Source organism: Thalassobacter stenotrophicus, from assembly GCF_001458315.1.
Classification (GTDB): Bacteria; Pseudomonadota; Alphaproteobacteria; order Rhodobacterales; family Rhodobacteraceae; genus Thalassobacter; species Thalassobacter stenotrophicus.
This window is the reverse complement of record NZ_CYRX01000026.1, coordinates 1-115,343: the sequence shown is the minus strand read 5'-3', so window position 1 is coordinate 115,343 and position 115,343 is coordinate 1. Positions and strand designations below refer to the sequence as shown.

Annotated in this window: 105 protein-coding genes (1 of these 105 running past the window's edge); 63 read left to right on the top strand and 42 right to left on the bottom strand. The window is 56.5% G+C overall.

Features of this window, described 5'->3' with window-relative positions; genetic code table 11:
• On the bottom strand, positions 1-581 hold the 5' portion of the coding sequence (locus THS5294_RS09340; protein ID WP_058123540.1) for a CmpA/NrtA family ABC transporter substrate-binding protein. 802 nt of this gene lie to the left of the window's left edge; the window shows 581 of its 1,383 coding nt (coding positions 1-581); it begins with the start codon at positions 579-581; the stop codon falls past the left edge of the window.
• A gap of 286 nt (positions 582-867) precedes the next feature.
• On the opposite strand from THS5294_RS09340, the gene THS5294_RS09335 reads away from it, so the two are divergent.
• The 5 genes from THS5294_RS09335 (at position 868) to THS5294_RS09310 (ending at position 10,424) form a co-directional block, all read left to right on the top strand.
• Positions 868-2,637, top strand: coding sequence for a sigma-54 interaction domain-containing protein (locus THS5294_RS09335; RefSeq protein ID WP_233486450.1), 1,770 nt, complete (start codon positions 868-870; stop codon positions 2,635-2,637).
• Between the two features lie 630 nt (positions 2,638-3,267).
• A complete protein-coding gene (locus tag THS5294_RS09330; RefSeq protein WP_233486449.1) occupies positions 3,268-4,491 on the top strand; it encodes a site-specific integrase in 1,224 nt (407 codons plus the stop codon).
• Positions 4,492-4,604: 113 nt separating this feature from the next.
• Complete coding sequence (locus THS5294_RS18585; RefSeq protein WP_233486448.1) at positions 4,605-4,814, top strand: site-specific integrase; 210 nt, start codon at positions 4,605-4,607, stop codon at positions 4,812-4,814.
• 757 nt (positions 4,815-5,571) lie between these two features.
• Positions 5,572-7,116: a Y-family DNA polymerase gene (locus THS5294_RS09315; RefSeq protein WP_072936784.1), complete on the top strand. Its 1,545-nt coding sequence runs from the start codon at positions 5,572-5,574 to the stop codon at positions 7,114-7,116.
• A complete protein-coding gene (locus tag THS5294_RS09310; protein WP_058123535.1) occupies positions 7,116-10,424 on the top strand; it encodes an error-prone DNA polymerase in 3,309 nt (1,102 codons plus the stop codon). Before THS5294_RS09315 ends, THS5294_RS09310 begins: the two co-directional genes overlap by 1 nt.
• Positions 10,425-11,077: 653 nt before the next feature.
• On the opposite strand, the gene THS5294_RS18710 is transcribed toward THS5294_RS09310, so the two are convergent.
• The gene (locus THS5294_RS18710; protein WP_158508592.1) at positions 11,078-16,381 is read right to left on the bottom strand and encodes a hypothetical protein; all 5,304 of its coding nucleotides are present in this window, start codon (positions 16,379-16,381) and stop codon (positions 11,078-11,080) included.
• Positions 16,382-17,052: 671 nt separating this feature from the next.
• On the opposite strand from THS5294_RS18710, the gene THS5294_RS09300 reads away from it, so the two are divergent.
• The 6 genes from THS5294_RS09300 (at position 17,053) to THS5294_RS09275 (ending at position 20,876) form a co-directional block, all read left to right on the top strand.
• Complete coding sequence (locus tag THS5294_RS09300) at positions 17,053-17,667, top strand: ribonuclease D (RefSeq protein WP_058123591.1); 615 nt, start codon at positions 17,053-17,055, stop codon at positions 17,665-17,667.
• A 22-nt stretch (positions 17,668-17,689) separates the two neighbouring features.
• The gene (locus tag THS5294_RS09295; RefSeq protein ID WP_058123533.1) at positions 17,690-18,292 is read left to right on the top strand and encodes a hypothetical protein; all 603 of its coding nucleotides are present in this window, start codon (positions 17,690-17,692) and stop codon (positions 18,290-18,292) included.
• 15 nt (positions 18,293-18,307) lie between these two features.
• Complete coding sequence (locus tag THS5294_RS09290) at positions 18,308-18,799, top strand: LptA/OstA family protein (RefSeq protein ID WP_058123532.1); 492 nt, start codon at positions 18,308-18,310, stop codon at positions 18,797-18,799.
• Positions 18,796-19,554, top strand: a complete 759-nt coding sequence (gene lptB / locus THS5294_RS09285; protein WP_058123531.1) for an LPS export ABC transporter ATP-binding protein — start codon at positions 18,796-18,798, stop codon at positions 19,552-19,554. The genes THS5294_RS09290 and lptB overlap by 4 nt, the downstream gene beginning before the upstream one ends.
• Before the next feature lie 243 nt (positions 19,555-19,797).
• Positions 19,798-20,373, top strand: coding sequence for a ribosome hibernation-promoting factor, HPF/YfiA family (gene hpf, locus THS5294_RS09280; protein ID WP_058123530.1), 576 nt, complete (start codon positions 19,798-19,800; stop codon positions 20,371-20,373).
• A gap of 38 nt (positions 20,374-20,411) precedes the next feature.
• Positions 20,412-20,876 carry a PTS sugar transporter subunit IIA gene (locus tag THS5294_RS09275; RefSeq protein WP_058123529.1) on the top strand — a complete coding sequence of 155 codons (465 nt, stop codon included), beginning with the start codon at positions 20,412-20,414 and terminating at the stop codon, positions 20,874-20,876.
• Positions 20,877-20,919: 43 nt separating this feature from the next.
• On the opposite strand, the gene galU is transcribed toward THS5294_RS09275, so the two are convergent.
• On the bottom strand, positions 20,920-21,813 hold the full coding sequence (gene galU, locus THS5294_RS09270; protein WP_058123528.1) for a UTP--glucose-1-phosphate uridylyltransferase GalU: 894 nt from the start codon (positions 21,811-21,813) through the stop codon (positions 20,920-20,922).
• 118 nt (positions 21,814-21,931) lie between these two features.
• Positions 21,932-22,732 carry a 3'(2'),5'-bisphosphate nucleotidase CysQ gene (cysQ, locus tag THS5294_RS09265; protein WP_058123527.1) on the bottom strand — a complete coding sequence of 267 codons (801 nt, stop codon included), beginning with the start codon at positions 22,730-22,732 and terminating at the stop codon, positions 21,932-21,934.
• 105 nt (positions 22,733-22,837) lie between these two features.
• Between cysQ and THS5294_RS09260 the strand changes: the two genes are divergently transcribed.
• On the top strand, positions 22,838-23,659 hold the full coding sequence (locus THS5294_RS09260) for an ABC transporter permease (protein WP_058123526.1): 822 nt from the start codon (positions 22,838-22,840) through the stop codon (positions 23,657-23,659).
• Here the strand turns inward: THS5294_RS09260 and THS5294_RS09255 are convergent.
• The gene (locus tag THS5294_RS09255) at positions 23,656-24,285 is read right to left on the bottom strand and encodes an alpha-ketoglutarate-dependent dioxygenase AlkB family protein (protein ID WP_038007317.1); all 630 of its coding nucleotides are present in this window, start codon (positions 24,283-24,285) and stop codon (positions 23,656-23,658) included. The genes THS5294_RS09260 and THS5294_RS09255 overlap by 4 nt on opposite strands.
• Positions 24,286-24,513: 228 nt before the next feature.
• Between THS5294_RS09255 and dnaK the strand changes: the two genes are divergently transcribed.
• Both dnaK and dnaJ read left to right on the top strand, forming a co-directional pair.
• Positions 24,514-26,436 carry a molecular chaperone DnaK gene (dnaK, locus tag THS5294_RS09250; RefSeq protein ID WP_038007319.1) on the top strand — a complete coding sequence of 641 codons (1,923 nt, stop codon included), beginning with the start codon at positions 24,514-24,516 and terminating at the stop codon, positions 26,434-26,436.
• Between the two features lie 73 nt (positions 26,437-26,509).
• Complete coding sequence (gene dnaJ / locus THS5294_RS09245; RefSeq protein ID WP_038007321.1) at positions 26,510-27,658, top strand: molecular chaperone DnaJ; 1,149 nt, start codon at positions 26,510-26,512, stop codon at positions 27,656-27,658.
• Here dnaJ and THS5294_RS09240 read toward each other — a convergent pair.
• Positions 27,655-28,488 carry a ribokinase gene (locus THS5294_RS09240; RefSeq protein ID WP_058123525.1) on the bottom strand — a complete coding sequence of 278 codons (834 nt, stop codon included), beginning with the start codon at positions 28,486-28,488 and terminating at the stop codon, positions 27,655-27,657. The genes dnaJ and THS5294_RS09240 overlap by 4 nt on opposite strands.
• Entirely contained in the window at positions 28,485-30,746 is a 2,262-nt protein-coding gene (locus THS5294_RS09235; protein ID WP_038007323.1) for an NADP-dependent malic enzyme, read from the bottom strand. Before THS5294_RS09235 ends, THS5294_RS09240 begins: the two co-directional genes overlap by 4 nt.
• Before the next feature lie 110 nt (positions 30,747-30,856).
• Between THS5294_RS09235 and mutS the strand changes: the two genes are divergently transcribed.
• Positions 30,857-33,478, top strand: coding sequence for a DNA mismatch repair protein MutS (mutS, locus tag THS5294_RS09230; protein WP_233486447.1), 2,622 nt, complete (start codon positions 30,857-30,859; stop codon positions 33,476-33,478).
• On the opposite strand, the gene THS5294_RS09225 is transcribed toward mutS, so the two are convergent.
• Together THS5294_RS09225 and hrcA are read right to left on the bottom strand one after the other, a co-directional pair.
• Complete coding sequence (locus tag THS5294_RS09225) at positions 33,475-34,032, bottom strand: nucleotide exchange factor GrpE (protein ID WP_038007328.1); 558 nt, start codon at positions 34,030-34,032, stop codon at positions 33,475-33,477. The genes mutS and THS5294_RS09225 overlap by 4 nt on opposite strands.
• Before the next feature lie 3 nt (positions 34,033-34,035).
• Positions 34,036-35,106 carry a heat-inducible transcriptional repressor HrcA gene (gene hrcA / locus THS5294_RS09220; protein ID WP_058123524.1) on the bottom strand — a complete coding sequence of 357 codons (1,071 nt, stop codon included), beginning with the start codon at positions 35,104-35,106 and terminating at the stop codon, positions 34,036-34,038.
• 101 nt (positions 35,107-35,207) lie between these two features.
• On the opposite strand from hrcA, the gene rph reads away from it, so the two are divergent.
• From rph to THS5294_RS18030, 5 genes are read left to right on the top strand one after another with little or no spacing between them, the layout of a single operon-like run.
• Positions 35,208-35,921 (top strand): ribonuclease PH, encoded by a 714-nt coding sequence (rph, locus tag THS5294_RS09215; RefSeq protein WP_038007332.1) that lies wholly within the window; start codon positions 35,208-35,210, stop codon positions 35,919-35,921.
• Positions 35,918-36,541, top strand: a complete 624-nt coding sequence (gene rdgB / locus THS5294_RS09210; RefSeq protein WP_058123523.1) for an RdgB/HAM1 family non-canonical purine NTP pyrophosphatase — start codon at positions 35,918-35,920, stop codon at positions 36,539-36,541. The genes rph and rdgB overlap by 4 nt, the downstream gene beginning before the upstream one ends.
• Complete coding sequence (locus tag THS5294_RS09205; RefSeq protein ID WP_058123522.1) at positions 36,538-36,918, top strand: RidA family protein; 381 nt, start codon at positions 36,538-36,540, stop codon at positions 36,916-36,918. The genes rdgB and THS5294_RS09205 overlap by 4 nt, the downstream gene beginning before the upstream one ends.
• Positions 36,915-38,066 (top strand): radical SAM family heme chaperone HemW, encoded by a 1,152-nt coding sequence (gene hemW, locus THS5294_RS09200; RefSeq protein WP_058123521.1) that lies wholly within the window; start codon positions 36,915-36,917, stop codon positions 38,064-38,066. The genes THS5294_RS09205 and hemW overlap by 4 nt, the downstream gene beginning before the upstream one ends.
• Before the next feature lie 2 nt (positions 38,067-38,068).
• Positions 38,069-38,422 (top strand): YbaN family protein, encoded by a 354-nt coding sequence (locus THS5294_RS18030; RefSeq protein WP_072936782.1) that lies wholly within the window; start codon positions 38,069-38,071, stop codon positions 38,420-38,422.
• Here THS5294_RS18030 and THS5294_RS09195 read toward each other — a convergent pair.
• The 7 genes from THS5294_RS09195 to hemJ form a co-directional block, all read right to left on the bottom strand.
• Positions 38,397-39,314, bottom strand: coding sequence for a ParB/RepB/Spo0J family partition protein (locus THS5294_RS09195; RefSeq protein WP_058123520.1), 918 nt, complete (start codon positions 39,312-39,314; stop codon positions 38,397-38,399). The two genes, THS5294_RS18030 and THS5294_RS09195, sit on opposite strands and share 26 nt — an antisense overlap.
• 7 nt (positions 39,315-39,321) lie before the next feature.
• On the bottom strand, positions 39,322-40,104 hold the full coding sequence (locus THS5294_RS09190) for a ParA family protein (protein ID WP_038007345.1): 783 nt from the start codon (positions 40,102-40,104) through the stop codon (positions 39,322-39,324).
• The gene (rsmG, locus tag THS5294_RS09185) at positions 40,094-40,714 is read right to left on the bottom strand and encodes a 16S rRNA (guanine(527)-N(7))-methyltransferase RsmG (RefSeq protein ID WP_058123519.1); all 621 of its coding nucleotides are present in this window, start codon (positions 40,712-40,714) and stop codon (positions 40,094-40,096) included. Before rsmG ends, THS5294_RS09190 begins: the two co-directional genes overlap by 11 nt.
• Complete coding sequence (gene mnmG, locus THS5294_RS09180) at positions 40,711-42,573, bottom strand: tRNA uridine-5-carboxymethylaminomethyl(34) synthesis enzyme MnmG (RefSeq protein ID WP_058123589.1); 1,863 nt, start codon at positions 42,571-42,573, stop codon at positions 40,711-40,713. Before mnmG ends, rsmG begins: the two co-directional genes overlap by 4 nt.
• Before the next feature lie 11 nt (positions 42,574-42,584).
• The gene (gene mnmE, locus THS5294_RS09175) at positions 42,585-43,859 is read right to left on the bottom strand and encodes a tRNA uridine-5-carboxymethylaminomethyl(34) synthesis GTPase MnmE (protein ID WP_058123518.1); all 1,275 of its coding nucleotides are present in this window, start codon (positions 43,857-43,859) and stop codon (positions 42,585-42,587) included.
• A 27-nt stretch (positions 43,860-43,886) separates the two neighbouring features.
• Entirely contained in the window at positions 43,887-45,158 is a 1,272-nt protein-coding gene (gene rho / locus THS5294_RS09170) for a transcription termination factor Rho (protein WP_038007353.1), read from the bottom strand.
• 113 nt (positions 45,159-45,271) lie between these two features.
• Entirely contained in the window at positions 45,272-45,724 is a 453-nt protein-coding gene (gene hemJ / locus THS5294_RS09165; protein ID WP_058123517.1) for a protoporphyrinogen oxidase HemJ, read from the bottom strand.
• A 405-nt stretch (positions 45,725-46,129) separates the two neighbouring features.
• Between hemJ and THS5294_RS09160 the strand changes: the two genes are divergently transcribed.
• Genes THS5294_RS09160 through dnaQ form a run of 4 tightly spaced genes read left to right on the top strand, consistent with a single transcriptional unit; the run spans position 46,130 to position 48,801 of the window.
• Positions 46,130-46,729 (top strand): Maf family protein, encoded by a 600-nt coding sequence (locus THS5294_RS09160; protein WP_058123516.1) that lies wholly within the window; start codon positions 46,130-46,132, stop codon positions 46,727-46,729.
• Positions 46,726-47,559, top strand: coding sequence for a shikimate dehydrogenase (locus tag THS5294_RS09155; RefSeq protein WP_058123515.1), 834 nt, complete (start codon positions 46,726-46,728; stop codon positions 47,557-47,559). Before THS5294_RS09160 ends, THS5294_RS09155 begins: the two co-directional genes overlap by 4 nt.
• Positions 47,556-48,128: a dephospho-CoA kinase gene (coaE, locus tag THS5294_RS09150; RefSeq protein ID WP_058123514.1), complete on the top strand. Its 573-nt coding sequence runs from the start codon at positions 47,556-47,558 to the stop codon at positions 48,126-48,128. The genes THS5294_RS09155 and coaE overlap by 4 nt, the downstream gene beginning before the upstream one ends.
• Positions 48,121-48,801, top strand: a complete 681-nt coding sequence (dnaQ, locus tag THS5294_RS09145; RefSeq protein ID WP_058123513.1) for a DNA polymerase III subunit epsilon — start codon at positions 48,121-48,123, stop codon at positions 48,799-48,801. The genes coaE and dnaQ overlap by 8 nt, the downstream gene beginning before the upstream one ends.
• Before the next feature lie 7 nt (positions 48,802-48,808).
• On the opposite strand, the gene secB is transcribed toward dnaQ, so the two are convergent.
• Positions 48,809-49,306, bottom strand: coding sequence for a protein-export chaperone SecB (gene secB / locus THS5294_RS09140; RefSeq protein WP_038007361.1), 498 nt, complete (start codon positions 49,304-49,306; stop codon positions 48,809-48,811).
• A 57-nt stretch (positions 49,307-49,363) separates the two neighbouring features.
• Positions 49,364-49,825, bottom strand: coding sequence for an FxsA family protein (locus tag THS5294_RS09135; protein WP_058123512.1), 462 nt, complete (start codon positions 49,823-49,825; stop codon positions 49,364-49,366).
• A 100-nt stretch (positions 49,826-49,925) separates the two neighbouring features.
• Between THS5294_RS09135 and THS5294_RS09130 the strand changes: the two genes are divergently transcribed.
• From THS5294_RS09130 to THS5294_RS09120, 3 genes are read left to right on the top strand one after another with little or no spacing between them, the layout of a single operon-like run.
• A complete protein-coding gene (locus THS5294_RS09130; RefSeq protein WP_058123511.1) occupies positions 49,926-50,588 on the top strand; it encodes a Tim44/TimA family putative adaptor protein in 663 nt (220 codons plus the stop codon).
• A complete protein-coding gene (mltA, locus tag THS5294_RS09125; RefSeq protein WP_058123510.1) occupies positions 50,585-51,520 on the top strand; it encodes a murein transglycosylase A in 936 nt (311 codons plus the stop codon). Before THS5294_RS09130 ends, mltA begins: the two co-directional genes overlap by 4 nt.
• A complete protein-coding gene (locus THS5294_RS09120) occupies positions 51,517-52,107 on the top strand; it encodes a Smr/MutS family protein (protein WP_058123509.1) in 591 nt (196 codons plus the stop codon). The genes mltA and THS5294_RS09120 overlap by 4 nt, the downstream gene beginning before the upstream one ends.
• On the opposite strand, the gene THS5294_RS09115 is transcribed toward THS5294_RS09120, so the two are convergent.
• From THS5294_RS09115 to crtD, 6 genes are all read right to left on the bottom strand, one after another.
• Positions 52,090-53,292, bottom strand: coding sequence for an MFS transporter (locus THS5294_RS09115; protein WP_058123508.1), 1,203 nt, complete (start codon positions 53,290-53,292; stop codon positions 52,090-52,092). The genes THS5294_RS09120 and THS5294_RS09115 overlap by 18 nt on opposite strands.
• A gap of 40 nt (positions 53,293-53,332) precedes the next feature.
• The gene (gene hslU, locus THS5294_RS09110; RefSeq protein ID WP_038007367.1) at positions 53,333-54,634 is read right to left on the bottom strand and encodes an ATP-dependent protease ATPase subunit HslU; all 1,302 of its coding nucleotides are present in this window, start codon (positions 54,632-54,634) and stop codon (positions 53,333-53,335) included.
• Between the two features lie 57 nt (positions 54,635-54,691).
• The gene (locus THS5294_RS09105) at positions 54,692-55,711 is read right to left on the bottom strand and encodes an alpha/beta hydrolase (protein WP_158508591.1); all 1,020 of its coding nucleotides are present in this window, start codon (positions 55,709-55,711) and stop codon (positions 54,692-54,694) included.
• Positions 55,712-55,774: 63 nt separating this feature from the next.
• Positions 55,775-56,323, bottom strand: coding sequence for an ATP-dependent protease subunit HslV (hslV, locus tag THS5294_RS09100; RefSeq protein ID WP_038007373.1), 549 nt, complete (start codon positions 56,321-56,323; stop codon positions 55,775-55,777).
• A 39-nt stretch (positions 56,324-56,362) separates the two neighbouring features.
• Positions 56,363-57,187: a carotenoid 1,2-hydratase gene (crtC, locus tag THS5294_RS09095; protein WP_503169815.1), complete on the bottom strand. Its 825-nt coding sequence runs from the start codon at positions 57,185-57,187 to the stop codon at positions 56,363-56,365.
• Complete coding sequence (gene crtD / locus THS5294_RS09090) at positions 57,184-58,737, bottom strand: 1-hydroxycarotenoid 3,4-desaturase CrtD (protein WP_058123505.1); 1,554 nt, start codon at positions 58,735-58,737, stop codon at positions 57,184-57,186. Before crtD ends, crtC begins: the two co-directional genes overlap by 4 nt.
• A gap of 92 nt (positions 58,738-58,829) precedes the next feature.
• Here crtD and THS5294_RS09085 point away from each other — a divergent pair, with 92 nt between their 5' ends.
• The 15 genes from THS5294_RS09085 to THS5294_RS09020 all read left to right on the top strand — a co-directional run bounded on the left by THS5294_RS09085 (position 58,830) and on the right by THS5294_RS09020 (position 72,248).
• Positions 58,830-59,702: a polyprenyl synthetase family protein gene (locus THS5294_RS09085; protein ID WP_116904392.1), complete on the top strand. Its 873-nt coding sequence runs from the start codon at positions 58,830-58,832 to the stop codon at positions 59,700-59,702.
• Positions 59,699-60,829 (top strand): methyltransferase, encoded by a 1,131-nt coding sequence (locus THS5294_RS09080; RefSeq protein ID WP_233486446.1) that lies wholly within the window; start codon positions 59,699-59,701, stop codon positions 60,827-60,829. The genes THS5294_RS09085 and THS5294_RS09080 overlap by 4 nt, the downstream gene beginning before the upstream one ends.
• A gap of 122 nt (positions 60,830-60,951) precedes the next feature.
• Positions 60,952-61,884 carry a chlorophyll synthesis pathway protein BchC gene (bchC, locus tag THS5294_RS09075; RefSeq protein ID WP_058123587.1) on the top strand — a complete coding sequence of 311 codons (933 nt, stop codon included), beginning with the start codon at positions 60,952-60,954 and terminating at the stop codon, positions 61,882-61,884.
• Between the two features lies 1 nt (position 61,885).
• A complete protein-coding gene (locus tag THS5294_RS09070; protein ID WP_038007379.1) occupies positions 61,886-62,890 on the top strand; it encodes a chlorophyllide a reductase iron protein subunit X in 1,005 nt (334 codons plus the stop codon).
• Entirely contained in the window at positions 62,883-63,059 is a 177-nt protein-coding gene (locus THS5294_RS18350; RefSeq protein ID WP_158508590.1) for a hypothetical protein, read from the top strand. The genes THS5294_RS09070 and THS5294_RS18350 overlap by 8 nt, the downstream gene beginning before the upstream one ends.
• A complete protein-coding gene (bchY, locus tag THS5294_RS09065; RefSeq protein ID WP_058123504.1) occupies positions 63,046-64,632 on the top strand; it encodes a chlorophyllide a reductase subunit Y in 1,587 nt (528 codons plus the stop codon). The genes THS5294_RS18350 and bchY overlap by 14 nt, the downstream gene beginning before the upstream one ends.
• Complete coding sequence (bchZ, locus tag THS5294_RS09060; protein WP_058123503.1) at positions 64,632-66,116, top strand: chlorophyllide a reductase subunit Z; 1,485 nt, start codon at positions 64,632-64,634, stop codon at positions 66,114-66,116. Before bchY ends, bchZ begins: the two co-directional genes overlap by 1 nt.
• On the top strand, positions 66,109-66,336 hold the full coding sequence (gene pufQ, locus THS5294_RS09055) for a cytochrome PufQ (protein WP_038007385.1): 228 nt from the start codon (positions 66,109-66,111) through the stop codon (positions 66,334-66,336). Before bchZ ends, pufQ begins: the two co-directional genes overlap by 8 nt.
• A gap of 114 nt (positions 66,337-66,450) precedes the next feature.
• Positions 66,451-66,606 carry a light-harvesting antenna LH1, beta subunit gene (gene pufB, locus THS5294_RS09050; RefSeq protein WP_038007388.1) on the top strand — a complete coding sequence of 52 codons (156 nt, stop codon included), beginning with the start codon at positions 66,451-66,453 and terminating at the stop codon, positions 66,604-66,606.
• A gap of 10 nt (positions 66,607-66,616) precedes the next feature.
• Complete coding sequence (gene pufA, locus THS5294_RS09045) at positions 66,617-66,766, top strand: light-harvesting antenna LH1, alpha subunit (RefSeq protein ID WP_038007653.1); 150 nt, start codon at positions 66,617-66,619, stop codon at positions 66,764-66,766.
• Positions 66,767-66,900: 134 nt separating this feature from the next.
• On the top strand, positions 66,901-67,758 hold the full coding sequence (gene pufL / locus THS5294_RS09040) for a photosynthetic reaction center subunit L (RefSeq protein ID WP_038007390.1): 858 nt from the start codon (positions 66,901-66,903) through the stop codon (positions 67,756-67,758).
• Between the two features lie 2 nt (positions 67,759-67,760).
• Entirely contained in the window at positions 67,761-68,738 is a 978-nt protein-coding gene (gene pufM / locus THS5294_RS09035; RefSeq protein ID WP_233486445.1) for a photosynthetic reaction center subunit M, read from the top strand.
• A 1-nt stretch (position 68,739) separates the two neighbouring features.
• Positions 68,740-69,855 (top strand): photosynthetic reaction center cytochrome PufC, encoded by a 1,116-nt coding sequence (gene pufC, locus THS5294_RS09030; RefSeq protein WP_038007392.1) that lies wholly within the window; start codon positions 68,740-68,742, stop codon positions 69,853-69,855.
• Positions 69,856-70,000: 145 nt separating this feature from the next.
• Positions 70,001-71,917, top strand: a complete 1,917-nt coding sequence (dxs, locus tag THS5294_RS09025; protein ID WP_038007394.1) for a 1-deoxy-D-xylulose-5-phosphate synthase — start codon at positions 70,001-70,003, stop codon at positions 71,915-71,917.
• Positions 71,918-71,969: 52 nt separating this feature from the next.
• The gene (locus THS5294_RS09020) at positions 71,970-72,248 is read left to right on the top strand and encodes a hypothetical protein (protein ID WP_072936781.1); all 279 of its coding nucleotides are present in this window, start codon (positions 71,970-71,972) and stop codon (positions 72,246-72,248) included.
• A gap of 6 nt (positions 72,249-72,254) precedes the next feature.
• Here the strand turns inward: THS5294_RS09020 and idi are convergent, their stop codons facing one another.
• The 6 genes from idi to THS5294_RS08990 form a co-directional block, all read right to left on the bottom strand.
• Entirely contained in the window at positions 72,255-72,782 is a 528-nt protein-coding gene (gene idi, locus THS5294_RS09015; RefSeq protein WP_058123501.1) for an isopentenyl-diphosphate Delta-isomerase, read from the bottom strand.
• A complete protein-coding gene (locus THS5294_RS09010) occupies positions 72,779-73,957 on the bottom strand; it encodes a geranylgeranyl diphosphate reductase (RefSeq protein ID WP_370736576.1) in 1,179 nt (392 codons plus the stop codon). The genes idi and THS5294_RS09010 overlap by 4 nt, the downstream gene beginning before the upstream one ends.
• A 2-nt stretch (positions 73,958-73,959) precedes the next feature.
• Positions 73,960-75,216, bottom strand: coding sequence for an MFS transporter (locus THS5294_RS09005; RefSeq protein WP_038007404.1), 1,257 nt, complete (start codon positions 75,214-75,216; stop codon positions 73,960-73,962).
• A complete protein-coding gene (gene chlG, locus THS5294_RS09000; protein WP_058123499.1) occupies positions 75,213-76,115 on the bottom strand; it encodes a chlorophyll synthase ChlG in 903 nt (300 codons plus the stop codon). The genes THS5294_RS09005 and chlG overlap by 4 nt, the downstream gene beginning before the upstream one ends.
• Before the next feature lie 85 nt (positions 76,116-76,200).
• Positions 76,201-77,655 (bottom strand): transcriptional regulator PpsR, encoded by a 1,455-nt coding sequence (ppsR, locus tag THS5294_RS08995; protein WP_233486444.1) that lies wholly within the window; start codon positions 77,653-77,655, stop codon positions 76,201-76,203.
• A gap of 27 nt (positions 77,656-77,682) precedes the next feature.
• Positions 77,683-78,471 (bottom strand): cobalamin B12-binding domain-containing protein, encoded by a 789-nt coding sequence (locus THS5294_RS08990; RefSeq protein WP_038007410.1) that lies wholly within the window; start codon positions 78,469-78,471, stop codon positions 77,683-77,685.
• Between the two features lie 307 nt (positions 78,472-78,778).
• On the opposite strand from THS5294_RS08990, the gene bchF reads away from it, so the two are divergent.
• From bchF to THS5294_RS08915, 15 genes are all read left to right on the top strand, one after another.
• Complete coding sequence (gene bchF, locus THS5294_RS08985) at positions 78,779-79,267, top strand: 2-vinyl bacteriochlorophyllide hydratase (RefSeq protein WP_038007657.1); 489 nt, start codon at positions 78,779-78,781, stop codon at positions 79,265-79,267.
• Positions 79,264-80,535, top strand: a complete 1,272-nt coding sequence (locus THS5294_RS08980) for a ferredoxin:protochlorophyllide reductase (ATP-dependent) subunit N (RefSeq protein ID WP_058123498.1) — start codon at positions 79,264-79,266, stop codon at positions 80,533-80,535. Before bchF ends, THS5294_RS08980 begins: the two co-directional genes overlap by 4 nt.
• On the top strand, positions 80,532-82,094 hold the full coding sequence (gene bchB, locus THS5294_RS08975) for a ferredoxin:protochlorophyllide reductase (ATP-dependent) subunit B (protein ID WP_058123497.1): 1,563 nt from the start codon (positions 80,532-80,534) through the stop codon (positions 82,092-82,094). The genes THS5294_RS08980 and bchB overlap by 4 nt, the downstream gene beginning before the upstream one ends.
• Positions 82,084-85,650: a magnesium chelatase subunit H gene (locus THS5294_RS08970; RefSeq protein ID WP_058123496.1), complete on the top strand. Its 3,567-nt coding sequence runs from the start codon at positions 82,084-82,086 to the stop codon at positions 85,648-85,650. Before bchB ends, THS5294_RS08970 begins: the two co-directional genes overlap by 11 nt.
• Before the next feature lie 55 nt (positions 85,651-85,705).
• Positions 85,706-86,605 carry a ferredoxin:protochlorophyllide reductase (ATP-dependent) iron-sulfur ATP-binding protein gene (gene bchL / locus THS5294_RS08965; protein ID WP_116904390.1) on the top strand — a complete coding sequence of 300 codons (900 nt, stop codon included), beginning with the start codon at positions 85,706-85,708 and terminating at the stop codon, positions 86,603-86,605.
• Positions 86,606-87,289, top strand: a complete 684-nt coding sequence (gene bchM, locus THS5294_RS08960) for a magnesium protoporphyrin IX methyltransferase (protein WP_058123495.1) — start codon at positions 86,606-86,608, stop codon at positions 87,287-87,289.
• Between the two features lie 38 nt (positions 87,290-87,327).
• Positions 87,328-88,725, top strand: a complete 1,398-nt coding sequence (locus THS5294_RS08955; RefSeq protein WP_058123585.1) for a PucC family protein — start codon at positions 87,328-87,330, stop codon at positions 88,723-88,725.
• Positions 88,726-88,747: 22 nt separating this feature from the next.
• Positions 88,748-89,512 (top strand): photosynthetic reaction center subunit H, encoded by a 765-nt coding sequence (gene puhA, locus THS5294_RS08950; RefSeq protein ID WP_038007424.1) that lies wholly within the window; start codon positions 88,748-88,750, stop codon positions 89,510-89,512.
• 30 nt (positions 89,513-89,542) lie between these two features.
• Positions 89,543-90,196 (top strand): photosynthetic complex putative assembly protein PuhB, encoded by a 654-nt coding sequence (gene puhB, locus THS5294_RS08945; RefSeq protein ID WP_058123494.1) that lies wholly within the window; start codon positions 89,543-89,545, stop codon positions 90,194-90,196.
• A 12-nt stretch (positions 90,197-90,208) separates the two neighbouring features.
• Entirely contained in the window at positions 90,209-90,682 is a 474-nt protein-coding gene (gene puhC, locus THS5294_RS08940; protein ID WP_058123493.1) for a photosynthetic complex assembly protein PuhC, read from the top strand.
• A gap of 4 nt (positions 90,683-90,686) precedes the next feature.
• Positions 90,687-90,983 (top strand): O2-dependent cyclase accessory protein, encoded by a 297-nt coding sequence (locus tag THS5294_RS08935; RefSeq protein WP_038007429.1) that lies wholly within the window; start codon positions 90,687-90,689, stop codon positions 90,981-90,983.
• A complete protein-coding gene (acsF, locus tag THS5294_RS08930) occupies positions 90,980-92,104 on the top strand; it encodes a magnesium-protoporphyrin IX monomethyl ester (oxidative) cyclase (RefSeq protein WP_058123492.1) in 1,125 nt (374 codons plus the stop codon). The genes THS5294_RS08935 and acsF overlap by 4 nt, the downstream gene beginning before the upstream one ends.
• Entirely contained in the window at positions 92,104-92,904 is an 801-nt protein-coding gene (gene puhE, locus THS5294_RS08925; RefSeq protein ID WP_038007435.1) for a putative photosynthetic complex assembly protein PuhE, read from the top strand. The genes acsF and puhE overlap by 1 nt, the downstream gene beginning before the upstream one ends.
• Positions 92,894-94,105 carry a 5-aminolevulinate synthase gene (hemA, locus tag THS5294_RS08920; RefSeq protein WP_058123491.1) on the top strand — a complete coding sequence of 404 codons (1,212 nt, stop codon included), beginning with the start codon at positions 92,894-92,896 and terminating at the stop codon, positions 94,103-94,105. Before puhE ends, hemA begins: the two co-directional genes overlap by 11 nt.
• 89 nt (positions 94,106-94,194) lie before the next feature.
• The gene (locus tag THS5294_RS08915; protein ID WP_058123490.1) at positions 94,195-94,650 is read left to right on the top strand and encodes a c-type cytochrome; all 456 of its coding nucleotides are present in this window, start codon (positions 94,195-94,197) and stop codon (positions 94,648-94,650) included.
• Positions 94,651-94,682: 32 nt separating this feature from the next.
• Here THS5294_RS08915 and bchO read toward each other — a convergent pair whose 3' ends face one another.
• Genes bchO through crtA form a run of 4 tightly spaced genes read right to left on the bottom strand, consistent with a single transcriptional unit; the run spans position 94,683 to position 98,975 of the window.
• Positions 94,683-95,567 carry an alpha/beta fold hydrolase BchO gene (gene bchO / locus THS5294_RS08910; RefSeq protein ID WP_058123489.1) on the bottom strand — a complete coding sequence of 295 codons (885 nt, stop codon included), beginning with the start codon at positions 95,565-95,567 and terminating at the stop codon, positions 94,683-94,685.
• Positions 95,564-97,264, bottom strand: coding sequence for a magnesium chelatase subunit D (locus tag THS5294_RS08905; RefSeq protein ID WP_082644993.1), 1,701 nt, complete (start codon positions 97,262-97,264; stop codon positions 95,564-95,566). Before THS5294_RS08905 ends, bchO begins: the two co-directional genes overlap by 4 nt.
• The gene (gene bchI, locus THS5294_RS08900) at positions 97,261-98,265 is read right to left on the bottom strand and encodes a magnesium chelatase ATPase subunit I (RefSeq protein ID WP_058123488.1); all 1,005 of its coding nucleotides are present in this window, start codon (positions 98,263-98,265) and stop codon (positions 97,261-97,263) included. The genes THS5294_RS08905 and bchI overlap by 4 nt, the downstream gene beginning before the upstream one ends.
• A complete protein-coding gene (gene crtA / locus THS5294_RS08895; RefSeq protein WP_233486443.1) occupies positions 98,262-98,975 on the bottom strand; it encodes a spheroidene monooxygenase in 714 nt (237 codons plus the stop codon). Before crtA ends, bchI begins: the two co-directional genes overlap by 4 nt.
• A gap of 132 nt (positions 98,976-99,107) precedes the next feature.
• Here crtA and THS5294_RS08890 point away from each other — a divergent pair, with 132 nt between their 5' ends.
• From THS5294_RS08890 to tspO, 3 genes are read left to right on the top strand one after another with little or no spacing between them, the layout of a single operon-like run.
• Positions 99,108-100,682: a phytoene desaturase gene (locus THS5294_RS08890; protein ID WP_058123486.1), complete on the top strand. Its 1,575-nt coding sequence runs from the start codon at positions 99,108-99,110 to the stop codon at positions 100,680-100,682.
• Entirely contained in the window at positions 100,679-101,704 is a 1,026-nt protein-coding gene (gene crtB / locus THS5294_RS08885) for a 15-cis-phytoene synthase (RefSeq protein ID WP_038007457.1), read from the top strand. The genes THS5294_RS08890 and crtB overlap by 4 nt, the downstream gene beginning before the upstream one ends.
• Positions 101,705-101,709: 5 nt before the next feature.
• Positions 101,710-102,174, top strand: coding sequence for a tryptophan-rich sensory protein TspO (tspO, locus tag THS5294_RS08880; protein ID WP_058123485.1), 465 nt, complete (start codon positions 101,710-101,712; stop codon positions 102,172-102,174).
• A 60-nt stretch (positions 102,175-102,234) separates the two neighbouring features.
• Here tspO and infB read toward each other — a convergent pair whose 3' ends face one another.
• The 4 genes from infB to rimP are packed head-to-tail and all read right to left on the bottom strand — an operon-like array spanning position 102,235 to position 107,576.
• Positions 102,235-104,709 carry a translation initiation factor IF-2 gene (gene infB, locus THS5294_RS08875; protein WP_038007464.1) on the bottom strand — a complete coding sequence of 825 codons (2,475 nt, stop codon included), beginning with the start codon at positions 104,707-104,709 and terminating at the stop codon, positions 102,235-102,237.
• Positions 104,706-105,353 carry an RNA-binding protein gene (locus THS5294_RS08870; RefSeq protein WP_058123484.1) on the bottom strand — a complete coding sequence of 216 codons (648 nt, stop codon included), beginning with the start codon at positions 105,351-105,353 and terminating at the stop codon, positions 104,706-104,708. The genes infB and THS5294_RS08870 overlap by 4 nt, the downstream gene beginning before the upstream one ends.
• An 18-nt stretch (positions 105,354-105,371) precedes the next feature.
• Positions 105,372-107,000: a transcription termination factor NusA gene (gene nusA, locus THS5294_RS08865; protein WP_058123483.1), complete on the bottom strand. Its 1,629-nt coding sequence runs from the start codon at positions 106,998-107,000 to the stop codon at positions 105,372-105,374.
• A gap of 3 nt (positions 107,001-107,003) precedes the next feature.
• Entirely contained in the window at positions 107,004-107,576 is a 573-nt protein-coding gene (gene rimP, locus THS5294_RS08860; RefSeq protein ID WP_072936780.1) for a ribosome maturation factor RimP, read from the bottom strand.
• A 171-nt stretch (positions 107,577-107,747) separates the two neighbouring features.
• Here rimP and THS5294_RS08855 point away from each other — a divergent pair, with 171 nt between their 5' ends.
• The gene (locus THS5294_RS08855) at positions 107,748-108,860 is read left to right on the top strand and encodes an S-(hydroxymethyl)glutathione dehydrogenase/class III alcohol dehydrogenase (RefSeq protein WP_058123482.1); all 1,113 of its coding nucleotides are present in this window, start codon (positions 107,748-107,750) and stop codon (positions 108,858-108,860) included.
• A 33-nt stretch (positions 108,861-108,893) separates the two neighbouring features.
• Here THS5294_RS08855 and THS5294_RS08850 read toward each other — a convergent pair whose 3' ends face one another.
• Positions 108,894-109,514: a TetR/AcrR family transcriptional regulator gene (locus THS5294_RS08850; RefSeq protein WP_038007477.1), complete on the bottom strand. Its 621-nt coding sequence runs from the start codon at positions 109,512-109,514 to the stop codon at positions 108,894-108,896.
• A gap of 141 nt (positions 109,515-109,655) precedes the next feature.
• Complete coding sequence (locus THS5294_RS08845; RefSeq protein ID WP_058123481.1) at positions 109,656-109,838, bottom strand: hypothetical protein; 183 nt, start codon at positions 109,836-109,838, stop codon at positions 109,656-109,658.
• Between the two features lie 227 nt (positions 109,839-110,065).
• Here THS5294_RS08845 and THS5294_RS08840 point away from each other — a divergent pair, with 227 nt between their 5' ends.
• Positions 110,066-110,998 carry an AEC family transporter gene (locus THS5294_RS08840; RefSeq protein WP_058123480.1) on the top strand — a complete coding sequence of 311 codons (933 nt, stop codon included), beginning with the start codon at positions 110,066-110,068 and terminating at the stop codon, positions 110,996-110,998.
• Positions 110,999-111,000: 2 nt separating this feature from the next.
• Here the strand turns inward: THS5294_RS08840 and dld are convergent, their stop codons facing one another.
• Positions 111,001-112,683, bottom strand: a complete 1,683-nt coding sequence (gene dld / locus THS5294_RS08835) for a D-lactate dehydrogenase (RefSeq protein ID WP_058123479.1) — start codon at positions 112,681-112,683, stop codon at positions 111,001-111,003.
• A gap of 276 nt (positions 112,684-112,959) precedes the next feature.
• Here dld and THS5294_RS08830 point away from each other — a divergent pair, with 276 nt between their 5' ends.
• Positions 112,960-113,163: a hypothetical protein gene (locus THS5294_RS08830; RefSeq protein ID WP_058123478.1), complete on the top strand. Its 204-nt coding sequence runs from the start codon at positions 112,960-112,962 to the stop codon at positions 113,161-113,163.
• A gap of 48 nt (positions 113,164-113,211) precedes the next feature.
• Here the strand turns inward: THS5294_RS08830 and THS5294_RS08825 are convergent, their stop codons facing one another.
• Positions 113,212-115,239, bottom strand: a complete 2,028-nt coding sequence (locus tag THS5294_RS08825; protein ID WP_058123477.1) for a PhoX family protein — start codon at positions 115,237-115,239, stop codon at positions 113,212-113,214.
• Between the last annotated feature and the right edge of the window lie 104 nt (positions 115,240-115,343).

Sequence of the window (115,343 nt, the reverse complement as noted above, 5' to 3'; positions counted from 1 at the left end):
ATCGCTTGGCCGTTGATGTTTTCAACCGCGGGCATGATGTAGGGTTCCGCGACGGACCCAGCACCCAGCGTCATTGCCAAAGGCATCGGCGTCAGCATGTGGGATGCATCGTATTCGCCGTTCAGCGACTTATCGCGCGCGACGGCCCAACCGGCGGTCTTGATGACTTGGGCATTGAGACCGTAGCGCTCATAGAACCCCAAAGGCTGGGCCATTATGATCGGCGTAGCGCAGGTGATTGGCACAAAACCGATGTTCAGATCCGTCTTTTCAGGCGGCCCGAGGTTTTCGAGAATGTTGGCCTTAGCTTCGTCCAGAGGGAACACAGAGGCGAGCGCTGCGGCCATCGTCGACCCGCCCATCATGCCCATGAACGACCGGCGCCCGATATCGCTTTGCCCGAAGACGGACCGGACAATGGCGCTTTCAACTGCGCGCTCCAGCATCCCTTCGGAGGTGGACAGATCAATGCTGTCCTCAGCCTCGGGTTTGGGCGCACTACAAGTGTGGCAGCCGCAATCTGCGGCGTGCCGCAGATCGGTTTTCGAAGAGAAGGGATTTCCGAGTGATTTGACAGTCATGATACAACCTCGCTGTTGGTTTTCCCCATGCTTGCAGCGGGAAGTCGGCATTTGAAGGCATTCGTTAAGAAATCAAAAAATGGATTTTACGATTAAATTCAGTGCATTAAGGGTATGTAGATTGATAATTTTTTACGATATTTCGTAAATTACGATATTTCGTATTGCAGATGTTCGTGTTTCTGCACCCAATAGAAGGATGCTTGATACTGAGACCCCTCACGATTCCTTTCTCGCGGGCGCTTTCGGCCCGACCATCCTGCTTCATCTTGGCCAGGATCTTATTTTGGCTGCAACCGAGGAGACCAAAACACTTTTGGGGGATGACGCCCTGATTGGATCGCATTTCGCCCGCTTTGTTGCCGCCGGAATGGAAACCTTCGTCGTCTTTATCACAGAGGTACAACACCGCGGCACAGCTTGGACTCGGGAGGTGACATTCCAAAAATCTGACCAGACGCCTTTGCAGTGCGAGGTCACAGGTCGGGCTATACATCACGATGGTCAAGACATGTTGCTACTACATGTGCTTGATCTTGAGACCCTTGAACAACACGCAGCCGAAGCTCGGGCCAGAAAAATCTACAACGACGGCCTGATTGAATGGCAGCGCGCGCAAAGCTTCTTCGCAGATCTTGAACGCGAAAATCAATTGATCCTGAACGCCGCTGGCGAAGGGATTTACGGGGTCAATGCCGACGGCAAGACAACCTTTGTCAATCGCGCTGCACAGGAAATGCTTGGATGGACTACCCAAGATCTTTTGGGCCACGATATCCACGCAAAGATCCATCACCATCATTTGAACGGTGAACAATACCCATCGCACGAATGTCCGATCTATCAATCCTTCCGGTATGAGCAGGTCAACCGGATCGAGAACGAGGTGTTCTGGCGCAAGGATGGCAAGCCAATACGCGTCGAATATGTTTCAACCCCGATCTACGACGGACCCCGATTGGTCGGTGCGGTGGTCATTTTTCGCGACATTACAGAACGCTGGGAAAACGAGCGCAAACTGCGCGACGCCATGGATCAGGTCGCGGCGCTGCGCGATCAGCTGGAAGAGGAAAACGCCTACCTGCAAGAAGCGATCAACATCGAACGCGCGCATCACGACATCATCGGCCGCTCGGCCGCTATTCAGGCAATCCTCAAGCAAATCGAACTTGTGGGGCCCACGGATACAAGCGTTCTGATCCGCGGCGAAAGCGGCGTGGGGAAATCCCTCGTGGCCTCCGCCGTTCATGACGAAAGCACTCGCAAGCGCCGTCCGATGATCCATTTCAAGGCCGGTGCCGTCAGCCCCGAGAAAATCGAAAGCGAGCTGTTCGGTCAGGTGCGCGGCGCCTTTGCCGGTGCCCTTAAGGATCGGCCCGGCAAATTGGAATTGGCCCACGGCGGCACTTTGTTCATCGATGAGGTTGCGGACATTCCTATCGAATTGCAAGGCCACCTACTGGATGCATTGCAGAACCGCGAGGTGATCCGTCTGGGCGATGATCGTACGCGCAGTCTGGATCTACGTGTCATTGCCTCAACAAACCGCGACATCGACCGAGAGGTGCAGGCCGGACGTTTGCGTCCCGATTTGATGCTGCACCTTGGGGTCTTTCCCATCCTATGTCCGCCGCTGCGGGACCGCCAAGAGGACATTCCTATTCTGACGGCTCATCTACTGCGGATCGTTTGCAAGCGCTTGGGTCGAAAGGTGCCGGTGGTGACCGAAGGTGCGATGCGCAAACTGCAGGACTACCACTGGCCCGGCAATGTGCGCGAGCTGGCAAACGTCATCGAACGCGGTGCGATCGTGTCACAATCTGACAAGCTGGAAGTTGAAATCCAGAGCCAAATCTTACCGGGCGCTTTGCTGACCTCCGCCTTGCTCACCGAAGCGGATGTCGAACAAATCCGCAGAACCAACATCATCGCTTGCATGAAAGAGGCTAGCGGAAAGGTTTCCGGGAACAAAGGGGCGGCGGCATTGCTTGGGATCAAACCGACCACACTCTATTCAAGGCTCAAAAAGCTAGGGCTGAGTGAGAGTGACTGGTGAAAGATCGACCGCTCGGCTGTTCATCGGTGTAATCTTTCGTACCACTGCGTACGGCTTGACTGCAGACGATTCCAACAATTCCGAATGGCCGCTCTGGCGAAATCCGGAGCGCCTCATCGAGTCGTTTTCCCAAGCTGCACTGAAATGCTGCATCAGCGAAGCGTGAAAACCGAAAAGCTGGAAAATCCGCATAACTACCCTCTGAGTAACACGCAGCCACTTTCCGAAAGCCGCACCTAAAGTCGCATATTCTGTTGCAGCACCGAGCATGCTGGTCTCGTATTGCACAATACGCCGAGGTCTACATTGGCGCAGCTTATATGACGTATGATTTGCCTAAATTGGGACCGCTTTCAGGACCACTTCGGTAGACGATCCACCCCGTAAACCCCTAATATTAAATGACAAACCTACGCATTAGGTGTCCTCTTCTGGGCACCACATCGCAGGGTCTATTTCCAAGAAATCGTTGAGAATAAGCGGGTTGGGCTGGTATTGGGACCAGTTTCGGGACCGCTTTTGGGACCACTTCGTCGAGATTGGCTCCTGAAGCGTCACGGATGGGCATGTCAAAACGGCTTGTGCTGAGCAGTATCGCCTCCGATAGTGATCCTCAGGATGGACGAGACAATGCCCAAACTCCCCAGATATGTGTTCCGACGGGCCAATGGATCGTATCGGTATAAACGCAACGTCCCCAAAGCTCTGCGGCAGGTTTTTCCCAAGGCCACTGTCTATCGGCAGCTGGGTGAGAGCTATGATGAGGCGATCCGCAGACTGCCTATCGTTCATGCGGAGATTGAAGCCCTCTTCGACCAAGAACGCGCCACTCCCAACAGTGTCCGCGCCAAGTCCATCGTGCGGGAACGCTTGGGCGAATGGCATGCAGATGCGTTTACTGATCGTGTCGTCGATCCCGAGTGGGATGTGATGGATGACTTCATGGAGCTGGCAGACGCGCTTGAGGGGAGCACCTCACCCGAGGTGATACGCCAGGTTGGCACTGCCAGCATAACACCAGAGCCTATAACCCTCCTGCGGGTGCTCGATGAGTATTACGCCTACAAGTGTGAAGATGGGGTTGAGAACACGCCCCTCAAGACCCGCATTGAGCGTCTGCGTAAGGACCTGATCATTGCCCTGGGCAAGAACCGGGTCGCGTGGACGCCCTTGGCTGAGATTGGGCGGGCAGATGCCAATACTGTGCGAGACTACCTGTTGACCCGTATGGCCCCCAACTCCGTCCTACGCACCCTTGGGGTAATCAAAGCCGCCCTCAATCATGTGATCATTGAGAACGACCTGGAGCAGCGCAACGTCTTCCAAGGGATCAAGATCAAAGGGGCCGGAGCCAGCAAAGACGATCGGCTCCCCATGAGTGACAGCCACGTTGCCAGCCTGTTGCGCACGTATGAGACCACCCCGACAGCCTATGCCTTGTTCGTCATCCTGTGTGACACAGGTGCCCGGCTGGCAGAGATCGTAGGACTAGAGGCGCGAGACATAGACCTCGAGGCCTGTTGCTTGCACATCCGCCCAAACAGCCTGCGGAGCCTCAAGACCAAGACCTCAGACCGCACCATCCCGCTGTCCCCGAGGGTCATAGACGACCTCAGAAAGCACCAGGGAGACGCGCGCGGCACAGACCCCCTCTTCCCACAGTATGCCCGTCCAAGAGGAAGCGACGCAGCCTCGGCCATGCTCATGAAGCGGTTGAGAACCCAGATCAGCGACAAGAAAATCACCATCCACTCCCTGCGCCACCGCATGAAGGATAAGCTGCGCAACACGAGCTGTCCCGAGGCCATCTCCCTGGCCATCCTCGGTCACAGTACCAACACCGTCGTCTGTTGAAGTCCAAGACAGCAGACCCGAAAGTGCCGCTGCCTGGGGCCTTTGAAAGGTTGCTGTACACGGCGTTGCCAGCATCAGGCAGGCTGTTCCCGCACCTCAGCCTAAATGAAGTTGTGAAACGCTACACAAAACTCAGGGTTAGACACCCCGAGGTGTACGGCACCGTGTTCCACTCCACCCGCAAGTGGTTCATCACCCAGTGTGAGCGCACAGATGTCTCAGAGTACTACACCGCAACTCTCGTAGGCCACTATTCCGCTCGCTCCGCCAGCAAGCTGACCTATGGGCTCTACTCGGCGGGGATATCCGACGCCCAGAAGTAGGAGATCGTGGAACTATTTTTTGTGGGCGGAGGGAGCCAACTCAGACATCAGTTTACAGTGCAACGAGTGTTAGCTTCAGGCCCAAAGTCACCAATGCTGCGCCTCATCTAAACGTCAACTATTACAATCTTGCGGACAAGAACAAAACATGAACAATATTATATGTGTATGCCAGCCGATTCTTCATATGGGCAAGTCTTGCCGTTTCCTCAGCCGGTCACTTTTGGGCAATCCGCGCTGACAGATGTTTTTTGTCAAAAACCTGCCGAAGCGGCGGCAATTGGTTTTGTTATTGGAAAATTAGGCCAAGTAGATCGCCCAATCATATGGGTGCAAGATTATGCTTCACGCCGCGAGAATGGTCAGCTTTATGCGCCAGGCCTGCGGTCTTTGTGCATCACACAGCCTGTCTTACGCGTCACCGTCAGCCATCCTCGCGATGTGCTTTGGGCTATGGAAGAAGCCGCAACCTGCGCGAGTCTGTCTGCGGTTATCGGCGAAGTGCATGGCGCACCAGCCGTATTGAATTTCACGTCTACAAAACGCCTTGTGATGCGGGCCGATGCGTCAGGTGTACCGCTCTATCTGATCCGAAGTGGCGATCCCGGTGTGCTGAGCGCAGCACGTACGCGGTGGCGGGTGGCATCGCTGCCCTCCCCGCCCAATCCGCACGACTCGCAAGCCCCTGGCGTTGCCCAATGGGATCTGGACCTATTCCGCGCAAGGGGTCGGAATCCGAGCCGTTGGGTGGCGCGCTATGACCCCCAAGCTGCAAGAAAAGCAGATCGCCTCAGTCTGGTTTCCCGATCTGACTATGGACCGTTGGAAACGGGTGGTCAGCGCATACCGAACAGTGCCGAGCGATGACGTTCCTGTTGTGCTGTCACATGAGGGCAGCCATGGCCCCATGATCTATAGCGCCAATCAAACCGCAAAAGAACGCGGTGTCAGAATTGGCGATCGTGTAGTCGATGCGCAGGCGATCCACCCCAATTTGCATGTTGAAAGCGCTGACCTTGATGGTGATCAAGTTCTGATGCAACGCCTCGTGCATTGGGCCAGGCGGTGGTGTCCGTGGACCGTACAGGATGGGACCGATGGGTTGTATCTGGATGTCACAGGGGCCGCGCATCTATTTGACGGTGAGGCGCGGATGTTGGGTGATATGGTCCAACGCTTTGCCATGCAGGGATTGACTGCCAAGGTTGCGATGGCCCCAACACCGATGGCCGCACAAGCGCTGGCGCGCTATAGCACCCCGAATAAAATCAGTAGGCAAAGGGATTTGGCGTCGGCGCTGTCGCCACTCCCCGTCAAGGCATTGCGCCTGACGCATGATACAACACGTCTACTGAATAGGCTTGGCCTGAAAACCATTGGCGCGTTGGCCGCCGTACCACGTGCCGCCTTGATGCAGCGTTTTGCAAATATACCAGCTGAACAAAACCCGTTGATGTTGATGGACCGCGCATACGCAGCCAGCCCTGACCCGCTGAACGCGCCGCCTGATCATGTGCAGTTTATAGCGCGTACACGTCTATCTGAGCCTGTGATTGATCCCGTTCCGCATCTTAAAGGCCTTGTCGATAATCTGTGTGAGCAATTGGCTGACGCGGAACAGGGTGCCCGCGTTATGCGGTTAACAATTTACCGGATCGATAGCGAATGCCGAACAGTGCAGTTGGCAACAGCCAAAGCCAGCCGTGATGCGGCCCATCTACTGCGCCTGTTTGATGGCAAACTTGATGGCATTGATCCCGGTTTCGGGTTTGATCTGCTGACGCTTGAGGCTACGCAGGTTGAACCTGTTTTGCGCATCCAAGAAAACCTTGATGGCAAACGCGATGCACAGGCGGATATCACAGGCTTAATCGACAGGCTTAGCGCGCGATTGGGACGCGAGAAGATCACGTGGTCGACATGGCACGAAAGCCATATCCCCGAACGTATCGAAGGACGCGTGCCTGCCTTACAGGGTGCTCCCAGCGAGGCCCCAGAATTACTGCACGAACGGCCTCTCCGCGTCCTTGCGCCCCCAGAAGAAGTCCGAGTGATCTACGCCGTACCCGAAGGTCCGCCATCGCAATTTCGCTGGCGTGGTGTGCTTTATAAATCAACCCGGCACGCCGGACCGGAACGCATCGCGCCTGAGTGGTGGCGTGACCGCCCCGGCACACGCCTGCGTGATTACTACAAAGTTGAGGTGCAGGATGGCCGCCGCTTTTGGCTTTACCGTGAAGGCGTGCTGCATGACGGACGTGGGGATGATCCTCGGTGGTTTATGCACGGATTTTTTGCCTGATGCCGCTGCAAGAGGGACATCCGCGCCGGACCTTGAGCGATGAAGGTTTTACGCCGAACCCACCTAGCGCCTATGTCGAGTTTGGACTGGCCAGTTGCTTTTCTTTTTTACGGGCCGCGTCAGATGCCGTTGATCTTACATCAACGGCGAATGCGCTTGGTTACGACCGAATGGGAATCGCGGATTGCAATACACTCGCTGGGGTGGTGCGCATTCATACAGAGGCCGCAAAGGCCTGCGTACATCCGCTAATCGGTGCGCGTCTAGTGTTACTGTGTGGAACAGAATTACTAGCCTATCCGCAAGACCGTGATGCTTATGCGCGGCTGTCCACACTCTTGTCACAAGGGAAAATGCAGACGGCAGACGGCATGTGGCAGGACAAAGGCGAGACGCATCTGACTTTGGAAATGCTAAGCAGTTATGCCAAAGGTCTGCATCTGATCGTGATGCCACCTGAGAATTTGGACGTTTTCGCCGCCGGCCTACCGCGTCTGATAAAAGCGCTACCCGATATGGCCTATATTGGCGCGACATACCTCTATCGTGGCAACGATCGCGCGCGAATTAACCGGCTGGATGCGCTCGCTCGCGCACATGGCTTGGTGATACTGGCAACAAATGATGTTCTCTATCACGCACCCGAACGTCGCCCACTCCAGGATGTGATGGTCGCAATTCGCGAAGGTGTAACAGTCCCAAAGGCAGGTTTTTTGCTCGCAGCAAACGCCGAACGCCACCTCAAATCACCCTCTGAGATGTGCCGCCTGTTTGCCGATTGGCCACACGCGATTTCTGCAACGCGGGCGCTTGCCGATGAAATTACGTTTAGGCTGACAGATCTCAAATATGAATACCCGCATGAAATCGTACCCATAGGAAAGACGGCCCAAGATCAGCTAGAACAGCTTACATGGGAGGGGGCGAAAACACGCTATCCAGATGGCACGCCGGATCATGTCATCGCCCTGATCCAAAAAGAATTCGCGCTGATCAAAAGCAAGGACATCGCCCGGTATTTCCTAACAATCAACGACATTGTCCGCTTTGCACGGCACGAGGCAGAACCACCAATCCTATGTCAAGGACGCGGATCGGCGGCGAATTCGGCCGTTTGCTTTTGCCTTGGCATCACCTCCGTTGACCCCAATGAAACCAACGTGCTGTTTGAACGCTTCCTCAGCGAAGAACGCGACGAACCTCCTGATATCGACGTGGACTTTGAACACGAACGTCGAGAGGAGGTAATCCAATACATATACAGCAAATATGGCCGACATCGCGCGGGACTTTGCGCAACGGTGATCCACTACCGCCCACGCTCTGCCATTCGTGAAGTCGGCAAAGCGATGGGGTTGTCAGAGGATGTGACATCAAAACTTGCGAGCACTATTTGGGGCAGTTTTGAAGGGCAGATCGATGATGAGCGCGCCAAAGAAGCCCGGCTTGATCTGTCTGATCCTTATCTGCGGATCGTATTGAAGCTGACCAAGCAAATGATTGGGATGCCTCGCCATCTGTCCCAGCATGTGGGTGGTTTCATCCTGACAGAACGACCCCTGACAGAGATCGTACCCATCGGGAATGGGGCCATGCCAGAACGCAGCTTCATCGAATGGGACAAAGATGACATCGACGCGCTCGGCATCTTCAAGGTCGATATTCTCGCACTTGGAATGCTGACCTGTATCGCCAAATGCTTTGATCTGCTTCAGGCGCATTTTGACCAGAAGTTTGAACTCGCCACCGTCCCCCAAGAAGACACGGCCACCTATGACATGCTGTGCAAAGGCGATAGCCTAGGCGTGTTTCAAGTCGAGAGCCGCGCGCAAATGGCGATGTTGCCCAAACTCCGCCCGCGTGTTTTCTATGATTTGGTGATCGAAGTCGCGATAGTGCGCCCCGGACCGATCCAAGGCGATATGGTGCATCCCTATCTGCGACGGCGGCAGGGGATCGAAGAGGTCGATTATCCATGCCCCGGCCCAGAGCACCCGCAGGATGAATTAAAGAAAATTCTTAGCCGCACTTTGGGGGTCCCGATCTTTCAAGAACAAGCCATGAAAATTGCCATGGACGCAGCTAAGTTTACGCCTGCCCAATCCAATGACTTGCGCAAAGCGATGGCGACATTCCGGTCACGTGGCACCATTGAGACGCTACAATCGCAGATGGTTGGTAATATGGTTGAACGCGGGTACGATCCTGTGTTCGCACAGCGCTGTTTTGACCAAATCAAAGGCTTTGGCGACTATGGATTCCCCGAAAGTCACGCAGCGAGCTTTGCCAAGCTAGTCTATGTCTCAAGCTGGATGAAGTGCCATTATCCAGCAGCCTTTGCCTGCGCGTTGCTGAATTCACAACCCATGGGTTTTTACGCGCCAGCACAAATCGTCCGCGATGCCCGCGAGCATGGCGTCGAAGTGCGCGGTGTGGACGTGAACTATTCTGATTGGGATTGCACGTTAGAACCCTGTAGTGATGGGTTCGCTTTGCGTTTGGGCATGCGATTGGTCAACGGTCTATATAGAGACGCTGCCAATCAGATCGTCATCATGCGTGACACGCCATACGATGACATAGCGACCCTGAAAGAGCGCGCAGGTTTGGACGTAAAAGCCATAGGCAAGCTCTCTGCGGCTGATACGCTACGCTCTATGGGGATCGACCGCCGTCAAGCGCTTTGGCAATCGCAGGCGTTGAAAGATGCCCCCGCTTTGCCCATTTTCGATCATGCAAAGGCCAGCACACGCGGGCATGATCCAAAAGTGACGTTGCCTAAAATGCCGAAGGCCGAACACGTAATCGCGGATTACCAAACACTTCGGCTATCACTTACAGCGCACCCGATGTCATTCTACCGCGCCAGTATGCAAAAACAGGGATTTAGCGCATCATCAGACTTAGCGCACATGTATCATGGACAACGTGTATTTCTAGCGGGGCTCGTGTTGGTGCGGCAAAAACCGGGAAGTGCGAAGGGGGTTTGCTTTATCACGCTTGAGGATGAAACAGGCGTCGCAAACCTCGTCATCTGGCCCAAGATGTTCCAAGCTTATCGCCCCATCATTATGACCGCACGGCTGCTGGTCGTCAAAGGACGGGTGCAAACCGACGGGCGCGTTATTCATATCGTTGCAGATGATTTACAAGACCGCAGCGAGCGCCTTGCCGGACTATCAGATGCCACACTGCCAGCGATCACAACACGCGGGGACCATCCAACGCACCCGATCCCTGGACAGGTTGGGATCCGAGGGCATCCGCGCAATGTGCGTGTCATTCCAAAGTCACGCGATTTCCATTAAAAACTAGGTATAGACGTGTCAAAGCAGACATTGACGCAATCTAAGCGAATTCACACACTGTCCGCGAAACTACCCTCTGAATACTACGCAGCGAATTTCCGAAAGCCACCTATGCTGTTGTGCCAATGATTACTTTGGCATCATACTGATTACGTATTTCACTATCCGCCGAGGTCTGTTTTGAAGCCCCGTGGATGACACATAAGCTGCCTAAATTGGGACCGCTTTTAGAACCACTTCGTCGAGATTAGCTTCTGAGGCGTCACGGATGAGCTCATAAGCACCCTCGAGCACTACATCACAACCCTCGTTGACCACCACTCCTCACGCTCCGCCAACAAGCTCGCCTATTCCCCCTAATCCGCAGTTATCTCTAACACCCAGAAGCAGGTGCACGTACCATGCCGGGACTATGCATTCACTTAGTGCGTGCTGGGACTGGAAATGGTTCGAGCCGCGCCCGCTAAAGCTGCCCACAACGCAGCCCCGTCCAGCTCCTCATGGCGAGGGGTCGGACGGAGGGCAAGTAGGGCAGACAACGCCTACTATTCATGCAAGTTACCAAGGCATTTAGAGAAAAGCCCAGCTGGTTTAGGCCCCCAATATCAAACATCATCTAAATGGTTGGGCAGCCGAAGCTCCCCGAATTGTAATCAAAACGCCGACTTAAAGCTCAAAGCCAAAGAACCAGCCGAATAGTCTGACCCTGCAAAACTACCCTGTAGATCAAGCAGTATAGACGCATTGTCTGTCAGTCGTTGCTCAACCTTAAATGCGAGGTTCATTCGCGTCTCGGGCTTCGAAAGGCCTGTCGTTTCATAGTAAAAACCCGGGGCGGCAAGAGAGGACGACACAAAATCACGTTCTGCTGAGTAATCATGTGCGATCGACATTAACCCTGTCATCATGATTGTCTCGCCGCGTTCTGGCTCAAAACCGTTAGCGAACATTAGCCCAACCTCTAGCTCGTTGCTGTAGGTCGTTTCTTTTTCATAGTGGTTACCCCAAGTCGTATCATCCTCAGAGAACGCAAAACGCGTTTGACGATCAAATCGGTAACTGGCGAATGGAGTCATAAGGTCTTGCGTGTCATATCCAACCTCCACCTGCACACCCAGAGATTTGGTCGACAAAGCACCTTTGACAGGGCGCCCCATCGCAAGGCGCTCGTGGCTGAAGTCACCAAACCCAAGCGAAACGCCGCCATTCACATAAGCGCCGTTTGGTCGTGTATGCGAAAGGGTCGAAACCACGTTTACCTGCCTAAAATCACCACCAGACCAGCGGTTCTCGGGCGCATAATTGCCAGCGGTCCTATTTAGAATGAGACCAAATTGGTTTCCGTCATCCAACTCAAAGGCGCTTCCCAGAGAGAACGAGCCAGCATGGAGCCGCACAGAGCCTTCGTTATAGGTATGCAAGGACCCATCCTCATAGCCACCGAGGTTTGTGATCGACATCCCTTTTGCCTCAAGCCAAAGTTTTGCCGCACGCTCGCAGTCCGCACGCATCTCTGGCGCCAGCTTGGCGCAGTTTTGCAACGCACGCGCATTGTTGGCAGCTAGGTCAAAAAACTTTGATCGACTTTCTAGACCAACATGCTGCGCAGTAGCCGTCGCCTCACCTGTGAGCGAGTCCAGCGCCTGACGGTAAAGCGTATTGTCGGTGATCGCGAGCAAATCAAAAGCAATCGGCTCAAAGGCTGGCACGCCATGCGTTTGGATTTCATTCACCATTTGAGCGTAGGACAATTGGTTTGGCGTCAACCACGATGGTGCATAGTCGATCGTGTAATCCAGCATCAGAAAATCACGACTGGGGCTCGCGTTATCTTCAATGTGAAGACTTGGTGTGAAGACCACCGTGTCCGAACCGCCACCTGTAGCAAAGGTAGGAAAGATCGAAATGCCATTGTCAGTGATTTCTGATGCTTCGAGCAATTGGATCGAGAAGGAGCCCGGTTTGCCTGCACCTGTGGTCGGTTCAAGCGTCACAAAACCACCCAAAGCGGCCTGCCCTGTCACATTCACAAAATCCGCATAATCTGTAAGCCCGCTGCCTGTCGCAAAGTTCAAATTAGTGAGCATTTGCCCCGTTGAATTTTGATCGAAATTACCGGTCAAAGTCGTCGTAGTGCGAGCCGTCCGGGTGTTGATTATGGCGTCTTGCCCACCATCGTTCATGACGGAGCCAAGACCACCAAGGGAGATGTAAGCATTGTTAGTAAACGTATTACCGGCCCCCAGAAAAATCACGCCACCAGATTCATAGAGAGAACCGCTCTCATTGAGAAAGCTGTTGGCGCCTGTGCCCATATTAATCGAACCTGTGATGACACCGCCATTTACGTTTCTGATTGCATCATCACCATCCGTCGCGGTGATCACGTAGTCCATCACTGTACCAGATGTCGCGATTGTTGCAGTGCGTTCGGAATTTCGGTTGTCGTCGTTGGTAATAGTGTTGGTGCTACCGCCTACAAAAGCCAGCGCAGTTCCTGTTTCCGCCCCTGTGACCATACCGCCGTTGGTGAAGGTTAAGTTACCGCTTGTCGTGGCGCCTTGGCTATCCATCGTAATTGCTATCGCCGAGGCTGCTGAAGCCTCAATCGAGCCATCGGTTACCATCGTGACCCCACCCGATTGCCCAGCGCTAGACAGAGAGGCCAATGCAACCGTTGAACCGCTTGTATCACTGGTGATTACACCGTTACCGTTATTAAAGGTAACAAAACCAGCATCACCAAGGACACTCCGGCTTTCGCCGAAGACCGCTGCCACGCTGCCAGCGTTTTCCACGGTCACGGAACCTTCATCATTGATAACAGTCACATTACCTGAGTTGCCATTTTCTGACATGCTTTGTGCGTACACGCCCGTGGACGCGTTGCCTGTCGTCGCAATGCCGCCACCCGTATTGTCGACAGTCACGTTCCCTGATGTCCCCGCACTGCTCGTCGCAAGGCTGTAGCTTCGGCTGACGGCTGCAAGGCCCAGCGCATCATCACCAGACGTTGTAACATCGGCCGTGTTCGTCAGGGATACCGCCGCCGCATTTGCATTAGATGCAACGCTTTGCGCCATGACACCGCTGGATTCGTCGCCCGAAGTAGCGATGTCGCCCGAGTTATCAACGGTGACCGCTCCACTTCCCGCAACCTGAGCGCCAGCAGGTAATCCAGTGCGAAAAACGAGATTAGGGTCATAGGTCGTCAGCCCATAAACACCGCCCATGCTAAACGCGAGGATGGCATCTGAACCGGCACCCGCAGTACCAAGTGCACCGGAGTTTGTGACACTAACCGCACCACCGGAACCGCCTGTTAAATTATCTGTACCGATCGTGGTCCCGTTCGACCCGGCGCTACCAGAGGCACCCTGCGACCATGATAACGTCAGCCTACAAAAGCCTCCTTGAAAAACGCCGCCGATACAAGAAACAGGGTTGGTCGCTAAACTGGCAAGACTCCCGCTTGCGCCACCTGCTCCTGCGGCACCAGCAACACCAAACGTGCCGCCCGTACCCCCGATGGCACCAAGGCTCTCAGCCAAGATCGCGTTAGCATTCTGTGCGCCCGTAGTTGTGACCGCCTGATCGTTGGTCACAGACACAGCACCGCCATTGCCCCCCGCGCCACCGTCGCCGCCAGCTCCACCAGTGCCGCCCGTGCCGCCCGTGCCAACAAGCCCAGCCAAACCTGCATAAAGCGCGTCAGCATTTGGGGCTACAGCTCCCGGTGCACCGCCCGTGCCCCCCGCGCCACCGGTACCGCCAGTGCCTCCAGCACCGCCAACACCGCCACGGCTAACACCGTGGATAGCAATATCCGTGGTTGTAATAAGGCCTTCTGTATTTGTATTCAGTAGTGTGACTGCTCCACCGTCACCACCACGACCTCCAACACCGCCGGTGCCACCTGTATATCCAGTCCCACCGGCACCGCCATTCGAGACAACTGGATACAAGATGCCCAAGGCGGCTCCTGCGCCGTTTCCACCCGTGCCGCCCTGTCCACCTGCACCACCAAAGCCACCAGTACCGCCCACACCACCTTGTGAAAGAGCAACCAAAACCGTGTTTGTAGCGGACAAGTCTTCGCTGGAATTCGAAAGGGAAACTGAACCCCCAGCACCCCCAATACCGCCAGCACCACCGGTGTAACCAATGCCTCCGCGGCCACCTGTTTGGCCGCTTTGCTGCTGTACAGCACCGATGGCTTCACTCAGCGCGACGCCGAGGCCACCGTTACCGCCTTGGCCACCGCTGCCTCCAGTACCACCGGTACCCCCTTGGCCACCGGTACTCTGAGCCATGGCTCCATCCGTCACTTCAACCGTCTCAACATCAAGCGCAACAGATACACCTCCCCCTGCACCACCAGTACCACCGCTGCCGCCTTGGCCGCCTTGGCCACCGACACCGCCGATGTTACCCGCCGAAGACAGTGAAACAGGAAGCATGTCAGACGCTTCTATCGAGGCAGCTGCCGCCCCACCATCACCACCTTGGCCACCGGTTCCGCCTTGGCCGCCTTGGCCACCTTGGCCACCGGTTGAGAGCATATTGATCAGTGTGCCGGCCTCGGCACGTACAACATCACTAAGGGCAAACGAAATGTCACCGCCGTCACCGCCAACAAGACCGTCACCACCAGTCGCGCCTGAAGCCCCCGCGCCACCAATACCGCCGGTAATGAGCAATACGTCCGTGTCCGGAATTGTTAGAGGGGGAAAGATAATGGCCATAATTCTAGGAACAGTATCCGTAACCGCCGCACCGCCAGCGCCACCCTGGCCACCTGTGCCACCGATACCTGCGTCACCGCCCTGGCCACCCGTAGTGGAACCGCTAAACGCTAGCCCGGTTGAAGTAATCAAGATATTTTCAGGGTTACTTGAAAAGCCTGAGCCGAGCGCCTCGCTAATTGCTGTGCCGTCCGAACCTGCCAAACCTGCCTGACCATTCGGGATAAGAGACGATACATCAATGACAGACAGCCGAACTGTACCAGCGCTTGCAAACGAAACGGTTGTCGAAGCATCAGCCAGAGCAATACCTGAGTTGGAGGTCGACGAAAGAGTAGGGCCACCATTTACTGTGAACTCTGCGTCTTGCGACTGAATACCAAGCGGCGTTTCGGTAACAAACCCCAAAGAAACCGGAGGGTTTTGTGTGTAGTCAAAGGTTTCAAATGTAGTCGATGCGGGCGTCTCAAATTCTAATTCGGCCACCGCAATAGTGGCCGACGGATCATTGGGATCGACTGTTTCGCTCAACAGCGTAAAATCATTTCCAGACCCAACTTCACCTGAAACGGAAATATAACGGTAATCCGTAGTTGCGCCGGCATTGTCTGGTACAACACCCAACTCAGCACTAAAGCCAGTGACAGCGTCAAGCCGATCGGCAACATCCTGCAAGGTAGAGCCTGCCACAAAGCTAAGTGTCTCCGCAGTGCCCCCGCTGGGAGTTAAAATCAGGTCAAATGCCGCTCCGCCATTGACTACATCATTGGCTCTCAGCCCACCATTGCTGCCATCATTAGCTTCAGTGGACCGGATCATGGCGCTTGCGAGTTGAGATACAACAATATCGTAAACGCCCACATTGGCGGACCCCGAGTTATCGATTGAAACAACCTGATTGGAATCGAGCGTCACTTGCGTACCGGATGCACCACCTGGCGCAGCCCCACCATTGGTTGCCGGCACGGACCGATACGAACCAAAACTATAGAACTCGGCACAGGCCTCACCCCAAGTCATTTGTTCACAAACGTAATATCCAGGCAGTCCAGTCACACCAGCAGGGCCAGTGCTAACAGCACCAGACTGCGCGGCGGCCTCGCTCGGTGTAGTTGGAATGTAGACTTGGCTTGTCGTGATATCTTGGGCAGCAGCCGCTGAACTCAAACCGATCAGTACGAGTGCAGAGCACATATTCTTTTTAGTCGTCATCAAGCATGCTTCCCAAGCCGGCTCTCACGACGCAAAGCGAACGCCCCCTTGGACAGGGTGCGTTTTGAGTTTGCGAAAATGTGAGAAAAATTTTGCGATTAAGCGCGGCTGTAACCAGCCAACATCGGCCCAGAGAGACAATATTTTGGCAGTTCTGTCAATCGACTGACAAGAAATGATCAAGAACGGTTAACGGCCATGACATGTCATAAAGTTCGGACAACGCTCTCGCTCGCCGATGGAAGCCGTCATGACAAACTGCACTAACTTGTGAAACCGCATGTGTCATAGAAATCATGGCTGGCACACGGTGCTTCTCAATAGCCTTTAGTTTCTACTTACTTCGACTTCCTAGGTGCGGAGTATATAGGAGTATTGCTTGCAGCCGCATCGCCTATGCTGGTTACCACGTGACTAAACTGACACTTCATTTCAAAAAAACCAAATTTTCATTGGTTTCTCCAGAAGTTTGAAAAAAAAGTAATTGATGACCTTGTACAGCCACGTGTGAATCCGGCGGTTATTGAAGTGCGCTCTTCGACCGCAACGACGCATAAAACTCCAAAAACCAAGCCGCCAAATGCTCACAAGCACCCACCCGACACCCAAAACACATAGGTGTCATCCGCAGATGGTTGTCGTATAAGCGTCACGCATTCTTGGAGATGATGATGACGATTACCCTGCACCAACGCGACCTTCCCGATGATCTGGACCTTGGCCCTGAGGTGGCGATTGACTGTGAAACTATGGGGCTCAATCCCCATCGGGATCGGCTGTGTGTTGTGCAGCTTTCGAGCGGGGATGGCACGGCCCATCTGGTGCAAATCGCCAAAGGCCAGACAGAAGCACCCAACCTGTGCCGCATGCTAACCGATCCCAATGTGACCAAGCTATTCCATTTCGGACGCTTTGACATTGCCGCGATGTATCATGCGTTTGGCGCGCTCACGGCACCTGTTTATTGCACGAAAATCGCCAGCCGCTTGGTGCGAACGTATACGGATCGCCACGGTCTAAAGGCTTTGCTGACGGAATTGTTGCAGGTCGACATCTCAAAGATGCAGCAAAGCAGTGACTGGGGTGCTGCCCAATTGACCGAAGCACAGATGGCCTATGCTGCGTCCGACGTACTGTATCTGCACCGCCTGCGCGACGCACTGAATGCGATGATGATCCGCGAAGATCGCATGGACCTCGCGCAACAGTGCTTTGACTTTTTGCCCACTCGGGCGAAACTTGACCTGATCGGCTATCCTGACACCGATATTTTTGCGCACTCCTGATCCCGGCAACAAGGCCAGCAACATGTCCACCCTGACGCGCCACACCAAGGTCGTCCGCGCCGCGCGCGTGGTCCTGCCTTTGTTGGCGTTGGCATTGCTGTCGAGCCTGTTTTTGCTAACCCAAACGCCCAACCCGGACGCGGCTATTCCCTATGCGGAGGCCGATGTGCAACTGCTGGCGCGAGAACAGCGACTGACCGCGCCGCGCTTTGCGGGCGTGTCATCCGACGGTGCGTCCTTTTCTATTGCCGCCGACTTAGCGCGGCCTGACCCCACTGACCCTCGCATCCTTAGCGCGGATCGCTTGTCTGTTGCGATTGACGGGCTGGAGGGGGGCAACACCCTGTTCGTCCAAGCCCAGCGTGGCCAGATGGATACAGGCGCTCAAACACTGCAACTGGCACAAGAGGTCGGGATCCGTAGCTCCCACGGATTATCACTACAAACGGATCAACTGATGGCGGATGTGGCAGGCCTGTCGCTCTATGTGCCGACGCCACTGACAGGGCGCGGGCCTTTCGGTGAATTGACCGCTCAGAGCATGCGTCTAACGCGGGACATCGCCACAGGTGATCAGCTTCTGCTTTTCGAGGGGGGTGTGACCCTGCTATATGCACCGGAATAGGTTTGGAAATTGTACATGAAGATCACCGCTCTCTCGACGCTTGCCTTTGCGCTTTTGATGCCCGTTATCGCTTTGGCGCAGGGCACATCTGTGGGCTTTGGCGGTGGTGGTCACGATACGGATGCACAGGTTGAGATCGCGGCAGATAGCCTTTCGATCGACCAAGCCACCGGCCGTGCCACGCTGTTGGGCAATGTTCTTGTTGCGCAGGATACGCTGCGGCTTACGGCGAACGAAGTCATCGTGGACTACGCAGACCAAGACGGCCGCCGGACGATCCAAAGCCTGTCAGCCGCGGGCGACGTATTGATCGTGGCAGGACCTGATGCGGCCGAAGGGCAAACCGCTGTTTACACCATCGGATCAGGTGAGATTGTGATGACCGGCAAGGTTCTACTGACCCAAGGCGATAACGCGCTGGCTGGTGAGCGCCTTGTGGTGAACCTCGCCTCTGGCGCTGGCACTGTTTCGGGCCGTGTTCGAACGGTTCTTCAGGTTTCGGAATGACGACAAAACCAACCCTGACTGCGGCCCCCGGGACAGGTGGGCTCAAGATTGAAAATCTGCGCAAAAGCTACCGCAAACGGCCTGTCATCCGCGACGTTTCGATGGAACTAGCGCGGGGTGAAGTTGTTGCTCTTTTGGGGCCCAACGGGTCCGGCAAGACCACGTGCTTTTACTGTATTGCCGGGCTTGTGACCCCCGACGCCGGGCGCGTCACACTCGATGGGGCTGATGTTACGGTGCTGCCCATGTACCGTCGTGCCCGCGCCGGTGTGGGGTACCTGCCACAAGAAATGTCCATTTTTCGCGGCCTCTCTGTCGAAGATAACATAATGGCCATTCTTGAAGTGGCTGAGCCCAACAAGAAACGTCGTCGTGACCGGCTCGAAGAATTGTTGGCCGAGTTCCATATCGAACCTCTGCGCCGGGCATCTGCCATGGCGCTCTCGGGGGGGGAACGTCGCCGCGTAGAGATCGCTCGCTGCCTTGCGGCGTCGCCAAAATACCTGCTGCTGGACGAACCGTTTGCCGGGGTCGATCCCATTGCAGTTGGTGATATTCGCGCCCTAGTCGCGCAGCTCAAGACACGTGGCATTGGGGTATTGATCACCGATCACAACGTTCGCGAAACACTCAAAATTGTGGACCGCGCCTATATTTTGCATGACGGCAAAGTCATCATGAGCGGCAGCGCATCTGAAGTCATTCAAGACCAAAACGTTCAGCGCGTTTACCTAGGCGATAGCTTTAACGCGTAATCTAGTCTGCCCCAGCAGACATTTAATCAAACCATCAGGTTTCAATTGACATCGAGCATCTTGAAGCGTCCAATCAATGGTATGAAGCCCTGTTGTGCCCTTCGCATTTCCATGCGTGAACCGCTGGATTGCTCTCAACAGACCGCCGCGCAGGTAATGCGCCCGGTGCTTCATATTTTAACCAAATTGCAAGGTTTGACGCGTTAGCATACGCGTCCTTTGCGTGACTTTCTGGGAGGTTTCATGCGTTATCAAATCAGCGGAAAACAAATCGACATCGGCAGTGCGCTTCAAACGCACGTGGAGCAGGAGCTGGGAGGAATCGTCCAAAAATATGCGGAACGACCTACCGATGCTCTCGTTGTCTTTTCCCGAAATGCGCATGAATACGTCTGTGAATCGACCGTACATCTCTCCACCGGGTTGACCGCACAGGCAAAGGCGCATGCAACTGAAATCTATGCCGCATTTGATAGCTGTGGCGAAAAAATGGAGAAGCAGTTGCGCCGCTATAAGCGCCGCCTCAAGGACCATCACCGCGAACGGGCCCAGCCGGTTGAACTCTCGGGTGCCGCGTCGTATATCCTCGCTAGCCAAGAGGCCAACGATGAGGATGAGCCTGAAACGCTGACGCCTCTGATCGTTGCAGAGATGGAAACCAAGATCCCTTCGTTGTCGGTCGGTGAGGCCGTGATGCAAATGGAACTTGCGGGGGCACCTGTTCTAGTGTTCCACAATGAAAAGCACGGCTCAATTAATGTCGTGTACCGCCGTGAAGACGGCAATGTGGGCTGGGTTGATCCTAAGTCCGAGAGCTAACAACTTCGAGGTTCGCCTCGGGTGGGAGAGAACGTCCAATGCAACTGGCAGATATCCTGTCGCCCAACGCCGTTCAGGCGGTTGGGAAAGTCAGCAGTAAAAAACGTTTGTTACAAACGCTCGCCGAAGCCGCGAAAGCGGCCCATGGCGTGTGCGCGGATGCGGCTCTCTCCCACTTGATCGAGCGGGAGTCGCTCGGCCCGACGGGTGTGGGCGGTGGCGTTGCGCTGCCGCACGCGCGTTTACCTGCGCTTGATCGCGTTGTTGGGGTGTTTTTGCGCCTTGAACAGCCTATCGACTTCGACGCTGTTGACCGCAAACCAGTGGATATCGTTTTCGGCCTGTTCGCACCCGAAGCATCAGGTGTTGAGCATCTCAAGGCTCTGGCGCTCGTGTCTCGCTCTCTGCGAAACCCGTCGCTGTGTGCGAAGCTCCGCTCGAACGGTGATCCAAGTGTCCTGTACACTCTGCTGACAGAACCCGAAGCGAGCCAGGCAGCTTAATCTAGGCTTCAGCCTACTAAGGCTAAATTAACGCCATCAAGGACTACTGAGCAGCCCGGCGCATGGATAGTGATGCCTGGAGGAACTCGGCCAGTTCGTCCTGTAGATCTTCACGCGCAAGGCCGAACGCTACGGTCGCCTGCAAAAACCCGGCTTTTGAACCACAATCGTACCGTTGACCCGTAAACCGGTAACCGAAAACGTTCTGCTCGCCCTTAATCTCTTGAGCGATCGCGTCGGTGAGCTGAATCTCACCCCCAGCGCCGGATTTCATCTGATTTAGGTTCTTCATGATCTTTGGGCTCAGGATGTAGCGCCCTATGACCGCAAGGTTGGAAGGCGCTGTCCCAGCGGGAGGCTTTTCCACCATTCCGTTTACCGAAACGTGGGTGCCCATGTCTTCTTTAACATCCAAAACACCATAGGAAGACGTCTTTGCCGCCGGAACCTCCATGGCGGCAACCATGTTGCCCCCGGTCTCTGCGTAAGCCTCAACCATTTGTTGCAAACAGGGTTTTTCAGCTGCAATAACATCGTCCGGCAGGATCACCGCAAAAGGTTCATCTCCAACAAGCCGCCGTGCGCACCAGACTGCGTGCCCAAGGCCCAGCGCTTTGTGCTGACGAATGTAGGCAATAGCCCCACTATCCATGTTGGTCTTTTTCAGCTCTTTCAGAAGCGCATCCTTGCCCTTTTTACGCAGGTTCGCTTCCAGCTCCGGTGAGTGGTCAAAATAATCCTCAAGCGCACCCTTGCCGCGAGACGTCACAAAGATGAATTCTTTGATCCCAGCCGCGCGAGCTTCATCAATCGCGTATTGGATGAGCGGTCTATCCACCAAGGTCATAATTTCCTTAGGGACTGACTTTGTCGCCGGCAAAAAACGCGTCCCCAAACCCGCAACGGGGAAAATGGCCTTAGTGACTTTCCGTTTCATTATGACACCTAATTACAAAGCTAAAACACAGCATAAATTTTCTATTGGCTAATAAGGCCATAGGGCGAAACTATGACAACGTAGCGACAATAGAAAGAGTTCGCTTTGAATGACACGATTATGAGGCGGGTTTCAGCTTGACGGTCGGTGCGTACGCAATGAAGTGCGGATTCTCAAACGCAGCCTTACCGTACCGAAGTGGCGTGTGATCATCGAAACGCACAACCTTGCCTCCAGCCCCGGCAAGAACGGCATGACCTGCGGCGGTGTCCCACTCCATCGTGCGGCCAAGACGCGGATAGATATCGGCCTCACCGCTCGCGATCAGGCAGAACTTGAGCGATGATCCCGCACTCTTGCTGTCAGCGACTTCGTACTTCGCGATGTAATCCTCAAGCGCCTGATCCCGGTGCGACTTCGACGCGACCACAAACAATGCCGAATTGTCCGAGTTAGAGACGCTAAGCGGTGTCAGGGCACCCGGAATATCCAGATCGAATGGCCCCGTTTCCTCAACTGTCTGACCACTGCCATCCGTATAGAACAGCCGCCCACGCGCAGGCGCATAGACGACCCCGCGCAATGGAACACCCTTTTCCACGTATGCGATGTTAACCGTAAAATCCCCCCGCCGATGCACGAACTCTTTCGTCCCATCAAGCGGGTCAACGATCAGGAAAGTGTCACCCATTTCTGAGTGAGTCTCATCCTGTTCCTCGGTCACAAGCGGCACATTGGGGAACGCGGCGCGCAGACCGGCGGAGATCAGCGCATCGGCCTTCTCATCGGCTTCGGTCACCGGGCTTTCGTCAGATTTTGTTTTCACTTCAAAGGTATCTGATTCGTACACGTCCATAATGACGGCACCAGCTTGCAGCGCGAGTTTCCTCATAGCGACCATCATTTGGTCAAAATCCATCTTTAAGCCTTTCTTCAAACCGCTTCTGCGGACGTTCATTCAATCTTGACGGTGTTTAGCGTAGGCTACCACCCAAGCCAAACCGCAAACGGACGCAAGGCGCCCATGTTCACGCACTCTCGCAAGACCTCATCACCTGCCGTGGCGCTCCAAATTCTGGAGTTGGTTTACCATGCAACCGTCGCAAAGGTGCGCAGTTCACATGGCAACGCACTCATCGGCCTCGGCATTGAGATTTTGCAAACCATCATCTTTTTGGTCGCCTTCTACTTGATGTTCACTGTTTTGGGCATGACTGGCAATGCGATCCGGGGGGATTTCCTTCTATACCTAATGACAGGGATCTTTCTGTTCCTGACCCACACCAAAGCGATGGGCGCGATCCTCAGTTCAGAGGGACCCGCCGCCCCAATGATGAAGCATGCGCCGATGAACACGATCATCTCGATTTGCTCGGCCGCGCTCTCGTCGCTTTACCTACAGATGCTCTCAATGGCGGTCGTGATGTTCGGTATTCACACATTGTTCAATCCGCTCGACATCTACGACCCGATCAGCGCGTGGCTAATGTTCATGCTGGCTTGGGGGTCTGGCGTCGCAATTGGCATGTGCCTTCTGGCGGCAAAACCGTGGGCGCCCAATTTCGTGATGATCCTGAACACTGTTTATGCCCGGCTCAACATGATCGCATCTGGGCAGATGTTTGTCGCAAACACTCTGCCCGGCTTCATGATCAGTTGGTTTAGCTGGAATCCACTTTTCCACGCCATCGATCAGGCCCGCGGGTATACTTTTATTAACTATGAGCCGCACTTCACCAATTGGCAGTACCCGCTGTATTTCACGCTAGGCTTTGTTTTGCTTGGGTTGATGGGCGACTTTTTCACACAGCGTCATGTCTCCGTGAGCTGGTCTGCTGCGCGCTAAGTGACGACCCGTAAGGTCAGGTTAATGCGTCCGCCCCTCGGCAACAGTGTTGAGGTGTGTGGCGCGACCCGATCAATGCCGTGATACGCCAAACGTGCGTCACCAGACATCACACATACATCACCGGAATGCAGCCAAATGCTTTCGGTGGATCCGCCCCGCGTCGTATTCCCCACACGGAACAAGGCATCATCCCCCAATGAGATCGACACAACAGGCTCGTTCAAGTCCGCTTCATCGCGATCTTGATGCAAACCCATCCGCGCATCACCATCATAAAAATTCACCAAACAGCACTCAGGTCGACGCGAAGACCCCGAGACTTCATCCCAGATTTGCATAACGGATGCAGGAATTTCAGGCCAAGGCGAACCCAACGGATGGCGCCGCACGTAGCGATAGCCTTTTTGATCCGAATACCAGCCAAATTTACCCGCTGACGTCATTCGTACGGACATTTCTTTGCCCGCCCGTGTCTTGGGCCGGAACAACGGCGCGCTGCGCGTTATGTGCCGAATGTCATCCAAAAGCGCCATTTGAGACGGGCCAAGCAGAAAATGCTCATACACATCAATGCCGCGCACGCTGACCGTTGGGCTGTATGTTGGGCGAACCAAAACACTCATAAACTATACATGGTGTGAAATGCCTCGAATTCCATGCAATTTTAAGTGTCACTCGATCATTCTGATCGTCTCGGGCGCTTGCGGCAGGCCCCGCACGTCCTTATATACCCTGCGAAGCGCGGGATGAGCCACATTTTCGTGACCCCGTTTCGCGTTCGGGATCATGGGGAAGGGGCTGCTAACAGACCTGCTCCGAATTGTATCGCCTAAGTAAGAAGGAATTGTCCTATGGCAAAAGTCATTGGTATCGACCTCGGGACCACGAACTCCTGCGTCGCAATCATGGACGGCTCCCAGCCTCGCGTTATTGAGAACGCGGAAGGGGCCCGTACTACACCCTCCATCGTCGGCTTCACCGAAAGTGAACGCCTTGTCGGCCAGCCCGCCAAGCGCCAAGCCGTGACGAACCCAGAAAACACCGTCTTTGGTGTGAAGCGTCTGATCGGCCGCCGCGTCGATGACGAACATCTGGCAAAAGACAAAAAGAACATGCCCTTTGCTGTCGTAAACGGCGGCAATGGTGATGCATGGGTTGAAATTCGCGGTGAGAAATTCTCCCCGTCGCAAGTGTCTGCCCTCATCCTGCAAAAGATGAAGGAAACCGCCGAGAGCTATCTTGGCGAAGAAGTGACACAGGCAGTTATCACCGTGCCCGCGTACTTTAACGACGCACAGCGTCAGGCGACCAAAGACGCCGGCAAGATCGCTGGCCTCGAAGTGCTGCGCATCATCAACGAGCCGACAGCAGCCGCGCTGGCCTATGGTCTCGACAAAAAAGAAACACGCACCATCGCGGTCTATGACCTTGGCGGCGGTACGTTTGACGTAACCATCCTCGAAATCGACGATGGCCTGTTCGAAGTAAAATCCACCAACGGGGACACATTCCTCGGCGGTGAAGACTTTGACATGCGTATCGTGAACTACCTCGCGGATGCGTTCAAAAAAGAAAACCAAGTTGACCTGACACAGGACAAGATGGCTCTGCAGCGCCTTAAGGAAGCTGCCGAAAAGGCCAAGATTGAACTGTCCAGCGCCAACCAAACCGAGATCAACCAGCCCTTCATCTCGATGGGTGCCAACGGCCAGCCGCTGCACCTTGTGATGAAACTGACCCGTGCCAAGCTGGAAAGCCTGGTCGGTGATCTGATCAAAGCATCGATGAAGCCTTGCGCCGCCGCGTTGAAAGACGCCGGCATCTCTAAGGATGAGATCGACGAAGTGGTTTTGGTCGGCGGGATGACCCGTATGCCCAAAGTCATCGAAGAAGTGTCCAAGTTTTTCGGCAAAGAGCCACACAAGGGTGTGAACCCTGATGAAGTTGTTGCCATGGGCGCCGCCATTCAGGCCGGTGTTCTGCAAGGCGACGTCAAAGACGTGGTTCTGCTGGACGTGACGCCGCTGTCGCTGGGCATCGAAACGTTGGGTGGTGTGTTCACCCGTCTGATCGATCGCAATACGACGATCCCAACCAAGAAATCGCAGGTTTTCTCGACCGCTGAGGACAATCAGAACGCCGTGACCATCCGTTGTTTCCAAGGGGAACGTGAGATGGCTGCGGACAACAAAATCCTCGGTCAGTTCAATCTCGAAGACATCCCACCCGCGCCACGCGGCCTGCCGCAGATCGAAGTCACATTTGACATCGACGCTAACGGCATCGTCTCCGTATCCGCCAAGGACAAAGGCACCGGCAAAGAGCAGAAGATCACGATCCAAGCTTCTGGCGGTCTGTCAGACGAGGATATCGAGCAGATGGTGAAAGACGCCGAGGCAAACGCCGAAGCAGACAAAGATCGCCGCGAGCTGGTGGAAGCCCGGAACCAGGCCGAAAGCCTGATCCACTCCACCGAGAAGTCCATCGAAGAGCATTCCGATAAGGTCGACCCCACAACCGTGGAAGCGATTGAATTGGCAGTTGCCGCTCTCCGCGACGACCTTGATGACGAGAAAGCCGCCGCATCCAAAATCAAAGGAGGCATCCAAAATGTAACGGAAGCCGCCATGAAGCTGGGTGAAGCGATTTACAAGGCGCAAGCCGATGCCGAAGGCGGCGAGGCCGAGCAATCCCCCGCAGATGCGGATGGTGGCCCGGATGAGGAAATCCTCGACGCTGATTTCGAGGACCTCGACGACGACAAACGGGCCTAAGGGCCTTCGCACATTGGGGCTCGGCTCGTCCGTCGGGCCGGGCCCCTGCGTGTCTCTGAGAGGACACTAATATATGGCAAAACGTGACTATTACGAAGTTTTGGGCATCTCAAAGGGCGCTGACCCTGATGAGATTAAAAAGGCATTTCGGCGCAAAGCCAAAGAACTGCACCCAGACCGCAACTCTGACAATCCAAACGCTGAATCTCAGTTCAAAGAGGCCAATGAAGCCTACGATGTTCTGAAAGACGCCGAGAAGAAGGCTGCGTACGACCGTTTTGGTCACGCTGCATTCGACGGTGGCATGGGCGGCGGCCCACGTGGCGGTGGCGGCGGCGGGCAAGGCGACTTCGCCTCTGCTTTTTCCGACGTCTTCGAAGACTTGTTCGGCGACTTTATGGGCGGCCAACAGGGTCGCGGTGGGCGCCAACGCGCCACGCGCGGTTCTGATCTGCGTTATAACCTGCGCATCACACTCGAAGATGCCTTCGCCGGATTGCAACAAAGCATCACCGTTCCGACCTCAATCAGCTGTGATACCTGTAGCGGGAGTGGGTCCGAAGGCGGATCTGAACCTGCGAACTGTCCAACGTGCTCTGGCATGGGCAAAGTCCGCGCGCAGCAAGGATTTTTCACAGTTGAACGTACCTGCCCCACGTGTTCCGGCGCGGGTCAGATCATCAAGAACCCCTGCAAATCCTGTGGCGGTGCCGGACGTAAGGAAAAAGAGCGGCAACTGTCGGTCAACATTCCTGCGGGCGTCGAAACCGGAACGCGCATTCGCCTAAGTGGCGAAGGCGAAGCCGGTTTGCGCGGCGGTCCTGCGGGCGATCTCTATATCTTTATTGAGGTTCAGGATCACCCGATCTTCCAACGTGATAACACCGATCTTTTCTGCCGTGTGCCGGTTTCTATGGCGACTGCAGCCATAGGTGGCGAGGTTGAGGTACCGACAATCGACGGTGGCCGGTCGCGCGTAAAGGTGCCCGAAGGTTCGCAATCGGGCAAACAAATGCGCCTCCGTGCCAAAGGTATGCCCGCCCTACGTGGCGGTGGTGCCGGTGACATGTACATTGAACTGGCGGTCGAGACGCCCGTGAACCTAACAAGCCGTCAGCGCGAATTGTTGAAGGAATTCGCGACCATGTCCGAAGAAAACAATCCGCAAGGCGCGACATTCTTCAACAAGGTCAAGAAGTTCTGGGATGGAATGACCAGCTAAAGCCCGATCACTCGATCTACATCTTCCTTTGAGGGCATCGCATCTGCGGTGCCCTTTTTCGTGACTTGCAAAGCCGACGCAACTATCGCCCGGCGCAAAGCGTCCTCTTTGGAAGCACCGCCATCCAACGCGGCAACCAAAGTACCCGCAAAACAATCGCCCGCGCCTGTTGTGTCGATCGCAATTACCGGATGGGCAGGCAGATGCGCGACACCGATCCACTCTGCGCCCTTTGCACCGCGGGTCACAACTCGGTCGGTTTCAATATTGCCCAATTCAGTCTCTAATGAAGCATTTTCCAGCGCATTCACTAGTAACAGGTCAACGAACGGTAGGATTTCTTGCACTGATTTGGCATCAAACGGAGCAGCCGAATAAACCACACGCAACCCTTTAGCCTTCGCCTTACGGGCGGCTTCTACGGTTCCGTTTGTTTCGTTCTGAAGCAAAAGTGTGTCGCCCGGCTGCGCGTCAGCAAAGTCCGGAACCGCGATCATCATATTGGCGCCCGGGTATACGAGGATCGCATTCTCTCCGGCAACGTCGACTTGAATAATCGCGTGCGCAGTCGGTGCATCGACGCGGGAAACACGTGAAACATCGACGCCAAATCCAGCTAACGCTTTAACAGCCCAATCACCATCTGGGCCGACCGCGCCGATGTGACAAACATCGGCGCCAGCCCGAGCAGCGGCAACAGATTGGTTCGCCCCCTTGCCGCCCAATCCCTTAGAATGGTTTTGGACCATCAAGGTTTCCCCCGGCTCGACTAAATGCGGAACCGTATAGAAATGGTCCGCATTTATCGAGCCAAGGCACCAAACGGTCACCCGCCCACCTTGCACGCTGCCATCAACGCCATGTTCAACACATCGTTAACCTTGGATACGGCAGAGGTAATCTGGATTGGCCGTTCAATCCCAGTCAAAATCGGACCGATCACCGTGGCGCCCGCCATTTCTTGCATCAGTTTCACCGAGATTGATGCTGAGTGCCGCGCCGGAACGACCAAGACGTTTGCCGGTCCCGTTAACCTTTGAAACGGGTATTGCGCCATAATGTCGGGGTTAAGCGCCACATCGACAGTCATTTCGCCTTCGTATTCGAAGTCCACCTGCCGCTCATCCAGGACTTTGCAAGCATCGCCCATCTTCGCCGCACGCTCAGACACTGGGTAACCAAAGGTTGAGAAACTGGCAAACGCTACCCGTGGATCCAAACCAAATCCACGTGCGACGCGGGCACCTGCCGTTGCGATTGTGGCCAAGTCTTCCGCATCAGGCCATTCGTTAACCAAGGTATCGCCAATCATAACGATCCGACCGCGATGCAACAGCGCGGTAATACCCACGGCATTCTTGTTGTTCTCAACGTCGAATACATGCTGAATCAGCCGCATAACATGCGCCGATTTTCGCGTGGCACCCGTAACCAGGCCATCACCATGATCATGCGCCAGCATCAATGCCGCAAAAACATGGCGATCGCGGGTCACCAGCCGGTGCACATCCTGCCGATCATAACCTTTCCGCTGCAATCGCGCGTAGAGGAATTCTTTATAGGTATTGAGATGCTCGGTGTTGCGCGCGTTAACGATCTCTAGCTCACGCGCCGCGTCGCCCAAACCAACTTCGGTCAACTTTGCACGTACATCGTCTTCGCGCCCGACAACTCGCGATTTGCCAAAGCCGTTACGCTGATACGCAACAGCCGCCCGAAGAACGCGAACGTCATCACCCTCGGCGAAGATCATGGTGGCCTGTGCCGCCCGGGCGCGCGCGTTGATCCCTTGCAAAATGCTGGCGGTTGGATCCATCCGCTGACGTAGGGATTCCGTGTATCCCTCTAGGTCAACAATCGGCCGCCGCGCGACGCCTGTATCCATACCAGCCTTCGCAACAGCAGGTGGAATGACGTGAATCAAACGCGGATCGAACGGTGTGGGAATGATGTAATCGCGTCCGAATGACAGCTTACGCCCATAGGCCATAGCCACCTCGTCGGGCACATCTTCACGCGCCAGATCGGCCAAAGCACGTGCGCAGGCGATCTTCATATCGTCATTGATCGCGCGTGCATGAATATCCAATGCTCCCCGGAACAGATAAGGAAATCCAAGTACGTTATTGACTTGGTTAGGATAATCGCTGCGCCCTGTGGCGACAATAGCATCCATCCGTACCTCGTGCGCTTCCTCCGGAGTGATCTCTGGATCGGGGTTCGCCATTGCGAAAATCACCGGGTTGTCGGCCATGGCCGCCACCATTTCCGGAGTCACCGCACCCTTGGCCGACACGCCAAGGAAAACATCCGCACCGTTCATCGCATCCTCAAGGGACCGCGCATCGGTAGCTGCTGCGTGTGCAGATTTCCACTGGTTCATACCCTCAGTGCGGCCCTGATAGATCACACCTTTCGTATCACAAACGAGGCAATTGTTATGCTGCGCACCCATCGCCTTCAGCAGCTCGATACATGCAATCCCCGCAGCACCGGCCCCATTAAGGACAATCTTAACATCCTCAATTTTCTTGCCAGAAATCCGCAACGCATTGATCAAGCCAGCGGCACAGATCACAGCTGTCCCATGCTGATCATCGTGGAAGACGGGAATATCCATCTCTTCTTTAAGGCGCTGCTCAATCATGAAGCATTCAGGCGCCTTAATATCTTCAAGGTTAATACCACCAAAAGACGGACCCATCAGTCGGACAGCGTTAACAAAGTCATCCACGTCTTCGGTGTCGAGCTCAATATCGATGGAATTCACATCCGCGAACCGTTTGAAAAGCACGGATTTGCCTTCCATCACGGGCTTTGATGCCAACGCCCCAAGGTTACCCAAACCCAAAACCGCCGTCCCGTTGGAGATCACCGCAACCATGTTACCTTTGGTCGTGTAGTCGTAGGCAAGGCTGGGATTAGCGGCGATTTCCTCACAAGGGACAGCAACGCCCGGCGAATATGCCAAGCTTAGATCGCGCTGCGTCGCCATTGGTGTTGATGCGTTAATCTCAAGCTTGCCCGGCGTTGGCTCTAGGTGATAGGCGAGCGCCTCTTCGCGGGTGACTTTTGTTTTGCTAGCCATGTTTTCCTCCACTTTTGTCCAGTCTTAGCCGGGTCTGATGCCGGTGCCAATTGCGCCTTTGTGACCAAGCCGATACGTTCGCGCGAGGGTCCAAACTGGGGGGCGCGCCTATGTCGAACGTCACGCCGATGATGGCGCAATATCTGGAGATCAAGGAGGACGCGCCCGACGCGCTCCTGTTCTATCGGATGGGCGATTTTTACGAAATGTTCTTTGATGATGCCGTCGCCGCGGCAGAAGCGCTGGATATTGCGCTGACAAGGCGCGGCAAACATCAAGGCGCGGATATTCCGATGTGTGGCGTGCCCGCGCATTCTGCCGAGAACTACTTTTTGACGCTTATCCGCAAAGGGTTCCGCGTCGCTGTGTGCGAGCAGTTGGAAACCCCAGAGGAGGCAAAGAAGCGAGGCTCAAAATCCGTCGTAAAGCGCGGAATTGTACGCCTGGTCACCCCCGGAACCCTTACGGAAGACAGCCTGCTAGAGGCGCGGCGTCATAACTATCTCGCTGCATATTGCAGTGTTAGAGACGATTCTGCGCTTGCGTGGGTCGATATTTCCACCGGGGCATTTCATGTCACGCCCTGCTCGCCCGTTCGGCTGGGACCCGAGTTGGCGCGACTAGGGCCACGCGAAATCGTTGTCGCCGAAGGACGTGAAGAAGAGGTCCGCGAAACGGTTGAAGATGCCGGTGCTGCCCTTACCACAGTCGCACGATCCGCTTTTGACAGTGACGGTGCAAACAGCCGGTTGTGCGCGCTTTTTGGCGTCGCGACGCTTGAGGCGTATGGCAGTTTTAGTCGCGCCGAATTGGGTGCTATGGGCGCGGTGGTTAGCTATCTAGACCTGACGCAGCGCGGGCAGCTTCCACTTTTACGCCCGCCAGTCAAAGAAGCCACCCAACGCTTGATGCAAATTGATGGCGCGACGCGACGTAATCTTGAACTCACGCATAGCTTGTCTGGTGGGCGCGCCGGATCACTTTTGGCATGTATCGACCGAACGCTAACCGCGGGCGGTGGACGGTTGTTGGAACGTCGCGTTTCTGCACCATCCACGCAAATTGATGCCATTAACGCCCGGCTTGATGCGATCACTTGGGCCAATAGCAATAGCAACCTGACCCAAACGCTACGAGACGCCCTGCGCAAAACACCTGATATGGACCGCGCCTTATCACGCCTTTCGCTGGATCGTGCCGGGCCACGCGATCTTGCGGCAGTACGGGACGGGTTGCACCAATCGCTACGCATATCCGAGGCGCTATCAGCCGAAGTCATGCCTGATTTGATTATGGAAAGCGTTAACGCCCTAATCGGACATTCTGCGCTTTTGGATCTGCTGGACGATGCGTTGGTTGCAGAACCACCCTTGTTGGTGCGCGACGGTGGGATGGTCGCACCGGATTATAACGCTGAACTTGATGAGGCCCGGTCACTTCGTGATGAGGGGCGCGGTGTTATTGCCGCCATGCAGGCTGATTTTGTCTCTAACACAGGGATTTCTAGCCTTAAGATCAAGCACAACAACGTGCTTGGCTATTTCATCGAAGTCACCGCGACCCATGCTGACAAAATGCATGCCATCGATACGTTCATCCACCGACAGACGACCGCAAACCAGGTTCGGTTCACAACAGTTGAGTTATCAGAGCTAGAAACCAAAATCCTTAACGCGGGCTCTCGCGCGCTTGAGCTAGAAAAACGCATTTATGAGACGCTGCGACAGTCGATATTAGAAACTTCGGACGGCGTATACCAAGCCGCGAGAGCGCTTTCAGAGCTGGATGTCACGACCGCGTTGGCTGACTTGGCCACAGGCGAAAACTGGAATCGCCCCGAGATAACGCGTGATCGTGATTTTGCCATCATCGGCGGGCGTCATCCGGTTGTAGAAGCCGCGCTCAAAAGCCAAGGCGCCCAGTTTGTTCGTAATGACACGCAACTGACGGCCACTGAGACCGCCTCAATTTCGTTACTAACCGGCCCGAACATGGCAGGTAAATCGACGTATCTTCGCCAAAACGCTCTGATCGCGCTTATGGCGCAAATCGGCAGCTTTGTTCCCGCTGAAAGTGCCCGCATTGGCGTGGTGAGCCAGCTATTTTCACGCGTGGGCGCATCGGATGATCTGGCGCGTGGGCGATCCACCTTTATGGTCGAAATGGTCGAGACAGCCGCAATCCTGAACCAAGCAGACGACCGGGCGCTTGTGATTTTGGATGAAATTGGCCGCGGGACAGCGACCTACGATGGGCTTTCCATCGCGTGGGCCACGCTCGAACACTTGCATGACGTTAACCAATGTCGCGCGCTATTTGCTACGCACTACCATGAAATGACCCAACTTGCCGCTAAACTACCGGGCGTCGAGAACGCCACGGTCGCGGTTAAGGAATGGGAAGGCGATGTTATTTTCCTGCACGAAGTCCGACTGGGCGCGGCAGATCGCAGTTATGGTGTGCAAGTTGCCAAGCTGGCTGGCCTGCCCGAAAGTGTTGTTGCCCGGGCGCGTTTGGTCCTGGAAGCGTTGGAAAAAGGCGAGCGGGAGGGCGGAAACCAAAAGGCGTTCATCGACGATCTGCCGCTTTTTGCAGCCAAGCCCGTGCCCCAGCCAGCGCCACAAACAAAAAGCGCAGCCGAAGGACGGCTGCGCGATGTTTTGCCAGATGAGCTAACCCCAAAAGAGGCGCTTAACCTGATTTACGAACTGAAAGCGCTCGCTAGCGATTAACCGGCGGGCGTCGACGACACGCCGACCTGCGCAGGGCGCAAAAGACGGTCGTGCAGCATAAAGCCCTCGGCCATTACCTGAATGATGTCACCGGCTTTGGTGCCCGGAACGGGGGCTTCGAACATGGCCTGATGCATCTGTGGGTCGAACTTTTCACCCATTTCAGGGCTCAGGATCGTGATACCGTGCTTTTCAAACACGTTAGACAGTTCTTTCAGCGTTAGCTGAATGCCTTCGATCACGCCACCAACCTCATCTCCGGCCGCATCAAGCGCCCGCTTGAGGTTGTCATAGACGGGCATCATATCGCGCGCGAGCTTGGAGCCGCCATATTGCTCTGCCTCACGGCGATCACGTTCAGACCGTTTGCGCAGATTTTCTGCGTCGGCCAAGGCACGCATAAAGCGGTCTTTGTAATCATCACGCTCAGCAATGATCGCATCCACATTTGGTCCCGGCTCTTTCGGGCCCTCAGCCATCGCGGCATCGAGGTCGAAATCTTCCTCAACGGCTTCGGGGTCATCCAGAAACGGCTCTTCTCTCGGCTCAGCCATAACTCACCTTTGTCTGTTCGCGTCGGAAATCAGCTTTCCAACCAATTGCGCCGTGTAGTCCACAATCGGCACGATCCGTCCATAATTCAGCCGGGTCGGTCCAATCACGCCAACGGCGCCGATAATCTTTCGATCAGCGTTCATATAAGGACTAACGACCAAAGAGGAACCCGAAAGTGAGAACAACTTGTTCTCTGAACCGATAAAAATGCGCACACCTTCGCCGTCCTCGGCCAGCTCCAGAAATTCGGAGATATCGCGCTTACGTTCAAGGTCATCGAACAGCACGCGGATACGTTCCAGATCCTCTGGGGCGCTTTCACCCAACAGGTTTGCGCGGCCTCTGACGATCAGGCGTTCATCCCGATCACCAGCCTTGTCCCAAACGGCGATCCCGCTCTCGACCAGCTCTTGCGCAAGGACATCAATTTCTTGCCGCCGCTGCGATATCTCGCGCGCCATCATTCCGCGCAGATCGCTTAGAGTTTTACCCTCAATCAGCGCATTCAAAAAGTTAGCAGCTTCGCGCATAGAACTGGGTGTTTGGCCTGCTGGCGGCTCAAAAACGCGGTTTTCGACGTGTCCATCGGCGAAAACCAGCACAACCATCGCGCGGTCCGCGGCAAGGCTGACGAACTCAATATGCTTGATCGGCGCTTCGTGTTTCGGCGCAAGAACGAGGCTGGCACCTTGGGTCACGCCCGAAAGAGCGGAACCCACACGGTCCAACAGGCCGCTGACATTACGTTCGGGATTATCAACAGTGGCGTCGATCTTTTCCCGGTCATCATCCCCAAGATTGCCGACCTCTAGCAGGCCATCGACGAACATGCGCAGGCCCTGTTGGGTAGGAATACGGCCCGCAGATACATGAGGGGCTTCGATCAGGCCCAAAAACTCGAGGTCCTGCATGACGTTGCGTATGGTTGCCGCGCTGACCTTTTCCGAAAGGCTCCGCGTCAGCGTCCGCGATCCCACGGGCCCACCTGAGTCGAGATAACCTTCTACCACCCGGCGAAATACTTCGCGGGAGCGGTCGTTCATTTCCTCTAGGATATGGGCGCTGTCTGTCATGGCCTACCTGATCTAAGGAGCGCGCGGCCGTCCGTCAATTCCCTTGCACGTATGCTGTGCGCGCGGCAAACAGGGGCCAACGCACACGAAAGGATATCCCCATGCGCCCATCCGGCCGCGAACTGAACCAAATGCGCCCTATTGAGATCGAAGTCGGTTTCACAAAACACGCCGAGGGCTGCTGTCTTATCAAGGTTGGCGATACCCATGTGCTGTGCACGGCCTCGCTAGAAGAGCGCGTGCCACCCTTTTTGCGCAACACAGGTCTCGGCTGGGTGACGGCTGAATACGGTATGCTGCCCCGCGCGACCAATACGCGGATGCGCCGCGAAGCTGCATCGGGCAAACAATCCGGTCGCACACAAGAAATTCAACGCTTGATCGGGCGGTCCCTGCGGGCCGGTGTTGATCGCAACGCATTGGGTGAGCGGCAAATCACTGTTGATTGCGATGTTATCCAAGCGGATGGCGGCACGCGCTGTGCAGCGATCACAGGTGGTTGGGTGGCCCTTCGCCTTGCGGTGAACAAGCTGATGAAGGCCGGCGACATTGTAACCGACCCAATTACGGATCACGTCGCGGCCGTTTCCTGTGGCGTATATGCCGGGCAAAGCGTGCTGGACCTTGACTACGCCGAGGATTCCCAGGCCGGAACGGATGGGAACTTTGTGATGACCGGCGACAGCGGTTTGATCGAAATCCAAGCCTCAGCCGAGGGCGCAACATTCTCCAAGACGCAATTCGCAGAGTTGATGGCGCTGGCGGAGCAAGGCGTTGCCGATCTGGTCACAGCACAAAAGATCGCCACGTCATGAGGCAGTTCGAGGGGGACGCACTTCTGATTGCCACACACAATACGGGCAAGCTTGAGGAAATTGCGGCCCTCTTGGCGCCCTATGGCATCAAATGCACATCAAACGCCGATCATAATCTGCCAGAGCCAGATGAAACCGAGACCACGTTTGTTGGTAACGCGCGGATCAAAGCACACGCCGCAGCCCGCGCCACCGGTTTGCCCGCGTTAGCAGATGACAGTGGGTTAACCATCGATGGTCTTGGTGGCGCGCCCGGCGTTTATACTGCCGATTGGACGGAAACCCCGCAGGGACGCGATTTCGTGATCGGAATGACCCGCGCGTGGACCGAGCTGGAGTCCGCGAATGCCCCCTATCCGCGGACTGCGCAATTCAATTGCACACTCGTACTTGCATGGCCCGACGGTCACGACGAAGTCTTTCCGGGTGTGATGCCGGGGCAGATTGTCTGGCCAATGCGCGGTGATCAAGGCCACGGGTACGATCCAATTTTTCAGCCTGACGGGTATTCGGAAACATTCGGTGAGATGGATCGCTGGGAAAAAAACCAGATCAGCCACCGTGCGGACGCGTTTAAGAAGCTTCAGGCGCTTTTTGCAGGGCGCGGCACAAAATCATGACCAGACGGTTAATCTCCAGCGGGTCGCCGTTTGAGGCTGAAGTGGGCTATTCCCGCGCGGTTGTTCAAGGCGATTGGTGCTTTATGGCAGGGGTCACGGGGTTTGATTACACCACCATGACATTGCCGGACACTATTGCGGCACAGGCGCGGCAGTGTTTTGTGACCATTGATTCCGTTTTGAACGACGCCGGGTTCACACGAGCCGACATCGTGCGCGTCACACACTACGTCACAGACCGTGCTTTGGTTGACGAACTCAAGCCAGTCCTGAGTGAACATTTGGGCACCATCCGACCTGCTGCAACGATGGTGATCGCCGATCTAATGACACCAGAGATGTTGTACGAAATCGAAGTTACGGCCTTTCAGGGATGACCCAAACACTTGGCGGTTTTGGGCTGTACCTGCATTGGCCGTTTTGTCAGGCAAAATGCCCGTATTGCGATTTCAACTCCCATGTTTCTGCCAATATTGATCAAGCCCGCTGGCAGGCTGCATATTTAAGTGAGCTGGACCGCGCTGCTGCAGAGACGAAAAACCGTGTGTTAGAGACTGTTTTCTTTGGTGGCGGTACGCCATCTTTGATGGATCCGTCGCTGGTGAACGCAATTATCGAGCGTATCCGCCAAAACTGGCCAATGGTGAATGATCCTGAAATCTCGCTAGAAGCCAATCCGACGTCGGTCGAGGCTGGACGCTTTGCCGGGTATCGTGATGCCGGGGTTAACCGGATATCGATGGGAATTCAGGCGTTGAATGATACCGACTTGCGTCGACTTGGCCGCATGCACTCAGTTAAGGATGCAAGAGCTGCCTTTGATACAGCAAGAAACCTGTTTGATAGGGTCTCTTTCGACCTAATTTATGCGCGGCAAAATCAAACGCTTCAAGATTGGAAGGCAGAGCTGACAGAAGCGTTGAACATGGCAATTGACCACCTTTCGCTTTATCAGCTTACGATCGAAGATGGCACGGCGTTTGGAGCGCGGCACGCTGCTGGCGGCCTGAAGGGTCTGCCGGATGATGACACGTCCGCCGATATGTACCTGCTTACCCAAGAAATCACTGCTGATGCAGGACTTGGCAGTTACGAAGTCTCTAATCACGCACGCGAAGATGCCCAATCGCGGCACAACCTGATCTATTGGCGTGGCGGTGACTACATTGGCATTGGTCCCGGTGCCCATGGGCGTCTGACGCTAAATAGTCAAAAATTCGCAACAGAAACTGAGTTGAGCCCGCTTGGCTGGCTCCTTAACGTTGAGAAAAAAGGAAGCGGAGAAACGCTGCGTGACGCGGTGCCCTCTTCTGAGCAGGCTCTTGAATACCTCATGATGTCCCTTCGATTGAGCGAGGGCACAGATCTTATCCGATATAAAAATTTGGGCGGCAAGCTCGCGCAGAATGCGGCACAAGACTTAGTTCAGCTTGGGCTTATAGAGATTGACGAAACCCGTTTGCGCGCCACTTCTCAAGGCAGGCCGGTTCTTAACGGCCTTCTTCGGAACCTCATTGCTGAGTAAGTATGCGCATCATTTGGATCATTGGCGGTTTGGTTTCACTCGGCCTGGGTATCCTCGGCATACCGCTTCCATTGTTGCCGACGGTCCCATTCCTATTGCTCGCAGCCTTTTGCTTTTCAAGGTCGTCTGATCAGTTGCATGGATGGCTGCTCGCGCACCCAACACTTGGGCCATCCATTCACAATTGGCGCAAGTCGGGTTCAATTTCTAGATCAGCAAAAATTACATCAACAGCAATGATTGCAGCATCCCTAGGGGTCGCGCTTTATTGGCAAATTTCGCTGATCATAGTCTTGGTACAAATGACCACTCTGGTCGGAGTATCCTATTTTATCTGGTCTCGGCCGGAGGCATAATCGTCAAAAGACGGCATAGCTCGTCCAATTGATCCAATGACTTATATGAGATTGTTATTGAACCCATCTCACTATCCACGACGTGGTCGATATCAACATTCATCCCAAGATTTGCGGATAAATCATCCTCTAACGCTTTTGTATCCGCATCCTTTTGCGTTGCGGACCTAGCTTTGCGTGGCGCGGATTTCGCAGAACCAGCAGGCTTTGCCTTAGCCAGTTTTTCGGTTTCACGTACCGATAATTTCTTAGTTAAGATCGCGCGCAACAATTCCGTTGGATTGTCCGCAGTTAACAGCGCGCGGCCATGGCCAGCTGTAATTTCTCCGGAACTCAGCACATCCTGGATAGCGTCAGGGAGTGAGAGAAGGCGCATAGAATTTGCGATGTGGCTGCGACTTTTGCCAAGTGCCGTTGCAAGCTTTTCCTGCGTATGCCCAAACTTCTCCATGAGCTGACGATAACCTGCGGCTTCTTCAATCGCATTCAAGTCAGCCCGTTGAATGTTTTCAATGATGGCGACTTCGAGAACCTCGATATCGTCAAAATTGCGAACAACGACAGGTAGTTCGTGCAGCTGAGCAGCTTGAGCGGCACGCCAACGGCGTTCGCCCGCTACAATTTGATAGGATGTTGGATCGCCAGGTAGTGGCCGAACGATAAGTGGCTGGATAACGCCCTTCTCTCGCACCGAATTCGTTAGGTCGGTGAGGTCATTTTCTGTGAACTGGCGGCGGGGCTGATCAGGATTAGCATAGATACGTTCAATCGCAACCGTTTCGAACCCTTTGCGTCCTTCCACCTGTGAAGGCGTTGCGGCTTCGACGTTCACGTCTGCCATTAAGGCGGACAAACCACGACCCAAGCCGCGTCGATCTCTTTTTTCAGCCATCGGTCTCCTACCCTTCGTGCCGCTTTAGCATTTCAGACGCTAGCGATTTATACGCAATCGCACCCCGCGAATTTGGATCATAATTCAAAACTGGTTGTGCAAAGCTTGGCGCTTCACTCAAGCGCACATTTCTTGGAATTACAGTACGATACACCAAATCACCTAGGTTTTCACGGGCATCATTTTCGACCTGAATACACAAATTATTTCGCTTATCGTACATCGTAAGCACTACACCGTCGATGCGCAGTGCAGGATTAGCTCCATCGCGAACATCACGGACAGTTAACAAGAGTTGGCTCAAGCCTTCTAATGCAAAAAACTCAGTTTGTAGTGGCACCAGAACAGCCGTGGATGCAACAAAAGCATTTAATGTCAGAAGGTTAAGGGACGGTGGGCAGTCAATAATCACATAGTCAAATGCCTCAATCGCTGCGCCAGAGAAAGCATTTTTAAGCCGTAGTATGCGTCCTTCTGACTTCCCTAACTCAATATCAACAGAGCTAAGATCCGTCGTTGCAGGAGCAATTACAAGGTTCGGAAAATCCGTGATTTGAGCTACATCTTGTAGCTTTGCTTCCTCAATCAACAAGTCGTAGGTGGTTACAATGCGATCATCTAGTGCAACGCCCAATCCGGTCGATGCATTGCCCTGTGGGTCAAGATCAACAATTAGAACGCTTTGCCCCCGAGCTGCAAGAGCTGCACCAAGATTTATCGACGTTGTCGTTTTTCCGACGCCACCTTTTTGGTTAGCAACGGAAAGAATAACTGGTCCATCATTTGGCACGCTGAATGTCCTTTATGGCGAAGATTGCCGCAGTTGGGTCCGTTATACTGGGGATGGTCCTAACGTCAAAAAACCAAGTTTCACGTGCCTCCTCAAGCTCATTTTTATGAGAGCTACCTTTTGGGAAAAACGCTGTACCATCTTGATTTAGATGGATTTCTGCATAGCCTACAAGCTTCTCCAAAGTATCTAGCGCGCGCGCTGATAGCACGCTTGCGTGTTGAGTAGGTATTTTTTCAATTCTCTCACTTAAGACTTTAGCATTGAGCTCAAGCTCACGAATGACCGTCCTTAGGAAGACAGCCTTACGGCTGTCGCTTTCTACCAAAGTAAATGAAACGTCAGGGTGCGTATCAGAAAGCATGGATGCTATCACCAGTGCGGGAAAGCCCCCACCAGAACCCAAGTCCAGCCACACACCGCTATTTGGCGCAAAAGATGCAAGTTGCCCAGAATCTAGAAAGTGACGTACCCAGATGTCCTCAAGCGTACTGCTTGCAACAAGATTTATCCTGGGGTTCCACTTGGTAATTAAGGCTTCGTATTTATCTAGCCGGTCAATTGTTTCACGTGAAACACTCAAGTGTCGCTGAAATTCGTCCTTACTCATGCTGTTCGCTTAAATCTCTGTTTAAGGTGAGACAGGATCAATGTAAGTGCTGCAGGTGTCATTCCATCAATACGAGCCGCCTGCCCCAGCGTCTCTGGCGTCACAAGCTGCAACTTAGATTTCAGTTCGTTTGAAAGCCCATCAATGTCAGAGTACGAAAAGTCTCGTGGTATACTCTGAGCTTCGTCGCGCCGCAAAGCCTCTACATCTTGTGCCTGACGATCAATATAATTGGCATATAAGGCGTCACGCTCCATCTGTTCGCTGATTTCTGCGTCAGGATCCAATTCGGGCCAGATTTTCTGCAGTCTGCTAAAATCTATATCTGGGAAAGAAAGCAGCTCAAATGCGGAACGTTTTTTTCCATCTTCCTTAACGTCTAAGCCTGCTGTCCGCGCAGACTTGGGTGTTAGACTAAGCGCCCCAAGCTCAGACCGAAGTTGATCCAACTTTTCTCTCTTCGTTTCAAATTTGATGCGACGCTCTTCTTTCACGCACCCCAGATCTATCCCAATCGGTGTCAGCCGCTGATCTGCGTTATCTGCACGTAAGGACAATCGAAACTCTGCGCGTGACGTAAACATGCGGTATGGTTCGGATACTCCCCGTGTAACCAAATCATCAATCATTACACCGATATAGCTTGCAGAACGACTAAAGGTCACTTCCTCTTTCTGCATCACTTGGCACGCAGCATTCAGTCCTGCAACCATGCCCTGTGCAGCAGCTTCTTCATACCCGGTCGTCCCGTTAATCTGACCGGCTAAAAAGAGCCCGCTTAACGCCTTTAACTCCAAGGTCGGCCTTAACGCGCGAGGGTCAACATAGTCGTATTCAATTGCATAGCCTGGCTGCAAGATTTCCACGTTTTCCAAGCCACAAATCGACTTTACATATGCCTCTTGCACATCAACAGGCAATGATGTCGAAATTCCGTTGGGATAGATAGTATCGTCGTCAAGTCCCTCTGGTTCAAGGAAAATTTGGTGGGATGTCTTATCTGCAAAACGAACGATCTTGTCTTCAATCGAAGGACAGTACCGCGGACCAACTCCATCGATATGTCCACCATACATTGCTGAGCGTGACAGATTATCTGCTATAATTTGGTGTGTTCTCTCGTTCGTATGGGTGATCCCACAGGATATCTGACGACAAGCAGCTTTATCTGACAAAAATGAAAAGAGCGTTGGGTCTGTGTCGGCCTGCTGCATCTCCAACCCGGTCCAATTGATCGTCTTCCCATTCAATCGAGGTGGTGTTCCTGTTTTTAACCTTCCTAGAGGAAGATCAAGGTCATCCAAACGTTTCGCCAGTGCTTGAGATGGCGCATCGCCCATACGACCGCCCGGGCGTGAGACGTCACCAATGTGAATAACACCACGCAAGAATGTTCCAGTTGTTAAAACCACAGCACCAGCTTGGATTTCACTATTGTCCGAAAGCTTAACTCCCGCTGTACGACCATCCACTATAAGAAGGTCAGCAACCTCTCCAATTACGATCGAGAGTTTCGGCTCTGCTTGAAGCTCTGACTGAATAAACCGTTGATACCGCGCACGATCAGCTTGCGTACGCGGACCCTGCACCGCTGGACCTTTACGTCGATTTAACAGCCGAAATTGGATACCGGATGCATCAGCAGCCCGACCCATCAATCCATCTAATGCATCAATCTCGCGAACAAGGTGCCCTTTGCCAAGACCACCGATTGCTGGATTGCAGGACATTACACCAATGCCTGCTTGCGACATTGTGATCAAAGCTGTCTTGGCTCCCATGCGTGCAGACGCATGCGCAGCATCTGCACCAGCATGTCCACCGCCAACGACAACAACATCGAAGTCCAATTGTTTCACGTGAAACACTCCTACTTTCCTAGACAGAAGCTCGCAAAGATTTCATCTAACACATCTTCCACTCCAACGCGACCGATCACTGCACCAAGCGATTGAACTGCACCGTAAATCTCCGCCGTCAGAAGCTCAGACGGCATATGTAGAAGGTTTTCTTGCACAAGGCACAACCTGGAGTAACTCTCACTAAGGGCTACTCGATCTCTCTCTCGACTAATCAAACCGATATCAGCCGTTAAATCACCCAGCCGATCAGAGATTTCTGACAAAAGCTCATTGAGTCCCGTTCCATTGAGGGAAGAGATACCAACACCGTAAATATCATGCTTCGTTGAAACTACGATATCACCGTTGCAAGGTGGCATTATAGGATCAGCATCAGGCCTTTCCAAAAGAATAACACGCAGCTCAGCAGCTTGTGCACGCTCTACAGCCCGAGCAACGCCAAGTTTCTCAATAGGATCATCCGTCTCGCGAACACCTGCTGTATCCAGAAAAGTTACAGGTAGACCTTGAATGTCCATCCTAACCTCAACGATATCTCGTGTTGTCCCTGCAATCTCGGATGTAATCGCGGCTTCGCGACCAGCTAACGTATTGAGAAGTGTAGATTTTCCAACATTTGGTGGCCCAACGATTGCCACCTCAAATCCCTTACGAACAGATTGAGCTGCACCCGATCGAGATATTTCAGACGAGATTGTCTTAGTCGCATCCTTAAGAAGGTTCTCTACCTCAGGATACACATTTTCAGGTACTTCCTCATCAGCAAAATCAATTGTAGCTTCAAGCAACGCTGCTGCTCGGATCAAGTTTGCCCGCAAACCTTCAATCATGTCCCGCAGGGCACCATCAAAACTGCGCATCGCCTCGCGCCGCTGGACTTCAGTTTCTGCTTCAATAAGGTCAGATAGCCCTTCGACTTGCGTTAAGTCTAAACGTTCGTTCAATAGGGCTCGACGCGTAAATTCGCCGGGCTCAGCCACACGCGCCAATCCTGTATCAGAGATAGCCGCCAAAACAGCACGAACAACAGCAACGCTACCGTGTAGCTGCAGCTCAACAGTCGCCTCGCCGGTAAAACTTCGACCTTCTGAAAACAACAGAACGAGCGCCTGATCTAAAAGTGTTCCATCGCTTGCACGAATAGAACGCACCCCCATCTTGCGATCTAAGGGAAGTTCACCACACAATATAGTAGACAACTCAAACGACTGCGGGCCGGAAATCCGAATTACCGCAACCCCAGCTTTTCCTTGAGCCGTCGCCAGTGCAAAGATCGTGTCCATAACGCCCCGCTCTAGCGGACCAAACAATTATGAGTTCATGGAATCGAAGAACTCGGAATTTGTTTTGGTCTGTTTCAACTTTGAAATCAGGAATTCGATAGCGTCTGTTGTGCCCATAGGATTGAGAATTCGACGCAACACAAAGGTCTTTTGCAGGTCTTTCTGGTCGACCAACAACTCCTCTTTACGTGTGCCGGACTTCAGGATGTCCATCGCTGGGAAGACGCGCTTATCCGCAACCTTACGGTCGAGCACGATCTCGGAGTTACCAGTCCCTTTGAACTCTTCAAAGATGACTTCATCCATGCGCGAACCTGTGTCGATCAAGGCAGTTGCAATGATCGTTAACGACCCGCCTTCTTCGATATTCCGAGCTGCACCAAAGAAACGCTTTGGACGCTGAAGTGCGTTAGCATCTACACCACCAGTAAGAACCTTACCAGACGACGGAACTACAGTGTTAAACGCGCGGCCTAGACGGGTGATCGAGTCGAGCAGAATGACGACGTCACGCTTATGCTCAACCAAACGTTTAGCTTTCTCAATGACCATTTCCGACACAGCAACGTGGCGTGTTGCAGGCTCATCAAACGTCGAAGAAATGACCTCGCCCTTCACAGAACGCTGCATGTCCGTCACCTCTTCGGGACGTTCATCAATCAGCAAAACCATAAGGTAGCATTCTGGATGGTTCGTCTCGATCGACTTGGCAATATTTTGTAAAAGAACAGTTTTACCAGTACGCGGCGGTGCCACGATCAAAGACCGCTGACCTTTACCGATGGGAGCAACAAGATCGATGATACGCGCAGAACGATCCTTAATCGTTGGATCTTCGATCTCCATGTTCAGTCGATCATCAGGATAGAGCGGCGTCAGGTTGTCAAAGCTGATCTTATGACGCGCCTTCTCTGGGTCCTCAAAGTTAATGATCGCAACAGACGTTAACGCAAAATACCGCTCATTCTCATCGGGAGCCTGAATAACCCCCTCAACAGTGTCGCCAGTCCGCAGTGAATACTGTCGGATCATGTCAGGAGAAACGTAAATATCATCCGGTCCCGACAGGTAGTTTGCTTCGGGTGACCGAAGAAACCCGAAGCCGTCTTGCAGAACCTCAAGAACACCTACGCCAGAGATTTCCCACCCATCTTCGGCCCGCTCTTTGAGGATCGAGAACATCATCTCGCCCTTGCGCATCGTGGAGGCGTTTTCAATCTCAAGCTCTTCAGCCATCTTCAGCAAATCTTTAGGTGAATTTGCTTTGAGATCGGAAAGATTCAGTTTTTCTTCGGACATACGCACTCCAGCAGCCTGAAAAGGCTGAGGTTGATAGTAGAAATGGGAAGCGGTTCTTGGATCAGGACGATCCTCCGCAGGTGCCGATTATTGTCTAGACACCGAAAAGTCAATCAGAACGGGCGAGCGATCACAGAAATGACGATTACTATCAGCAGAACTGTCGGAACTTCATTCATCAATCGGTAGTGGCGGCCAGAACGTTGAACCCCCTCTACCATCAAATCCTTGCGTCGCGCTCCGCACCACATGTGAAACCATGTCATCCCGATAATTGCTGCAAACTTTGCATAGGGCCATGCAGCAGCCCAATCAACAACACCTGGCGTAGAGATCAACGCGATCCCAAACACCCAAGACGCGATCATTGCGGGATTCATGATCGCTTTTAATAACCGTCGTTCCATTGTTTGGAATAACTCTGTTGTTTCACCATTTTGTCCAACTTTTTCAACATGATAAACGAAAAGCCGTGGAAGATAAAACAATCCAGCCATCCAAGCGATAACTGAGATCACATGTAAGCTCTTCGTCCACGGATAGGCTGCTGCTAAGAAGTCGATCATTATGGTTTTTCCCTCAGTTCGCGGTCTGCCTAACACTAATAAATAATATTAAGAAAGAAGATTGTTGTTGTAGGTTGTACTGGGGAAAACGGGGATAAGTAGACCTGTCCACATGCAGAGTTTTCGTACTGTAAGTTTTTCTTAACGTGTGGAGAAGATCTTGGGTAATCTCTAAAGTCACATGTTTTTCAAGGCCTTGTCTTGTGGATAGCCATTCTGACAACTTTGGGCGGTTTTTTGGGAGCAAAAATCTTATCCCGCCGTTAAGAACTTGTTAGGGGTTGTGAATAGCCACTTTGAAAATATCCTTCAAAGTACCAACTTACCCACGGATAGTGTTATCCCGTACTTATGCCGGGCGCTGCCCACCGGGTTATGCGCCCGCTTTTGCAAAGGGTTTTCCACATGTCTCAGCCACTGATTTTGGCTTCTGGTTCGACGATTCGTCAGCAACTTCTCGAAAATGCGGGCGTGCCCGTAGAGGTTATGAAGGCGGCCATTGATGAGCAAATGATAACAGCTGCTCTTCTCAGTGAAGAGGCAAAGCCAAGAGACATTGCCGATACATTGGCTGAGATGAAGGCGCGGCGCGTGGCAGATAAAGGCGTTGCAGGAATGGTTCTAGGCTGTGACCAAGTGCTTGAGGTGGATCGCAAGCTTCTTTCCAAGCCCAAAACACCGGAAGAGGCCCTCTCTCAGCTTAAGGATATGTGCGGAAAAACGCATAAGTTGCTGTCAGCGGCCGTCCTGGTTGAAGATGGACAGCCAGTTTGGCGTTTTGTTGGTGAGGTAAAGCTAACGATGGCTCAACGATCTGAGGCTTATCTAGCTGACTATGTTGATCGCAATTGGGACAGCATTTGTGAAGCGGTGGGGGCCTACAAACTCGAAGAAGAAGGTGCGCGACTGTTTCACCGTGTCGATGGGGACTACTTTACGGTTCTAGGTTTGCCCTTGTTGCCGCTTTTGGGCTACCTAACCACACGGGGGATAATCGACGGATGACGGATAAAGTGAAACTCGCAGGTGTTATTGGTCAACCGATTGCACATAGCCGGTCCCCGCATCTGCATGGTCATTGGCTGAAAAGATACGGCATATCGGGCCATTACATCCCGATGGAGGTTGCTCAGTCCGACCTGAAATCGGTGTTGGAAACACTTCCTAAGATGGGGTTCCAAGGGGTTAACGTCACCCTACCGCACAAGGAAGCCGTACTTGAGCTTGCCGATAGCGTGACTGACCGTGCTGCTTTGATTGGTGCTGCAAATACCCTGACGTTTACGGCTGACGGCCGTATCCAAGCGGATAACACGGATGGCGTCGGTTTTTTGGCAAACATCCAAGATTACGTACCAGAATGGTCGGCTAAGTCCGGTCCATGTGTGGTGTTTGGTGCGGGAGGCGCATCACGGGCGATCATCGCAGCTCTCAGTCAGGCAGGCGCGCCTTTGATCCGCGTGACCAACCGGACACGGGCACGATCGGATGCGCTCAAGGATCACTTTGGCGCCAAAATTGAGGTCGTGGATTGGGTTCAAGCGGGCAATGTTTTGGATGACGCGTCCCTATTGGTAAACACCACATCATTGGGCATGCAGGGGAAATCGGCGCTACGTGTTCCTTTGGATGGCTTGCGCCCTGAAACCGTTGTGACGGACATCGTCTATACACCGTTAGAGACAGAATTGCTGCGCACAGCAAAGGCGGCAGGCTGCCGGACAGTCGATGGCCTAGGCATGCTATTACACCAAGCAGCGCCTGGATTTGAGCGTTGGTTTGGCACTGCGCCTGAGGTGGATATGGATTTGCGCAAGGCTGTCCTAGCCTCATGATCGTTCTGGGGCTCACGGGCGGCATCGGTATGGGCAAAAGCACGACCGCAAACATGTTTCGCGCACGCGGAGTGCCCGTGTGGGATGCAGATAGCACCGTTCATAGGTTGTATGACGATGGCGCTGCGGTTGGCCCGATTGGCGCTGCATTCCCGCAAGCAATCCGCGACGGTCGCGTTGACCGAGATGCTTTGCGCACAGTTGCGATGAACGCTGATGATCTAAAGCGTATTGAGGCGATAGTTCATCCGCTTGTTACAGCAGATCGGGCCGCTTTTTTGACCGACAGCACGGCACCTGTTGTTGTGCTTGATATTCCACTGTTGTTTGAAGTTGGTTCAGACGCCGGGATAGATAAAATCATTGTCGTTTCCGCGCCCGACAGCGTCCAAAAACAGCGTGTGTTAGAGCGTGGCACAATGACAGAGGCTCAGTTTGAGGTTATCCGTGCCAAACAGATGCCTGATGCTGAAAAACGAGCCCGTGCGGATTATGTGATTGAGACCACAACCCTCGCCGCAGCCGAGGAACAAGTGGACCGAATTTTAGCAGAGGTGACCCATGCGTGAGATCGTTCTAGACACCGAAACAACTGGGTTTTCGCCGGAAGAAGGCGACCGGATCGTTGAAATCGGCGCAGTAGAGCTGATGAACCAGCTGCCAACGGGCCGCACGTACCACCAATACATTAACCCCATGCGTGACATGCCTAAGGGCGCTTTCGAAGTGCATGGTCTTAGCGAAGAATTCCTGCGCGACTTCCCTGTGTTTGAGGCCATCGCAGATGCGTTTCTCGACTTTGTTGGCGACGCAAAGATGGTCATTCACAACGCGGCTTTTGATATGAAGTTTTTGAACGCCGAGCTGGGTTGGTGCAAACGGCGCATTTTGCCGATGGATCAAGCAATTGATACGCTGATGATTGCACGTACCAAGTTTCCTGGCTCACCTGCATCGCTGGATGCACTGTGCCGCCGGTTCGGGGTCGACAACTCAGCACGTGAAAAACACGGCGCCTTGTTGGACAGTGAAATTCTCGCTGAAGTGTATCTAGAGTTGACGGGTGGGGTGCAGCCCGACTTTGGACTTTCGACAGCGAGCGGAACCAGCACTCAGGCAGCCCGTACCGTTGGAAAGCGTCCGCGCCGGTTAGCTGCTCGGATCACAGAAGAAGAACGCGCCGCCCATGACGCCTTTGTGGGCAAAATGGGCGACGCTGCATTGTGGTATAAGCTGGCCTAACAGCCGCTTAGGAAACCGTTGCCTGAGCGGCCTCAGCTTGGGCCCGGCGTGTGATTTCGCTGCGATAAAGGGCTACGAAATCAATGGTTTCTAGGTTCAGCGGCGGATAGCCACCGTCACGCGTGATGTCCGACACAATGCGGCGCACAAACGGGAACAGCATCCGAGGGCATTCGATCAACAAGAAGGGGTGCAACTGGTTATCTGGCACGTTTTCGATGTGGAAAATGCCGTTGTAATCCAGCTCAAGAACGAAAATCTTGGCGTCGTCCGCTTTGGACTTGGCTTCGATGTTCAGCTTGATGGTGACATCGTACTGGTTCTCAACCGGGCGCTTTTTGGCGTCTAGGCCGACTTGTACGTTGATATCGGGCTCTGCATTGCCTTGCATACCCTTTTGGGCTGCGATGTTTTCAAACGACAGATCACGGATGAACTGTGCAAGGACTTTCATTTGCGGCGCTGCCTGCTGTTCGGGCGCTGCTGCGGGGGTTTCGTCGGCCATTGATCGCTCCAAGATAAGGTTGATACCCAGATATCAGAGGACCCTTGGACCCTCAAGCTAGTCGGGCTTGGTCCAACCGGATGGCCGGTCACGGGGCTCTGCATCTGCCGTCAAATCAATGATATCATCCTCAGCGCGCGGTGCGGTCTGCGCCCCATACTGAAAGCTTTGGATGCGGACCTTGCTACGAACATATCGCAGGATCACGCTCCGCACGCCCGGCACCAATAGGGCAAAGCCCACTCCATCAGTAAAAAAACCAGGCGTTAGCAACAAAAGCCCGGATGCCAGAACCATCGCCCCGTGGGCCAAGGTTTCGGTAGGATCACGCATCTCCTGAAAGGAGTTTTGCAGCTTTGCCAACTGAGCAAGTCCTTGTGAGCGTACAAGAACAGTGCCCACCGCCGCCGTTAGGATCACAATCCCGAGAGTTGGCCACATGCCCAACCATCCGCCAACCTGTAGGAAAAGCGCTATTTCTAAGACCGGCACGCCGACAAAAAGCAAAAATAGCCACATTGGGACACCTCCTTGGCTGGGGTTTGTGGACTTGACCCCTTGCCGGCCTTACATAGGGATGAGTAACGAAAAATGAAACGCCTTAGGCCCGAGGATACAAATGGATAACCCCGTGATTGGTTTACTTATACTTGGCGGGATCGCTTTGTTCCTGATTCTCAGGTTGAAAAGTGTACTTGGCACGCGCGACGGGTTTGAAGCGCCTCCCGCAAACACACCCACGCCGCAGGGCCGCTCTGTGCGTCGTGACTTTGAAGTCATTGATGGTGGCCCGGACCGTGACATTATCGATCATGTAGATGACGGATCTGAATCCGCCCGCGCACTTGCCGGGATGAAGCTTGTAGAGCCCGGTTTTTCCGTGACTGAGTTCATTGGCGGCGCACGTGGTGCCTATGAAATGATCCTCATGGCGTTTGAGCGTGGCGATGTTGCTGAGATTGAGGATTTCCTCGCCGAAGACGTCTATGAGACGTTCGTTTCAGTGATTGCCGACCGTGAAGACAAAGGTCTGCGGATTGAAGCTGATTTCGTCGGTGTGCGTGAGGTTGGTCTGGAATCTGCAACCTTTGATCGCGATACGAATGAAGCAGAGGTAACACTCCGCTTTGTGGGTGAGCTGACCAGCGTTGTCCGCAACGAAGATGGTGAGATCGTTGAGGGCAACCCCAACGAAATCAAGAAACAGCGCGATGTTTGGACGTTTGCACGGACCATGGGCGAGGATGATCCTAACTGGCGTCTCGTCGCGACGGGTGGATGACCGACGTATCCCTAAAAGACACCGAAAAGGCCGGGTCCGATACCCGGCCTTTGTCGTTTGATGCCCTGCCCGGCTGGTCTAACGATGATCACGCAGCCGCGTGGGCGTGTTTTGAAAACACGCGTGACCTTAGTTACCCCCTAATGGAAAAACCCGGCGATGTGTCGGCGCGTGAATTCTTTGAGACGCATTTTGCGTTGAAGCGTCTAGGTAACGGTCGCGGGCATTTAACCGGCTATTACGAGCCTGAAATTGCTGCATCCCGAGTGCGTACAAATGAATACCCCTGTCCGATCTATGCCTGCCCTCAGGACGCTGCATCGCAAGCATTGACTCGTAAGGCGATCATTCGGGACAGGGCGCTGGATGGGCTAGGACTAGAAATTGCGTGGCTACGGGACCCGGTAGATGCTTTTTTCCTACAAGTGCAGGGATCAGGGCGATTGATGTTTGCGGATGGTCAAAGCCTTCGTGTGGGTTTTGCCGCTAAAAACGGTCATCCCTATGTCAGTATAGGTGCTGAACTGGTCCGCAAAAATGTTTTCGCCGCAGACGAGGTATCGGCGGATAAGGTTAAGGCGTGGCTCCGCACAAATGGAACCGATCTGTTGCTACTGAACCCCTCTTTCGTGTTCTTCAAAGTCCTCGACCTGCCACAAGACAGTGGGCCACTTGGCGCGATGGACCGGCCGGTGACGACTGATCGTACATTGGCGGTAGATCCAGCATATATTCCGCTTGGCACCCCAGTTTGGATCGAGTTGGAGGGTTATAACCGCCTATGCGTGGCCCAAGATATAGGTAGCGCGATCAAGGGCCCTAACCGGGGCGATCTTTATTGCGGAACTGGCACAGATGCCGGCCTGCGCGCAGGGTCACTGAATGCCGAGGTTACCATGACACTCCTTTTGCCGCGTGAGGTATCGACATGAGCCGCCGTCGCAAGGAGCTTAGTTCAGACGATACCGCCCTTTGGCAGGAGGTCGTCAAAACGGCTGAGCCGCTGCACCCTACCAAGCGGGCAAGCGCGCCGCCGGAGCAACCAAAACCCAAGCCTAGCCCAAAGCCTGATCATACGATCTCACATTTTCAATTGGGTCAGCAGGCACGTGCCAAGCTGCCTTCGCATGACATTGCCCCCGCCCTGCGGGAGCGTGTGAATAGCGCTCCGCTGCGTATGGACAAAAAGACGTTTACAAAAATGCGGCGCGGTAAGGTCCGTCCCGAGGGGAAGCTGGATTTGCACGGCATGACGCTGGCGGCGGCCCACCCCACGCTGATGCGGTTCGTGATGGACGGGCATGCGGATGGCAAAAGGCTTCTGCTCGTAGTGACCGGCAAAGGCAAAAGCACGCGCGATGATGGCCCTATCCCAATCCGCCGCGGGGTTTTGCGACACCAAGTGCCTCAATGGCTGGCTATGCCTCCGATGGGTGCAGTGGTTTCACAGGTGACCCAAGCGCACATTAGCCATGGTGGTGAGGGTGCATATTATGTCTATCTACGCCGAGCGCGCTGACCTTAGGCCGAGCCACGCCAATAGGCCTGCGCCCACAAAATAGACACTAAACAAGGGAAATTGTGCATTGAACGACAAACCGGTGTCGATGAATGCACCGGTGATCCAAGGCCCCGCGGCTGATCCCGCCACCATGACTGCGGTCGCTAGCGCCTTGATAGATCCGACGAATTGCGTGCCATAGTGCTCTGCCCAAAACGCGCCGGGGACAGCCGCGCTCATACCTTGGGTTGCGCCGATTATCACAAATGCAGCACCGCCCACCCACAATGACGTAGCTGACGCCAGCAACATAAAGCCCAACGCAGCCGGGATCAGATAGGTTGGAACAAGAAGCCGCGTGCCAAATCGATCAATAGCCGCGCCTGCGCAGAGCATCGCAACCACAGACGCCACTGTAAAAACGGGAAACAAGAGGGTGAGGTCCGCATGCGTCCAACCCTTAACTTCGGCCAAGTGGACTTGGTGGAAAAACAGCGCTGTCCCCCAAGCCGATAAGCCAAAGATCGAAGGGCAAAAGGCCCAGAATAGCGGGTGTCGTATAGCCTCAGCGCGGGTCCAATGCCGCGCGCCCATACCTGTCGCACCCTTTTCCTCAGCGTGGGATTGTGGCGTGCGTTCCTTTTGCAAAAGCCAAACCAACAGCGGGATGGCGAGAAATGCGAAGCCGGCTGCAATTGCCCACGAAACACGCCACCCCACTGCGTCTTTGATCATGACAAACAGCATAGGCAGGAACGCCTGCGCCACAGCAAAACCAAGGGCCGCAATGGCCAACGCCCGCCCGCGCGAGGCAACGAACCAGCGGGTCATCGCAACAGCGGGGATATGGCTCAGCATGCCCTGCCCCGTCACCCGTAGCGCGAGGATCAAAAACACTAAGGTTCCCGCAAATGGGTTAACCGCCATCGCAATGCACGACAGTGCTAGCAGGATCAGTGTTATCGCGGAGAGTGTCCGCACCCGGAACCTGTCTGTTAACCCGCCTGCCCATACCATGATCAGGGCCGACACACCTGTACCGATCCCATAGATCAGACCCCAATCCCCATGGCTTAACCCGAAATCACGGCGAATTTCACCGGCAAAGATCGCGATAAAGAAGGTTTGCCCATAGCTGGACGAAAACGCCAACAGCGCCCCCGCCGCCAGCCAGCGGATGTTAGAGAGGAAAAACCCGATCATGGCCAAGCGTTACGGCCCAAGGGTGCATCACGCTAGTGTTTTAGAGCACATAACGGCTTAGATCGGTCGATTTCGCCAAAGCGCCGAGGTGTTTGTCAACAAATGCCGCATCAACCGTAACCGTATCGCCGGTCCGATCAGGCGCGGAAAAGCTAAGATCCTCGAACACGCGTTCCAGCACCGTATAAAGCCGCCGTGCCCCGATATTCTCAACGCTTTCGTTTACCTCAGCGGCGATGCGGGCCAAGGCACCGATACCCTCGGGCGTGAAATCAACAGTGACTTCTTCCGTCGCCATCAGCGCCGTGTATTGCCGTGTCAGCGCGTTGTCGGTTTCCGTCAGAATGCGCACGAAGTCTTCTTCGGTCAGGCCGCGCAATTCGACGCGGATGGGCAAACGACCCTGAAGTTCGGGCAAAAGGTCCGAGGGTTTTGCGATATGAAACGCACCGGATGCAATGAACAGGACGTGGTCGGTTTTGACGGGTCCGTGCTTGGTCGAAACGGTTGTACCTTCAATCAGAGGCAATAAATCACGCTGCACCCCTTCGCGGGACACGTCACCGCCACGCGCATCAGAGCGGGCGCAAACCTTGTCGATTTCATCGATAAATACGATGCCAGATTGCTCAACCGCACGGATCGCCTCACGATTGACGGCCTCAGCATCGAGCAGTTTGTCAGCCTCTTCGTCGATCAGCAGATCATAGCTGGCCGCAACGGTTAGGCGTTTCGTAACTGTGCGCTGGAATGCTTTGCCAAACATTGCCCCAAGATCCATGCCGCCGGGCATCTGTCCGGGCTGGCCCGGGATCTCAAAGGGCATCGGGTTCGAGGTATCCTGCACCTCAAGCTCAATGATCTTGTCGTCCAATTCACCGGCGCGCAGTTTTTTGCGGAACATATCCCGGGTGCCATCGCGGGCGCCGTCACCGGCCAGCACGTCAATCACCCGCTCCTCTGCGGCGGAATGAGCATTGGCTTTAACCTCATCGCGCATGTGTTCACGGGTCATCAGGATGGCACTGTCCACCAAATCACGAATGATCTGCTCTACATCGCGACCAACATAACCGACTTCGGTGAATTTCGTGGCCTCAACCTTTAGAAACGGCGCGCGCGCAAGCTTGGCAAGACGACGAGAGATTTCGGTTTTGCCAACGCCGGTGGGGCCGATCATCAAGATGTTCTTGGGATACACTTCATCGCGCAGGTCATCGCCCAACTGCTTGCGGCGCCAACGATTGCGGAGCGCCACGGCAACAGCCCGCTTGGCATCCTTTTGGCCGATGATGAAACGGTCAAGCTCGGATACGATTTCACGCGGGGTCAGGTTGGTCATTATGGTCTCCTTCTTGGTCCTAACTAAGCGCCCGGTCGAAAATCGCAACCAATCGGTCTAGGGCTGCCCAAGGATGATACGTGTTGTTTGGCGGGCGCGGATGACCGAGCCCGGAATAAGTCCCGGCCTCAGGGCGGCATCGCGGCCCAAGGCATCAGCGGTTTTTGACAGTTGGCGGATCAGGCGAATGGCTTCTGGCGATGAGGCTGCCGTAAAGTGCCGAAGCCTGTCGCCCCCTGATGACAATCCGCTGACATCCAAAAACAATAGATCGAAAGCCCCCAACTCATCTGAATCCCCCAAGGAACCAACCCGGCTTACTTGGCCCGTCAGCCGGGCAGAGACCGTTAACGCCCGATCGTTCGGAGAGGCAATCACGATAAACGGATCAGGCAATTTGCCAATCCGGGTGGCCTGCGCCTTGAACACATCAAGGTCGATATCTGGCGAAATCAGGACGACGCCATCCAACCTATCCAACACGTCGCGCCGGCCAGAGATTGCCAAGTCTCGTAGGACCTCCATCAACAGATCCGATCCGACAGAGTGGGCGACGACGGTGAATTCTTTGGTTGTTAACCCAGACAGGGCCACGATGAGATCTTGCAGCCCTGAGCGCGATGCCATGATGGATTCACGGTCAAACGCATAGGCAAGCGCGTTGCCTGCAGATGGCCATGAGTAATGCGCCGACACGCCGTTGAAATCAAAGTCCTCAGCCATTTGCACGGTTCGCAAAACGCCGTCAGCAAAGGTGTTGTTGTAGCCGTGAATATAAAGCTGAACGCGTTTTTCATCACTTTGGGATAAGGCGCGTTTGATGCCGGTGATCAGCGCGCGCTGGGTACCAAAAGGTGTTACATCGCTGACCAGCATGTCGGTTTCAGGGTCAGGCTTGCGGAAAGGAAAGGCAACTTCTCCCTCCGGCCGATTGGGCGGCAGCGTGATGTCGATCTGCATATGGCGGGATTGTGGACTGCGCGCCGATGTCAGAACGCGAGTATCAGGATCAATATCGCGCTGTGTCGTCACAAAGACCGACCGGGTCGGTAGATCAAGTCCAGATGGCGCGCTCATGAGGGCCGCGCGTGGTGCGCAGCCCGCTAATAATCCCAAAACGATGAGCGCGCGCCACATGTGTCAGCCGATCGTTTCAACCGTGAGCTTGCCATTGGTGTAAACGCAAATGTCGGCAGCAATGGCCATGGCTTTGCGTGCCAATGTTTCGGCGTCTAAGTCTGTTTCCATCAGGCCGCGCGCTGCCGCGAGCGCGAAGTTCCCGCCCGACCCGATAGCGGCGATGTCATGCTCTGGCTCCAGCACATCGCCCGCGCCGGTGATCACGAACAGGTCGGTGCCGTCCGTGACGATCAGCATCGCTTCTAGCTTTTGCAGGTACTTGTCGGTGCGCCAGTCTTTGGCCAATTCGACGCTTGCGCGGGCCAGTTGGCCCGGGGTGGCCTCTAGCTTGGTTTCTAACCGTTCAAGCAGGGTGAAGGCATCGGCCGTTGATCCGGCAAAGCCCGCAACAACTTCATGCCCGCCAGGTGAAAGCCTGCGCACTTTGCGCGCCGTACCCTTGATGACCGTTTGCCCAAGCGACACCTGTCCGTCGCCCGCAACAACGACCTTACCGCCTTTGCGCACACCGATGATTGTTGTGCCGTGCCAACCGGGAAATTCGCTCATCTTTTGACCTCCGTTTGGCCCCTGTATGCCGGGGGTCGTTCAAAATTGCCAGCGGGCGCGGCGGGGCACTTTGACCGCGAGCATCGGCTTAATGAGTTTCGTCCCAAAACGGTTGAGGTCGAGCGCCTCATGCACACCGATGGTTTCATGGCCGTCGATCATGGTTTTGACTGCGCTGCGTGAATAAAACGGTGCGTCGAGCATCATTTTGACCTCACGCGGGGCGGTGCCAGGGTCTGCGCGGGTTTCGCGGCGGACCAACCAGCGGGATCTTGCCATGCGGGTACGTGGGGGGCCGGGAATTTCCTCAACCGACCCATCATCGCCGAACCGCACTGCGACGGACAGCTCGCTGCCATCACGGCGGTCCGCGTCATAAAACGTGACAGATCCGCCCGGCACCGGATACCGGCCCCACGTCCAATAGCTGAAGTCATCCTCTAGGGCTGCCGTCCCAAAGTTGCTGTCGAAATAACCGTGCCCATTCCAACGCCAACCGGGGCGGTTCAGGTCAACTTCAATGTCGCTCGATGGTGCAAAGGGACGCCAAACATGACGACCGTCGTCCGTTAAGGGTAGTTCAACGGAGGTGAGCGTTTTGGGTCGGATCGTGACCTTACCCGCAAGCCGCTGTGCGTGGGGCGTGCTGATCTCGTTCAGGTCGATCACCAGTTTTTCGCCGTCCCAATGCAGGGACGATGGGCCAACCGTCATTGTTTCATCCGAGAGCTTTAGCGCCGAACGCCCCCTGTCGGTCATGGTCCAGCGTCCGCCCCGCCCGTAGGTCGCGACATTGATGCAGCAGTGATTGGCGGGGTCTTTGCGCCCCGACCACCGGTACCAGGGCGAAAAGACCGACCCTATGAAGGCGATGATCGAGATCGCGCGGCTTCCGTCTTCGCTGATGCCGTCAATGTACCACCACGCATAGCCGTTTTCGGGGACGTCGATGTTGAAGCAAGGTCGCTCAAGATCGCCTCTGCCGCGTGCTTGCCGGAGAGAGCCGCCATCGGAATGCCCGCCCCCGGATGCGCCCCCCCGCTCGCGAGATAAAGCCCGGCCAAGGGTGTCCGCGCGGTCGGGCGTTGGAACGCTGCCATCATTCCATGTGGGGATCGCCCGTAAAGGGATCCGTCCGATGCCGGAAACAGACGATTGAACATCTCTGGTGTCGTGAGTGCGGCTGTTGACGGCTGCGGAGAGAACCTGAGCCCCATGCCCTCTAGCGTCTGAAAGGTCACGTGGTGACATTGATTCATCTCCTTTTGGCTCGGTTCGGTTTGGGGGCGCGGTGGGCCGTTCATAATGATCTCAAACCGCTCAGGGCCGTCCGTTTGCGTGCCTGTTCCGCGATCTTGGGCACATACATATAGCGTGGCATCGGTGGGCATTTGCCCGGCTTCGATTGCGGAAAACTCATGTTTAGGGTCTTTTGCAAAGAACACATTGTGATGGTCCAGTGCGACACCAGACCGTGTTGCGGCGAATGACCAGACAAAGGCTGATAGGCTTCTTGGTTCTTGGGGCGGAACGGCTTTTTGTGATGAGGCGCCCAAAAGCCCCGCGTTCAACGCCTTTGGATCGCCGTTAAAAACGACGACATCGGCGGGGTAGCGTGCATCTTTGGTGTGAACCGCGACAACCTTATCGCCTTGGGTTTCGATACGGATGACAGAGCTGTTTGTTCGAAGGGTCGCGCCTGCCTGTGTGGCAACATTGGCCATCGCTTGCGCCAACATATGCATACCGCCTTCAACGCGCCAAACACCCTGCGCCTCTGCGTGCCAGATCAACCCAAGGATCGCGGGCGATTGATAGGGCGAACCGCCAACATAGGTAGCGTAGCGTCCGAACAATTGCCGCAACCGGGGGTCCGAAAACGAAAGCGCGAGCTTGCGCGCAAGCGATAAGCCGGGCGCCATCGCGGGGATAAGGCTGGGGTGCCGCATTACATGCCGGGTTAGCGCGTCTTGGGACGGTGCCGCGCTGTGCATCATGGGGCCCTCAAAGGCGTTGAACAGCTGCGCGGCGGTCTTAGAAAACCGCCGAAATTCGCGCGCGGCTTTGGCACCGGCGAATGTACCCACCGCGTCCTCGGATGCGCGTTGATCTGCGAACAGGTCCAGTGTGCTGCCGTCTTGCCAGTGATGACGGGCGAGTATCGTTTCGGGCACGAGGGTGACATGGTCATCCAGCCGTGCACCTGCGCTGTGGAACAAGTCCTCAAAAACAGGCCGCATGGTCATGACAGTTGGGCCAGCATCGACAGGGCCAGCGTCCGACGGGACCGTTCGCATCTTGCCGCCGGGCGCGTCGTGCGCCTCAAGAATTGTGACGTCACCATGGGCGCACAGCCGCATGGCGGTGGCGAGGCCACCTACCCCGGCTCCGATGATCACAATCTGTCTTGTCATACACAAACAGTTGACTCGGACGGCTCATATGTCCAGTGTGATTTACATGTATGTGTCAGATAATTATGACACTAACGGTACGGAGATCCGATATGCCATTGAAAACTCGCATCGAAAACGCGATTGACGCGGCTCTTTTGCGGGCGCGGCGCGGTTCTGCTCCGACCCAGCTTTCTAATGCATTGTTCTACGCAATGAAGCCCGGAGGGGCGCGCATTCGTCCGACAATCTCACTTTCTGTGGCTTTAGCTTGTGGCGATGATGCGCCTGATGTGTCCAACGCGGCGGCAACCTCGATTGAGTTGATCCACTGCGCGAGCCTCGTTCACGATGACATGCCTTGCTTCGATGACGCCGACACCCGGCGCGGCAAGCCGACGGTTCACAAAGAATACGGCGAAGCTTTGGCGCTGCTGACAGGTGATAGTCTCATTGTTCAAGGGTTCGACACACTGGCCCAGGTTGCGCGCAAACACCCTGCCCGTGCTGCTGAGCTGATGTCCGAACTCGCCAACTTTACCGGTATGCCGAATGGAATTTGTGCAGGCCAAGGTTGGGAAAGCGAAGAACATATTGATCTGTCCGCCTATCACCGGGCGAAAACTGGCGCACTGTTTACTGCCGCGACCCGCATGGGTGCCATCGCTGCGGGGCAAGAGGCTGAACCTTGGACCGAACTTGGCGCGCGTATTGGTGAGGCGTTCCAAGTGGCCGATGACCTGCTTGATGCGCTGTATGATGCGGACACGATTGGAAAACCTGCTGGACAAGACGCTCTGCACAATCGCCCCAATGCCGTTAGCGAATACGGTGTTGGAGGTGCGGTAAAGCGCCTTGAGGATATTCTTGGTGGGGCAATTTCGTCGATCCCATCGTGTCCGGGCGAAGCCATGCTCGCAGAGATGGTGCGGAAAACGGCTGAGCGTCTGACGCCAGTGATGCCGGCATCCACCGCAGCAGAATGACACTCGCTGATCCGCAGATGCCCGTGGCTCGCAAGGGGCCGTGGTTGCCGCGTTTGATTGCGTCGCGCCGATTCCAAAGCTGGGCGGCGCGTTTTCCGTTGACCCGCCGCATTGCGCGTAAGGATGGCGAAAAGCTGTTCGATCTGGTCTCTGGGTTTGTTTACTCGCAAGTTTTATTGGCTGTGGTTGAACTGCGGCTACTACCGACGCTGATGGCTGGACCTTTGTCGGCTGCGGACTTGGCCAAAGGAACCGACCTGACTGCGGACCGGATGGAAATCCTTTGCGATGCCGCCGTGGCATTGGGCCTAATGACGAAAAAACGCGCGCTTTATCGTCCGGGTCGTCTGGGTGCGGCGATGCAGGGTGTGCCCGGGCTAGAGGCGATGATCCGCCATCACGGCGCATTCTACCGCGACCTTGAGGATCCTGTGGCCTTGCTCGCACAGCAAAAGGACACAGAGCTTGCGCAGTTTTGGCCCTATGTTTTCGGCGCAGCACAGGCTGAAGATTCCGAAACCGCGCGCACCTATTCTGACCTCATGGCGCAGAGCCAAGTCCTTGTGGCTGAGGATACTCTGGCGCGTGTGGACCTGCGCGATGCGCGGACGGTTTTGGATATTGGCGGCGGGACGGGCGCGTTTTTGCGCGCTGTTGGGGCGCGGCACAAAAAGCCCGCGCTTCATTTGTTCGACCTGGCCGCTGTGGTGCCAGATGCGACTGCGCAATTCGCCCAAGCGGGGCTATCCCAGCGGGTGACAATTACGCCGGGCAGCTTTCGTGATAACCCTCTTCCGCAGGGTGCTGACGCGATTTCACTGGTCCGCGTTCTCTATGATCATGCGGATGAAACGGTGGCAGCACTACTGTCTAAAATATATGACACTCTGCCCGAAGGTGGGCGCCTGATCGTGTCCGAACCTATGGCTGGTGGCGAAAACCCCACGCGTAGTGGGGATGGATATTTCGCGTTCTATACGCTGGCGATGCAAACTGGGCGTGCCAGAAGTCCCCATAAAATCAAACAGATGCTGCTTGCTGCTGGGTTCTCGACGGTCACGGATCAAGGCAGTTCGCGGGCGTTTGTGACCCACGTGATCGAAGCACGTAAGCACGCTCAGAGCTAATGCAATGCTGAGTGTCAGTTTTAATTGACATTATTAACTGTCAGTTTATTCTTACATCACGACAAATCGACACACCTTGAGTCTCCGAAGGAGAGTCGAGGCGAGTGAAGGAACTCACAGACGTGGACGCGACCGCAGTTATCTTGACCGGCCCGAAGGAGATCGACGTGCAAACCGTTGCGCTGTCCGTTCCTGGTGCTGCCGACATTGTGGTCGAAATTGCGCATTCCGGCATTTCCACTGGCACCGAGAAACTGTTTTGGTCCGGCAATATGCCGCCCTTCCCCGGCATGGGGTATCCTCTGATCCCTGGGTATGAGGCCTCTGGTGAGGTCGTCGAAGCGGGCCCAGACGCGGAATTCGCCGTTGGCGATCACGTGTTTGTTCCGGGTGCGAATTGCTACGGCGATGTGAAGGGCCTGTTTGGCGGCGCCTCTAGCCGATTGGTGTCCGACAGCGCGCGGGCCGTAAAGATTGACCGCCAGATGGGGCCCGAAGGCTCCCTCTTGGCGTTAGCCGCCACCGCGCGGCACGCCATCTGCGCCCCTATTGCCGAATTGCCTGACCTGATCGTGGGTCACGGCGTCTTTGGTCGCCTTTTGGCCCGTATCTGTATCGCCTCCGGCAAGACACCCACCGTGTGGGAGGTTAACACCGATCGTATGGCCGGGGCTGACGGGTATGATGTGATCCATCCCGACGCCGACCCGCGCCACGACTACGGTTGTGTGATCGACGCATCGGGCAACGGCGATCTTTTGAATACCTTTGTGTCGCGCATCGCCAAGGGTGGTGAGGTCGTTTTGGCCGGGTTTTATCCCGAACCGCTGACCTTTGCCTTCCCGCCTGCGTTCATGAAGGAAGCCCGCCTGCGCATCGCCGCAGAGTGGACCTCAGACGACCTGATCGCCACCCGCGATCTTATTGAAACCGGCGCGCTTAGCCTTGCCGGGCTTATTACCCACCAATCTTCACAAGCAGGGGCCGCGAGTGCGTATCAGACCGCGTTCAATGACCCAACCTGCCTGAAGATGATCCTTAATTGGGAGCACTAGAATGACCCTTGATGTACCGAACCTGAAGGAATTCAACGACCGCCTGCGTGACGAAGCGGCCGAAGAACCCACACTGGAAGTGCCCCAGGGCGAACCGACGAAAAAGACCCAGATCATTGCGATCTATGGCAAAGGCGGCATCGGGAAATCCTTTACGCTCGCGAACCTCAGCCACATGATGGCCGAGCAGGGCAAACGGGTTCTGCTCATCGGGTGTGACCCAAAATCCGACACCACATCGCTGCTGTTCGGTGGCAAAGCCTGCCCCACGATCATTGAAACCTCGACCAAGAAAAAGCTCGCGGGTGAAGAGGTCAAAATCGGTGATGTGTGTTTCAAGCGTGGCGGTGTGTTCGCGATGGAACTGGGCGGCCCCGAAGTGGGTCGTGGCTGTGGTGGCCGCGGGATTATTCACGGGTTTGAATTGCTCGAAAAGCTAGGGTTCCACGATTGGGACTTTGATTACGTTCTGCTCGATTTCCTCGGCGACGTGGTATGCGGCGGCTTTGGTCTGCCGATCGCCCGGGACATGGCGCAAAAGGTGATCTTGGTTGCCTCGAACGACCTGCAATCCTTGTATGTGGCCAACAATGTCTGCTCGGCAGTGGAATACTTCCGCAAGCTGGGCGGCAACGTCGGCGTCGCCGGTCTTGTGATCAACAAGGATGATGGTTCCGGTGAGGCGCAGGCCTTTGCTGAGGCCGTGGATATCCCGATCCTCGCCTCGATCCCGCAAAACGATGATCTGCGCAAGAAATCTGCAAACTACCAAATCGTCGGCACCGCTGAGAGCGAATGGGGCGCCCTGTTCGCGGCCCTTGGCGACAACGTTGCATTGGCCCCTCCTCAGCGGCCCACAGCCCTGAGCCAAGATGGCCTTTTGGAGCTGTTCGATGGCTCTGAAACCGGCGCGGGCGTAAAGCTTGAGCCTGCCACAGACACTGACATGCGCGGCAAGAATGCCAAGCCTGTCGAAAGTTTGGAGGTCATTTACGACAATGTTTGATCTTCAAGAACTGTCTCAATGGGATGAGGCCGAACGCGCCGCAACGCCCATCGCGGAAACGGTCGCAGAGGACCGCTCTATTCGCACGCTTCAACGCATGATCGCCCGTGATGATCAGGTGCAATGTCCCTTCGGCTTCACAAAAGAGGTGCACGATGGACAAGCATGACACGCGCGGCTCAGAGGTCAGCTATGATGACACGGCCGAAGTAGAGGTCACACTCGGCCAAGATCGGGATGAAGCACCTGTGGGTGCTGCACCGGTTGATGGCATGGGGTGTCACGCGGGCGCCGGTGAGATGGAAGCGGCAGCCCGGATGGCGGGTAAGTCTGACATTCTGGATCAATACGCCAAGGACTATCCCCAAGGCCCCCACGACAAACCCCAATCCATGTGCCCAGCGTTTGGGTCGCTGCGCGTGGGTCTGCGGATGCGCCGCACGGCTACGGTTTTGTCCGGGTCGGCGTGTTGCGTTTATGGCCTGACATTTGTCAGCCACTTTTATGGGGCGCGCCGCTCGGTCGGATATGTGCCCTTTAATTCCGAAACCCTCGTAACCGGCAAACTGTTCGAGGATATCCGGGACGCCGTTCATGAAATGGCTGATCCCGAACGGTATGACGCTGTTGTCGTGACCAACTTGTGTGTGCCCACCGCGTCCGGTGTGCCGTTGCGGTTGCTTCCCGATGAAATCAACGGAGTACGGATCGTCGGCATCGACGTCCCCGGCTTTGGTATTCCGACGCACGCGGAGGCCAAGGATGTTTTGGCCGGCGCGATGCTCAACTACGCCCGCAAGGAAGTGGAGGCCGGACCGGTCGCTGCCCCCGCAGCGGGCAAAGCGGATCGTCCGACAGTGACCCTGTTGGGCGAAATGTTCCCTGCAGATCCGATAGGAATTGGAGGGATGCTCGCGCCACTCGGTCTGGCGGCAGGTCCGGTCGTTCCCTGCCGTGAGTGGCGTGAGCTCTATTCAGCCCTGGATTGCGGTGCCGTCGCCGCGATCCACCCGTTCTACACCGCCGCGATACGCGAGTTTCAGGCAGCGGGACGGAAAATCGTGGGCTCAGCCCCGGTTGGGCATGACGGCACCGCCGCGTGGCTGTCGGCCATTGGCGATGCGTTCAACGTAAAACCAGACATGGTTGCAGCCGCACAAAACGCGTTTCTTCCCGCGATCAAAAGCGCGCTGGCCGCGACGCCGGTCAACGGCACGATCACGCTTTCGGGTTACGAAGGCTCAGAGCTGTTGGTCGCCCGCCTATTGATCGAAAGCGGCGCAAACGTGCCCTACGTTGGCACCGCCTGCCCCAAAACGGAATGGTCGCAGTCGGACGTTGAGTGGCTGGAAGCCAAGGGCGTTAAGGTCAAATTCCGAGCCTCGCTTGAGGATGATTGCGCCGCGATGGAAGCGATCAAGCCGGACCTTGCGATCGGCACCACGCCCGTTGTGCAAAAGGCCAAAGAGCTTGCGATCCCCGGCTTGTATTTCACCAACCTGATCTCGGCTCGACCTTTGATGGGTCCGATGGGTGCAGGCAGCCTGCAACAGGTGGTGAATGCCGCGATGGAAAACAAACATCGCTTTGACCACATGAAAGAGTTCTTTGAGGGCGTTGGCCACGGTGACACCGCTGGTGTCTGGGAGGGCGCGCCAAACCTGCGTCCCGATTTCCGCGCGACGCAGCAAAAGAAGCTCGACAAAGCGGCCCGCGCTGCAAAAGCGCAGGAGATGATCTGATGCTTATTCAAGATCACGACCGCGCTGGCGGATACTGGGGGGCTGTTTACGCGTTTTGCGCCGTAAAGGGCCTGCAAGTGGTGATTGACGGCCCTGTTGGATGTGAAAACCTGCCCGTGACCTCTGTTTTACACTATACAGACGGCCTGCCGCCCCATGAATTGCCCATCGTAACGACGGGTTTGGGCGAAGAAGAGTTGGGACGCGACGGCACCGAGGGCGCGATGAAACGCGCGTGGGGCACGTTGGACCCTGCCCTGCCCGCCGTCGTTGTAACAGGTTCCATCGCCGAGATGATCGGCGGCGGCGTGACGCCCATGGGCACCAACATTCAACGGTTCCTGCCGCGCACCATCGATGAAGATCAATGGGAATGCGCCGACCGTGCGATGACTTGGATCTTTACCGAGTTTGGCATGACCAAGGGCCGGATGCCCCCTGAGAAAAAGCGCGAAGAAGGTGCGGCGCCTCGGGTGAATATCCTTGGGCCGATGTATGGCACGTTCAACATGCCCTCGGATCTGGCTGAAATCCGACGTTTGGTCGAAGGCATTGGTGCCGAAGTAAACATGGTGATGCCGCTTGGTGCGCACCTCGCGGAAATGCGCAATCTGGTGAATGCCGACGTCAACATCTGCATGTACCGTGAATTTGGCCGGGGGCTATGCGAAGTTCTGGGCAAGCCCTATCTGCAAGCGCCCATCGGGATCGAAAGCACGACAGCGTTCTTGCGTACCTTGGGCGCGCAGTTGGGCCTCGATCCTGAGCCGTTCATCGAGCGGGAAAAGCATTCCACGATCAAACCCGTTTGGGATTTGTGGCGCTCTGTGACGCAGGATTTCTTTGCGACGGCCAGCTTTGGCATCGTTGCGAACGAAACCTACGCGCGCGGTATCAAGAAATTCTTAGACGTTGACCTTGGCCTGCCCTGTGCCTTTGCCGTGGCTCGGACCGCTGGCAAAAAGACGGACAACGACGAAGTGCGTGCGATGATGCATTCAAAGCGCCCACTGATCGTTATGGGGTCGATCAACGAGAAAATGTATATGGCCGAGATGGCTGCGGGACATGGGCCAAAGCCAGCGTTTATCCCCGCCAGCTTCCCCGGTGCTGCCATTCGTCGTGCCACGGGCACGCCCTTTATGGGCTACGCCGGGGCGACGTATATGCTGCAAGAGGTCTGCAACGGCCTGTTTGATGCCCTGTTCCACATCCTGCCCTTGGGCAGTGAAATGGATAGCGCCGCAGCCACCCCCACGACCCTGCGCCAAGATTTCCCTTGGGATGCCGACGCGCAGAAACTGTTGGACCGTATCGTAGAAACCCACCCCGTTTTGACCCGGATTTCTGCGGCCAAAACACTGCGCGATGCCGCAGAGAAATCCGCGCTGGAATCCGGCGCAGAGCGGGTTGTGCGCGAAACGGTCGAGGCGCTTGCGCCGAAAGAAATCTTTATCAAGGATGAGGAGAACAGCCATGTCTGATCAAACTTCGAATGCCCCGCATTTGGCGCGCCACTCTAAGGCACCCACTGCGGAATATTGGTTTTATTTCGGGGTTATCCTGATGGCTGCTCTGCCGATTGCTGCCATTGGCACCGCGATCGCCCTGCTGACCTGTAACCGCGAGGCGGTACGGGAAGGTGTTCTACGCAAAGCGTGGGCACAGGCGCAGACAGCCACATCCCTCATATTCTCGGCCTAAACCCCGAGTACGTATTTCACCCCTCTGACAGGGGAGAAAGGCCGACAATGCAATGAGGTGTTGTCGGAGCCCGGCCGCAGGGTTTGCGGTGTCAGCTAACCACTGGAGATCTCCATGGCTGATAAATCTGATCTGTCCTTCACAGGTCTCACTGATGAGCAGGCTCAGGAGCTGCACTCGGTCTACATGAGCGGGCTCATCCTGTTCACGATCGTAGCGTGCGTCGCGCACTTCCTGACGTACATCAAGTTCCCTTGGTTCGCAGGTTAAGGATATGGACGTGTCGAAATTTTACAAAATCTGGCTCGTTTTTGACCCCCGTCGCGTTTTCGTGGCTCAGGGCGTCTTCCTTTTCCTCCTGGCTGCGATGATCCACTTGGTTCTTCTCAGCTCAGGCCTGAACTGGTTTGAAACTGCAGCTGGCATGTAAGCCGCTGCCCACGACATCGGTTGCGGGCGGCTTTGGTCGCCCGCACCTATCTATCCAATTTTAAATACGACGGCCCGATGACGATATCGATCAGATGATCGCCTAACGCCGGCATAAAAACGCGGAGAAAGAGTATGGCACTGCTCAGCTTCGAGAGAAAATACCGCGTCCGCGGAGGGACGCTGATCGGTGGCGATCTGTTCGACTTCTGGGTCGGTCCATTCTACGTGGGCTTCTTTGGGGTAACGACGATCTTCTTCGCCGCTCTCGGGACAATTCTAATATTCTGGGGGGCTGCCATGCAGGGCACGTTTAACCCCTGGATCATCAATATCGCCCCCCCCGACTTAAAGTACGGGTTGGGTATGGCACCGCTCATGGAGGGCGGGCTTTGGCAAATTATCACGTTCTGTGCGGTCGGCGCCTTCGTAAGTTGGGGTCTGCGCGAGGTCGAGATTTGCCGTAAACTGGGCATGGGCTACCACGTCCCCGTTGCATTCGGCTTCGCTGTCTTCGCCTACGTGACGCTGGTTGTTTTCCGCCCGTTGCTGATGGGCGCGTGGGGTCACGGCTTCCCGTACGGGATCTTTAGCCACCTCGACTGGGTGTCTAACGTTGGCTATTCCTACCTCCACTTCCACTACAACCCTGCGCACATGTTGGCGGTGACGTTCTTCTTCACCACGACGCTTGCGTTGGCGTTGCACGGCGCGCTGATCTTGTCGGCGGCCAACCCTGAAAAGGGCGAGGAAGCCAAAACACCCGATCACGAAGATACCTTCTTTCGAGATTTCATCGGGTACTCCGTTGGCACCTTGGGCATTCACCGTGTTGGCCTGTTGCTGGCACTGAACGCAGGCTTTTGGTCGGCGATCTGTATCATCATCTCTGGCCCGGTCTGGACCAAAGGTTGGCCTGAGTGGTGGAATTGGTGGCTTGATCTGCCGATCTGGCCCTCTGTCCGCGCAGCAGCTGCAGCAGGAGGGATGTAATCATGACCATGTGGCCTGAATATCAAAACATCTTCACGCAAGTGCAGGTGCAAGCCGAGCCCGAAATGGGCATGGATGACAGCGGCGAGATGTCGGCAGAGCGGACCAAATCCGCGACGTTCAGCACTCTTGTCGGTATCCTTGGGAACGCCCAATTGGGCCCGATCTACCTTGGGTTCTACGGGATTATCTCACTCGCGACTGGTTTGTTGTGGTTCAACATCGTTGGCTTCAACATGCTGTCTCAGGTGGGTTGGTCGATCCCCGAGTTCATCCGTCAGTTGTTCTGGTTGGCGCTTGAGCCGCCCTCGCCGGAATACGGCCTGCGGATGCCGCCGCTGAATGACGGTGGTTGGTACATCATCTCCAGCTTCTTCTTGCTGGTGTCGGTGTCGTGCTGGTGGTTGCGGACCTACTCGCTGGCCGAACAGCACAAGATGGGCAAACACGTCGCTTGGGCATTTGCCGCTGCGATCTGGTTGTTCCTCGTGCTGGGCCTGTTCCGTCCCATCCTGATGGGGTCTTGGTCGGAAGCTGTGCCTTATGGCATCTTCCCGCACCTTGACTGGACCACGGCGTTCTCGATCCGCTACGGCAACCTGTACTACAACCCCTTCCACTGCCTCAGCATCGTGTTCCTCTATGGCTCGGTTCTGTTGTTCGCCATGCACGGCGCGACCATTCTGGCCGTGACCCGCTACGGCGGCGACCGTGAGCTAGAGCAGATCTATGACCGCGGCACTGCCTCGGAACGGGCTGCCTTGTTCTGGCGCTGGACCATGGGTTTCAACGCTACGATGGAAGGTATTCACCGCTGGGCTTGGTGGTTTGCTGTTCTCACCCCGATCACGGGTGGCATCGGTATCCTGCTGACAGGTACGGTCGTGGACAACTGGTTCATCTGGGCACAGGAGCACTACTTCGCCCCTGAATATCTCGAACCCTATGGCTACGAGTCATATGTTGAGGGAGGACAATAAGATGTTTCCCAAGTGGTTTACTGAATGGAACTCTAAAAACCCCACCAACATCTATGGCCCCGCCATTGTTGTTGGGGCCGCAGGGTCCGCCGTGTTCGCGGCAGCCCTTCTGGTGAGCTTCGGCCAACCCTTCGCGACGGACTCGATGCAAACGGGTCCCCGCGGAACGGGGATGCACGTGGCGAAGTACGTGACCGACATCAACACACCTGATCCCACGATCGAGGATTATTACACGGATGAGCCTTATATCCCCGAAGAGGGTGAAGAGCTGGCCGGTGATATCTATGAGAACGTGCAGGTTCTGGGTGATTTGACGGATGCGAACTTCAACCGCCTCATGAACGCGATGACCCAGTGGGTCGCGCCGGATGAGGGGTGTGCATATTGTCACTCCGGTGCGGATGAGGGGATCTACGCGGACGATGACCTGTATACCAAGGTCGTTGCCCGGAACATGATCCAGATGACGCAAAGCATCAACGAAAACTGGGTTGGACACGTCCAAGCGAACCAAGAGGTCGGTGTGAACTGTTACACCTGCCACCGTGGTGAGGCTGTGCCTTCCGAGGTTTGGTTCCGGATCGACCCTGTGAACGAAAATGCCCAAGGCTGGAGCGCGAACCAGAACCGCGCAACGACCCTGTCGCAGTTCACCTCGCTTCCGTCTGATGCGTTGTACCAATATCTCATCGAGTATGAGACGATTGGCGTGCATGACCTCGAAAGCCGTGTGGCTGGCTCCATTGCAGAAGGCGAAGTTGCCTCGATCCAACAGACCGAGCGCACCTATTCCTTCATGAATTATTTCTCCAATTCGTTGGGCGTGAACTGTGTGTTCTGTCACAACAGCCGTGCCTTCTATGACCCCGGTCAGGTGACGCCCCAATGGGCCACTGCCTCGCTTGGGATCTCGATGGCGCAGGAGATTAATGCCGATTGGATCCTGCCGATCAAAGATGTCCTGCCAGATCATCGGCTTGGACCTCTTTATGCGGATGCACCCAAAGCCGCGTGTAAGACCTGCCACAAGGGGTACCAGAAACCCATGGGCGGCCTGAACGTGATCGCGGATTGGCCCGAACTCGCGACAACCGGCACACCGGTTTACGAGTGAACTATCCCTCTGGCGTCCCCGCATCGTGGGGGCGCCGGTTCCCAAAGCCCTATGGCGTCCCTTTGACTATAGGCACGACTGACGCGTCGCGAGGGGCATACCCGAGCGGCGCGTTTTTTTACTTACGACACTGGGAGGAACGACCATGTCCAACCCGCGCCCCAACACCCCCTTGTTGGACAAAGTCCATTCACCCGCCGATTTGCGCCGGATGTCCGATGGCGATCTTGCCCGCCTGTCAGATGAGCTGCGGGCTGAGACGATCTGGACCGTATCTGAGACTGGCGGTCACCTTGGATCATCCCTTGGGGTGGTCGAGCTGACGACCGCGATCCACGCTGTGTTTCAGACCCCCCATGACAAGCTGGTCTGGGATGTGGGTCACCAGTGTTATCCGCACAAAATTCTGACCGGACGGCGCGACCGTATGCTGACGCTTCGTCAAAAAGACGGCCTGTCCGGTTTCACCAAACGCTCCGAGAGCGAATATGACCCGTTCGGTGCTGCGCATTCCTCCACCTCGATTTCCGCAGCCCTTGGCTTTGCCACCGCGCGCGATTTGGGTGAGGCAACGGGCGACGCAATCGCCGTCATTGGGGATGGGTCTATCAGCGCGGGCATGGCCTATGAGGCGTTGAATAACGCCGGCAGTGAGGGGCGACGTTTGTTTGTCGTCCTCAACGATAATGAAATGTCGATTGCACCGCCGGTTGGCGCGATGTCCCGTTACCTGAGTGAATTATCAAAATCCCCGTTTGGCCAAATGGCCGATGAGATCGCCAAACACCTGCCCGGCCCGTTTCGTGAAGGTGCCGAGCGCGCCAAGGCGCTGATGACTGGTGCAACCGGTGATGCGACGCTGTTCGAACAACTTGGCTTTACTTATGTGGGGCCGATTGATGGCCACGATATGGGGCAGCTTTTGAGTGTTCTGCGCGCCGCAAAGGCACAGGCTACTGGGCCGGTTCTGATCCATGCGGTGACCGTGAAGGGCAAAGGGTACAACCCTGCGGAACTGTCGGATTGTTGCTATCACGGGGTTGCGAAGTTTGATGTCGCGACCGGGCAACAACAAAAGTCAGCACCCAATGCCCCTAGCTACACTGGTGTGTTCGGCAAACGTCTTTTGGCGGAGGCGGAAGCCGACCCCAAGATTGTCGCCGTCACTGCCGCCATGCCCGGTGGAACGGGCCTTGATGTGATGCAAAAGGTCTATCCGGATCGGGTGTTTGATGTTGGTATCGCAGAACAACACGCCGTGACGTTTGCGGCCGGGATGGCGGCCAGCGGGTTGAAACCATTCTGCGCGGTCTATTCCAGCTTTCTGCAACGCGGGTACGATCAGATTGCCCACGATGTGGCGCTGCAAAATCTGCCGGTGCGATTCTGCATCGATCGGGCAGGGCTTGTCGGTGCGGATGGCGCAACCCATGCGGGGGCGTTCGATATTTGCTTCCTCGCGACGCTGCCCAACATGACCGTTATGGCCGCCGCCGATGAGGCCGAGTTGGTGCATATGATGGCCACAATGGCTGCGCACGACAGCGGCCCCATTGCTCTGCGGTATCCGCGGGGTGAGGGCGTTGGCTGCGATATGCCCGAACAAGGCGAGGTCCTGCCAATCGGCAAGGGCCGGATCGTGAAACAGGGTGACCGCGTGGCGCTGCTCAGCTTTGGTGCGCACTTGAATGAAACGCTTGCCGCCGCAGAAGAACTGGATGCCCGTGGGCTAAGCACGACTGTGGCCGATGCCCGGTTTGCCAAGCCGCTGGACACAGATTTGATCGCGCAACTGGTCGAAACACATGATGCGCTGATCACAGTAGAGCAGGGGTGTGAGGGTGGTTTTGGCGCGATGGTTCTGCATTGGCTGGCCAAGACCGGGCGTCTGGACGGGGGCGTCGCCATCCGGACGATGACCTTGCCGGATCGCTTTATTGATCAGGCAAGCCCTGCGGATATGTACGCGGATGCGGGACTGACAGCGCGTGATATCGCAAAGGCTGCGCTTGATGCTGTTGGGGTCCGAATTTCGCCACAAACAGCCAAGGCCACGTCATAGTTTAAACAAATACCTGTGGGAGGTTGATGCGTCTGCCAACCACGAGGTTATCATGTTTAAAAAAGCATTTGTTGCGGCCCTTATGACGGCCACCGCCTTCGCCCCCGCATTTGCGGATGAAAACGAAGCCGAAGAAATCGAGACGATTTCCGAGATTACGCTGTCCGATGTGGCTGGCGTTCAGCTTCAGATCGTTTGCAACATCGAGATTTGCAAAGTCCACAGCCTGCAACCGGGATCTGAAGTGTGGGACCGCGAAGAGGTGAAGCCTTCGACCGAGGGTGTCTTTTCTGAGCTGGTGAACAAATACACGGCTATCGGGTATTCCTGATCTGCGCTAAGCGCGGATCAGATCGCCGAAAATACGCTCTTTGTGTTCCGTCATGTAAATGCGGAGCCATGCGGTAAACTGGTCCGGGTTGCGCGCGATATCCGCGGTTAGGGCGTCGGTGTGAACCCAACGCACGGCCTCAACCTCATCCGGGTTGAGGTCCCATGTGACGTCAGGCGCATTTGCCACAAACACCTCGACGACCTCATGCTCAATCATGCCGCCACCAACGGGCGCGCGGTATTCCAACGTCTCGCGTTGATCGAGCGTCAGGCCGGTGATGCCCAGTTCTTCCTTAAGCCGCCGTTGGGCGCAATCCATCCCGCTTTCGTTCCACTCGGGGTGGGTGCAGCAGGTGTTCGCCCATAGACCCGGCGTGTGATATTTGCCCGCCGCGCGTTTTTGGATCAGCAGATGATCCCCGTCCATCACAAACACCGAAATGGCCTTGTGCCGGAGCCCTTTGACATGGGCCTCCAGTTTTTCAACGGGGGTCAACGTGCCGTCGACCCAAGCGGGGATCATAATTGTCATGCGCGGGTCGCCGGAATAACACCCATTAGGTGCATAAGGTTTTTGATGCCGATTTTGATATGCGCCATGGGACGGGCTTTCACCAATTCCTTGTTCATATAGGCCTCAAACGTGAGCTTTTGAACGTCGATGTCGTGACAGAGCGACACGAACCGTTCGCGACGCTCGTCGCTCCTATAATAGGCGTTTTGCATTGCGCCAAGGATTTTGAACACCGCCTTGTGGTCCTTCATGAACAGTTTGCGCGCGATCCGAAGGTCTTTGACCTGACCAGACGCAAGGCAGGCAGCCGCCGCTGTGGCGGCGACACGGCCACCGACCATGGCATAGAAAATTCCTTCGCCAGAGGAGGGCGCCACGACACCCGCAGCATCACCCGCAAGCACGACATCCTTGCCATTGTCCCAACGCTCCATTGGTTTTAGCGGGATGGGCGCGCCCTCTTTGCGGATGGTTTCACAGTCCGTCAGGCCCGAGGCGGCACGCAGATCAGCGGTCGCTTGTTTAAGATCAACGTCGGGGTTTTCCGTACCCATGCCGACACTGGCGGAATCGCCGTGCGGGAACACCCAGCCATAGAAATCGGGGCTGATCTTGCCGTCATAAATCACATCACAGCGGGCAGGGTCGTAGCTGCCGATCTTACCGGGGGCTTTGATGATTTCGTGATAGGCGATCACGTAGGGGATCTTGTCGCCGCCGGGGACCTCTTGTTTGGCCACGTTGGACCGTGCGCCATCTGCGCCGATCACCAGTTTGGTCGAAAGGCGGACTTCGTCGCGCGTTTGTTTGTCGCGATAGATAACGTGGGTACCGTTACTATCGCGGTCAATCCGCAGGAAAGTCCCAGTGTGCCGTTCAGCACCCGCATCGGCGGCGCGCACGCGCAGGAATTCATCGAAGTGTTCCCGATCGACCATGCCGACGTAGCCATCCTCAATTGGGATATCGACTTGGCGCAAGGTGGGGGAAATCATCCGGGCGGTGTTGATCCGCGCGACAATCTGGCTGTCGGGAATGTTGAAATCACGCACGGCGCGGGGCGGGATTGCGCCGCCACAGGGTTTGATCCGGCCTGCACGGTCGATTATCGCAACCTTGCGGCCTTCGCGCGCTAGGTCTTCGGCGGCTGTGGCGCCCGACGGGCCCCCTCCAATGACAACAACGTCATACATGGTCATTCCCCTGGTTGAAGCGCGGGTGTTTCGCGCCGTTTGTCTAGTATTTGCAGCGCCATGAGCGCGGCCATCAAAAAGAGCACCGCCTCTAGCGTGAAGACGGTGCCATATGCGGCAGCGTCCGTCATAAAGGCCCGCGCGATGTCGAGGGTGCCAGTGGCAACCAGCCCAGCAAGGCCTGCTGCGATGGCTTGGGCCGCGCCGAACACGCCCATTCGCGTGCCGGTTTCGCGTTCGTGGTTTGAGGCGAGTGTCATCATGGAACCCACGGCCCCCACAACGAAAAGGCCGTTACCAAGGCCCAGCATCACCGTCGATGGGATCAAGGCAAAGCCTCCACCCAAGCCCAAAAGCCCAAGCGCCGAGATGACACAACCCGTCACGGCCCAGAACCGCAAAGTCCCGTATCCAAGGGTTGAAAGCAGGCCAGCCGCGATCATGCCCATAAGGGCTGCGCCGTCTTTGCCGCCGGATAGCTTGGTTGAATCCTCGGGGCCAAGGCCGTGGACGTGGCCGGCGAAGGGTTCGAATATCAACTCCGACAGATAGAACGCGAGGATTGAGAGAAAGACAAAGCCGGTAAAGCGGCGCGCCGATGGGTCGGCCCAGACGCTGCGAAGTGCGGCTTTGAAATTGGTGTCTTGCTTGAGGGGGGCAGGGCCAAGCGCTGCCTCCACCCGGAATGTTGCGATGATGCTGAGCGCGAAGGCGACGATTGAGACGACGGTCACCACGGTGATCAGGCGGTCTGGGCTATAGGGTTCCAGCGCGATGCCGGTCCCGATGGACGCCATTATCGCGCCCGCGATGAGGAACAGCCAAGCCAGTGTTGCGGCCGCACCTTTGCGCGCGGCTGGTGCCGCGACAGCCAGTAGGGCAAGGAACGAAGTGCCCGCCGCGCCGACGCCGATCCCGATGGTGCAATAGGCCACAAACCAGATACCAAGAGCGAGCGGAGTTGAGGTTTCACCCGCTTTGATACCGATTGCAGCGAGCACCACGCCTAGGCCGACAACGGCAATGCCGCCGATGATGAAAGGTGTCCGGCCGCCCTTTGCGTCAGACCTGTGGCCCCAGACGGGACGGGTCATTTGCACGCCGTAGTGCAGAGCCACCAGAAGTCCGGGCAATAGGGCGGGTAGGGCCAGCTCTACAGTCATCAACCGATTGAAAAGATTGACGGGCAGGGCGGCTAGGCCCCCAATCGCCATGTTCACAAGGCACAGTCGTGCAAGGGTGAGCCAGCCAATGTTCATGCCAGCCCCCTAACGGCAACGGCGGCCACCATCATTCCCAACACGTATAGTGTGACGCCTGTGCCATTGTACCAAGGCGCGCGGCCCTTTGGATCCTTGAGCAGGGTTTGCATGGCCATGAATTGTACGATCAATGAGAGGAAGATCGCAAAGGCAAACCATTCGCGGCCCCAGTGCATGAGCAGGCCGATGACGATGCATTGCGGGATCGCCATGATCCAGCATGCCACTCGTGCGGCACATTCTGGGCCCAGCGTGACGGGCAGGGAGTTGACGCCCATCTGGCGGTCGCCCTCGAGGGCTTTGAAGTCATTGAGCGTCATGATGCCATGTGCGCCGATCCCATAAAGGAGCGCGAGCAGGATGACCTCGGTCGATGGCAAGCTTGCGGCGACAACGGCTGCACCTGTGAACCACGGCAGGCTTTCGTAGGATAGCCCGACCAATCCGGGCCCCCACCAGCCAGAGCGTTTGAGGCGGATAGGTTCGACCGAATAGGCCCACGCCGCGAGCACACCCACGACGGTTGCAATAAAGCCCCATGTGCCAAGAAAGGCGCCCACAAATAGCGATAGTGCAGACATTGCCAGAGCAATCCATAGGCCCCAGCGCCCGGGAATACGCCCCGAGGGAATGGGGCGATCAGGCTCGTTGATGGCGTCAACATGGCGGTCGCACCAATCATTTGCGGCCTGTGACATCCCGCAAACCACTGGCCCCGCGAGGAAAATCCCTAGGATCACAAGAACTGGATGTGAAAGCGGGGAAACCCCCGATGAGACGACGCCGCACAAATAGGCCCACATCGGCGGAAACCACGTGATCGGTTTGATCAGTCGAAGCATCGCCGCTGGTTCTGGATAGACACGGTCTGAGTGTAAATCTAAACTGACAGTCATATTGTCAGCATAACTTAACAAACTAGAGTCGGGCAAGTGAAACCAATCACCTGCTGTGCAAAAGTGTCTAGTTTGGTTGACGGGTTTAGGAGTCGGCGTCTTTGTGCAGCAGCCCGTATTTACGGAGCTTCACATAAAGGGACTGGCGTGACAGGCCCAGCATTTCGGCAGCAGCGACGCGGTTGTTGTCGGTCAGCTCAACAGCCGTCTCGATGCACATCTTCTCTACAACATCTGTTGTTGCGGCGACGATGTCCTTGAGCGGTGCAGAGCCGACCAAATCCATAACGTTGTGCATCGCCTCATCGGACACGCCGGGCACAGGTGGCATTCCGCCAGATTCCCGCACGACCTCAAGCCGCGATGTGTCGCGCAGCACAAAGGCAAAGCCGGGGGACGTGGTGCCCGCAAGGTGCGTAGCGGAAACCTCGACCGAGACTTGTGTGCCAAACGTGCTTTCGAGCCGAGTGGAATAGACACGCATTTTGCCGGTGCGCGCCGCATTGTCGGTCAGCACCTTTAGGTCAACCGAGCCGCGCGCCATGAAGTCGCCAAAGCTTTTGCCGCGCACGTCCGATAGCGCGCCTGCATCGCACAGCGATAGGAACGCATCGTTTGCGTAGCGGATTTGGCCGTGACTGTCGGTAAACACCATCGCATCAGCGCCGTCGCGGTACAGGCCCGACAGCGTCAGCGCGAGGTCTTCGGCAATGAACTCCGCGCTTTCGGCGGTTTCGATCCGGCACAACAACACGCGGTCGCCAGCGGCGCGGAAAAGGGTGGGGTGGATCACAACGGATTTGCCACCGCGTTTTGTTTCGGCGGAAACGGGGCCTGCGCCAGAAACGCTGGCGCCATTGCTAAGAGCTTCGATGAACTCGCCACGACGACGGCCCTCAAACTCTTGGGTGAATGCGCCGCCCGACAGGCTGTCTTGGTTGCCGCCAAGAACCTGAGCCGCTGCAGAGTTAAGGTCAATGATCCGACCTGTGTTCACATCTACTAGCGCAAAAGGATCGCGTACCGCTTCCATGATCACGCGGTAGCGCGTTTCAAAATCACGGTGGGTTTCGTAGTCTTTTTCAAGGGCGAGTTGCGCCTTTACGAGGCGATGCTGCAGCTCTGCTACGGGGCGCAGATCGCGCCCAAGCATCAAAATAACGCCCTCTTGGCCGGTGCGGTGTAGTGTATAGCGAATCGGGAATTCCCAGTTCGCATTGTCGAAATGGTTCACCTCAATGGCGTCGACTGGGTCTGCCGCACCGCCTTTGTGCGCCTCAAGTTGGGCCTCAAGCTTTGAAAGCGAGTCCTCTGCAAGGAATTCACGGATGTCGCGATTGGCCCAGTGATCCAGCCGCCCAAGGGTCGGGTTCAGCGGGTTCACGACCACCGAACGCACCTTGCCGGTGATGTCTAGAATGATTGCCAGGTCGGCTGCCGTCGCAACAATATTATTGAAGTGCTCGGGCGCAATCCGGGGGCCGGAACGCTCATTCCAAAAATCGGTTTCGCGGGTGTTCATCCCTGTACGTCCATCCATGCTTGGCGCAACGTTAAGTGAAGTTCACTACACATTTTGCGCCTCCAAGTTGTACGAAGTTTCAAGTCCGCACAAGTCTATGACTGTTTCGGGATCAGATGAAACGTGGTCTGCGCCCGTAATTTGCTTAATATCCAGCGGTAGATTGGTTACCCCACCACCAATAACAATTGGTGTTATCTTTGGCACGGCTTTTCTGACGGCATCTACTAGCTCCCTTGCGGCACTAAGGCTGCGCCGCCCCGAGGACGTAATCCCAACCGCGGGAAAGCGATATTTTTTAACCATTTGCGCGACTTGAGCGGGGTGCATGCCAACGGCGAGTTGGACATCAACGCCTAGTGCGCGAAATTTGTGTGCGGCAACAAAAACGCCAAGCGTGTGATGTTCGTTGCGCGGTACAACCAAAAGGATGCTGTCTCCGCTCAAGACTTGGTCGTGGGCCACTTTGGCGTTCAGCGCGCGAATGGTTTCCTGCAAGCGGGCGGCGCCAATCGTGACGTCGGCAAAGCTGAGGTCGTTCGCGAACCACCGGTCACCTAACAGTTGGGCGGTGGTGGGGATAATGTGTTCGATGATGTCTGTGTTCGAAAGGCCGTGCGATTGCAGCGCGGAAATCGCTTCGTGCCGCTCAGCCTCATCGGGTGCAACAAACGCGTCACAAATCGCCTCTAGCTGAGGGCTTTTGTAATCGGGCGCAATCGCGCCGCCCTTGGCCTTGAGGACTGACAACGCCTGCACGGCCAAGCTGTTTACGCCGCCGCGGTGGTTCAGTCCGGAAGATGTCAGGGCCGTAGTTTTCGGTCCGTTGACCATAATTTCACCTCTCCGCAGTCACCCCCTGCGCCACAAACTTGGCGATACCGGGGCCGGGAGACCTTCAATCCCGTAATTACGCTTTTTTAACCCAAATGTCAATGAAAGCTGACACTCTGAGCAGTCCTTTGAATAGGGCTTCGTGGGCGTGAGTGGCGTAAATAGCCGTTAGCACCCCCATTTTTCCCGCTAAGAAACCATAGCGTGATATTTCAAGTGTCAACAAGAGCAGTGTAAGTTTTAGTTGACACTTAGGTCCTGCATAGCGAAGATTGGAGATTACACGAAGAAGGGAGAGTCGCTCGTGATGGACCCACGGACGCCGAACCGCAAAGAGCCTTTTAGGCTCTATACGCCGGAAGAGAGAACGCGCCGCGACAATACCATTTGGACCTTGATCCAAGGGGTTTTGGCGCCTTTGCAGTTCCTCGTGTTCGCAGTTTCCGTTGTTTTGGTGGCGCGCTACCTGTGGACAGGTGAGGGCTACATGGCCGCCACGATCTCCATCGTGGTAAAAACTCTCTTTCTTTATGCGATCATGATCACTGGCGCGATTTGGGAAAAAATCGTTTTCGGCCAGTATCTTTTTGCAAAGGCATTCTTCTGGGAAGACGTGTTTTCCTTTGTCGTGATCGCTTTGCACACTGCCTACATTTGGGCGCTCCTGACGGGCAGTCTGTCGCCAGTGGATCAAATGTGGCTCGCCCTGGCGGCATATGTTGCCTACGTCATCAACGCCGGACAGTTTCTATTGAAGCTGCGCATGGCCCGTCTCGAAGGGGAGGCGGTCGTTTGAATAAACCGTCCAACATTCAATCCGCTAGCTGCGCTGATGCTCCGGTCCTTAAGGAGCGTGGTCAGCGCGAAGTCTTTTGTGGGCTGACAGGTATCATCTGGCTGCACCGCAAAATGCAGGATGCGTTCTTTTTGGTCGTCGGATCCCGTACTTGCGCCCATTTGCTGCAATCAGCCGCTGGTGTGATGATCTTTGCAGAACCGCGGTTTGGCACTGCTATCCTTGAGGAAAAAGACCTCGCTGGGATGGCGGACGCGCATCAAGAGCTTGACCGTGAGGTTGCACGCCTCCTGTCAAGGCGGCCTGACATTAAGCAGCTGTTCCTTGTGGGTTCCTGCCCGTCGGAGGTCATCAAGCTCGACCTTCAGCGTGCAGCTGAGCGACTGACCGAAGAGCATGCCCCCCACGTACGGGTTTTGAATTATTCCGGCTCCGGGATTGAGACGACCTTTACGCAAGGCGAAGATGCTTGTCTTGCGTCGATGGTCCCCGGATTGCCCAAAACAGACGCGCGTGAGTTGCTGTTGGTCGGCGCGTTGCCGGACGTTGTTGAAGATCAGGCGATCGGTCTGTTGTCCGATATGGGCATTGGTCCCATTCGGGTTTTGCCTGCCGCCCGTGCCGATGGCGCGCCGGGTGTTGGTGACAACACGGTCTATGCACTGTTGCAGCCGTTCTTAGGTGACACTGACGCAGAGTTGTCCAAGCGTGGGGCCAAGGCCATCCGCGCCCCGTTCCCGTTTGGCGAAGAGGGTACGACCGCTTGGCTCAAGGCCATTGCGGATGAATTCGGTGTGGATGAAGCCACGTTCGACCGCGTGACTGCGGCGCCACGCGCCCGTGCCCGCAAGGCGATCAGCCAAGCGGCCGAAGCATTGCGCGGCAAGTCGGTGTTCTTTTTCCCTGACAGTCAGTTGGAAATTCCTCTGGCCCGCTTTCTGACCCGTGAATGCGGGATGGAGGCGATTGAGGTTGGCGCACCGTATATTCACATGGGCCTTGTCCGCCCTGATCTAGAGCTGATGCCTGCCGGCCCCACGATTTCAGAGGGGCAGGACGTTGATCTGCAACTTGATCGTGCCCGTGCCGCGCGCCCGGACCTGACGGTTTGCGGCCTTGGCCTCGCCAATCCGCTAGAGGCCGAGGGCCTAACGACCAAGTGGGCCATCGAGTTGGTTTTCACCCCTGTGCATTTTTACGAACAAGCCGGTGATCTCGCAGGTCTGTTTTCGCGCCCCGTTCGGCGCAAGGAGATCTTGGCCGTATGAAACTGACTGTTTGGACATATGAGGGCCCGCCCCACGTCGGCGCAATGCGCGTTGCAACGGGCATGAAGGGTTTGCACTACGTACTGCACGCGCCGCAGGGTGACACCTACGCCGACCTCTTGTTTACGATGATTGAGCGGCGCAACCATCGCCCGCCGGTCACCTACACCACGTTTCAGGCGCGCGATCTGGGTGCGGATACGGCCTATCTGTTCAAGGATGCCTGCCGCCAAGCCTATGAACGGTTCAAGCCCGAGGCTTTGATTGTCGGCGCGTCTTGCACCGCTGAGTTGATCCAAGATGACCCCGGCGGCCTGGCCGAAACCATGGGCTTGCCCGTGCCGGTCATCGCGCTGGACCTGCCGAGTTATTCCCGCAAGGAAAACTTCGGCACGGATGAGACATTCTACCAACTGGTTCGGGCCTTGGCCAAACCAATGGAGCGTACCGCGCGCCCCACAGCAAATATCATCGGGCCCACCGGTTTGGGCTTTCGCCACCGTGACGATGTCGAAGAACTGACCGGGTTGTTGTCCGAGATGGGTGTCGACGTGAATGTCGTGGCGCCAATGGGTGCCACACCCACGGATTTAACCCGCTTGGGTGCCGCCCATTTCAACGTGCTGCTTTATCCTGAACATGCCGAGACGGCTGCACGGTATATGGAAAAAGAGCTTGGGCAGCCGTTCACGAAAACGGTTCCGATTGGCGTGAATGCCACCCGTGAATTTCTGGCCGAGGTTGGAGAAATCACCGGTTTAGACCCTAAAGTTGACGAAAGCCGTCTACGCCAGCCGTGGTGGAGCAAATCTGTCGATTCAACCTATCTGACCGGCAAACGCGTGTTTGTGTTTGGTGATGCCACCCATGTGAAGGCGTCCGTTCGGATTGCCCGTGAGGAAATGGGTTTCGAGGTTGTGGGGCTAGGCTGCTATAACCGTGAGTTCGCGCGTGACATCCGCGCGCTGGGCAAGGAAATCGGTGTGCCTGCTTTGATCTCGGATGATTATCTTGAGGTTGAAAAGGCGATTGAGGATGCGTCGCCTGAGATGATCCTTGGCACCCAGATGGAGCGCCACATTGGTAAACGGTTGGGTATTCCCTGTGCCGTAATCTCTGCGCCTGTTCACGTACAAGATTTCCCTGCGCGATATTCCCCGCAGGTGGGGTTTGAGGGTGCAAATGTTATCTTTGATACATGGATCCACCCGCTTGTGATGGGTCTGGAGGAGCATCTTTTGGCGATGTTCCGCGAGGATTTCGAGTTTCATGATGAAGCGGGGCCGTCGCACCACGGTGGCCATGCGCCGCGTCCCGAGGAGAGGGCACATACTGGGGGCCAGCCCCCAGCCCCCCGGGATATTGAGGAACCAAAGAGCGACAACCTTGGTTCTGATGTGATGGTTTGGTTGGCGGATGCTGAGAAAGAGTTGAAGAAGATCCCTTTCTTTGTGCGCGGGAAAGCCAAGCGGAACACTGAGAAATATGCCGCTGAAAAGGGGATGACCCAGATCAGCAAAGACACCCTTTATGAAGCGAAGGCGCATTATGCGCGATGACCGGCATATCCCCGGCTACCGCGTTGTGGTGGTTACGTTGGACAGTCACGCGCTGGGCTCTGCGCAGCGTGTATTGGACCGCGTAAGTGACGAGATGCCCGGCCTGACGGTCGAAATTCATGCGGCCGCTGAGTGGGCGGAAAATCCTGAAGCGCTTGAAGAAGCCAAGATCGCGGTGGCGCATGCAGACATCATCGTTGCGAACCTCATCTTTTTTGAGGATCAGGTGAATGCGATCCTGCCCGCGCTGGAGGCGCGTCGCCCTGATTGTGATGCCATGATTGGGGTCATTGCGGACCCACAGATTGTTGCGTTGACGAAGATGGGGGAGTTGGACATGTCCAAGCCCGCATCCGGTGCTATGAAGTTCATGAAGAAACTTCGGGGGTCGAAAAAGCCGTCCGGCGCAAGCGGCGAAAAGCAGATGAAGATGCTGCGCCGCTTGCCGAAGATCCTCAAGTTTATTCCCGGTAAAAGCCAGGATTTGCGCGCCTGGTTACTGACTATGCAATACTGGTTGGGCGGCAGTGATGAGAACATCGAGCAGATGGTCCGCTTTTTGGTCGGGCGTTATGCGTCGGATGCCACGCTGCGCGGTGGGCGGTCCAATCCGCCGATTGAGTACCCTAATGTTGGGGCCTACCATCCTGATCTGCCGGAACGTATCACGACCGACGTAGAGGCGCTGCCCAAGCCGGACAACTACATTGTAACTGTCGGGCTGTTGCTTATGCGGTCCTATGTTCTGAGCGGTGATACCGCGCATTACGACTATGTGATCCGTACGTTTGAGGCGAAGGGTATTCGCGTTATTCCGACCTTTGCAGGGGGGCTTGATGGTCGCCCTGCGATTGAGGAATTCTTTCTCAGTGAGCATGGGGCCACCATTGATGCGATGGTTTCGCTATCGGGTTTTTCGCTTGTTGGGGGGCCTGCATACAACGACAGCTCGGCCGCAGTTGAGACCCTATCAAAGCTGGATGTGCCCTATCTGGCCGCGCATCCGCTAGAGTTTCAGACGCTGGGTCAGTGGGCTTCTGCGCCGCAGGGGCTAGGGCCAGTTGAGACAACCATGCTGATCGCATTGCCCGAACTTGATGGCGCGACCAACCCAACCGTATTTGCGGGGCGTCATGGCGCCGAGGGGTGCAATGGCTGCAACATGGGGTGCGATGGTGGCGACGTCACCAAGGCGATGGCGCCGTGCAAAGAGCGGGTCATATCGCTTGCGGAAAAGGCGCTGCGGTTGGCCCGTTTGCGGCGTAAGGAAAACGCCGAGAAGAAGGTCGGTGTGGTGCTATTTGGCTTTCCGCCGAATGCTGGTGCCGTTGGAACCGCTGCGTACCTCAGCGTTTTTGAGAGCCTCTACAATACTCTGCACGCCATGAAGGCGCAGGGCTATAGCGTAGATGTTCCCGAAAGCGTTGATATTTTGCGCGCCTCGATCCTTGAGGGTAATTCCAAGCAATACGGTCAGCAGGCCAATGTTGCGGCGCACGTGGATGCCGATACGATCGTGCGAACGACCCCGCCGCTTGCCGCAATCGAAAGCGTTTGGGGCCCGGCGCCGGGCAAAGTGCAATCCGACGGGCGGGGCGTCTTTGTTCTGGGTGAGCATTTTGGCAATGTCTTTGTCGGGGTGCAGCCCACGTTTGGGTACGAAGGCGACCCGATGCGTCTTTTGTTTGAGGCCGGCTTTGCCCCCACCCACGCGTTCACGACGTTTTATTTGTGGCTGCGCAATCAGTACCAAGCTGATGTGATCCTGCATTTTGGGATGCATGGTGCGCTTGAGTTCATGCCGGGCAAGCAATCAGGCCTAGGGGCCTGTGATTGGCCAGATCGCCTGATTGGTGAGCTGCCGAATGTCTATCTCTATGCGTCCAACAACCCGTCCGAGGCGACCTTGGCCAAGCGTCGGTCTGGGGCTGTGACGGTCACGCATTTGACGCCTCCGTTAGCGTCTGGCGGACTGTACAAAGGTCTGGCGGAGCTGAAAGACAGCCTGACCCGTTGGCGTGGTCTTGCCCCTGATGCGGGCGAGCGGGCCGAGTTAGAGGACCTGATCCGTGTACAGGCTGAGGCCGTTGATCTGACCGATTGCGACCCGCAAACGCTGTGGTTGAAGCTGTTGGAAACCGAAGATGCGCTGATCCCTGATGGGCTGCATATTGTGGGCCGTCCGATCACGGATGCGGAGCGGGCCGAACATATCCGCGTCATGCCTGACTTGGATAGCGAGACGCGCGCAAAGATCGACCATCTGCTTCAGCAAGAAACCGAGATTGACGGCCTGATGCGCGCGTTGAGCGGCCAGTATATCAAGCCTGTTCCGGGCGGTGATCTGATCCGGTCGCTGGATGTGTTGCCGACGGGGCGCAATATTCACGCGTTCGACCCGTTCCGGATGCCCACCGCTTTTGCGTGTCAGGATGGGTGGAAACAGGCGGATGCCCTGCTGGCCACCCACGCCGAGCTGCCACGGTCTATTGCGTTGGTGCTTTGGGGCTCTGACAATATTAAATCTGATGGCGGCCCGATTGGTCAGGCGCTTGCGTTGATGGGCGCTAAGCCTCGGTTCGACAGCTTTGGCAGGCTAAGCGGCGCTGACCTGATCCCGCTGGAACAGCTGGGGCGTCCACGCATTGACGTTGTGATGACCCTATCTGGTATTTTCCGCGACCTGTTGCCGTTGCAAACCCGGATGTTGGCAGATGCTGCCTATCAGGCCGCTGTTGCCGATGAGCCGGTTGCGATGAACTTCGTTCGGGCCCATGCGTTGGACTATGCAACCAAGATGGGCTGCAACATGGAACAGGCCGCTTTGCGGGTCTTTTCCAACGCCGAAGGCGCATATGGCGCGAACGTTAACGCATTGGTCGACTCGGGTGCGTGGGACGATGAGGGTGAACTGGCCGACGCTTATGAGAACCGCAAAAGCTTTGCGTATGGTCGCAATGGCAAGGCGTCCAAGGCGACGGATCTGCTGCATAATGTGCTGAGCGACGTTGATATCGCCTATCAAAACCTTGAGTCCGTTGAACTGGGCGTAACGACGGTTGATCACTATTTCGATACGCTTGGCGGGATTTCTCGCGCGGTCAAACGCGCCAAGGGCACGGAGCCGCCGGTGTATATCGGCGACCAAACCCGTGGCGGCAACAAGGTCCGCACTCTGCAAGATCAAGTCGCGCTGGAAACACGTTCGCGCAGCCTGAACCCCAAGTGGTTCGAGGGTCTTTTGAAGCATGGCCACGAAGGCGTGCGCCAGATTGAGGCGCAATTCACCAACACGCTCGGCTGGTCTGCGACGACCAACGCAGTGGACCCGTGGGTCTATCAGCGACTGAGCGAAACATTCGTGCTGGATGAGGACATGCGCCGCCGTCTGGCCGACCTGAACCCACAGGCAAGTGCTCGGATGGCCAACCGCCTGTTGGAAGCAAACGACCGTAATTTCTGGCAGCCGGATGAGGCAACGCTCGCGGCCCTTCAGGACGCGGCGGACGAGCTTGAAGACCGGCTAGAGGGTCTCACGACCATGGCTGCCGAATGAGACAACTGAATCATAAGGGCGCGCAAAACAATGCGCTTCCAATAGGAGGAAAACACTGATGGCATTGGACAAAGCGCCCCCCATCCTGCGTGGCCAAGACGGCGAAGGCTCCGTACAGGTACACCAGGACGACCAGCTCAAGATCGAAGGCGCCAAGGTGTTTTCTGTCTATGGCAAAGGCGGCATCGGCAAATCGACGACGTCGTCGAACCTGTCTGCGGCGTTTACCAAAATGGGTAAACGGGTTTTGCAGATTGGCTGCGACCCCAAGCATGACAGTACCTTCACCCTGACGGGAAAGCTGCAACCAACGGTGATCGATATCCTCAAGGATGTGGATTTCCACTCTGAGGAACTGCGCCCCGAGGATTTTGTGACCGTGGGTTACGGTGGCGTGCAATGCGTTGAGGCCGGTGGCCCCCCCGCAGGTACAGGTTGTGGCGGCTATGTTGTCGGTCAAACGGTCAAGCTGCTGAAACAACACCATATGTTGGAAAACACCGACGTCGTGATCTTTGACGTTCTGGGCGATGTGGTCTGCGGTGGCTTTGCCGCGCCGCTGCAACACGCCGACCGGGCGCTGATCGTGACCGCGAATGACTTTGACAGCATCTATGCGATGAACCGCATCATCGCCGCCGTCCAAGCAAAATCTGCGAACTACAAGGTCCGGCTTGCGGGCTGTGTGGCCAACCGCTCCAAGGATACGGATGAGGTGGACCGCTATTGCGATACCGTCGGCTTTAAGCGCATCGCGCACATGCCTGACGTGGATGCGATCCGTCGCTCGCGGCTCAAGAAAAAGACGCTGTTTGAGATGGGCGATGATGAAGACATCATCCAGTGCCAAAAAGAATACATCCGCATGGCCGAAACGCTGTGGGCTGGCACTGATCCACTGGCGCCCGCGCCGCTTGAAGACCGCCATATCTTTGAATTGCTGGGGTTCGACTAAGTGGCTGATTACGCATCCACCCGGGCGCGCGTCGAAACGTATTTCGACAAAACCGCCACCAAGACATGGGAGCGTCTGACCTCGGACGCGCCCGTTTCGGGCGTACGCAAAACCGTACGCGCGGGCCGGGACCGGATGCGTGAAATTATGCTATCGCGCCTGCCCCAAGACCTGACGGGCGCGCGCGTGTTGGATGCAGGCTGTGGCGCTGGCCAAGTGACCGAGATCCTTGCGGATCGCGGCGCGGATGTGGTGGCGATTGATATCTCACCCTCGTTGATCGAGATCGCCAAGAAACGCGTGCCACACCACCTGCACCCCAACGTGCAGTTCAAATCCGGCGATATGTTCGCCCCCGAGCTTGGGGCGTTCGACTACATCGTCGCGATGGATTCTATGATCTACTATGAGGCGGGCGACATCGGACAAAAGCTAGCGGCCTTGGACGCGCGTGTGTCCAAGTCGTTGGTGTTCACGGTGGCCCCGCGCACGCCGTTCCTGATGACATTCTGGACCATGGGCAAGGTTTTCCCCCGCTCAGACCGGTCGCCCATCATGATCCCGCACGCCCCGGCCAAGCTGCAACAGGCGGCATCCTACGCAGGTGCCACCGGCGCCCTAAGCGAGATCGAGCGCGTGACCTCCGGATTCTACATCTCCACCTGCATGGAGTACGCGACGTGACCAAAGAAGCGCATCCTTTGACCAAGTTCACACTTGAGATGCTGCCCTTCTCGGATGCGGGGTCTGAAGACCTGCCTATGGCAAAACTGCTGCGTTTGTCCCTGTTCCAGATTTCGGTCGGGATGGCGGCGGTGATGCTTCTGGGCACGCTGAACCGGGTGATGATCGTTGAGCTGAATGTGCCTGCGTTGCTGGTTGCGATGATGGTGGCGCTGCCGGTTCTGGTCGCGCCCTTCCGCGCGCTTTTGGGGCACCGTTCCGATAACTACCGTTCCGCGATTGGGTGGAAGCGGTTGCCGTACCTTTGGTTTGGCACGCTTTGGCAGTTTGGCGGGCTGGCGATCATGCCGTCTGCTTTATTGGTTCTGTCGGGCAACAATGCCTATGACATCCCGTTCGCGGGTGAAATTGCCGTTGGGCTGGCGTTTGTGATGACCGGCTTGGGCATGCACATGACCCAAACAGCGGGTCTTGCGCTGGCGGCGGATCGTGCAACTGATGAAACTCGGCCCCGTGTTGTGGCGTTTTTGTACGTGGCGTTCCTGCTGGGGATGCTCGTATCGGCTGTTATCCTTGGTGCACTCTTGCGCGACTTTACCCCCGTCAAGCTGATCCAAGTGATCCAAGGCACAGCCGTTGTGACCTTGCTTCTGAACGTCGTGGCCTTGTGGAAACAAGAAAGCGTGCGCCCCATGACCAAGGCCGAGCGTGAAGCGCCAATGCCACGGTTCAGTGACGCTTGGAGCGATTTGGCCGCTGGCGGGAACGCAGGCCGTTTGCTGGCTGTCGTGTTCCTTGGGACTATGGCGTTCAACATGCAGGACGTCCTGCTAGAGCCCTACGGCGGTGAAATTCTTGGCCTGTCGGTGTCGATGACGACGCTTCTGACGGCGTCTTGGGCGGTGGGTGCGCTGGTGGCGTTTGGCATGGCGGCCAAATGGCTCGGCGCGGATATGAACCCCTACCGGCTTGCGGGGCGCGGCTGCCTTGTGGGCCTTGCCGCATTTTCAGCCGTGATTTTTTCGAACCCAATGATGTCGATGCCCCTGTTTTTTACAGGTGCTGCGTTGATCGGCTTTGGCGGCGGACTGTTTGCAGTTGCGACATTGCACGCAGCCATGACGATGCCGGCGCAGGGTTTGGCGGGGCGTGGCCTCGCACTCGGAGTTTGGGGGGCTGCGCAAGCGACTGCGCAAGGTCTCTCGACAGCTATCGGTGGCGCCACGCGCGACACCGTCAACCAATTCGCAACCTCTGGTGCCTTGGGAGAGGCGCTGGCGAGCCCGGCAACCGGCTATTCCGTGGTGTACCACATGGAAATAGCCCTGCTGTTCGTCACGCTCATCGCCCTAGGCCCGCTGGTGCGGACCATCACTACAGACACAACCCAATCCCTGGAAAGCGGCAAGATCGGACTCGCCGACTTCCCGACATAACGCCCAACAAGGAGGTCATCCCATGGTGGAACCATTCTTCGGCAACTTCGATCTCGCCAGTCTCTCGATCTGGCTATTCTGGGGCTTTTTCGCGCTCCTGATTTACTATCTGCAAACGGAAAACATGCGTGAAGGCTACCCGCTCGAAAACGACGACGGGACCGAGTCCGCAAACCAAGGGCCGTTCCCGGTCCCTAACCCCAAGACGTTCAAGTTGCCCCACGGCCGCGGTGACGTCACACTGCCTGGCCCAGATGTGCAGTCTCAGCGCAATGTGGCGCTCAAGCAGTCGGCCGTGCCGAACGGGTTCCCGTTTGAGCCTACCGGCGATCCGATGGTTGACGGCGTTGGCCCCGCATCTTGGGCTGCGCGCCGCGATCTGCCCGAACTGGATGGCCACGGCCACACCAAGATCGTGCCTATGGGTGCCTCTGAGACGTTCCGCGTTTCGGCTGGTCGTGACCCCCGTGGTCTGCCGGTTCAGGCAGCCGACGGCTCTATCGTCGGAATGATCAACGACATGTGGATCGACGCCCCCGAACAGCTGGTCCGCTACTTGTCTGTTGAACTGGACGAAGACGGTTCCTCGCGCCTGATGCCCATCCAGCTGACCCGCATTCACGCTGACCGCGTGGAAGTGAAGTCGCTCTATGGCAAGCATTTCACAGGCATTCCTCTGACCAAGTCGCCCAATCAGGTGACCTTGCTCGAGGAGGACAAGATCTGTGGCTACATCGGCGGTGGCAAACTTTACGCGGACCCGGCGCGTCAAGAGCCTCAGATCTAAGACGACGACTTAACGACAAGGACCAGACCCATGTCCCACGACGATTTTGACCAAGAACCCATCCGCGGCCTGCCCGAGATGCTCCCCGAGGGGGAAACCATCCTGTGGCAGGGCGCACCCTACTGGTGGGCGCTGACCAAGGAAAGCCTGTCCTTCAAATGGGTGGCAGGCTACTTCCTCATCCTGTTTGGGTGGCGGGCAATCGTTGCGGGATCAACCATGTCTGTGATCGAGGCGATGACTGCCGCCTCGTTCTACCTTGTGCTGGGGGCGGTGGCCTGCATCATGTTGATCCTGACGGGATGGGCGCAGGCGAAATCGACCGTCTATACCATCACGAACCGTCGGGTGATCATGCGCGTTGGCGCGGCTCTCACCATGACGTTGAACTTTCCGTTCACACAAATCGCTGCTGCCAACCTGACCACTCGCAAGGATGGCAGCGGCACCATCGCCCTGCAAACGCTGGGCGAGACCCGCTTTGGTTACCTGACGCTTTGGCCGCATTTGCGTCCTTGGCGGATCACCCGCACAGAACCCGCGCTGCGCTGTATCCCACAGGCCGCAAAGGTTGCGCGCCTTATGGCCGAAGTCGCTGAACCCGAAATTTCGCAACCCCGTGTCGCGCGGATAGACCCCGCTCATGCGACGCCCAACGTAGCCTCTTTGGCTGCGGCAGAATAAGGAGCCGTCAGAATGACCCCCGAACAGAAACTCGTAGAGCGCGACAAGGAGATGATCCCTGTTTTGCTGCTGCGTGCGCTGCTGGTCCTTGTGATCTGTGCGCTTATCATCGTGGCCTATGCCCGCCTGACCGATCGACCGCTTGAAGCCATGCCCATGATGGAAGGTTCCGATGTGGGCGTTGTCAAGGAACGCGTGCTGTTTATCAGCGCGGATGGCATGTCCGGCGCGGCTCGTGTGCTGGACGCAAACGGATCGCTGATTGCGGACCTCGATGAAACCCAAGGCGGCTTTGTGGCGGGCGTTTACCGCGTGCTCAAGCGGACCCGGACCCAAGCGGGGCTTAGCCCTGATCTGCCCGTTCGCCTTGTTCTGTTCGAAAATGGCCAACTGTCCCTGCGGGACGATCATACGGCATGGCGTGCCGAGTTGATTGGATTTGGCGCAAGCAATGCGGCCACGTTCGCTGCGATGTTGGAGGAGTAGACCCATGGGATTTTTTACACGCACCACCGAGACGGCGCCTTGCACGGTTGAAATCAGCCACAAGTTCGAGAGCCTCCACGCGCACGTAAAGTTCAATAACGGCGCGGTCATCTTTCCCGGCGATGAGGTCCAAGTCCAAGGCCCCGAGATCATGGCACCCTATGGCGAAATCGTCTCTGAGGACCGGATCGCAACCATCACCCGCGCGTCGGGTCTTGAGCGTCTTTGGACGCGGATGACCGGCGATCTGGAGTTCATGGAACTCTGCGAATTTTCCTTCTCTGAGGAGGCAATGTCATGAATGTCCACAACACACACTCCGCTGACGCAAGCACTGTCGAAGAGGCCCTTGCCGCCGACAACCATAACGTGGTCGATAGCGAAGGTGCGACCGCGCTGGCGATGCAAAATACGCTGCTGACCCCGCGGTTCTACACCACCGATTTCGAAGAGCTAGACGCCATCAACGTAGAGCCTGTCCGCGAGGACTGGGATCACCTGATCGCGCAGATGAAGGCAGACCCGAACAAAGGGCATTTCAAGAAAAATGCCGATTGGGACACCGTCGATTGGGACGGGATGGAGCCGACGCTCAAGCGTGAGTTCATCGACTTTCTGATCTCAAGCTGTACGGCCGAATTCTCTGGCTGCGTTTTGTACAAAGAGATGAAACGCCGGGGGTCCAACAAGGATGTGACCGAGCTGTTTCAGTTAATGGCACGGGATGAAGCCCGCCACGCAGGCTTTATCAATGACGCCCTTCGCGAAGCGGGTATCGCCGTGAACCTTGGGTTTCTGACCCAGAAAAAGAAGTACACCTACTTCCGGCCCAAGTTTATCTATTACGCAACGTATCTGTCGGAAAAGATCGGCTACGCCCGCTACATCACGATCTTCCGCCATCTCGAAAAGCATCCCGAAAAGCGGTTCCACCCGATTTTCAAATGGTTTGAGGAATGGTGCAACGATGAGTTTTCGCATGGCGAGGCGTTTGCCCTGCTAATGAAAACCGATCCCGAGCTGACGGAAACGTGGCAAAACAAACTGTGGATCAAGTTCTTTTTGACCGCTGTGTTTGGCACGATGTATGTGCGCGACCACCAACGCCCTGCTTTCCATGACGCGCTGGGCGTGGACGTGGATTGGTACGGCCAAGAGGTGTTCCGCAAGACCTCTGACCTAAGCGCGCAGATCTTTCCGATGATGCTGGATATTGATCACCCCAAGTGGCTGCCAACGCTTAAGCGGCTGCAAAAGGCGAACGCGGATCTGGCAGTGGCCGAAAAGAAAACCGGCCTCGCCCGGATGTTGGGCAAAGCGTCCGGCACCACCCGTGCGGCCGCTGCGTTCGTGACGCTGTTCATGATCCCGGTCGTGAAAAGCACTCCCCCTGAAAACGTGCGGATGGAGCCCAGCTACTGATGCTCGAAAACGTCTGGATCGCAGCCCTTGTGGCCATTTTTGCCTGGTGGTTCGCCACCGGTGTGATCCTGCTCGTTGTGCGTCGCGCTGATAATTCTGACGGCCATCTTTGGGCGACCCTCGGCAATGTGCCCCTCTTGATCCTTGGGGGCACCGGCGCTTGGATCACGTTCACGGACACTTCGCTATTTGGTGTCTATGGCGCGTTTTTCTCGGCTCTGGCCATCTGGGGCTGGATTGAGCTCGCGTTTTTGACAGGCGTGATTGCGGGGCCAAACCGCTACCCGCTACGCGCCGGCGTCCCCGAGTGGGAGCGGTTCATTCGCGCTTGGGGGACAGTCGCCTACCACGAAGTGGCACTTGTGATGGCGCTTATGGCGTTGTCGCTCTTTGCCTATGGCATGCCCAACAAATTCGCCTTTTGGACTTTTGCGATCCTGTATGTCGCTCGGATCAGCGCCAAACTGAACCTTTATCTGGGCGTGCGTAAGGTGAATACGGAGTTCATCCCCAAACCATTGGTCCATGTGCCCAGCCATTTCCGGGAGTCCCGGATCAACTGGCTGTTTCCGACCTCTGTCACAGGCCTCAGCTTTGCGGTTGCCTGCTTCATGGAACGCATCGCTGATGCGCCCACCCCCGCGGCCGCGATCGGCTTTACCCTATTGGCTGTTATGACTGCGCTGGCGCTTTTGGAGCACTGGTTCATGGTCGTGCGGCTGCCCGACGAAAAACTCTGGCGGTGGATGCTGCCCAAAGAACAAGACACGACATCTGGAGGACCCGAAAATGCCCTTTGACAACCTGTTTCAAGCCCAACTCGATAAGCTCAAAGAAGAGGGCAATTACCGCATTTTCGCCGAGCTAGAGCGTAAATGCGGGTCCTTTCCGACGGTTCAAAACCACGGCGAAGGTGCGGATGATGTGACGGTCTGGTGTTCCAACGACTATCTGGGCATGGGCCAACACCCCAACGTGGTCGACGCGATGGTCGAGGCCGTCAAGGCGCACGGCACGGGTGCGGGCGGCACGCGCAACATCGGCGGGACGGCCCGCCACCACGTCGCCCTAGAGGCCGAGCTGGCCGATTTGCATGGCAAGGAAGCGGCGCTGCTTTTCACCTCGGGTTACGTGTCCAACTGGGCTGCGCTCAGCACGCTGGGGTCTCGCCTGCCGAATGCGGTGATCCTGTCGGATGCGCTGAATCACGCCTCCATGATTGAAGGTATCCGCCACGCAAAATGTGACCGCGTGATCTGGAAACACAACGACCCCGAAGATCTGGACCGCAAGCTGGCCGCGCTGCCTGCGAATGCCACCAAGATCGTCGCGTTTGAGAGTGTCTATTCAATGGACGGCGATATCGCTCCCATCGAAGAGATCCTTGATGTGTGCGAAAAGCACGGCGCGATGTCCTATATCGATGAGGTCCACGCCGTTGGCATGTACGGTCCGCGCGGTGGTGGCGTCGCCGAGGAACGCGGCCTGATGGACCGGATCACCCTGATCGAAGGCACTTTGGGCAAGGCCTTTGGATGCGTGGGTGGCTATGTCACTGGCTCTGCCGCGATGGTGGATTTTCTGCGCAGCTTTGCGTCGGGCTTTATCTTTACGACAGCGCTGCCCCCCGCAGTTGCCGCGGCTGCGGCTGCGTCCATTGCCCACCTCAAGCAAAGCGCGGCTGAGCGTGATGCTCAAAAGCGTCAGGTTGCCAAGTTGCGCGCCAAACTTGATGCCGCCGGTATCCCGCACATCGATAACCCCAGCCACATCATACCCGTGATGATCAAGGACCCGGTTAAGTGCCGCCAGCTGAGCGATATTTTGATGGACCAATATGGAATTTACGTCCAACCCATCAATTATCCGACCGTTCCCAAGGGAACAGAGCGACTGCGCTTTACCCCCGGGCCGCTTCATACGGATGCCGATATTGATAAGCTGGTTTCCGCTCTTAAGCAGTTGTGGCAGCAATGCGCGATCGCCCACGCCGTCGCGTGATTGTGATATGTGAAGTTTTTTGTGGAACCTTGAGGCCTTGCGTCTAATTCTTCTATCAAGTGCGATATCCAATTAAGGGAGTAATCCAAATGAAAAAACTCGCAATTCTTGCTGCTGGCCTGATGGCTATGCCCGCCTTTTTTGCAGGCGCAGCCATGGCAGATGGTCATGCTGCAACCGGTGACGCCGCAGCGGGTGAGAAAGCATTCCGCCAATGCGTATCCTGCCACGTCGTGGTCAACGACGCGGGCGAAACGCTGGCTGGCCGCAAAGCCAAAACCGGCCCTAACCTGTACAACATCGCTGGCGCCACAATGGGTTCCGTCGATGGCTTCCGTTATTCCAAGCTGCTTGAGGCCGGTGCTGAGCAAGGCGTCGTGTACACCGAAGAGTTCTTTGTGAAGTACGTGATGGACCCAACTGGCGCATCCCAAGAAGCCACAGGCGAAAGCGGCCGGGGCAAGATGTCCTTTAAGGTGCGCAAAGCGGAAGACGCTGTGAACCTGTACGCATATCTCGCAAGCCTTTCGGCTGAAGGCTCCTAAGCTCAACTCGGGTTTAGTATCATTGAGGGCAGTCAGGCGGTCGCTTGGCTGCCCTTTTTGTTGTCCGCTAGAAAACTGAGAATGCGATCGGCCACAGTTTTGGGGTCTTCTTCGTGCAGAAGATGTCCGCGATTGGCATAGGTTATGTGCGTAGCGGTTGGGATGCGCGCGGCTGCGGCCTCTGACACGCTGGGCGGCACTGCACCATCATTTTCACCCGTTAACAGCAGGGTGGGGCAGGGTACTTTGGGCAGGTCCCTCAGCAACCGTTCTAGTCGCCATTGAGCCATCATCGACAGCGTGCCCTCGACATGGGATCGGTCCGAAATCAGGGCGTGGTAAAGCCGTATACCTTCGGCGTCGACCTCGCTCCCGGTGGATTGCAGCAGTTTTCGGACACGGGCTTCATTCCCAGCAGTGACCGAGAATATCATGCCCGTGAGCGGGTTAAGCGATAGCATCTTAGCCATCATTGGAAAGAGCCATCCGGCCATCCCGTCGAACATCTCAAACGCGCCGTTGATCGCGACAAGCGCGTCGGGCGGCGTCTGCATATCCAGCGCCATCCGGGTGGCTACCGCGGCTCCGGCAGAATGGCCTATAATCACTTTGGGCCGCACACCGATATGGCGCAACAGGGCGCGCATATCCTCGGCGATGCAATCAAGTGATGCCCGGCTGCGGGCACCTGAGACAGTGAAACCATGCCCGGGTAAATCAACGGTCAGCACCCGATGAGAGGCCGCAAGAAGGGGCATCAATGCCCGGAACGACTGCGTTGACGCCCCTGCACCATGCAGCAGCAGCATCAGGGGGCCTTCGCCCATATCTTGGACATGCCAACGATGGGGACGCACGTTGTGAAACGACGAATGCGTCGCATGGGGCCATGACGCCTGATGCTTGAGCCAGTTCATGCGTCCAGCGCGACAGACACAGCCGTAGACAAACGCTGCGCGTCGGCGCGGGGCAGGGGCAGGTAAGTCGCGCCCATCGTGCTGGCCAAATCCTTAAGGCCGGGCTGTGGACGATTGCCCATATCAATGACCAACGCCGGGATGTCGCGGCTGCGGATGACACGGCCCAACGTTTGGGCGTCTTCTGCGGCTTGCGGTCTGTTTGCGGCTCCGTCCAAGGCGACATTGGCGCGACCGTCGGTTATGACCGCGATGGATGGTGTCATGCCTCGGCCCTTGGATTGCTCTGCCAGTTCCATCGCCGCGCGCAGTCCTGCCGCAAGCGGGGTGCCGCCGCCGCCGGGCAATGCGCCAAGGCGACGTTTGGTTTGAACCAGCGACCGTGTGGGCGGCAAAAGCACTTCGGCTGCCTCCCCTCGGAATGAAATCAGCGCGACTTGGTCGCGGCGCGCGTAGGCCTCCGCGAGCAAAAGCTCGATCGCGCCCTTTGCTTCTGCCAGTCGGGTCATCGCGGCGGAGCCTGAGGCGTCGACGGCAAAGATCAAAAGCCGGTCCGATTTTTCCTCGAACTGGCGAATGCGGATGTCATCGGGCCGGATGTGCAGGCCTGTGCGATCTGGCTGTTGCTTGGCGCGCACAGGTTGCCATGGGGCTGCTGCGCGCAGGGTCGCGACCATGTCGATCCGCTGTTCTCCGTCCAACGCGCCGGGACGCGAGGGCAAGGGCCGACCGCGACGATTGCCGCGTTTTGCAGCGCCCGTGCCACTAGCGGATGCCGTTCGCCTCGGCGCCTTGGAGGCTGCGAGCTGTGCCAGCAGATCGGTGGGCAAAATGGCCTTCACGGCTTCAAGCAAGATGTCTTCAGGGATGGGCATATCCAACTCGGATTGCTCGGTGGTGTCCTCAGGGTCAGTGGGGGCGTCCGGTGTCTGCTGCTCGGGTTCTGCTTCGGGCTCAGCGGTTTCTGATTGTGGCAGGACTGTCGCGCGGGGGGCCAAAACCAGTTCCGCCGCGAGGGTCAGGTCCTCTTCATCCACGAGCGTTTCGCCCATCAATGCCGCAGATGCCCGCGCTAGCCGCAGTGCCAAAAGCGGCGCGCGCAGGGATGTAATGCCAAGCCGCGCGGACAGGCGGGTCAGTGTATCCAGCGCCTCAGGCAGGGCCTGTACATCGGGCAATAGCGCCCGCGCTTGTGTAATCGCGTCAAAATCAGTCTCTAACACAGGGCAATCGCCCACGGCCAAAGCATCTAGGTCAAGATGTATCGCGACCCGATCCGCAAGCGACGGGGCTAAGCGCTCATCGGGTTCCGCACCCTCATCCATCGCAATCAGGGCATGTCCGTTTTGTGCATCTAGTGCCAGGGCAAGCCGCGCCGAAAGGCCCGCTGTCGCCCGCTCAGCCATCGGGAGCAGCATGGCCGTTGGAGTACCAAGGATGCCGCTGGAACGGACCAATTTGCCGGATGATAGAGTGGCGCTCAAATCAACGCCGCCAAAAAGCTGTTCATCAGAGATATTGGGGTGCAGCCGTCGCAATCCCATGGGCGGAAGCCCCGCAAGAATGCCCGCGATCAGCCGATCCCGCACGGGGCCGGACCGCGCACGCACCCAGATGCCGCCCAACCCCGCGGGGTCGACGGAAAAACAGGCAACCGCGAGGGCCGCCCGTGACCAGATATCGCTGGCATCGCTCACGCGAGGACTTCTTCGACCACGCGCGTTACACGGGTGGTTGAGCCTGCTTCGTCCAGCGGATCACGGCGCAGGCGGTGCCGCAGTGCAGAGGCTGCGATGGATCGCAGATGTTGGCGGGTCACGGCATTCGCCCCCTCAAACGCCGCAAGCGCGCGGGCGGTCCGCAGCAGGGTCAGTTCTCCCCGCAGACCATCGCTGCCGAGGGTAACACACAGCTCAGCGCAGTCGCGCAATACGGCGTCATCGGTTTTCATTGTCTTGAGCGTTTCACGCGCCGCAAGGATACGCGCGCGCAGGGCGCTGTCCTCAGCATCCCAGTGCTGCATGAACGTGGCATGGTCGTTTTCAAACGCATCGCGGCGACGGATTACCTCGACGCGAAGGTCGATGTCGTTGGGAGAGGCAACCTCAACTGACAGGCCGAACCGATCCAGCAATTGCGGACGCAGTTCGCCTTCCTCTGGGTTGCCAGAGCCGACCAACACAAACCGTGCGGGGTGGCGGATAGAAAGGCCCTCACGCTCGACCACGTTTTCGCCGGACTGGGCGACGTCCAGCAAAAGGTCGACGATGTGGTCCTCCAATAGGTTGACCTCATCAATATACAGGTAGCCGCGGTTTGCGCGGGCCAACAGGCCGGGCTCAAACGCTTTTTCCCCACGTGTTAGCGCGCGTTCAATGTCTAGCGCGCCAACCACGCGGTCCTCGGTTGCGCCAAGCGGCAGGTCGATGACAGGCGTAGGTTTGGACACGATGGTTCGGTCTTCGACCTGCGCCCAATCTGGAATTTCCGCCTCGGAGGCGGCGTTTACGGGGCAACCTGCAACCGCGTCGATCGATGGCAAAAGGGCGGCCAACGCGCGCACAGCCGTGGATTTTCCCGTGCCTCGGTCGCCAAACACCAAGACCCCGCCAATGCCGGGATCAATCGCCGTCAGAACCATGGCCTGTTTCATTTCGTCTTGGCCGACGATCGCGGAAAATGGAAAAACACGTGTCATGCTGCGTCCTCAAAATGCGGGAGAGGCGTCTGCCCTTCCCATGTGCCCTCGGCATCCAAAACATGGAAGCGGGCGTATAGTTCTTCGGAAAACCATCCCTCATCGCGGACGGCCTGAATGGCCTCGGAGTGGGGGCCGCCCCGGCGGGCGAAGTTGGCCATTGCGTCTGTGTCGGGCCAGATCGAAAAGGTGATCTGGTGCAGGAGAGGCACTTCGCCAATCCCGATTTTGAACATCACGTTCGGGTCTGAGCCGATGACCGTGCTGATGTCAGGCACTCGCCCCCAGAACCGTGTGGCAACCGATGGCTTGACCGTCGCGCGCGTTAGCGCGGCGATGGGGCCAGCGGACGTATCGGGCGCGGGTATCGCGCGGAACGGTTGCTGGTTGCTCCAACTGCCGCGGGCGGCTGTGGGGCTAAGGTAGAGGGTAAAAGCTTCATCCGCGTGTTTGCGGTAGTTTTGGAACACTGAGGCCGTTTGGCCCGCGCGCGCGCTGCCCATGTCATCCCAAGTGGAAAGAACGGCGTAAACGGCTGTGTTGGGAATTGGCGTAAAACCTTCGCCCGTGCCCGAGCCGCATAGCTTCCAAAATCCGATCCCCGGAATTTTGGGCATGCTGAACCGCGCGGCACCCATCTGTGCAAACGCCCAAAGACGCTGCGAGATGGGTCCGAAACGGAAAAAGTTGAGCGTAACGGTCTGAATCACGACTCTCCTTCGCCTTAGTGTCAACTTAGTGTGACACATGTTTTGTCAAATATGAAGGTATTATATATTTTGGGAGAGACAAGTTAGCCCGCAATATGTAAAGTAAACTAGACATATAGAGTGACAAATAAAATGACCGTAGTCGATTCCCGTATTCAAGCTGACCCTAATGCCGCTGGCCGTCCTCATGCTATTGTGGTGGGCGCTGGGCTTGGCGGGCTGGCCGCCGGCATGCGTTTGGGCGCCAAGGGATACCGTGTGACGGTCATTGATCGGCTGGATGTCGTGGGGGGGCGAGGGTCCTCAATCACATCAAATGGACACCGTTTTGATCTTGGGCCGACGATTGTTACTGTGCCTCAGGTCTATAGGGATCTGTGGGCTGCGTGCGGGCGCGATTTCGACAAAGACGTTGATCTGCGCCCCATGGACCCCTTTTACGAAATTCGGTTTCCCGACGGCGAAACATTTACGGCGCGCCAAAGCACTGAGGCGATGGAGGCTGAAGTTGCGCGCCTTTCGCCCAAAGATGTGCCCGGTTATCGCAGGTTTCTGAAGGATGCCGCGCGGCGCTATGTCGTCGGGTTTGAGGGTATGGTTGCCAAGCCGATGCACAAGGCATGGGACACGATCAAAGTTCTGCCGACCTTTGGGCTGTTGCGGGCGGATCAATCCATTCTGAAGCTCGCGCAGAAGCGGGTCAAAGATGAACGTCTGCGCATGGCGTTGTCGTTTCACCCGCTGTTCATTGGCGGGGACCCTGCGCATGTGACGTCGATGTATGCGCTCGTGAGCCATCTCGAAAAAGAATATGGCGTGCATTACGCGATGGGCGGTGTGCAGGCGATGGCGACCGCGATGGCGAATGTGATCCGGGATCAAGGCGGCCGTGTTCGGTTGGGCGAAGAGGTCGATGAGATTCTCATTAAGAACGGCCGTGCCGCTGGTGTGCGACTGTCGGATGGTGCAAGCGAAGCGGCTGAGATTGTTGTATCCAACGCGGATGCCGGGTTCACCTACACCCGGCTCTTGCGCAATCACAAACGTAAACGCTGGACAGATCGCAAGGTCCGCTCGCGGCGTTGGTCCATGGGATTGTTCGTTTGGTATTTTGGCACGTCTGGCACGAGCGATATGTGGAAAGACGTGGGGCACCACACCATTCTTAGCGGTCCGCGTTATGAAGGGCTGCTCAACGACATCTTTATCAAGAACAAACTGGCCGATGACATGAGCCTGTATGTGCATCGCCCCTCGGTCACCGACCCGAGTGTGGCGCCGGAGGGGGGCGATACGTTCTATGCCCTGTCACCGGTTCCTCACTTGGGTGGCAAAGACCCGGTAGATTGGACGCAAATGGCGGAAACCTACCGCCAAAAGGTTCAAGACGTTTTGGAAGAAAAGATGCTGCCCGGCTTGTGGAAACATCTTTCTGCGAGCGCGGTTTTCACGCCCAATGAATTCCGGGACCGGTATTTGTCGCCCTTTGGCGCGGGCTTCTCGATTGAGCCGCGCATCCTGCAAAGCGCATGGTTCCGGCCTCACAACGTAAGCGAAGAAGTGCCGGGCCTGTTCCTTGTGGGGGCGGGCACACATCCGGGCGCTGGCTTGCCGGGGGTTGTTTCCTCGGCGGAGGTGTTGGGCAAACTGGTGCCTGCTGTGCCGCCTATGCATATCACCGAAGACATGCGTGAAGCCGCCGAATGAACCCCGTTGACCTAGAGCATTGCCGCGAAGCCATTCGCACCGGGTCGCGCAGCTTTTGGGCGGCGTCGAAGCTTTTGCCTTCGGACATTCGGGACCCAGCATTGGCGCTATATGCGTTTTGCCGGTTGGCGGATGACGCCGTGGATGAGGTTGAGGATAAAGCCCCCGCCGTTTTACGTCTGCGCGATCGGCTGGAGCGAGCCTATGCAGGGCGACCCTTTGATGCGCCTGCGGACCGGGCCTTTACCGCGATGATCGAAGAGTTCGAGATGCCACGCGCCCTGCCCGAAGCCTTGTTAGAAGGTCTTGCATGGGACGGGATGGAGCGGCGGTATCAAACACTGTCCGACGTGCGCAGTTATTCGGCACGTGTCGCCAGCGCGGTGGGGGCGATGATGTGCGTGTTGATGCGTGTGCGCGACCCTGATGCGTTGGCGCGGGCCTGTGATTTGGGCGTTGCGATGCAGCTGACCAACATTGCCCGCGATGTCGGAGAGGACGCCCGCGCACGGCGCATCTATTTGCCGTTGGACTGGCTGGAAGAGGCGCAGATCGACGTTGAGGCCTTCTTTGCTAATCCAACTCCGACGCCAGAGGTCCGGCGCATGGTCAAGAAGCTCTTGGCAGAGGCGCATCGGCTCTACATCCGGTCCGAGCCAGGCATCGCCAAGTTGCCGGTTAAGGCGCGCTTGGGGATATTTGCAGCGCGCAATATATACGACGGGATCGGTCGGGAAATACGGCGCGCAAAATTCGACAGTATCACCCAGCGGGCCCATACGAGTGGCCGCCAAAAGATCGGTTGGATCGGTCAATCCATGCTACAAGCCAGCTTGGCGAGCGTGATGCCCTATTCATCGGTGGTTTATGCGCGCCCCTTGGATGAGGTTGCGTTTTTGGTGAACGCCGCTGCGCATCCGCGTGCAGCGGTTGGTTGGGGCGAGTCTGTGCTGACGGTTTTGGCGCAATTGGAGGCGCGTGATCGGGGGTTATTGGAACCCGGAGAAATGCGCCCTAGTTAAGGGTCATGGACTGGACCCTTTTCGCAATATTTTTCGGTGCTTGTTGCGCCGCCGCCGCCACGGGGAGCATGTTTGCACCCGGTGCTTGGTATCGTGGCCTCGATAAGCCAACGTGGACACCGCCCGACTGGCTTTTCCCGGTGGCTTGGACGGTGCTCTATATCTCAATCGCATTTGCGGCAGCGCGCGTGGCACCGATGGAGGGCTCTGCGTATGTCATGGCCTTTTGGGCGCTGCAAATCGCGCTCAACACCTTGTGGACGCCGGTGTTCTTTGGGTTGCAGCGGTTGGGCGCAGGTCTTGTGATTATCGGGTTGCTGTGGCTGTCGGTGCTGGGATTGTTGGCGATGCTTTGGCCGATGGACACACTCGCGTTTTGGATCACAGCGCCATACCTCGTGTGGGTTTCGGTCGCTGCGGCGTTGAACTTGAGTATCTGGATGCGCAACCGCACCGTTCAAATCGCTTGATCCAATAGAAAAGGGCCTTCCGAAGAAGGCCCTTTGTTTCATTCTTTATTGGCACCCAGCTTAGAGCGCGCGTTCAACTTCTTCGCGCTCGAAGATTTCGATTACATCGCCGGGGCGGATATCGTCGTAGTTTTCAAATGCCATACCGCATTCTTGACCAGACTGGACCTCTTTGACTTCGTCTTTGAAGCGCTTGAGCGTCTTGAGCGTGCCTTCGTGGATGACCACGTTGTCGCGCAGAAGGCGTACACCGGCGGAGCGGCGTGCCACACCTTCGGTGATGAGACACCCAGCGACTTTGCCAACGCCGGAGACCTTGAAGACCTCTTTGATCTGCGAGTAGCCGATGAAGGTTTCTTTGATCTCTGCGGACAGAAGGCCCGATGCGGCGGCTTTTACGTCGTCAACCAGATCGTAGATCACCGAATAGTAACGGATCTCAACGCCCTTTTGGTTGGCCGAGTTCCGCGCAGGCGCGTTGGCCCGAACGTTAAAGCCAATGACTGGTGCGCCGGAGGCTTCGGCCAGACCGATGTCAGATTCCGTGATCGCGCCCACACCGGAGTGAAGCACACGAACGCGGACTTCATCGTTACCGATTTTTTCCATGGCTTGGATGATCGCTTCGGCAGAACCCTGCACGTCGGCCTTCACCAAGATGGGCAGCTCGGACACGTTTTGATCGTCTTTGGCCTTTGCAAGCAGCTGATCAAGGGTTGTTGCGGCACCAGCGGCGGCGCGTTTGTCCTTGGCAGCTTTTTCGCGGTATTCAGCGATTTCGCGTGCTTGGCCTTCGGTGTCGACAACGTTCAGAACGTCGCCAGCTTCGGGCGTTCCGTTCAGACCTAGGACCTCAACGGGTACGGAAGGTCCGGCTTCGTCGACGCGTTGACCTTTGTCATCCACCAGTGCGCGGACTTTACCCCATTGCTCACCGACGACGAAGATGTCGCCTTTGCGCAGGGTCCCGTTTTGGACGAGGACAGTCGCGACGGGACCGCGGCCTACGTCTAGCTGTGCTTCGATCACGGCGCCTTGGGCGGCACGTTTGGGGTTGGCTTTTAGCTCTAGGATTTCGGCCTGAAGCGCGATGGCTTCTAGCAGTTGATCCAGACCCTGGCCGGTATGTGCCGAGACTTCTACGTCTTGGACTTCACCGGACATCGCCTCAACCACGACTTCGTGTTGCAGCAGTTCGGTGCGGACACGCTGTGCGTCGGCTGCGGGGCGGTCCATTTTGTTGATCGCAACGATCATGGGCACGCCAGCGGCCTTAGAGTGGTTAATGGCCTCAATCGTCTGAGGCATCACGCTGTCGTCAGCGGCAACCACCAAGACCACGATATCCGTGACCTGGGCACCGCGGGCACGCATGGACGTAAACGCCGCGTGGCCTGGGGTGTCGAGGAAGCTCAGGACGGTGCCGCCTTCGGTTGTCACCTGATAGGCGCCGATGTGCTGTGTGATCCCGCCGGCTTCGCCAGCAACAACCTTGGCGTCCCGGATCGCATCCAGAAGGGATGTTTTACCGTGGTCAACGTGGCCCATGATGGTGATGACGGGCGGACGAGATTTGAGGTCTTCGTCTTTGTCGTCAACCGTCTGGATCACGTCCTCAACATCAGCGTCAGAGACGCGCACGACCTTGTGGCCGAATTCTTCGATGATCAGTTCCGCAGTATCGGCGTCGATCACTTGGTTCTGCGTGGCCATGATGCCAGCGTTCATCAGCGATTTTACAACGGCTGCGACACGCTCTGCCATACGGTTGGCCAGTTCCGAGACGACAATCGCCTCGGGCAGCTGAACTTCACGCACGATCTTTTCTCGCTCAACCGAGCCGCCCATCGCCTTTTGACGCTGACGCTCTTGCTTACGCTTCATCGCGGCCATGGACCGTTGACGTCCACCTTCGCCACCTGTCAGGGCTTGGTTCACCGTCAGCTTGCCAGAGCGACGACGATCGTCGGCGGCAGTCTTGGCACGCTTGTCGCCACGGTCTTCTTCTTTGCGGCGAGGCGGCATTTCGGTGCGCGGGCCAGAGGGCGCAGGGCGACCTTCCTTGGCGGGCGCAGGTGCTGCGGCTGCTGCGGGTGCGGCTTTTGCTTCCGCGGAACGCTTGGCGTCGGCGGCTGCTTCTTCTTTGCGGCGCTTTTCGTCTTCTTCGCGCTGCTTGATGGCTTCTTCACGCTCACGCTCAGCGCGCTCTTTGGCCTCGGCCTCATCGCGGCGGCGCTGACGTTCTTCGGCGCGCTCTTGCTCTTCGCGGGCGCGGCGCTCGGCCTCATCCGCTTCGCGGGCTTTGGCTGCTTGCAGCGCCTTTAGCCGGCGGTCCATTTCGGCATCAGTTGCCGTGGGGACTGTGGGGGCAGTGGCATTGGTGCCGGCGTTGCCAGCCTTTGGTACCATAACACGTTTACGCTTCGTCTCGACGACGACGCTTTTGGTGCGTCCGCGGGCGAAGCTTTGCTTCACTTGGCCGCTACGTGCGCCACCAGAAAGTCCGAGGGGTTTTTTACCGTCTTGATCGCTCATGCTTCTGTCTGTTCCTTCCCGGCGGACCCATTCCCGCCGATATCCTTGCGGATGCTTTGAAGCCTTGCGGCTTCCTCTACAACACGTTTGCTGAGTCCACCAGCGCTTAGGGCTGCGTGGATGACTCTGTCGCGTCCGAATGCCAGTCCCAGCTCCTCGGCTGAGAGGTGGCCAATGAATGTATCAGGCCCGCCCGGCTTTTGAATGGGGGCCTTCAGTTTGGTCTTGCCGCGCTCTGAACCGTCGCGGGCTTGCATCAGCACACGGGCGCGTTCCAGTTCAAGCCAGCCACGGACCTTTTCGTAACCCGTGATCGCCTGACTTGCCTTGCGTGCAAGGGCAAGACTGTCTTGCACCCGGCGCAAAAGGCCCGTCTCGATGCGGTCGACCATCCCTTCGGGGATCGTCAGCTGTGTCTTTGCCGCACGCGAAAATAGCTTTTTCTTAACGGCCAGTTCCACCGCACTGCGGTCGGACGAAACCCAAATGCCCCGGCCGGGCAGTCGCCCTGCCAAGTCCGGAACCACTGACCCATCTGGGCCAGCGACGAAACGGATCATGCGCGACGTTGGGCGCACTTCTCCTGTTGCGATGCAGCGACGTTCTTGAACGTCGCGTGATTTAGCTTTGCCACCTCGGCCCAAGCGCGAAATCCGAGGCCATTAGACCTCGGCCTCCTCGTCGGCTTGTGCCTCCTCGTCGGCGCCTTCGGCATCGGGGTCAGCAGCAGCGTCTTCGGGATCGATCCAGCCTAGCATGACGCGGGCGGTCATAACCATGTCGCGGGCCTCTTCGAGGCTTACGTCGAATTTCTCCAGCAGGCCGTCGTCCTTTACGCGTTGGCCATCGATGGTTGTCCAACCACCGGCAAGTTCCCAATCCGCACATGTTGCGAATTCTTCGAGGTTCTTAACACCGTCCTCAGCCAGAGCTTCGAGCATTTGGGGCGTCAGACCTTCGAAGTTCACGAGGCTATCTTCGATGCCCAGTTCGGTCGCGCGCTCCATGGCCTTCTTGTTTTGTGCTTCGAGGAAGTCACGGGCACGGGCCTGAAGCTCATCTGCGGTGGACTCGTCCACACCATCGATGCTCAGCAATTCGTCTTGCTCGACGTAGGCGACTTCTTCCAATGAGGTGAAGCCTTCGGCAACCAGAAGCTGGGCAAAGAATTCGTCCAGATCGAGAGTGTCCATGAAGAGCTGCGTGCGTTGCGCGAATTCTTTCTGACGACGCTCGGATTCTTCGGCCTCGGTGAGGATGTCGATATCCAGCCCGGTCAGCTGCGATGCAAGCCGCACGTTCTGACCACGACGGCCAATCGCGAGCGACAGCTGCTCATCAGGGACCACGACTTCGATGCGCTCAGCTTCTTCGTCGAGAACAACCTTGGACACTTCAGCAGGCTGAAGCGCGTTCACGAGGAACGTAGGCGCGTCTTCATTCCACGGGATGATGTCGATTTTCTCGCCCTGAAGCTCGTTCACGACGGCCTGCACACGGCTACCGCGCATACCAACACAGGCACCGACGGGGTCGATGGACCCATCGTACGAGATCACGGCGATTTTCGCACGCGAACCGGGGTCACGAGCCACAGCTTTGATTTCGATGATGCCGTCATAAATCTCGGGCACTTCCATCTTGAACAGTTCGGCCATGAATTCTGGCGCTGTCCGGCTGAGGAAGATCTGCGGGCCACGCGGCTCACGGCGCACGTCTTTGATAAAGACGCGGATACGATCATTCGGGCGATAGCTTTCGCGGCCGATTTTCTCATTGCGGCGCAACACTGCTTCGCCTGCGCCGATGTCGACGATGACGTTGCCATACTCTTCACGCTTGACCAGACCGTTGATGATTGTACCGGCGCGGTCTTTGAATTCTTCGTACTGACGATCACGCTCAGCTTCACGCACCTTTTGCAGGATCACCTGTTTCGCGGATTGCGCAGCGATGCGGCCCATTTCAACGGGGGGCACCTCGTCGATCAGCATGTCGCCAACCTGCGGGTCTTCTTTGTATACGCGGGCTTCTTTGACGGTCAGCTCGGCCTGCATGTTTTCAACGGCGTCGTCTTCGACAACTGTGCGCACGCGGGTAAAGGTTGCGCGGCCGGTTTTGCGGTCGATGCTGACGCGGATATCCATCTCGGCGCCGTAGCGGGACTTTGCGGCCCGTGCGAGGCTTTCTTCCATGGCCTCAATCACAAGGCTGGGGTCGATCATCTTCTCGCGGGCAACGGCGTCAGCGGTTTGCAGCAGTTCCAGCTGGTTGGCGGAGGTAATGGCCATGTCTCAGGACTCCTCGTCGTCTAGGACGGTTTCAACATCATCGAATTGGGTTTCATCAATTGCACCTGCATCCTTGCGGGCGCGCAAAACATCACGGATCAGCTCATCGGTCAGCACCAGTTTGGCGTCCGAGAGCCATTCGAACTTGAGGCCAATGGTGCCTTGTTCGATTTCCAATAGAACTTCATCACCTTCTGTGCCGGCGATCGTGCCTTTGAAACGGCGCTGGCCATCAATCATCTCGGTGGTTTCGATCTTGGCGACGTAGCCGTTCCAAGCATCAAAATCTTTCAGCCGGGTCAGAGGGCGGTCGATCCCGGGGCTGGACACTTCAAGCGTGTACTCATCCACAATCGGGTCTTCGACATCCATGATCGCGCTGATAGCGGTGGAAATCTGGGCGCAATCGTCGACCTCAATCCCGCCTTCGGGTTTTTCAGCCATGATTTGCAGGATCGGCGTTTTGCCCGACATCAGCCGCAGGCGCACCAGTTCAAAGCCCATGTCTTCGATGACTGGGGTGACGATGTCAGCAAGACGGACATCCATTGCGGTTTTGGCGATTAGTTCAGACAAAAAGGGTCCTCAAAACAAAAAAGCGAGCCAAGCGGCCCGCTGCATATTCCGGTGGGCGCCAGGGGCGCGCCGCTGTTGAAGGTGGATATAGGGGAAGGATGCCCCTGATGCAAGACAATTGCATTGGACCGCGATTTGACAGAAGGTTCCCGCAAATCGGGAGGACAGATTATGCGCACAAAAGCCGCCGTGGCCATCGCCGCGGGAAAACCCCTAGAGATCATGGATGTGAACCTTGAAGGCCCCAAAGCGGGTGAGGTTTTGGTCGAGATTAAAGCTACAGGTATTTGTCATACGGACGAATTTACGCTGTCGGGTGCGGACCCAGAGGGGCTGTTTCCGGCGATCCTGGGCCACGAGGGCGCGGGCGTTGTGCTAGAGGTCGGGCCCGGCGTGACGTCTTTGAAGCCGGGTGATCACGTCATTCCGCTGTATACGCCTGAATGTCGGGAGTGTGAGTATTGCCTCAACCCTAAGACCAACCTGTGCCAGTCGATTCGCGCCACCCAAGGTGCGGGCCTTATGCCTGATGGGACCTCACGGTTTTCGACGCTGGATGGAGATCCAATCCTGCACTACATGGGCTGCTCGACGTTTGCCAATCACACCGTCTTGCCGGAAATCGCGCTGGCAAAGGTGCGCCCAGACGCGCCGTTCGACAAAATTTGCTACATTGGCTGTGGTGTCACCACTGGCATCGGCGCGGTAATCAACACGGCCAAGGTTGAAATCGGCTCGCGCGCGATTGTGTTTGGGCTGGGCGGCATCGGGCTTAACGTGATCCAAGGGCTGCGGCTTGCGGGCGCGGATCAAATTGTGGGCGTGGACCTAAACCCAGCCAAGGTTGAAATGGCGACACGGTTCGGCATGACCGACTTTGTGAACCCCAACGAGGTTGAGGGCGATTTGGTCCCCTACCTTGTGAACCTCACAAAAGGTGGGGCGGATTACACATTTGATGCGACGGGCAATGTTAACGTGATGCGCACAGCGCTTGAGTCTGCACACAAGGGCTGGGGCGAGAGCGTCATTATCGGGGTGGCACCTGCGGGGGCCGAAATTTCAACCCGGCCATTCCAGCTCGTGACCGGGCGGGTCTGGCGTGGGACCGCCTTTGGCGGTGCGCGTGGTCGGACAGACGTGCCTCAGATCGTGGATTGGTACATGGATGGGAAGATTGAGATTGACCCCATGATCACCCACACCATGGGCTTGAATGACATCAACAAAGGGTTTGACCTGATGCACGCGGGCGAAAGCATCCGCTCAGTCGTGGTCTACTAAAATGCGAGGGGCGGGAGCGTTCTCGCCCCTTTGCTAGGCGGCTGTGCCGTAGCGCGTCAGGAACATCTCAACCGCGCTGTCGACAACCCGCTTGATATCCTCGGCTGAAACGCTCGACTTGATCCCCAAAAGCACCTCGAAAAAACAGTCCGCCTTACACAGTTCGGCGAATTGATGGGCGGCAAGGTGCGGGTCCTCGACCTTTAGCTCACCCCGATCCTCTGCATGTTTGAAAAATGCCATCATGCGATCGACTGTCACGCAGGGGCCTTGGCAATAGAACTGCTGCCCGATTTCGGGGAAACGCCCGGCTTCGGCGATTACAACGCGGTACACGCTGATCCCGAACTTCGACATCAGGAGCGTCGCTAGATTGGTTCCGATTTGGGTCAAAACCTCACGGGCGCTGAGGCCATCGTGATCGATTTCCGCAATCAGGCTGGCTTGGCGCGTTATCTCACGCTGCGCGACCTCGATGAATAGTAGCTTTTTGTCGGGAAAGTAGCTGTAGAGCGTGGCTTTTGACACGCCAGCCTCGCGGGCGATGGTGTCGACGCTTGCGCCTTCAAACCCTTCGGCCATGAACACACGCGATGCGCCGTCGATCACCTGATCGAATTTTCGGCCGCGCTTGATCAGGCTCTCTACTTCCATCGGTCTCTCCCTCTTCTTGCGGTTGATTGTAAACGACACGGTTCACTTCAAGCAAGCGTTCGCCGGTGGAAAGCCACGCAATACGAAAAGAGGCACCCGGAGCGGTAACTCCGGATGCCTCTTGGGGACCTTGAAAGTGGGCTATTTGCCCGTGGTTTGGGGTGTCTGTCCGGTCCGGCCGGATTTGACGACGGGGGCGCTGTCTTGTTGGGGGAAAACAAGCGGCGTGTCCCAAGCCGTGCCTATCAAGGTCGAGGCCTGCACCGCGGGAGCGACGGCGGCAAGCCCAAGGGAGAGAGCAATCAGGAGGGGGAGGAGTTTCATATGAATGACCTTTCGCGTGCAATTGTCGGTGTGTTGTGCCGAGAGTTGTGTAAATACTGAACTGTTCAGTTCGTATTTGACTGGATAATTTGAACCGATCCGTCTAGCAATATAAAAATGAACTCAACGGTTCACTTTTTCGCGCAGCCCGATGTGCACACCCACACAACCGCTTTTGCCATCAGCAAGCCTAGACGCCCCCCGCGCACTGGGATAGCTCTCGGTTAATGTTGGACATATTCCTCAAAACACTTCCCTTTTTTGGGATTATTGGCCTTGGCTATCTTGCCGGGCGTCGGGGCTTTTTCACGCCTGAGGCGACGGCATACCTCACTAAGTTCGTGTTTTTCTTCGCCCTATCCGCGATGCTGTTCAACTTTGCGGCGAACCTGTCGCTGTCGGATATCTTTGATCCCGGGTTTGTGGGGGCGTACCTTTGGGGGTGTGGCGTCGTTTACTTATTGGCCACGGCGGTTGCGTTTTGGCGGGGGCTATCGGTCGCTGAAGCCGCGATTGAGGCGCAAGTGGCGATCATCGGCAACGTCGGCTTTCTCGGCATCCCAATGCTCGTTTTGTTGTTGGGAGAAGCCGCAGCAGGCCCAATGTTGATGGTCTTAGCGACGGACTTGATCGTTTTCTCATCGCTGATTGTGATCCTGATCACGGGTTCGCGCGATGGGCGCATGTCATTGGGCGTATTCAAAACTGTGGGCCTCGGGCTTTTGAAAAACCCCATGATCGTCTCGATCGTGTTGGGGTTGATGTGGTCCTACTCGGGCCGAGAGCTGTACGCCCCAGTGAACGAATTCCTGTCCTTGCTGGGTGCGGCTGCCACGCCCGGTGCGCTGTTTGCTATCGGGGCATCATTGGCGGGCAAGTCGGCGGAACGTATCGAGGTCGCGGCTTGGCTCAGCTTTTGTAAACTGGTGCTGCATCCGCTGTCCGTCGCCTTAGCAGCCCTTGTGTTGTTCCCGGTCGAGCCCTTTGCGGCCGTGGTGATGATTTCCGCCTCCGCGCTGCCAGTTGCGGGCAACGTCTACATGCTGGCACAGTATTACAACGTGGCCCCCGCGCGTGTATCCGCCGCAATTTTGGTCACGACGGCTGTGTCCATCGTGACAGTCTCGCTTGTGATCGGCTGGCTTAGCCCGCTCTCCTAACGCTATTCCGCCGCAATCGGCTGCTTGGTCTTGGACGTTTTCCCGATGCCGGGGTTGAACGTATTGGTGGGGTCCAATGTTTCATAATGCTCTTTTAACGCTGGCTCGGCTTCATACAGGTGCCCGACATTATGCTCCGCAGGGTACTTTGCACCCCGTTCCGACAGCAATTCCAGCATTGCGGCCTTGATCGCTTTGGGGTCGCCGTGGGCTTTGACGATGTAGTCTTGGTGAAACACGTGGCACAGGAAATGCCCGTAATAGAGCCTGTGGCTCAGGTGCTGGTTAATTTCATCGGGCAGTTCTTCAAACCAATCCTCATCGTTGCGGCGCAGCGCGATATCCAGCGCGAGGATATCCTCAACCGGGCCGGGGTGTACGGCGGCGTAGCGGGCTGCGGCACCTGCGGCGGCAAACCGGTGTAGCAGTGCCTTTTTGCCCTCTGCTTCGGTGCATTTGCGATAGGCGCCTTCCTCTGCAAACACCCGCTCTAAGATCGCCTCAGCCTCTGCAATGCCCGGACCTTCGACCTTAAGGATTAAGTAGTGTTCATAGCTTTGACGCATGCCGCGCATGAACTTGGGCAGGTGCGACGGGAACAGCGCAAAGGCGAACTGCATCAACCAATCGCTCACGTTGTTGGGCACAAACGGCAGGCGATTACCGATGGCATCCACGCGCCCCTTCATAGCAAATAATTGCGGAAGGCGGTCCGTGCCCAGCCATTCGATCATGCGGAACGTGTCGCGCCCGTGGCTTTCGGAAATGTCGTAGATGTCTTTGTGCATGTATTCCGCCAGCACGGGCAGGTCGCTCATCTCTGTCAGGAGGGCGCGGCGTAGATTGGTTAGGCGCGCGGTTTCATTCGTGCCGATGTAGAAAACCTGCGTGGCATCGGCGGTGGGGAATGTGTCCAGCCGCACGGCAAACACCGCGATCTTTCCTGCGCATCCCGACGCTTCATGCAAGCGTCGCGGGTCGGCGTTGTAGCGGGCGGGGGTGTCTGCATCGACCTCGCGGACGCGCGCGGCGTATTCCCGGTCTGAGGCCAGTTTTTGCGGGCGCTGCACATCGCGCCACTTGCCTGCCTCTGCGTTGTTCAGGATCTCTTCGGGCGTATCGCCAAGGTCGATGCCGAGGTTGTTCACAAGATGCAATGTGCCGTCCGCAGTGCGCTGGGCGTACAGCGCCAGTTCGGTGTAGGCGGGGCCGCGTTTTACCAATGCGCCGCCAGAATTGTTGCAAATGCCGCCGATCACTGAGGCGCCCAAACAGGACGAGCCAATTTCAGAATGCGGAACACGGCCCAGCGGCTTTAGCGCGTTTTCCAGGGTGAAAAGGGTGGCACCCGGCAGGGCCACGACCTGTTCTGCCCCAGGCAAGACGTGAATGGTGTCCAGCGCGAGGGTGCTGATGATCACCACATCCCGGTCATAGGTGCCGCTTGGGGTTGAGCCTTCGGTCAAGCCTGTGTTGGCGGCTTGCATAATGACAATTGTGTCGGCATCCACGCAGGCTTCGATCACCTGCCATTGTTCAAACAGCGTCTGGGGCAGGCAAACCGCAAGCGCGTCGCCCCCACCGGATCGAAAGCCTTGGCGGTACCGTTCCGTGGCGGAGGGGCTGGTTAACACACGTTTTGTGCCAAGGATTTCGGTCAAACGGGCGATCAGATTTGCGGGCATGGGGTATGGTGTCCTTTGGTTAATTGAATTTACCAAGGGGCGGCGGGCTGACGGATGTGACAGATCGCGCAAAGCCTGTGGCTGCGCGTATCGACATCAAACCGCCTATGAAATGGGCGAAAATCATTGGTTGAACGCTTGCATTTGTTGAAATTGCTGCGCCGCAGCATTGGTTAATGATTTTCTAATGGTTCCGTGGGAGGCTGTTCCCGGGAGGTTTTTGATCACGGGCTCATCGTCGGAAGAACACTTGGGCCCTCTGAAAGGAACCTGAGTATGTGTTTAACGACAGAAGCCCTCGCGGTCTTTTTGAACCTGATTATTGCAAGCAGCGGCATGACCATGAGCGAGGATCGCATTATCATTCACGCCACTGATCGAGATACCCACTGGGTTTTAGCCGAAGGTGAATGGTGCACAATGGCCCCACAATTCGACCGGTTTGAACGGGTTGCGACATTGCGCCAAAGGACCCAATGAAAAAAGGCCCCAGCGTTTGCCGGGGCCTCTCGACGTATCTTATGGGAACTAGACCGCGATCTTGCCGCCGCCTTCTTTGGTGACCACGACCACTGAGGGGCGAGGCGGCATGTTCGGCTCAAAATCAGGCCAGCGTGTGGCTGGGTCCTCAAAGGTCGATGCGCGCTCAAAGCCTACCAAATCCTTGGTGCCGTCGGTTCCGGGGTGCTGCACCGCAAGGAACAGCGTCTCGGAGTTGTCGGCAAAGTAGGGGCCGCACAACTCTCCGCCCACGGGGCAGCGGAAAAACAGCTTGGAGTGACCGCGCAGGTCGCCCTCTGTTTCCAAGGAATACAGGCCGTCCGATTTTCCGGTACGTCCCCAGCCAGAGCCTTGGTCCGTCGAAATCCAAAGCCGCCCGCTGTCATCAAACGCGCAGTTGTCGGGCGATGAGAACCAGCCATTCTCGCTTGTCTCAGGGTTCCAACGTGCACCAACGTCAGCAATTGTTGGATCGCCGCACAGAACAACGATGTCCCACGTGCCTTTGGTGGCTGAGTGGTTTTCGCCATCTTCCTTAATTTCGATGATGTGACCAAAGTTGCTTTGTGGGCGCGGGTTGGCGGCATCCACCTGCTCGGGCTTGCGGCGCGAGTTGTTGGTGAGCATCAGGTACGCGGTGCCGTTTGGACCGGGCTGAGCATCCTCAGGGCGATCCATCGGAGTAGCTCCCAACGCGTCTGCCGCCATGCGGGTATCAATTGCGATATCCGCTTGGCTGTCGAACCCGTTTTCCGCCGTGAGCGGGCCTTGGCCATGAACCAACGGCAGCCAGTCCACCACGCCATCGGCGTTAAAGCGCGCGACATACAATGTGCCTTCGGACAAGAGCGTGGACCCAAAGTGGCTGTTTTCGGATGTTACGGCCTCAGCTGAGACCCATTTGTATTGGTAATCGAACCGATTATCGTCGCCTGAATAGATCACCAATTTGCCATCAGCGGCGACAATGGCTTCGGCACCTTCGTGGCGGAACCGACCCAAGGCCGTGTGCTTGATGGGCATCGCATCCGGGTTCAGTGGGTCGACCTCAACGATGTAGCCAAAGCGGTTCGGCTCATTCGGTTCTTTGTCGATGTTGAAACGGTCGTGGTACTGGCCCCAAGCGTACCAACGCCCGGGCACACCGTAGCGTTTCATGCTTTCGGCCTCGGGCTGTGCCGAGATGTCGACCTTGCCTTCGCTGTCTACGACGTCCGACCAGAAATAGCCGTGAAAGTTCTCCTCGGCCATCAGGTAGGTGCCCCATGGCGTCATACCGCCGGCACAGTTGTTGATTGTCCCCAAGACGGTCATCCCGGCAGGGTCGGCAGAGGTACGAAGACGTGGGTTGCCCGCAGCGGGGCCATCAAAGGTCATCGGGGTGTTAGCTGTGATCCGGCGGTTGGCGGGGTTATTGCGGTTCACTGACCACGCGCCCTCTGCGGATTTTACGATTTCAAACACGGACCCACCGTGGGCGGCCATTTCGATATCCACCAGATCACGGGTCATCCCCTTGAAACCGTCGCGGTCCTGACGGCCAAGACCGGGGAACATGACTTCTTCGTTGGTGTATTCATGGTTCACGCACAACATGCCGCGGCCGGGCTCAATCTCGGCGAAACCGACGTAATCGTTGTTGTAGCCAAACTGCTGGGACTGTGCCGCAGCGGTTTGATTCATTACGTCGAATTCAGGGGCATCTGCAGTGATCGGGTCACCCCAGCGCACTAGAACGTCGGCGTTATAACCCTCTGCGATGTGGTGGGCTTCGTCGTTGCCCCATTGCAGCTCATCAAAAATATAGCGGCTGTCGGCGGCGGTGCTGGCGTTGGCGGAGGTAGGCGCCACAAGGGCGGAGGTCCCGAAAAGGGCGGTCGTCGCAGACACACCCAACGCCCCGCGCAACACGTCACGGCGGCCATAGCGCGTGTTGATCACATCGCCGATGGTCGTGGACAGGTTGGGGTTGGTGGGAATGTCGTCAAAGGCTTCGAAGGCTTCGGCTTTATTGCCGAATTCATCAGAGTGGATGATCTCGTCACGAGGAGACATGGCAGCGTCCTTCTGCTGGAATAACTGCGCACCGAAATGGCTACGCAAAGGCTTTGTTGCACAAATCCCATCATGAGGGGATTCACTACGTGAAGCCAGCGTGG

Coding starts and splice junctions, on each gene's coding strand:
- THS5294_RS08890 (WP_058123486.1), top strand. CDS start 99,108: ATGACCGTAGTCGATTCCCGTATTCAAGCTGACCCTAATGCCGCTGGC.
- mutS (WP_233486447.1), top strand. CDS start 30,857: ATGTCGAACGTCACGCCGATGATGGCGCAATATCTGGAGATCAAGGAG.
- THS5294_RS18710 (WP_158508592.1), bottom strand. CDS start 16,381: ATGACGACTAAAAAGAATATGTGCTCTGCACTCGTACTGATCGGTTTG.
- THS5294_RS09330 (WP_233486449.1), top strand. CDS start 3,268: ATGCCCAAACTCCCCAGATATGTGTTCCGACGGGCCAATGGATCGTAT.
- THS5294_RS09070 (WP_038007379.1), top strand. CDS start 61,886: ATGACCCTTGATGTACCGAACCTGAAGGAATTCAACGACCGCCTGCGT.
- THS5294_RS09120 (WP_058123509.1), top strand. CDS start 51,517: ATGAGCCGCCGTCGCAAGGAGCTTAGTTCAGACGATACCGCCCTTTGG.
- THS5294_RS08915 (WP_058123490.1), top strand. CDS start 94,195: ATGAAAAAACTCGCAATTCTTGCTGCTGGCCTGATGGCTATGCCCGCC.
- THS5294_RS09205 (WP_058123522.1), top strand. CDS start 36,538: ATGACCAGACGGTTAATCTCCAGCGGGTCGCCGTTTGAGGCTGAAGTG.
- puhB (WP_058123494.1), top strand. CDS start 89,543: ATGTCCCACGACGATTTTGACCAAGAACCCATCCGCGGCCTGCCCGAG.
- THS5294_RS09010 (WP_370736576.1), bottom strand. CDS start 73,957: ATGTATGACGTTGTTGTCATTGGAGGGGGCCCGTCGGGCGCCACAGCC.
- THS5294_RS08830 (WP_058123478.1), top strand. CDS start 112,960: ATGTGTTTAACGACAGAAGCCCTCGCGGTCTTTTTGAACCTGATTATT.
- THS5294_RS09255 (WP_038007317.1), bottom strand. CDS start 24,285: ATGAGTGTTTTGGTTCGCCCAACATACAGCCCAACGGTCAGCGTGCGC.
- THS5294_RS08935 (WP_038007429.1), top strand. CDS start 90,687: ATGGGATTTTTTACACGCACCACCGAGACGGCGCCTTGCACGGTTGAA.
- THS5294_RS18350 (WP_158508590.1), top strand. CDS start 62,883: ATGTTTGATCTTCAAGAACTGTCTCAATGGGATGAGGCCGAACGCGCC.
- THS5294_RS08825 (WP_058123477.1), bottom strand. CDS start 115,239: ATGTCTCCTCGTGACGAGATCATCCACTCTGATGAATTCGGCAATAAA.
- lptB (WP_058123531.1), top strand. CDS start 18,796: ATGACGACAAAACCAACCCTGACTGCGGCCCCCGGGACAGGTGGGCTC.
- THS5294_RS09085 (WP_116904392.1), top strand. CDS start 58,830: ATGCCATTGAAAACTCGCATCGAAAACGCGATTGACGCGGCTCTTTTG.
- rdgB (WP_058123523.1), top strand. CDS start 35,918: ATGAGGCAGTTCGAGGGGGACGCACTTCTGATTGCCACACACAATACG.
- rsmG (WP_058123519.1), bottom strand. CDS start 40,714: ATGAGTAAGGACGAATTTCAGCGACACTTGAGTGTTTCACGTGAAACA.
- puhC (WP_058123493.1), top strand. CDS start 90,209: ATGACCCCCGAACAGAAACTCGTAGAGCGCGACAAGGAGATGATCCCT.
- galU (WP_058123528.1), bottom strand. CDS start 21,813: ATGAAACGGAAAGTCACTAAGGCCATTTTCCCCGTTGCGGGTTTGGGG.
- cysQ (WP_058123527.1), bottom strand. CDS start 22,732: ATGGATTTTGACCAAATGATGGTCGCTATGAGGAAACTCGCGCTGCAA.
- THS5294_RS08970 (WP_058123496.1), top strand. CDS start 82,084: ATGCGCGATGACCGGCATATCCCCGGCTACCGCGTTGTGGTGGTTACG.
- THS5294_RS09155 (WP_058123515.1), top strand. CDS start 46,726: ATGACGGATAAAGTGAAACTCGCAGGTGTTATTGGTCAACCGATTGCA.
- THS5294_RS09080 (WP_233486446.1), top strand. CDS start 59,699: ATGACACTCGCTGATCCGCAGATGCCCGTGGCTCGCAAGGGGCCGTGG.
- rph (WP_038007332.1), top strand. CDS start 35,208: ATGCGCCCATCCGGCCGCGAACTGAACCAAATGCGCCCTATTGAGATC.
- THS5294_RS09115 (WP_058123508.1), bottom strand. CDS start 53,292: ATGATCGGGTTTTTCCTCTCTAACATCCGCTGGCTGGCGGCGGGGGCG.
- THS5294_RS09300 (WP_058123591.1), top strand. CDS start 17,053: ATGACGATTACCCTGCACCAACGCGACCTTCCCGATGATCTGGACCTT.
- THS5294_RS18030 (WP_072936782.1), top strand. CDS start 38,069: ATGCGCATCATTTGGATCATTGGCGGTTTGGTTTCACTCGGCCTGGGT.
- hslV (WP_038007373.1), bottom strand. CDS start 56,323: ATGAGCGAATTTCCCGGTTGGCACGGCACAACAATCATCGGTGTGCGC.
- chlG (WP_058123499.1), bottom strand. CDS start 76,115: ATGACTGTCAGTTTAGATTTACACTCAGACCGTGTCTATCCAGAACCA.
- pufB (WP_038007388.1), top strand. CDS start 66,451: ATGGCTGATAAATCTGATCTGTCCTTCACAGGTCTCACTGATGAGCAG.
- pufC (WP_038007392.1), top strand. CDS start 68,740: ATGTTTCCCAAGTGGTTTACTGAATGGAACTCTAAAAACCCCACCAAC.
- rho (WP_038007353.1), bottom strand. CDS start 45,158: ATGTCCGAAGAAAAACTGAATCTTTCCGATCTCAAAGCAAATTCACCT.
- tspO (WP_058123485.1), top strand. CDS start 101,710: ATGGACTGGACCCTTTTCGCAATATTTTTCGGTGCTTGTTGCGCCGCC.
- pufM (WP_233486445.1), top strand. CDS start 67,761: ATGACCATGTGGCCTGAATATCAAAACATCTTCACGCAAGTGCAGGTG.
- coaE (WP_058123514.1), top strand. CDS start 47,556: ATGATCGTTCTGGGGCTCACGGGCGGCATCGGTATGGGCAAAAGCACG.
- hemA (WP_058123491.1), top strand. CDS start 92,894: ATGCCCTTTGACAACCTGTTTCAAGCCCAACTCGATAAGCTCAAAGAA.
- acsF (WP_058123492.1), top strand. CDS start 90,980: ATGAATGTCCACAACACACACTCCGCTGACGCAAGCACTGTCGAAGAG.
- THS5294_RS08850 (WP_038007477.1), bottom strand. CDS start 109,514: ATGGAAGTAGAGAGCCTGATCAAGCGCGGCCGAAAATTCGATCAGGTG.
- THS5294_RS09105 (WP_158508591.1), bottom strand. CDS start 55,711: ATGAGCGCGCCATCTGGACTTGATCTACCGACCCGGTCGGTCTTTGTG.
- dxs (WP_038007394.1), top strand. CDS start 70,001: ATGTCCAACCCGCGCCCCAACACCCCCTTGTTGGACAAAGTCCATTCA.
- THS5294_RS08990 (WP_038007410.1), bottom strand. CDS start 78,471: ATGGTCAACGGACCGAAAACTACGGCCCTGACATCTTCCGGACTGAAC.
- hslU (WP_038007367.1), bottom strand. CDS start 54,634: ATGACCAACCTGACCCCGCGTGAAATCGTATCCGAGCTTGACCGTTTC.
- hemJ (WP_058123517.1), bottom strand. CDS start 45,724: ATGATCGACTTCTTAGCAGCAGCCTATCCGTGGACGAAGAGCTTACAT.
- THS5294_RS09315 (WP_072936784.1), top strand. CDS start 5,572: ATGACCCCCAAGCTGCAAGAAAAGCAGATCGCCTCAGTCTGGTTTCCC.
- THS5294_RS08955 (WP_058123585.1), top strand. CDS start 87,328: ATGCTGCCCTTCTCGGATGCGGGGTCTGAAGACCTGCCTATGGCAAAA.
- THS5294_RS09310 (WP_058123535.1), top strand. CDS start 7,116: ATGCCGCTGCAAGAGGGACATCCGCGCCGGACCTTGAGCGATGAAGGT.
- secB (WP_038007361.1), bottom strand. CDS start 49,306: ATGGCCGACGAAACCCCCGCAGCAGCGCCCGAACAGCAGGCAGCGCCG.
- THS5294_RS09160 (WP_058123516.1), top strand. CDS start 46,130: ATGTCTCAGCCACTGATTTTGGCTTCTGGTTCGACGATTCGTCAGCAA.
- puhA (WP_038007424.1), top strand. CDS start 88,748: ATGGTGGAACCATTCTTCGGCAACTTCGATCTCGCCAGTCTCTCGATC.
- pufL (WP_038007390.1), top strand. CDS start 66,901: ATGGCACTGCTCAGCTTCGAGAGAAAATACCGCGTCCGCGGAGGGACG.
- dld (WP_058123479.1), bottom strand. CDS start 112,683: ATGCCCGCAAATCTGATCGCCCGTTTGACCGAAATCCTTGGCACAAAA.
- idi (WP_058123501.1), bottom strand. CDS start 72,782: ATGACAATTATGATCCCCGCTTGGGTCGACGGCACGTTGACCCCCGTT.
- THS5294_RS09260 (WP_058123526.1), top strand. CDS start 22,838: ATGTTCACGCACTCTCGCAAGACCTCATCACCTGCCGTGGCGCTCCAA.
- THS5294_RS09290 (WP_058123532.1), top strand. CDS start 18,308: ATGAAGATCACCGCTCTCTCGACGCTTGCCTTTGCGCTTTTGATGCCC.
- THS5294_RS08840 (WP_058123480.1), top strand. CDS start 110,066: ATGTTGGACATATTCCTCAAAACACTTCCCTTTTTTGGGATTATTGGC.
- hpf (WP_058123530.1), top strand. CDS start 19,798: ATGCGTTATCAAATCAGCGGAAAACAAATCGACATCGGCAGTGCGCTT.
- bchB (WP_058123497.1), top strand. CDS start 80,532: ATGAAACTGACTGTTTGGACATATGAGGGCCCGCCCCACGTCGGCGCA.
- bchZ (WP_058123503.1), top strand. CDS start 64,632: ATGCTTATTCAAGATCACGACCGCGCTGGCGGATACTGGGGGGCTGTT.
- dnaQ (WP_058123513.1), top strand. CDS start 48,121: ATGCGTGAGATCGTTCTAGACACCGAAACAACTGGGTTTTCGCCGGAA.
- THS5294_RS08845 (WP_058123481.1), bottom strand. CDS start 109,838: ATGAAACTCCTCCCCCTCCTGATTGCTCTCTCCCTTGGGCTTGCCGCC.
- ppsR (WP_233486444.1), bottom strand. CDS start 77,655: ATGGATGGACGTACAGGGATGAACACCCGCGAAACCGATTTTTGGAAT.
- THS5294_RS09135 (WP_058123512.1), bottom strand. CDS start 49,825: ATGTGGCTATTTTTGCTTTTTGTCGGCGTGCCGGTCTTAGAAATAGCG.
- bchO (WP_058123489.1), bottom strand. CDS start 95,567: ATGAACTGGCTCAAGCATCAGGCGTCATGGCCCCATGCGACGCATTCG.
- puhE (WP_038007435.1), top strand. CDS start 92,104: ATGCTCGAAAACGTCTGGATCGCAGCCCTTGTGGCCATTTTTGCCTGG.
- THS5294_RS09020 (WP_072936781.1), top strand. CDS start 71,970: ATGTTTAAAAAAGCATTTGTTGCGGCCCTTATGACGGCCACCGCCTTC.
- crtB (WP_038007457.1), top strand. CDS start 100,679: ATGAACCCCGTTGACCTAGAGCATTGCCGCGAAGCCATTCGCACCGGG.
- mltA (WP_058123510.1), top strand. CDS start 50,585: ATGACCGACGTATCCCTAAAAGACACCGAAAAGGCCGGGTCCGATACC.
- THS5294_RS09225 (WP_038007328.1), bottom strand. CDS start 34,032: ATGGCTGAGCCGAGAGAAGAGCCGTTTCTGGATGACCCCGAAGCCGTT.
- dnaJ (WP_038007321.1), top strand. CDS start 26,510: ATGGCAAAACGTGACTATTACGAAGTTTTGGGCATCTCAAAGGGCGCT.
- nusA (WP_058123483.1), bottom strand. CDS start 107,000: ATGGCCATTACCTCCGCCAACCAGCTGGAACTGCTGCAAACCGCTGAC.
- hrcA (WP_058123524.1), bottom strand. CDS start 35,106: ATGACAGACAGCGCCCATATCCTAGAGGAAATGAACGACCGCTCCCGC.
- bchF (WP_038007657.1), top strand. CDS start 78,779: ATGGACCCACGGACGCCGAACCGCAAAGAGCCTTTTAGGCTCTATACG.
- THS5294_RS09295 (WP_058123533.1), top strand. CDS start 17,690: ATGTCCACCCTGACGCGCCACACCAAGGTCGTCCGCGCCGCGCGCGTG.
- dnaK (WP_038007319.1), top strand. CDS start 24,514: ATGGCAAAAGTCATTGGTATCGACCTCGGGACCACGAACTCCTGCGTC.
- bchY (WP_058123504.1), top strand. CDS start 63,046: ATGGACAAGCATGACACGCGCGGCTCAGAGGTCAGCTATGATGACACG.
- hemW (WP_058123521.1), top strand. CDS start 36,915: ATGACCCAAACACTTGGCGGTTTTGGGCTGTACCTGCATTGGCCGTTT.
- THS5294_RS09130 (WP_058123511.1), top strand. CDS start 49,926: ATGGATAACCCCGTGATTGGTTTACTTATACTTGGCGGGATCGCTTTG.
- THS5294_RS09275 (WP_058123529.1), top strand. CDS start 20,412: ATGCAACTGGCAGATATCCTGTCGCCCAACGCCGTTCAGGCGGTTGGG.
- THS5294_RS09005 (WP_038007404.1), bottom strand. CDS start 75,216: ATGAACATTGGCTGGCTCACCCTTGCACGACTGTGCCTTGTGAACATG.
- mnmE (WP_058123518.1), bottom strand. CDS start 43,859: ATGGACACGATCTTTGCACTGGCGACGGCTCAAGGAAAAGCTGGGGTT.
- pufQ (WP_038007385.1), top strand. CDS start 66,109: ATGTCTGATCAAACTTCGAATGCCCCGCATTTGGCGCGCCACTCTAAG.
- THS5294_RS08855 (WP_058123482.1), top strand. CDS start 107,748: ATGCGCACAAAAGCCGCCGTGGCCATCGCCGCGGGAAAACCCCTAGAG.
- bchI (WP_058123488.1), bottom strand. CDS start 98,265: ATGACACGTGTTTTTCCATTTTCCGCGATCGTCGGCCAAGACGAAATG.
- crtD (WP_058123505.1), bottom strand. CDS start 58,737: ATGACAAGACAGATTGTGATCATCGGAGCCGGGGTAGGTGGCCTCGCC.
- THS5294_RS09195 (WP_058123520.1), bottom strand. CDS start 39,314: ATGGCTGAAAAAAGAGATCGACGCGGCTTGGGTCGTGGTTTGTCCGCC.
- THS5294_RS09235 (WP_038007323.1), bottom strand. CDS start 30,746: ATGGCTAGCAAAACAAAAGTCACCCGCGAAGAGGCGCTCGCCTATCAC.
- infB (WP_038007464.1), bottom strand. CDS start 104,709: ATGAGCGATCAAGACGGTAAAAAACCCCTCGGACTTTCTGGTGGCGCA.